Source organism: Streptomyces luteogriseus (genome assembly GCF_014205055.1).
Taxonomy (GTDB): Bacteria; Actinomycetota; Actinomycetes; order Streptomycetales; family Streptomycetaceae; genus Streptomyces; species Streptomyces luteogriseus.
Genome location: NZ_JACHMS010000001.1, coordinates 4,151,446 through 4,262,705, shown reverse-complemented (window position 1 = coordinate 4,262,705; position 111,260 = coordinate 4,151,446). Strand labels below are relative to the sequence as shown.

Here is a 111,260-nt window from a genome sequence, read left to right as displayed (position 1 = left end):
ACGCTGAACAACTACGGGGTCTTCGGCGTCGACGGCTCCACTCCGATCATCAACCACCCCGAGGCCGCCATGCTCGGCGTCGGCCGCATCGTCCCCAAGCCCTGGGTGCACGAGGGCGAGCTGGCGGTGCGGCAGGTCGTGCAGCTCTCGCTCACCTTCGACCACCGGGTGTGCGACGGGGGTGTGGCGGGTGGCTTCCTGCGGTACGTGGCGGACTGCGTGGAACAACCGGCGGTGCTGCTGCGGACACTCTGATCTTGCGCGGACGCGCTGGAGTCTCCGCTCCGCCACCGCGCGGACGCGCTGGAGTCTCCGCTCCGCCACCGCGCGGAGGCGCTGGAAGTTCCGCTCCGCCACCGCGCGGACGCCAGGATTCCTGTTCGGCTCTCGCACCGGACCCCGTGGTCGCATCGGTTCCCCCGCGTTCCCTGTGATCGCGGGGGCACGCATACTCGGGGGGTGACCGCCTACGATCCCCCCGGTGCACCCGGCACCGGCACCGGCCCCGACCGGGGCGCGGACCCCGCCGGGTACGACGCCGTCGTGCTCGCCGGTGGTGCCGCCCGCCGCCTCGGCGGCACGGACAAACCCGGGGTGCGCGTGGGCGGCCGGGCCCTGCTCGACCGTGTCCTCGCCGCCTGCGGCGGTGCCCGGAGCACTGTCGTCGTCGCCGCGCCCCGGCCGACCGCACGGCCCGTGACCTGGGCCCGCGAGGACCCACCCGGCGGTGGACCGCTCGCCGCGCTCGACGCCGGTCTCCGCCGCACCACGGCCGAGCACGTCGTGGTGCTCTCCGCCGACCTGCCTTTCCTTCAGGAGCCGACCGTGGGCCGCCTGCTGGGCGCGCTGCGGGCGAGCGGCCGCGACGGTGTGCTGCTGACCGACCCCGACGGCCGTGACCAGCCGCTCGTGGCCGCGTACCGCGCGCCGCGGCTGCGCGAGGAGCTCGCGCTCCTCGCCGCACGGCACGGCGCCCTCGCCGGTCTCCCCCTGCGGCGTCTCACCGCCGAGCTGAACCTCACCCGCGTCTCCGACCCCGTCGCGTCCTTCGACTGCGACACCTGGGACGACATCGCCACCGCCAGGGCACGTATCAGGGAGCATGGGCACGTGTTGGATGAATGGATTTCCGCCGTCAAGGACGAACTGGGGATCGACCTCGATGTCGACACCCGCGGCCTGCTCGACCTCGCCCGCGACGCCGCCCACGGGGTGGCCCGTCCCGCGGCGCCGCTGACCACCTTCCTCGTCGGCTACGCGGCCGCCCAGGCCGGCGGCGGCCCCGAGGCGGTCGCCGAGGCCGCCCGCAAGGCCGTGGCCCTCGCCGCCCGCTGGGCGCAGGAGAGCACCTCCGAGGCCCAGCCGGCCGCCGACGGGCCACAGCCGTCCGGCGCCGGACCGCGGCCGTCCGAGGGCGATGCAGCCCCCGACGCCACCCCCGACACCCGCCCGGACGCCGGATGACCCCGCGCGGCGCCCGTGCCGGTGAGGACGCCGAGGATCTCGACGTCGAGGAGGTGCTCGCCCTCGTGAGGAACAGCAACGGCGATCATCTGCCCGACCCCGCCGCCCGGAGTCAGGGAGGCGAGCCCGGCAGCGCCCGAACGTCCCCGCAACCCGCCCCACGCCACCGCGCCACCCCCTGGCCCGAGGCCCGGGCCCTCGCCGAACGCGCCGGCCGCAACGCCGCCCGGGCCGCCCGCCGCGACCCCATCCGCGCGCCCCTCGACACCGCCCTCGGCCTGACCCTCGCCGCCCCGCTCGACGCCCTCACCGACCTCCCCTCCTTCGACACCTCCGCGATGGACGGCTGGGCGGTCTGCGGCCCCGCCCCCTGGCACGTGCGGGACGAGGGAGTCCTCGCCGGGCACGCCGGGCCCGCGCCCCTCACCGACGGGGAGGCCGTCCGGATCGCCACCGGCGCCCGCATCCCCCCGGACGCCAGCGCCGTCCTGCGCAGCGAGCACGGCCGCACCGACGACAAGGGCCGCCTGCACGCGACCCGGGACGTCATCCCCGGCCAGGACATCCGCCCGCGCGGCCAGGAGTGCCGCACCGGGGACCAGCTCCTCGCCGTCGGCACCCTCGTCACCCCGGCCGTCCTCGGCCTCGCGGCGGCGGCCGGCTACGACGCCGTCACCGCGGTCCCCCGCGCCCGTGTCGAAGTCCTCGTCCTCGGCGACGAGTTGCTCACCCAGGGCCTGCCCCACGACGGCCTGATCCGGGACGCGCTCGGTCCCATGCTGCCGCCCTGGCTGCGGGCGCTCGGCGCCGAGGTGACCGCCGTCCGGCGCGTCCGCGACGACGCCGACGCCGTGCACCAGGCCATCACCGGCTCCGACGCCGACGTCATCCTCACCACCGGCGGCACCGCGGCGGGCCCTCTCGACCACGTCCACCCCACCCTGCGCCGGATCGGCGCCGAACTCCTCGTGGACGGTGTCCAGGTGCGCCCGGGCCACCCGATGCTGCTGGCCCGCACCACGCGGACCCAGCACCTCGTCGGCCTGCCGGGCAACCCGCTCGCCGCCGTCTCCGGGCTGCTGACGCTCGCCGAGCCGCTGCTGCGGATCCTCGCGGCCCGCCCGGCCCCGGAGCCGTACACGATGCCGCTCCGGGACGCCGTGCACGGGCACCCGCACGACACCCGGCTCGTCCCCGTCGTCCTGCGTGGCGACGAGGCCGTGCCGCTGCACTACAACGGCCCCGCCATGCTGCGCGGCATCGCGGCGGCCGACGCGCTGGCCGTCGTACCGCCGGGCGGCGCACGTCCCGGGCAGGAGGCGGAACTGCTCGACCTGCCCTGGGCGTCCGCAGGTATCGGGGTGTGTTTCACGTGAAACTTCCGGGCCAGGACGCGATCGCCCGCCAGGCCGACGAGCATCTGGTGACCTATCGGGTGAAGCTTCCGAGGAAAGTGGTGGAGCACCCGTTCCGCCAGGTCGCGAAGCGGCTCTCCATCGCCCTGCTGGTGCTCGTCGTGACCGCGCTGATCGTCTACGCCGACCGGGACGGCTACAACGACAACGCGGGCGGTGGCGTCGACCTTCTCGACGCCTTCTACTACGCGACCGTCACACTCTCCACCACCGGTTACGGTGACATCGCCCCGGCCAGCGACGCCGCTCGGCTCACCAACATCCTCCTCATCACGCCGCTGCGCGTGCTGTTCCTGATCATCCTGGTCGGTACCACCCTCGAAGCCCTCACCGAACGCACCCGGGAGGAGTGGCGGCTGACCCGCTGGAGGTCCACGTTGCGCGATCACACCGTCGTCATCGGCTTTGGCACGAAGGGCAGGTCGGCGATCCGGACCGTCTGCGCGACGGGCCTGAAGAAGGAACAGGTCGTCGTGGTCGACCCCAGTTCCAAGGTGGTCGACGCCGCGACCGCCGAGGGCTACGCGGGCATCGTCGGCGACGCGACCCGCAGCGAGGTGCTGAAGCAGGCCGAGGTGCACAAGGCGCGCCAGATCATCATCGCGACCCAGCGCGACGACACCGCGGTCCTGGTGACGCTGACGGCCCGGCAGCTCAACCGCGGGGCGAAGATCGTGGCGGCGGTGCGGGAGGAGGAGAACGCGCCGTTGCTCAAGCAGTCCGGGGCCGACGGGGTCATCACCAGTGCCAGCGCCGCCGGCCGGCTGCTCGGCCTCTCCGTGCTGAGCCCCTCCGCGGGCATGGTGCTGGAGGACCTCATCCAGCAGGGCAGCGGCCTCGACATCGTCGAACGGCCGGTCGTCAAGGCCGAGGTGGGCAAGACGCCGCGGGAGGTCGCCGACCTGGTGGTCAGCGTCATACGCGGCCACCGGGTCCTCGGCTACGACGACCCGTCCGTCGGGAGGCTGGAGCTGACCGACCGGCTCATCACGATCGTGCGGAAGACCCAGGTCACCCAGGTCGCACCGGACATCCGCCCGATGCCCCCGATGCCCCGCAACACCTGACGAACGCAGCGAACGGCCGGCCGCCCCGCACCGAACGGTGCGCGACGGCCGGCCGAAACCGCGGGAGCTCCCGGGCTACTTCCGGTTGTACAGCCGCATCGTGACCGGCCCGAAGACCAGCACGAACAGCGCCGCCCAGCCCAGCGACCAGGCGACCTCGTCGGCCGGCCAGTCGCCGCCCATCAGACCGCGCACCGCCGACGCCAGATGGGTGATGGGGCTGTTGTTCACGAACGCCTGCAGCCAGCCCGGCATGGTCTTCGGGTCCACGAACACGTTGGACAGGAACGTGAGCGGGAAGATCACCATCATGCTGACGCCCATCACCGACTTCTCGGTGCGCAGCATCAGCCCGAACATCGTCCAGATCCACGAGAAGGCGAACGAGAAGGCCACCAGCAGGGCGATCCCGGCGAGCACACCGGCGACCCCGCCGTCCGGCCGGTAGCCGAGGATCATGCCGACGGTGAGCATCACGATCGACGCGATCGTGTACCGCAGGGCGTCACCGAGCAGATAGCCGACCATCGTCGACGGCCGCCAGATCGGCAGGGTGCGGAACCGGTCGAAGACGCCCTTCTCGATGTCGGTGTTCACGGAGACACCCGTGTACATCGTGATCATCACGACCGACATCACGAGGATGCCCGGCAGCAGGAACTGGATGTACTCCTTCGGCGAGCCGGCCAGCGCCCCGCCGAACAGGTACGTGTACATCAGCACCATCATGATCGGGAACGCCGTGACGTCGAAGAGCTGCTCCGGCACGTGCTTGATCTTGAGGACGGCCCGCCAGCCGAAGGTCATCGAGGCCGACCACGCACTGGGCCGCGGCGGCCGCTCCTTGGTCACGAGCAGGGCGGCGAGCGACTCGGCGCTGACCGGGGCGAGCTCTTTGCTCTCGGTGGTCGTCGCGGTGCTCATGCCGCCACCTCGTCCTTCGGGTCGTCGGAGCGGTCGGGGGAGTCGTGCGTGTCGTGCCCGGTGAGGGCGAGGAACACCTCGTCCAGGCTGGGCTGACCCAGCGAGAAGTTGTCGACGGTGATCCCGGCGCGGGCCAGCTCGCCCAAGGCGCGGGAGGCCTGCCCGGCCGCGGAGTCGTCGCTCGCCGCCGCACCGAGACGGGCGGTGAGGGCCACCGGGTCGGGCTCCGGCTGCACCTGTGCGTCGAGGGCGCGGCGCAGCAGATCTGCGGCGAGGGCGCGCTGGTCGGGGTCCCGCAGCCGCAGATGCACGGACCCGGCCCCGACGGACGACTTCAGTTCGCCCTTGGTGCCCTCGGCGATCACCCTGCCGCGGTCGATGACGGCGATCCGGGACGCCAGCTGGTCGGCCTCGTCCAGATACTGCGTGGTCAGCAGCACGGTGGTGCCCTGGGCGACCACGGCCCGCACGATCTCCCAGACCTGGTTGCGGCTGCGCGGGTCGAGGCCGGTGGTCGGCTCGTCGAGGAACAGCAGGTCGGGGGTGTTCAGGATGGACGCTGCGATGTCGATACGGCGCCGCATGCCACCCGAGTAGTGCTTGACCTGCTTCGCGGCGGCCTCCGTCAGGCCGAAGGCCTCCAGGAGCTGGGCGGCGCGCTCGCGGGCGGCCTTCTTGTGGTGTCCGAGCAGCCGGCCCAGCAGGACCAGGTTCTCGGTGCCGGTGAGGTCCTCGTCCACCGACGCGTACTGGCCGGTGAGGCTCACCCGGCCGCGCACCTCGTCCGCCTCGCGGACGATGTCGTGACCGAAGACATGCGCCTCGCCGCCGTCCGGCCGCAGAAGCGTGGCGAGCATTTTCACGGTGGTGGTCTTGCCGGCGCCGTTCGGGCCGAGGACGCCGTAGACCGTGCCCGCGGGCACGGACAGGTCGACTCCGTCGACGGCCCTCGTCTCGCCGAAGGTCTTCACCAGGCCCGCGGTCTCGATCGCCAGGCCGGACGTCTGCGTGCTCATGCTTCGGGTCCTTCCGCGTACGTGGGCTACGCATGGGGAGACCTATACCGTCGCGCAAACTCATCGGTCCCGCACACGGGATTTCGCCGGGACCGGACCGACGGCGCAGGGGCCGGGGGATCCGGGGGGCGGAGGGGACTCCGTCCGGGGACGGAGGGGTACCGTCCCCTGCATGCATGCGATCACGATTCCCGAACCCGGTGGGCCCGAGGCGCTGGTCTGGGACGAGGTCCCGGACCCCGTGCCCGGCGAGGGCGAGGTCCTGGTCGAGGTGGCGGCCGGTGCCGTCAACCGGGCCGACATCCTGCAGCGGCAGGGCTTCTACGAACCCCCGCCCGGCGCGTCCCCCTACCCCGGTCTGGAGTGCTCCGGGCGGATCGCCGGGATCGGCACCGGCGTCTCGGGCTGGAACGTCGGCGACGAGGTGTGCGCGCTGCTCTCCGGCGGCGGCTACGCCGAGAAGGTGGCCGTGCCGGCCGGGCAGCTGCTGCCCGTGCCCGACGGGGTCGCCCTGACGCAGGCCGCGGCGCTGCCCGAGGTGGCCTGCACCGTCTGGTCGAACGTCTTCATGGTCGCCCACCTGCGGCCCGGCGAGACGCTCCTCGTGCACGGCGGCTCCAGCGGCATCGGCACCATGGCCATCCAGCTGGCCAAGGCCGTCGGTGCACGGGTGGCCGTGACGGCCGGTACGAAGGAGAAGCTCCAGCGGTGCGCCGAGCTGGGCGCCGACATCCTGGTCAACTACCGCGAGCAGGACTTCGTCGAGGAGGTCAGGAAGGCGACGGACGGCGCCGGGGCCGATGTCATCCTCGACAACATGGGCGCCAAGTACCTGGAGCGCAACGTCAGGGCCCTGGCCGTCAACGGCCGGCTCGCGATCATCGGCATGCAGGGCGGTGTGAAGGGTGAGCTGAACATCGGCGCCCTGCTGGCCAAGCGCGCCGCCATCAGCGCGACGTCCCTGCGCGCCCGGCCCCTGGAGGAGAAGGCGGCCATCGTCGCCGCCGTCCGCGAACATGTCTGGCCGCTGTTCACCGGCGGCCACCTGCGCCCGGTCGTCGACCGCGAACTCCCGATGCCGGACGCCGCCGCCGCGCACCGTGTGGTGGAGGAGAGCGGCCACGTCGGCAAGGTCCTGCTGATCGCCCCGCAGAGCGCCTGACCCCCTCGCCGGGCCCGCCGCACTCCGTTCCGGCCGGGGTGCGGCGGGCCCGTGGCAGCCCACGACAGCGGTGGGCCCCCTATACCCGCCGCAGCCGCAGCGCGACGAAGGCCAGGCCCAGGCCCAGGCCGATCAGGACCAGGCCGCTGCCCAGGGGCAGGATGCGCAGGACCTGGCCGGCGGGGCGCTCGGCTGCCGCCGCCTCCCGGACGGGCTGCTCGGCAGGGGCGGAGGGCTCCGGGACGGTCTCCCGCGGCTCCTCGGGGAAGGCAGTGACGTCCGCGACGCCCGGCCCCTCCCCGGCGTCCTCCGGCCGCCCCGGCCGCGCCCGGCCCTCCCCGGCCCTGCTCCCGGCCCGCGAGGGCTCGCCGGCGGCGGAAGCAGCCGCCACCGCGGACGGGGTCGACGAAGCCGCCCGGGCGGAGGGGGCCGCCAGGGGCGAGGAAGCGGACCGGGACGACGGGGCCGCCGGGCGCGATGAGGCCGATGGTGCGGATCCGGGCGTCCGGGCAGCGGCGGGCCCGGGTCCCGTTGCCTCCTCCGCCGCCCCTTCCTCGTCGTACACGAGGGCAGCTCCGTAGGACGGGACGGATCCGTAGGGTGAGACGACCGCACCGGCCCCCAGGGCGAGCACCAGTCCCGCCGTCCGCAGTGCGCGTAGCCATGGAGTCACGGGGGTGACCCCCTCCCGCCGCGTGCCCGGCAGGGCAGAAGCGGCAAGTTCGGTCATGTCGAGGCAATCAGCCTCACACCGCCCCCGGCGTCCGGCACTCCGGGTTCGGCCGACGGGCGGAATCGCTGCACAATCCGGTTATGTCGATACGTCACGGGCTGCTGGCCCTCCTGGCGGCCGGCCCCCGCTACGGCTCCCGCCTGCGCACCGACTTCGAGGCCCGCACCGGTGGCACCTGGCCGCTGAACATCGGGCAGGTCTACACGACGCTCGGGCGCCTGGAACGGGACGGCATGGTCGCACAGAGCGACGTCGACGCCGCCGGACACACGCTGTACGCGCTCACCGAGGCCGGCCGGGCCGAGCTGCGCGCCTGGTACGACCGCCCCGTCGCACCGGCCGCCCCGCCGCGCGACGAGCCGGCGATCAAGCTGGTGATGGCGCTCGGCGCGGTCGGCGTCGACGTGCGGGAGGTCATCGAGACACAGCGGCGGCACGCGGCGCGGGCACTGCACGACCATGTGCGGCAGCGTGCCGAGGCCCTGGCCCGCGCGCCGGAGCACCCCGAGGAGATGGCCCGGCTGCTCGTCCTGGAGCGGCTCGTCTTCCAGGACGAGGCCGAGGTCCGCTGGCTGGACCACTGCGAGGCCCGCCTGCTCCGTTTCACCCGCGAGGAGGAACCGCCCGGACCGGAGCAACCCGGAGCCTGACCGACTCGTCTCCTCCGGCGTGGTGGATCAGCCTCGCCGGGGGGCACCACGGAGGTGAGGTGCAGGCGTGCGAGAGAATGGCGGCATGGAGATGCCGAGGAACGAAAGGTCGCCGGAGAACCCGCAGATCCTGGTCGTGGGCCAGGACGGCATGGCGCTCGGTGGCGGCAGCGGAGACGAGGACTCCCGCGAGACCCCGGTCACGGAACAGGTGGAGCAGCCCGCGAAGGTCATGCGCATCGGCAGCATGATCAAGCAGCTGCTGGAGGAAGTGCGCGCGGCTCCCCTGGACGAGGCCAGCCGGGTGCGGCTGAAGGACATCCACGCCAGCTCGGTGAAGGAGCTGGAGGACGGTCTGGCGCCCGAGCTGGTCGAGGAGCTGGAGCGGCTCTCCTTGCCCTTCACGGACGAGGCGACCCCCAGCGACTCGGAGCTGCGCATCGCGCAGGCCCAGCTGGTGGGATGGCTGGAGGGGCTCTTCCACGGGATCCAGACGACGCTGTTCGCCCAGCAGATGGCGGCCCGCGCCCAGCTGGAGCAGATGCGCCGTGCCCTCCCGCCGGGCGTCGGCGACGGCCTCGACGAGCAGCACCAGCCGGGCGGCCGGTCCGGAGGCCCCTACCTGTAGACGCCCCTGACCCCACAGACCGAAGGGCCCGGCAGCCGAAGCTGCCGGGCCCCTTCCGTGCCAGGGGTTACCTCAGGAGGGCGGGTTGCCCGTCGAGACGCTGAGCTCGATCTCGGGCATGTCCTTCGGGTCGACGTCGGTGTCGGCGGACGGGAACTGGTTCATGACCGTGCCCTCGCCGTAGGTGTTCTCGTCGACGTTCTTCTCGTTCAGTCGCCAGCCGGCCGCCTGCAGACAGGCCTTGACCGACTCGATGTTCGCGAACTTGAAGTTCGGGATCTTGATCTTGTCGGGGTCGTTGTACGACTCCCGCGGCTCGGTGCACTCCTCGGTGTCGATCGTCTTCGTGGTGTCCGGACCGCGGTAGCCGGGCTTCTTCTCCGCCGAGGCCGACGCGCTCGCGCTGCTGCCGCCGCCCCCCTTGTCGTCCTCGCTGCCGCCGTTCAGCAGCAGCGCGGTGACGAGACCGCCGACGGCGACGACCGACACGATGATCGAGCCGATGATCACCGGCTTGTTGTTCCTGCCGCCGCCCGAGGGGGCCACCGGGGTCTGGGGCGTCAGGTTGTACGGCGGCGGCGTCGACGGGCCGGGCTGCGGGGAGTACGCCCCCGGGGACGGCGTCTGGTAACCGCCCTGCTGCGGATAGCCGTACGCCGGGGACGGCCCCGTCGGGGCGGGGGTGCCGTACGGGTTCGGGGGCGGGGTCGGCTGGTACGGCGTCTGGACCTGGCCCGACGGCGCCGGGGTCGCCTGGTCGACCGGCGGGAACACGGCCGAGCCGACCCCCGCGCCGCTCGGGGCCTGGGTGCCCGGGACGATGCTCGGCGGCGCGGCGTTGAAGGACGCCGCCACCCGCAGGCACTCGTCGCGCATGGCCTCGGCGCTGGGGAAACGCTCGTTCGGGTTCTTCTTCAGCGCACGGGCGATCAGCGCGTCCACGGCCGGGGGCAGCGCGCGGTTGATCGAGGACGGAACCGGCGGCGCCTCCTGCACGTGCGCGTACGCGATGGCCAGCGGCGAGTCCGCCTCGAACGGCAGCCGCCCGGTCACCAGTTGGAACAGCATGATGCCGACCGAGTACAGGTCGGAGCGGGCGTCCACACCGCGGCCGAGGGCCTGCTCCGGTGAGAGGTACTGCGGGGTGCCGACGACCATGCCGGTCTGCGTCATCGACGTCACACCGGACTGCATGGCGCGGGCGATGCCGAAGTCCATGACCTTGACCACGGCGCGCTTGGTCATCATCACGTTGCCCGGCTTGATATCGCGGTGGACCAGGCCCATCTCGTGGCTGATCTCCAGCGCGGCCAGCACGTCCGCCGTGATCTTCAGAGCCTTGTCGGCGGGCATCGCGCCCTGCTGCCGCACGTCCTCGTCGAGGACCGAGCCGAGCGGGCGGCCCTCGACGTACTCCATGACGATGTACGGCGTCGTCATGCCGTCGAGGGTGTCCTCGCCGGTGTCGAAGACCGACACGATGTTGGTGTGCGTGAGCTTGGCCACGGACTGGGCCTCGCGGCGGAACCGCTCGCGGAAGGCCTGTTCCCGGCCGAGATCCGTGTGAAGTGTCTTGATGGCGACCTGCCGGTCGAGCACGCTGTCGTACGCGAGGTGCACCGAGGCCATGCCGCCCTGGCCGAGGAGGTCGCGCAACTGATAGCGGCCACTGGCGAGCGCCCGCCCCGTGTACTGGCCCTGTGCGCCGTCCTGGCTCATGTTCCCTGTCCCCCGTAGCCCCTGCAGGCGCCGCCGACTGTCGCTGATCCGTCGTTGATCCAAACCGCCATTCCCGGCCAAGTCTGCCCCAGGGCACCGACACGTCAAGCTCGGTGCCCGTTCCGTGACCGTACGCGAAAGAAGCGTCGCGGAAGCGTTACAGGGGGCGTACGGCCGGCACACGGAATTTGCACGACAGTAAGGAGTGAAGGTTTCATGGCCGGTCCGTCTCGTGCCGGTCCCGGTGCCCCTTCTCGGACCGGAGGCTTGCGCGGAGGCTGTAGCGTGGCCGACGGAGACCGTAACAACACCGCGCGCACCGCGGGCAGAAACGACGGCGAGGACTGATGGCACAGCAGCAGGCCGCTCAGGGCCCGTCCGACCCCGAGGCGTCTGGCGGCGGCATGTCGGACGCGCCGGAGCTCTGGGGTAACGGCGGGTTGGTCGGGGACGGCCGGTACCGGCTGACCCGCAGACTCGGCCGGGGCGGCATGGCCGAGGTGTTCGCAGCCGAGGACGTCCGTCTCGGACGCACCGTCGCGGTCAAGCTGCTCCGCTCCGACCTCGCCGAGGACCCGGTGTCCAAGGCGCGCTTCACGCGCGAGGCCCAGTCGGTGGCCGGTCTCAACCACCACGCGATCGTCGCCGTGTACGACTCCGGCGAGGACTTCGTCGGCGGCCAGTCCGTGCCGTACATCGTCATGGAGATCGTCGAGGGCCGCACCATCCGCGACCTGCTGCTGAACGCGGAGGCCCCCGGCCCCGAGCAGGCGCTGATCATCGTCTCGGGCGTCCTGGAGGCGCTCGCCTACTCGCACCAGCACGGCATCGTGCACCGCGACATCAAGCCCGCCAACGTCATCATCACGCACAACGGCGCCGTGAAGGTGATGGACTTCGGCATCGCCCGCGCCCTGCACGGCGCGTCCACCACGATGACGCAGACCGGCATGGTCATGGGCACCCCGCAGTACCTCTCCCCCGAGCAGGCGCTCGGCAAGGCCGTCGACCACCGCTCCGACCTGTACGCGACGGGCTGCCTGCTCTACGAACTCCTCTCGCTGCGCCCGCCGTTCACCGGCGAGACCCCGCTGTCCGTGGTCTACCAGCACGTCCAGGACATCCCGACCCCCCCGTCCGAGGCCTCCGACGCCTGCCCGCCGGAGCTGGACGGGCTGGTCATGCGCTCCCTCGCCAAGGACCCCGACGACCGCTTCCAGACGGCCGAGGAGATGCGCGGGCTGGTCCAGTACGCGCTCCAGATGCTCTACGACCAGGGCGGCCACACCGGCACCTGGAACACCGGGCCGGTCGACATGCACGACGGCCGGCACACCCCCTCGGGCGGCTTCGCCGGCACGGCCGTGATGGGCCACCCCGGGGACGCCTCCGGCACCACGCAGATCCCCTCGCCGATCCTCCCCGGCGGCTACGGCAACGGGGACGACGGCGGCTTCGAGGGCCACGGCAACAAGGGCAGCGGCCGCGGCAAGCTGTGGATCCTCGCCGTGCTCGCGGTGATCGCCGTGGCCGCGGGCGTCGCGCTGGCCCTGCAGAACACCGGCGGCGGCAAGGACGACCCGAGCAAGAAGCAGTCGCCCACCACCTCGCAGACGACCGAGAAGAAGACGCCCAGCGAGACGCCGAGCGACGACGACACCGGCGAGCCGACCGAGACGAACACCGACGACGGCACCGGTACGGGCAACGGAAACGGCAACTGGACGCCGTCCTACACCCCCTCCTACACCCAGTCGCAGAGCGCTCCCGCGTCGCCCACCGGCCAGCCGTCGAACGAGCCGACCACCGAGGCGCCGACCGACGAGCCCACGGACCCGGAGCCCTCGGACCCGCAGACGCCGCCGGACGACACGGGTGGCGCCGACGGCGGCACCACGGAAGGCGTCGTCGGAGGAGCGGGCGGCGGCGAAGGCTGACCCAGCAGCTCACAGGCATGATCCACGCGCGCGTGGGGCCCGGGAACGGGGCCCGCGCGCGCGTGCCGTTTTGGGCGCGCCGAAAAGTGGACTCTTCCCGTGACCTGGGTCACCGGGTTAACGTGCGGTTGCTCCGGCCTCCTGCAAGGCTGTGACCAGGGCCCCTTCCACGCCTTCCCGATTTACTTGGATATCCAAGCAAAATCGCAGGTCAGGAGGGGTTTCACAGAAATGTGGCGCACTGGGTAACGTGCTTTCTGCAGGGCGCTCGCCGGGGCACCTGTCACGCCTGTTCCCGGCTGAGTGGCACCCACCCCGTGTCCCGGTGGTCGAGAACAGGTGAGCCGCTCCCCCCGGCTCAAAAGAGCAGGGGGGACCCCCAGGCCTACCGGCAACCCCGTGGCCCGGACCGACGGAGGAGCACACGTGACCGTGGAGAGCACTGCCGCTCGCACACCGCGACGCAGCGCCGGAAGCAAGGCCGGCACCACCGGCACCAAGCGCACCCGCACGACCGCCAAGAAGGACGCCGGCACCGAGCCCCAGCTCGTGCAGCTGCTGACGCCCGAGGGCAAGCGCGTCAAGAACGCCGAGTACGACAAGTACGTCGCCGGCATCACTCCGGAAGAGCTCCGCGGCCTCTACCGCGACATGGTGCTCACCCGCCGCTTCGACGCCGAGGCCACCTCCCTGCAGCGCCAGGGCGAGCTGGGCCTGTGGGCGTCGCTGCTCGGCCAGGAGGCCGCCCAGATCGGGTCCGGCCGGGCCACCCGCGAGGACGACTACGTCTTCCCGACCTACCGCGAGCACGGCGTGGCCTGGTGCCGCGGCGTCGACCCCGCCAACCTGCTGGGGATGTTCCGCGGTGTGAACAACGGCGGCTGGGACCCCAACAGCAACAACTTCCAGCTGTACACGATCGTCATCGGCTCCCAGACGCTGCACGCCACCGGCTACGCCATGGGCGTCGCCAAGGACGGCGCCGACAGTGCGGTGATCGCGTACTTCGGCGACGGCGCATCCAGCCAGGGCGACGTGGCCGAGTCCTTCACCTTCTCCGCGGTCTACAACGCCCCGGTCGTGTTCTTCTGCCAGAACAACCAGTGGGCCATCTCCGAGCCGACCGAGAAGCAGTCCCGCGTGCCGATCTACCAGCGCGCCCAGGGCTTCGGCTTCCCGGGCGTCCGGGTCGACGGCAACGACGTGCTCGGCGTCCTCGCGGTCACCCGCTGGGCCCTGGAGCGGGCCCGCGGCGGCGAGGGCCCGACCCTCGTCGAGGCGTTCACCTACCGCATGGGCGCCCACACCACCTCCGACGACCCGACCCGCTACCGGGGCGACGAGGAGCGCCAGGCCTGGGAGGCGAAGGACCCGATCCTGCGCCTTCGCCGCTACCTGGAGGCCTCGAACCACGCGGACGAGGGATTCTTCGCGGAACTGGAGGCCGAGTCCGAGGCGTTGGGCAAACGAGTGCGCGAGGCGGTCCGTGCCATGCCGGACCCGGACCACTTCGCGATCTTCGAGAACGCCTACGCGGACGGGCACGCGCTCGTCGACGAGGAGCGCGCCCAGTTCGCCGCGTACCAGGCGTCCTTCGCCGATGAGGGGGGTAACTGAGATGGCCGACAAGATGGCACTGGCCAAGGCGATCAACGAGTCGCTGCGCCGCGCCCTGGAATCCGACCCCAAGGTCCTGATCATGGGCGAGGACGTCGGCAAGCTCGGCGGCGTCTTCCGGGTCACGGACGGCCTGCAGAAGGACTTCGGCGAGAGCCGCGTCATCGACACCCCGCTCGCCGAGTCGGGCATCGTCGGCACGGCGATCGGCCTGGCCCTGCGCGGCTACCGTCCGGTGGTGGAGATCCAGTTCGACGGCTTCGTCTTCCCGGCGTACGACCAGATCGTCACGCAGCTCGCGAAGATGCACGCCCGCTCGCTGGGCAAGGTCAAGCTCCCGGTCGTCGTGCGCATCCCCTACGGCGGCGGCATCGGCGCGGTGGAGCACCACTCCGAGTCGCCCGAGTCGCTCTTCGCGCACGTGGCGGGCCTGAAGGTGGTCAGCCCGTCGAACGCGTCGGACGCGTACTGGATGATGCAGCAGGCCATCCAGAGCGACGACCCGGTGATCTTCTTCGAGCCCAAGCGCCGCTACTGGGACAAGGGCGAGGTCAACGCGGAGGCGATCCCGGGCCCGCTGCACAAGGCCCAGGTGGTCCGCGAGGGCACCGACCTGACCCTGGCCGCCTACGGCCCGATGGTGAAGCTCTGCCAGGAGGTGGCCGACGCCGCCGCCGAGGAGGGCAAGAACCTGGAGATCCTGGACCTGCGCTCGGTCTCCCCGCTCGACTTCGACTCGATCCAGGCCTCGGTGGAGAAGACGCGCCGCCTGGTCGTCGTCCACGAGGCCCCGGTGTTCTTCGGGTCGGGCGCGGAGATCGCCGCCCGGATCACGGAGCGCTGCTTCTACCACCTGGAGGCCCCGGTGCTCCGGGTCGGCGGCTACCACGCGCCGTACCCGCCGGCCCGCCTGGAGGAGGAGTACCTGCCGAACCTGGACCGGGTACTGGACGCCGTCGACCGCTCGCTGGCGTACTGAGGAGAGGGTCGTGACGACGATGACGGAAGCGTCCGTGCGCGAGTTCAAGATGCCCGACGTGGGCGAGGGACTCACCGAGGCCGAGATCCTCAAGTGGTACGTCCAGCCCGGTGACACGGTCACCGACGGCCAAGTGGTCTGCGAGGTCGAGACGGCGAAGGCGGCCGTCGAGCTGCCCATCCCGTACGACGGTGTGGTCCGGGATCTGCACTTCCCCGAGGGCACCACGGTCGACGTGGGCACGGCGATCATCGCGGTGGACGTGGGCGGCGGCAGCGCCGCACCCGCTCCCGCAACCGCTCAGCCGGCCGCCGCGCAGCCCGCGGCGGCAGCTCCCGCCGAGGAGCCCAAGGCCGCGGGGTCGGGGCGCCAGCCGGTCTTGGTGGGCTACGGGGTGGCGACCTCGTCCACCCGCCGCCGCCCCCGCAAGGGTCCGGAGGTCCCGGTCCAGCAGGCCTCGACGGCGATCCAGACGGAGCTGAACGGCCACGCGCCGACGGCCCCGGCCGCGCCCGCCCCGCAGGCTCCGGCCGCCCCGGCCGGCACGGACCGCCCGCTGGCCAAGCCCCCCGTCCGCAAGCTGGCCAAGGACCTGGGCGTCGACCTGACGACGGTGGTCCCGACCGGCCCGGACGGCATCATCACCCGCGAGGACGTGCACGCGGCGGTCGCCGCCGCCGTCCCGGCGGCCCCCGAGCCGTCGGTCGCGTCCGCCCCGGCCGCGGAGCGGACGACCCCGGCCTCGTACGACACCACGCGCGAGACCCGGATCCCGGTCAAGGGTGTCCGCAAGGCGACGGCGGCCGCGATGGTCGGCTCGGCGTTCACCGCGCCGCATGTCACCGAGTTCGTGACGGTCGACGTCACGCGCACGATGAAACTGGTCGAGGAGCTGAAGGCGGACAAGGAGTTCGCGGGCCTGCGCGTGAACCCCCTGCTGCTGATCGCCAAGGCGCTGCTGGTCGCGATCCGCCGTAACCCGGACGTCAACGCGTCCTGGGACGAGGCCGCCCAGGAGATCGTGGTCAAGCACTACGTGAACCTGGGCATCGCGGCGGCGACCCCGCGCGGTCTGATCGTGCCGAACATCAAGGACGCGCACGCCAAGACGCTGCCGCAGCTGGCCGAGTCGCTGGGCGAGCTGGTGTCGACGGCCAGGGACGGCAAGACCTCCCCGGCGGCGATGCAGGGCGGCACGGTGACGATCACCAACGTCGGCGTCTTCGGCGTCGACACGGGCACGCCGATCCTCAACCCGGGCGAGTCCGCGATCCTCGCGGTCGGAGCGATCAAGCCGCAGCCCTGGGTCCACAAGGGCAAGGTGAAGCCCCGTCAGGTCACCACCCTGGCCCTGTCGTTCGACCACCGCCTGGTCGACGGCGAGCTGGGCTCGAAGGTCCTGGCCGACGTGGCGGCGATCCTGGAGCAGCCGAAGCGCCTGATCACCTGGGCGTGAGCCGACTGCGGCGGCCCCCTGCCCCTCGGGGCGGGGGGCCGCCGGCGTCTGTCCGGGATGAACCGGCGGTACGCCGGGGCGCACAAGAGTCTCCGCGAACCCTCCCGAGCTGTATGACCATCGGAGGTCCGCAGCATGACGAGGGGGGCTCCGCCGCAGTGTGCGGTGGAGCCCCCTTGACCGTCCTGCTGGTGTCGTCCTACCTGCTGAAGCCGTAGTTGAGCAGCTTCGTGGCGTCCGACTTGCGGGCGTCCAGGCCGGTCGAGGCGAGGACCGTGCCGATGACCGTCTTGCCGCTGCGGGTGGCGGCGAAGACCAGGCAGTACTTCGCCTCCGGGCCGGAACCGGTCTTCACACCGATCGCGCCGCTGTAGCTGCTGAGCAGCGGGTTGGTGTTCTCCCACGGCGCCATCGTCCGCGTGCCGCCGGACTTGGTGGTCGTCTTCGCCGTGTACTTCTTCGTCTTGACGACCGTGCGGAACGTGGTGTTCTTCATCGCGGCGCTGGCGAGCTTGGTCAGGTCGCGCGGCGTGGAGTAGTTGGCGCCGTGGCCGATGCCGTCGAACGAGTCGAAGTGGGTGTTCTTCAGACCCAGGTTCTTGGCGGTGGTGTTCATTTTGCCGATGAACGACTTCACGCGGGCCGAGCGCGTCGAGCCCGAGCCGAACTTGTCGGCGAGCGCGTACGCGGCGTCACAGCCGGACGGCAGCATCAGCCCGTACAGCAGCTGGCGGACGGTGACCTTGTCGCCGACGATCAGCTTCGCGTTGGACGCGTAGTTGTTGTCGACGATGTAGTCGCTGTACGCCTTCTGGATCGTGACCTTGCTGTCCATGTTCAGGTTCGACTGCTTCAGCACCACCAGGGCGGTCATGATCTTGGTGGTCGAGCCGGTCGAGCGGCGCGTGTCGGCCGCCTTGGTGTAAAGCGACTTGCCGGTCGCGTTGTTCATCACGTAGCCGCCCTTGGCGGCGATGGAGGGCGCCGAGGCGGCCTGCGCCGGCGCGACGGTGAGGGCGCCGGTCGCGAGCATGGCGCCGGTGGTGACGGCGACGGCCGCAGCTCTGCGGAGACGAGTGCCCTTAATGCCGGTTATCAAGTGAAGTACCCCGATTACGTCGAATGCCCCAACGGTGCGGCCGAGTTGAGGACGAGGGGAAAGGGGCCGCACGTGTCTGACTCGTAACTAGCACACGTGGTTGTGCTGTTGCCGAGCCGGACCCCCGCTTTGCCACAGATGTGTGACATGCAAGTCCGCATACTGGACGTATCTCCTCATGCGTACCTGTTGTATCTATGCTGTCGGCATGACCTTGGCCGTGAAGCAACCGCCCGCCGCCGACCGCGTCTACGCCCATGTCAAACAGGGCGTCCTGGAGCGTCGCTACGAGGGCGGGACCCTTCTCACCGAGGGCGAGCTCGCCGAAGCCGTGGGAGTCTCCCGCACACCGGTCCGCGAGGCGCTGCTCCGGCTGGAGGCCGAGGGGCTGATCCGGCTCTACCCGAAGAAGGGCGCCCTCGTCCTGCCCGTCTCCGCGCAGGAGATCGCCGACGTCGTCGAGACGCGGCTGCTCGTCGAGGAGCACGCGGCGCGCAAGGCCGTACCCGCGCCCGCCGGGCTCATCGAGCGCCTCGAGGAGCTGCTGGCCCGGCAGAAGAAGCAGGCCGCCGCCGGGGACTTCGCCGGTGCCGCCGTCACCGACCGCTGCTTCCACGCCGAGATCGTCCGCAGCGGCGGCAACGAGATCCTCTCCCGCCTCTACGACCAGCTGCGCGACCGCCAGCTGCGGATGGGCGTCGCCGTCATGCACTCCCACCCGGACCGCATCGCCAAGACCCTCGCCGAGCACGAGGAGATCCTCGAAGCGCTGCGCTCGAACGACGCGGAGACGGCCGTCGGCCTCGTCCACCGGCACATCGGCTGGTTCTCGCATCTGGCCCGGGGGGAGGTCCGATGAGCGCCGTCGCGATACCCGGCGACCCGCCCGGCGGCCGCCGGGCCCTGGCCGTCTGGGGCACGGGCGTCTCCGTCTACTTCGTCGCGGTCATCTTCCGCACGTCCCTGGGCGTGGCCGGCCTCGACGCCGCCGACCGCTTCCACGTGAACGCCTCCGCCCTGTCCACCTTCTCCATCCTCCAGCTGCTGGTCTACGCGGGCATGCAGATCCCCGTCGGCCTGCTGGTCGACCGGCTCGGCACCAAGAAGGTGCTGGCGCTCGGCGCGGTGCTGTTCACGGCCGGGCAGCTGGGCTTCGCCTTCTCCCCCTCGTACGGCACGGCCCTCGCCTCCCGGGCGCTGCTCGGCTGCGGTGACGCCCTCACGTTCATCAGCGTGCTGCGTCTCGGCAGCCGCTGGTTCCCGGCCCGCCGCGGGCCGCTGGTCGCCCAGTTCGCGGGACTGGTCGGCATGGCGGGCAACCTGGTCTCCACGCTCGTCCTGGCCCGGCTGCTGCACGGCATCGGCTGGACGGCGGCGTTCGCCGGCAGCGCGGCGGCCGGTGCCGTGGTGCTCGTCCTGGTGCTGCTGTTCCTCAAGGACCACCCGGAGGGCCACGAGCCCGAGCCGCTCCCGCACCAGGGCGCGGCCTACGTACGGCGGCAGATCGCCGCCTCCTGGCGGGAGCCCGGGACGCGGCTCGGCCTCTGGGTGCACTTCACCACCCAGTTCCCGGCGATGGTGTTCCTGCTGCTGTGGGGCCTGCCGTTCCTCGTCGAGGCACAGGGGCTGTCCCGGGCGGTGGCCGGTGAACTCCTCACCCTCGTCGTCCTGTCGAACATGGTGGTGGGCCTGGTCTACGGCCAGATCGTCGCCCGGCACCACGGGGCGCGGCTGCCGCTCGCGCTCGGCACGGTCGGCACGACGGCGGCCCTGTGGGCGGCGACCCTCGCCTACCCGGGCCGGCACGCCCCGATGTGGCTGCTGATCGTGCTGTGCACGGTGCTCGGGGCCTGCGGACCCGCGTCGATGATCGGCTTCGACTTCGCCCGCCCGGCCAACCCGCCCGAACGCCAGGGCACCGCCTCCGGCATCACCAACATGGGCGGCTTCGTCGCCTCCATGACCACGCTGTTCGCGATCGGTGTGCTCCTGGACGCCACCGGCGACGACTACTCCCTGGCCTTCTCGGTGGTGTTCGTCCTCCAGGCGGCCGGCGTCTCCCAGATCCTGCGGCTGCGCAGGCAGGCGGCACGGCGCGAGCGGGAGAGGCTGGTGGCCAGCAGGGTGGAGACGGTGCACGTCCCCGCGTGACGTCCGTCAGACGGTCGGTACGAGGGTGAGGTACGCGAGGCCGAGGATGCCGCGGTAGGTGAGCCACCGGGCTCGGTGCCGGTCGACGCGCTGCCGTGTCTCCTCCGCCAAGGGGTGACGGGGGTGCTCGGCGAGCCATACCTCGGTGTCCGCGAGGTACCCCGACTCGAACTCCTCCCACTCGTCGAGGCTCGCGGTCTCCGTCCACTCCGGCCTGAACCCGGCCTCGATCGCCAGGCCGATGAGCGTCGTGAGGTCGTGGTGGTCGGTGACCGCCGCGTCGGGCCACATGCGGGACAGCTCGTCGGGGCTCGGTGTGCGCTGCCAGAAGCCCTCGCCGAGCAGCACGCGGCCGTGGTCGGTGACCAGGCGGCGGAGTTCCCCGAGCGCCTCGGGGAGCCGGCCGCCGAGGGCCTGGCTCGACCCCACGCACAGGACGAGGTCGGCGGGGCCCCGGGTGGTGCCGGTGGCGGACTCCTCCAGGAAGCGGGCCCGGGACGCCAGTCCGCGGTCCGCGGCGGCCTTCCGCCCCCGCGCCAGATCGTCGGTGTCCAGGTCGATGCCGGTGCCGTTCGCATCCGGGGCGGCGGCCAGGACGCGGAGCATCAGCTCGCCCGAACCGCAGCCGATGTCCAGGACCGTGGTGGGGCGGTGGCGGGTGAGGCGTTGGACGAGGGCGTCCGCCCGGGCCTCGGACAGCGGGCCGTGGAAGGTGAGGCGGGTGCGGTGGGGTGGTGTGGTCATGACCAGGACGGTAGGGGCCGAGGTGGGGCGGCGGCACGGGGTTTTCGGGCCCCGGGGGTCGGTGTTGGGGCCGGGTGGGTCCGCAGCCCGGCGGCACGGGGTGCCGCTCCCGTTGGGCCGGCCGCCACCCCTGGCGGCACGCGTGCCTGCGGCGGGGTGGTTGCGTGTGCTCGCGGCGGGGCGTGCCTGCGGCGGGGTGGCGCGCAAGCCCGCGGCTGGGCGGGGCGTGTCTGCGGCCTGGCGGCTGCGCCTGCCCGCGGCTGGGGCCGCGCGCGTGCTCGCGGCCGGCCGGGGCGTCCCTACTGCGTCACCGTGAAGTTCCTCAGGATCGCCGCCGTCAGTTCCGGGTCGCCCTCCGTCTTCAGCCGGTCGGACACCGACTCCGGCGTCACGCGGCCGCAGGCCAGGCGGACGTACGTCTCCCAGTCGAGCGTGAGGGTCGCGGCGGGGCCGAGGGCGGGGGCCGTTTCCAGGGTGCCGCGGCCCTGGATGTCGACGCGGATCGTGCGCAGGAACTCCACGGGCCCGTGCACGTCGAAGACGATCGCCGAACTGCGCGGCGCCTGCGCGTCCTCGGCCACCACGCGCGGGAGTTCGCCGAGCAGCACGTCACGGGCGACCAGCGCGCCGGGGGAGTCGAGGTTGCCGGGTCGGCCGAGGGCCGTGCGCAGGTCCTGCTCGTGCACCCACACGTCGAACGCGTGCCGCCGCATCGACTCTTCCAGGGTGAGCTCGCTGCCGAGCGGCCCGCGTACCTTCGTGCCCGGGTCACGCGACTCGTTGCGCAGCTGCCGGTTGCGGCGGATGATCACGTACTCGAGCTCGGAGGTCATCTCCGGCGCCGTGTGGTGGCGGCGGACGTCGACCTGCATCTCCATGTAGCGCTGGTGCTCGTTGGTGACGTGGAAGAGGTCGCGCGGGAGGCTGTGGATGGGCCGCGGGTCGCCGAGCATCTCGCAGTCCAGGCCGATGACATGGGAGACCACGTCCCGCACCGACCACCCCGGGCACGGCGTCCGCCGGTTCCATTCGGCCTCCGCGAGCGGCTGGACCAGCTCGGATATCGCTTCGACGGAGTGGGTCCAGGCGTCGGCGTAGGGCTGGAGGGTGGAATGCAGACTCACGGAACGGGACCCCTCGGCGGTTCGTTGCACGGGCAGGTGGTGGCGGCGTTGCCAGTGGGAGGTGGCGGCTGTCGGTGGGCGTCTTGCGAGCTAAGTTACGCTGCTGTGAGGCACCCCGGCAGTGCTTTCGTGTGACGATCGTAGGCCCGAGTGGACGGCTCGAATGCCAGGACGGTGGTAGTGTGCGCGCCTCTGTGATCCAGATCGCCGTGAACGAGGACGAATCGGTCGAAGCGCGCCGCCGACGCGTGGCGGCGATGGTCCGTGAGCAGGCCGGGTCCGATCTCGTCGTCCTGCCGGAGCTGTGGACCACGGGTGCCTTCGCCTACGAGGCGTTCGGGCGCGAGGCCGAGCCGCTCGAGGGGCCGACGTACGAGGCGATGGCGAAGGCCGCCAGCGACGCGGGCGTGTGGCTGCACGCCGGTTCCGTCCCGGAGCGAGACCCCGACGGGCCGCTCTACAACACCTCCCTCGTCTTCTCCCCCTCCGGCGATCTGGCCGCCGCCTACCGCAAGATCCACCGCTTCGGCTTCGACAAGGGCGAGGCCGTGCTGATGGGCGCGGGCACGGAACTGGTGACGGTGCGTCTGCCCGAGACGACCCTGGGCCTGTCCACCTGCTACGACCTCCGTTTCCCCGAGCTCTTCCGCGGTCTCGTCGACGCCGGTGCCGAGACGCTCGTGGTCTCGGCGGGCTGGCCGGAGCGCCGCCGGTCCCACTGGACGCTGCTGGCCCAGGCGCGGGCGGTCGAGAACCAGGCGTTCGTCGTCGCATGTGGAACGGCCGGGACGCACGCGGGAGTTCCGCAGGCCGGTCACTCGATCGTGGTCGACCCCTGGGGCGAGGTGCTGGCCCGGGCCGGCGCCGACGAGGAGGTCCTTACGGTGGAGTTCGACCCGGGGAAGGTCGCGACGACCCGGGAGCAGTTCCCGGCGCTGAAGGACCGGATGCTGGGCCTCCAGCCGCCTCGCAGGCCCTGACCGGCGCTCTCAGTCCTCCCGTTCCTTCTCCGCCAGGTGGATCACGCACACGGCCACCGCGATCAGCAGTGCCGGATCAGCGTCCTCGCGGACGACGTCCACACCGTAGGTGTCCCGGACGGTCAGCCACCGCCGGGAGATCACCGCCAGCAGCTCCCCGTCGTACTCGACGGCGAACTCCCGGTCGAGGATCTTGCCGCTGACGTCCAGCTCGTTGCCGTCGGCGAGGGACACCCGGTAGTGGTTGCGCAGCAGCGACAGCCGCTTGCGGCGGATCGTCGCCAGCGGCTCACCGCTCCGCTGGAGCACCATGGTGTCGCGCAGAGCGAGCATCTTCTGGTGGATGTCGACGAGGACGCGCCCCTGGGTGTCCTTCAGCTCCCAGGTGTCCCGCAGCCGCAGGGCCTTGCCGTCGACGAGGAACACCTTGCTGCCGCGGTCGTCCTCGATCCAGTAGTCGTCACCGAAGCCGAGGAGCCGGTCGTACACGAGGAATCTCATGAGACCAGGGCTTCCCCGCGTCCGGGTCCGAAACGCCGCCTGTAGGCCGACGGGCTGAGCCCGGTCGCCCGCCGCAGGCGCTGCGCAGGTTGGCTGCCGTACCGAGTCCGCTGCGGGCCGCCACCACGTCCAGCCGTTCCTCGCCCCGCTCGATCAGCCGGCAGGCCAGCGCCACGCGCTCCCCGACGAGCCACGCGAGCGGGGTCGTCCCGAGCTGGGCGCGGAAGCGGCGGTGCAGCGTTGCGGGGCTGACACGCGCGCGTGCGGCCAGCTCCGCCACGGTCAGCGGCTCGCCCAGCCGCTCCTGCGCCCACGCCAGCAGCGGGGCCAGCGACTCGTCCCGGACCTCCGGCATGGGCCGCACCACGAACTGCCGCTGCCCGCCGTCCCGGTGCGCGGGATCTCTCCCGCGCCCTCGAAGTCGACCCCGCCGTACCGGAGGGCGTGCTGCATGTGTCCGCGATCGCCGCCTCCTGTGACGACGACCCGGACAACGAGTACCCGGCCTGCCATGTCCATCAGCAGGACTGGGGCGTACCCGTCCGTCTCACCGAGGCGGGTACGGGCCGGCTTCCGCTGGTGCTGGCCGGGATGGACGCCTGAGAACCTCGGACGTCATACCCCGTATCCGTCGCTGTAGCCGTCGCGGCGGTGGTGGACCGCCGGGTCCTCGACGACACCGGGCGTCGTCGGGGGCACCACCACGCGCCGGCGCCTGGCGATGCTGCTGAACGTGGTGACGCCGATCAGTCCGACGATCATCAGGATGATGCCGACGAGGTCGAGGTTGACCCCCTGCATGTCCCAGTCGGTCGCGAACGTGAGGATGGCTCCCACGGCGATGAGGATGATGCATCCGCCGAGGCCCATGTGTGTCGCCTCCCTGTACGGTCCGGTCGTTCCGGTCCCGGAACACCGGGTACCCCCGAGGCGAACACCCATGCGGTGACGACCCGTTCTACCTCTCCAGGAACGCCGTCAGCGCGTTCGCGAGCAGGAACGGGTCGTCGGCGCCGCACAGTTCGCGCACGCTGTGCATCGACAGGATGGCCACGCCGATGTCGACCGTCTTGATGCCGTGTCGCGCGGCGGTGATCGGGCCGATCGTGGTGCCGCAGGGCATGGAGTTGTTGGAGACGAACGACTGGAAGGGCACGTCGGCCGCCTCGCAGGCCGCCGTGAACTCCGCCCGGCCCGAACCGTCCGTGGCGTAGCGGTTGTTGACGTTGACCTTGAGGATCGGGCCGCCGTTGACGCGCGGGTGGTGCGTCGGGTCGTGCCGCTCCGCGTAGTTGGGGTGGACCGCGTGGCCCGTGTCGGAGGACAGGCAGATCGTGCCGGCGAAGGCGCGGGCCCGGTCCTCGAAGGAGCCGCCGCGGGCGTAGACCGAGCGTTCCAGCACGGTGCCGAGGAGCGGTCCGTCCGCGCCGGTGTCGGACTGGGAACCGTTCTCCTCGTGGTCGAAGGCGGCCAGGACCGGGATGGAGGCCGGCTGCGACGAGGAGGAGGCGACGGCCGCGAGGGCGGCGGTGCCGGCGTGCACCGACAGGAGGTTGTCCATGCGCGGCCCGGCCAGCAGTTCGCGGTCGCGGCCCAGGTAGGCGGGCGGTTCCACGGAGTGCGTCATCAGGTCCCAGCCGGTGACCTCGCCCGCGGGGATGCCGGCCGTCTCCTCCAGGAAGGCGATCAGGTCGCCGTCGCGGACGTCGCGGCCGAGGCCCCAGACCGGCTGCATGTGCCGCTGCTTGTCGAGCTTGAGGCCGTCGGCGGTGACCGAGCGGTCCAGGTGGATGGCGAGCTGCGGGACGCGCAGCAGCGGCCGGTCCACGTTCACCAGGCGCGTCGAGCCGTCGCGCAGGGTCAGCCGGCCCGCGAGGCCGAGATCGCGGTCCAGCCAGGAGTTGAGCAGCGGTCCGCCGTAGATCTCCACGGCCACCTGGCGCCAGCCGTGCGCCCCGGTGTCGGGGAGCGGCTTGACGCGCAGGTTGGGGGAGTCGGTGTGGGCGCCGACGATCCGGAACGGTGTGTGGGGTGCGGCGCCCTCCGGCACGTACCAGGCGACGATCGCGCCGCCGCGCAGCACGTACTTGCCGCCGCTGGTCCCGTCCCACGCGTCCGTCTCGGCGACCTGCCTGAAGCCGGCCTTCTCCAGTCGCTCGGCGGCGGTGGCCACGGCGTGGTACGGCGTGGGGCTCGCCGCCAGGAAGGTCATGAGGTCGTCGGTGTGGCCGCGGTCGAAGCGGGCTGGTTCGGTCATGGGTTCACCTTAACGACGGACGAGGGCCCGTTCCCGGCGTAGGGGAACAGGCCCTCGAACAGAGGACGTGAGGGATCTAGAACGCGGCCTCGTCCAGCTCCATCAGGTCCAGCTCGACGCCCTCGGCGACCTTGCGGGCCAAGGTGACGCCCGGCAGGACGTTCGCGGCGAAGAACTTCGCGGCGGCGATCTTGCCGGTGTAGAAGGCCTTGTCCTTGGCGGAGGCCGTCTCGAGCTTCTCGGCGGCGATGGAGGCGCCCTTGAGCAGCAGGTAGCCGACGACGACGTCACCGGAGGCCATCAGCAGGCGGGTGGTGTTGAGGCCCACCTTGTAGATGTTCTTGACGTCCTGCTCGGTGGCGGCGAGGTCGGTGAGCATCAGGCCGACGATGGCCTCCAGCTCGACGGCGGCCTTGGCGAGGTGCTCGCGGGCACCGGCCAGCTCCTCGCCGCCCGTGCCGAGGGCGAGGAACTTCTTGATGTCCTCGGCGAGGGAGTTCAGCGCGGCGCCCTGGTTGCGGACGATCTTGCGGAAGAAGAAGTCCTGGCCCTGGATCGCCGTGGTGCCCTCGTAGAGGGTGTCGATCTTGGAGTCCCGGATGTACTGCTCGATCGGGTACTCCTGGAGGAAGCCGGAGCCGCCGAAGGTCTGCAGCGACTGGGCGAGCTGCTCATAGCCCTTCTCGGAGCCGTAGCCCTTGACGATGGGCAGGAGCAGGTCGTTCAGCGCGTGCTCGGTGGCGGCGTCCTCGCCCGCGGCCTCCTTGATCTGGATGGCGTCCTGGATCGAGGCGGTGTACATCACCAGGGCGCGCATGCCCTCCGCGTACGCCTTCTGCGTCATGAGCGAGCGGCGCACGTCGGGGTGGTGGGTGACGGTGACCTTGGGCGCGGTCTTGTCCATGAAGTTCGCCAGGTCGGGGCCCTGGACGCGCTCCTTGGCGTACTCCAGCGCGTTCAGGTAGCCCGTGGAGAGCGTGGAGATCGCCTTCGTGCCGACCATCATGCGGGCGAACTCGATGATGCGGAACATCTGGCGGATGCCGTCGTGCTTGTCGCCGATCAGCCAGCCCTTGGCGGGGTGCTGGTCGCCGAAGGTCATCTCGCAGGTGTTGGAGGCCTTCAGGCCCATCTTGTGCTCGACGTTCGTGGCGTAGACGCCGTTGCGCTCGCCCAGCTCGCCGGTCTCGAAGTCGAAGAGGTACTTCGGGACGAGGAACAGGGACAGGCCCTTGGTGCCGGGGCCGGCGCCCTCGGGGCGGGCCAGCACGTAGTGGAGGATGTTCTCCGACATGTCGTGCTCACCGGACGTGATGAAGCGCTTCACGCCCTCGATGTGCCAGGAGCCGTCCTCCTGCTGCACGGCCTTGGTGCGGCCGGCGCCCACGTCGGAGCCCGCGTCGGGCTCGGTGAGCACCATCGTGGAGCCCCACTGCTTCTCGGTGGCGAACTTGGCTATGTGCTTCTGGACCTCGTTGCCCTCCTCGAAGAGGATGCCGGCGAACGCCGGGCCCGAGGAGTACATCCACACGGCCGGGTTGGCGCCCAGGATCAGCTCGGCGTAGGCCCAGATCAGGGAGCGGGGCGAGGTGGTGCCGCCGATCTCCTCGGGCAGGCCGAGGCGCCAGTACTCGGAGTCCATGAAGGCCTGGTAGCTCTTCTTGAAGGACGCGGGGACCGGCGCGGTGTTGGTCTCCGGGTCGAAGACCGGCGGGTTGCGGTCGGCGTCGACGAAGGACTCCGCCAGATCGTTCTCCGAGAGGCGGGTCATCTCCTCAAGGATGCTCTTCGCGGTCTCGACGTCCATCTCCTCGAACGGACCGGTGCCGTACACCTTGTCGCGCCCGAGTACCTCGAAGAGGTTGAACTCGATGTCGCGGAGATTCGACTTGTAGTGCCCCATGGTGACGGCTCCCGGCTCCGTAGAGAGATCGGCGAGGCACTGGATCCTCGCGCTAGTTCACGTACCAACAAGTAGCTAGGATGATGCTACCCGTCGGTAATAAGAAGCAACCCCGATCCGTCATCTGTGACAGGTCACACCGGAACGGTCAGTGCCGCGGTGTAGCCGTCCCCCGTACTCCCCGTCATCGCCGCCAGCTGATGGTCGTGGCCGTCGCCGAAGACCCCGTCGTCCTCCAGGGAGACGCCGCCGAGGTTCCGCACGCTCGCGCCGTAGCCGTCCGTGGCGTAGACGGTGTCGCAGACGTCCTTCGGGAAGGCGAGCTGCGAGGTGTTCGTGATCGACGTGGCCGCGGTGGCGTCGGCCAGGCTGCCGTAGACCTCGAAGTGGACGTGCGGCCAGCGGCCCGGGTAGCAACCGGGGAAGACGCTCCGGAAGGTGACCCGGCCCTCGTCGTCCGTCTCCTGCACGCCCCGCAGGTAGTTCTCGCCGGTGACGCCCTCGGAGTAGAGGGAGTAGGCGCCCTCCCGGTCGCAGTGCCAGACGTAGACGGCGGCACCCCGCTTCGGCGTCCCGCAGCCGGAGGCCGCGTCCACCACCGTGAGCGTGATCGTCAGCGGGACGCCGTCGGCCGTGCCGCCCGCGGAGTCGCCGAAGCTGCGGGTGATGTCGCTGCGGACGACCCCGCTCTCCTTCAGGACGTTCACACCGTTCGAGCCGTCGCCGGGGAAGGGGCCGGCCGTCTCCTCGGGGATCTCCGCGCACCCCGCGGACGAGGCGGAGGGCGCCGCCGATGTCTCCCCCGTGGGTGTGCAGCCCACCAGCGGGACCAGGCCCGCGCCCGCCATCAGCCGGATCATCCGCCGGCGGGCGAGGACGGGGAGGTCGTGGGCGAGGCCCCCGCCGTGCTCGGGCAGGCCCTCGTCGTCGCGTTCGTTCATGACACGACGCTACGAGCCGCGGCCGCCGCGATCCACAGAGCGGACGCTGTCGACTCGCTGTCGGTCTGGCGGGACCGGCGAACCGGCAGACCGGCCCGTCCGCGCTCGGTACGCTTGCGCTCATGTACGGCTACGACCAGACAGCGGGCCCGCAAGGGCAGTACGCCCCTCCGCAGCAGCCGATGTCCGGCGGGTACGGGCAGCAGCCGCCGCTGTACCCCGAGCCGTCCCCGCCCTCCCTCACGGACGCGGTGCGCGCCTTCACCACCGGGCAGATGGCCGCCGAGGACTTCCAGCAGGTCTTCGCCACGTCGAAGGTCTACTGCCCGCGCGGCGACAACCCCGGCTTCCTGGCCCTGCACAACACCCAGCAGCCGGTGATCCCGATGTTCAGCACGCTCAAGGAGCTGCGCCGGTACGCGGGCAAGGAGTCCAAGTACTTCGTGATCACGGGTGCCGAGGTGCTGGACCTGCTGCCGACCGGCTACGGCTTCGTCCTCGACATGGAGGGCGAGCACCGCATGGTGTTCGACGCCAAGGCCGTGGAGCAGATGGTCGAGTTCGCGATGCGCCGGATGTATGGCTAGACGCCATCGCTGCGCAGACGGCGGCTGACGCCCGCCCTCCCTATCGCGGCAGGCGCAGCGCCAGGCCGTCCAGGACGACCTCGAGGCCGTAGGCGAACTTGTCGTCGCGCAGCTTCGCGGGGTCGGAGGCCTGCGCGGAGGTCTCGGGACCGGCGGCCGCAAGGTGGTCGTAGCCGGCCGAGGCCTGCTGGGCCGCGGGCAGCAGGCGGGCCACGAACTCCGCCTCGCTCTCGCCGGAGCGGGCGACCGTGGTGAGCCACGCGGCCTCGGTCGTGCTCATGCCGATGACGTACGAGAAGACGGCGTCGATGGCCCGGCTCGGCTCCGGGAATCCCGCGGCGGTGAACAGGGCCGCCAGCCGCTCCGAGAAGGTCATGTAGTTCGGTCCGAGGTAGGCGAGTCCGGCCTGCCCCAGGACCAGCGTCAGCCAGGGGTGCCGTAGCGCGGTCGTGCGGAAGGATCCGGCCGCCTCGGTGACGGCCGCGCGCCAGTCGAGTCCTCCGGCCGGCGGGACGTGGATCTCGGCGGCGACCTCGTCCACGGCGAGCTCCATCAGCTCGTCCTTCGTGGCGACGTGCCGGTACAGCGAGGTCGCGCCGGCGTTCAGGCGGGCGCCGAGCTTGCGCATGCTGAGCGCCTCGATGCCCTCGGCGTCGAGCATCGCGATCGCCTCGCGCACGATCGCGTCCCGGCTGAGCGCGGGCTGGTCGGTCCGGCGCTGCTCGCGGGTCCATACGGACGGGATGGGGTTCTTGTCCTTCGTGCTCATCCGGGTTCCTCCTGTTGGACCTCTTCGTGCGAACAGCGTGCGCAATCAGCGTACAGAACTCAAGCATTGCGCACACCGTTCCTGTGTGCGTACAGTGTGCGCATCGAAGGAACGGTGTTCGCGGGAGGGGAACGGAAATGGAAACGCGCAATCCACGCCGCTGGTGGATCCTGATCGTGCTGTGCCTCAGCACCCTGGTCCTGGTCGTCGACAACATGGCGCTGACGGTGGCGGTGCCGACACTGACCGAGGACCTCGGGGCGAGCGCCCAGGACATGCAGTGGATCCTCGACTCCTACACCCTGGTCTTCGCCGGGCTGCTGCTGACCTCGGGAAGCCTGGGGGACAGGTTCGGGCGCCGGAAGGTGATGCTGGTCGGGCTGCTGCTCTTCGGGGCGGCCTCGCTGGGGGCGGTGTTCTGCTCCACTCCGGGTGAGCTGATCGCGGTGCGGATCGCGATGGGCGTCGGCGGGGCGTTGATCATGCCCTCGACCCTGTCGATCCTCATCACCGTCTTCGACGAGGACGAGCGGCCCAAGGCGATGGCCGCGTGGGGTTCGGTGTCGATGCTGGGGCTGGTCGGCAGCCCGGTGCTCGGCGGCGTGCTCATCGACCACTTCGCCTGGCAGGCCATCTTCCTGATCAACGTCCCCGTCGTCGGTCTCGCGCTGCTGGCCGGTGTGCTGCTGATGCCGGAGTCGAAGGCGCCGTGGCAGAAGCCGGACCCGCTGGGCGCGGTGCTGTCGGCGGTGGGCATGACGGCCCTGGTGTGGTGGATCATCGAGATTCCGCAGCACGGCGCGTTCGAGGGCCGCTCCGTCGTCGTCCTGGCCGTGGCGGTGCTCGCCCTGGCCGGCTTCGTGATCTGGCAGAACGTGACCCCCGCGCCGATGGTCCCGCTGGTCCTCTTCAAGCACCGCAACTTCAGCGGGGGTTCGCTCTCCCTGGCGCTCGTCCAGATCGGCAACGCCGGACTGCTGCTGGTGCTGACCCAGTACCTCCAGTTCGTCCTCGGCTGGTCCGCGGTCAAGGCGGGCCTGGCCTTCCTGCCGCTGGCCGTCGCCGCGCTGGCCGGCAACACGGCCGGGGCGCAGCTCGCCGTGAAGTTCGGCAACCGGTTCGTCATCCTCGGCGGGATGCTGCTGATGGCCGCGTCCTTCGGACTGCTGACCACGCTCACCGCCGACAGCGGGTTCACGGTCCCGGCCGTGGCACTGGGGATCCTGGGGCTGGGGGCCGGCCTGGCCATGCCGGCCGCGGTGGCCGCGCTGATGGGCACCATCCCGGAGGACAAGGCGGGCGTCGGCTCGGCCCTCAACGACACGATCCAGCAGTCCGGCACCGCCCTCGGCATCGCGATCCTCGGGTCCCTGCTCTCCGGCGGCTACCGGGACGAAATGCCGGCCGGCGCCCCCGGGCAGGCCCGCGAGTCCATCGGCGGGGCGCTGGCCGTCGCAGGCGGCGACACGGGGCTGGTGCGGGCGGCCCGGGAGGCCTTCGCCGCCTCGATGGCGACGACCTTCACGATCAGCGCAGTCGGTGTCCTGGCCGCTGCGGTCGTGGCCGCGCTGGTGATGCGGGACCGCAAGCCCGGACCCACCGGGGCGGAGAGCGAGGAGCACGAGCTGGTCGCCTGACCTGCCCGGACATCCGAGGGCCGTCACCCCGCTGCGGGGTGACGGCCTTCCGTCATGCCGGTCTTCCGTGGTTCGCTGCGCCGTCCCCCGGGGTCGGGAATGCGCTCCCGCTTTTCTCTGTTGGGGGTGGTAGAAAGTTCAACGCTCAACTAAACTGGGCGTACACGAGGAGGAACCGACATGCCTGCAGTGACCGTCGAGAACCCGTTGACGCTGCCCCGCGTGACCGCGCCTGCCGACGCCGTGGCACGTCCCGTGCTCGCCGTCACGACCGCTCCGAGCGGTTTCGAGGGTGAGGGCTTCCCGGTGCGCCGGGCGTTCGCGGGGATCAACTACCGCCATCTCGACCCGTTCATCATGATGGACCAGATGGGCGAGGTGGAGTACGCGCCGGGTGAGCCCAAGGGCACGCCCTGGCACCCGCACCGCGGCTTCGAGACCGTCACGTACATCATCGACGGGATCTTCGACCACCAGGACTCCAACGGTGGTGGCGGCACCATCACCAACGGGGACACCCAGTGGATGACCGCGGGCTCGGGTCTGCTGCACATCGAGGCCCCACCGGAGCATCTCGTCGTCTCCGGCGGGCTTTTCCACGGCCTCCAGCTGTGGGTGAACCTCCCGGCCAAGGACAAGATGATGGCCCCGCGCTACCAGGACATCCGCGGCGGCTCGGTCCAGCTGCTCAGCACCCCCGACGGCGGCGCGCTGCTGCGGGTCATCGCCGGTGAGCTGGACGGACACGCGGGCCCCGGCATCACGCACACCCCGATCACGATGGTCCACGCGACCGTCGCCCCGGGTGCGGAGCTCACGCTGCCCTGGCGCGAGGACTTCAACGGGCTGGCGTACGTCCTGGCCGGCCGTGGCAGCGTCGGCCCCGACCGCCGCCCGGTCCAGATGGGCCAGACGGCCGTCTTCGGCGCGGGTTCCTCGCTGACCGTCCGCGCGGACGAGAAGCAGGACTCCCACACCCCGGACCTCGAGGTCGTCCTGCTCGGCGGACAGCCCATCCGTGAGCCCATGGCCCACTACGGCCCGTTCGTCATGAACACCAAGGACGAACTCATGCAGGCCTTCGAGGACTTCCAGAAGGGCCGCCTGGGCACGGTCCCGGCGGTGCACGGAATGACGGCGAGCGGTCCGCAGGACTGACGCAGTGCCGGGGCGGCTGACGCCCCGTCACCCTGGCGGGCCTCCCTGACGGGACGGCCCGCCCGGGGCGTGGTCGGGTGGGGATGTGCAGGCCCCCACCCCGCTCCTCCCCGTCCCCGTCCGGCGTTTCGCCGCCTGGTGTGCCGTCCTGCTGCTCCTCGCCGGGGTCGTCTATGTCGGCATCCGGCTGGTCGTGGAGTTCCGGACCGCCGTCGTGCCCGTGCTGCTCGCGCTGCTCGGGACGGCGCTGCTCGGGCCGCTGCACCGGCGGCTCGTGAAGGCCGGGGTGAACCGGTCGGTCGCGGCCGGACTCACCTGTGTGGCGGTGGTCGCCGTGGTCGGCGGGGCCGTGTACATCGTGGTCGCGGCGCTCATCGACACCGGCGACGAGATCGTCGCCTCGCTCAAGCAGGCCGCCCGCGGCGTCTCCGAGCACTTCGGCGCGGCCGGCACCTCACTGGACGACCTCGCCTCCAACGCCCGGGAACTGCTGGGCAAGTTCGGCGGTACGGCCGCCTCCGGCGTGATCAGCGGCGTGAGCGTGGTCGGTGAGTCCATCGCCATGGCCGTCCTCGCGCTGCTGCTCGTCTTCTTCTTCCTGCGTGACTCCGACAAGGCCGCCGGGACGCTGCGGTCCCTGTCGCCCGGCGGATCGGCCGACACCCTGGAGGCCATGGCGCGGCGGGCGCTGCGGGCCGTCGAGGGGTTCATGCGGGGGACGACCCTCATCGCGCTCATCGACGCGCTGCTCATCACCGTGGGCCTGCTCGTCCTCGACGTGCCCGGCGCGGCCGGGCTGGGCGCGCTGGTCTTCGTCGGGGCGTACATCCCCTACCTCGGCGCCTTCATCTCGGGCGCCCTGGCCGTCCTGGTCGCCCTCGCCGACCGGGGGGTCGTCATCGCGCTGTGGGCGCTCGGCGTCGTCCTCGCGGTGCAGGTACTGGAAGGGCACGTGCTCCAGCCGATGATCCAGAGCCGGACCGTGCAGATGCACCCGGCGGTGGTGATGGTGACGATCACGGCCGGGGCCTCCGTCGCCGGAGTGCTCGGCATGCTGCTCGCGGTCCCTCTCACCGCGGCGGCCTTCGGTGTCGTCCAGGAACTGCGCACCCGCTACGGCGACGAGGAGTCGTCGCCGTCGCGGGAGCCGTGATCGCCGCGGTGGCGAGGAGTCGTCGCCGTCGCGGGAGCCATGACCGGCACGGCGGCCAGGTGCCGTCGCCGTCGTCGCAGCCGTGACCGCTACGGCGACCAGGAGCCGTCGCCCGAGCCGTTCACGGACTCGTAGAGCTCGAACCAGATGCTCTTGCCCTCGCCGCGCGGGTCGACGCCCCAGGCGTGCGCAAGCAGTTCGATCAGCACCAGGCCGCGGCCGGAGGACGCCAGCTCCCCGGGTCTGCGCCGGTGCGGCAGGTCGTCGCCGGCGTCCGTGACCTCGATCCGCAGTCGCCGCCCGCCCACCTCGCCCGTGATCTCGGCGACCAGCAGCGCGTCGTGGTCGGTGTGCACCAGGACGTTCGTCAGCAGCTCGGACAGCAGCAGGACCGCCGAGTCGACCTGGTCGGGCGAGCCCCAGTCGTGCAGCAACTCGCGCAGTTGCTGCCGGGCGACCGCGACCCGCTCGGGCTCGGCCTGCGCGACGGTCAGCACCGAGCGCCGCACCGGAGGCCGTACGGTCATCGCGTCACCGCAGCCGCAGCCCCCGCCCTCCCGGCTCAGCAGCAGCATCGCGATGTCGTCCTCGCGGCGGTCCGCCAGCGGGCCGGTGGTGTGGTGCGAGGACGGCCCGTGCACGGCCTGCACCAGGGTGTCGGCGAGCTCCTCCAGATCGCCCTTGTGGTCCTCGAGGATCACGCGCAGCCGCCGCCAGCCGGTGTCCAGGTCGTGGCCGCCGGTCTCGAGCAGGCCGTCCGTGCAGATCAGCATCGTCTCGCCGGGCTCCAGCGTGAGCCGGGTCGTGGGGTAGTCGGCGTCCGGGTCGATGCCCAGCGGCAGACCGCCCGATGTCGGCCGGGTCAGCACCGTGCCGTCGGCCATCCGGATCGCCGGGTCCGGATGCCCGGCACGGGCGATGTCCAGCACCCCCGTCGCCGGGTCGACCTCGACGTACACGCAGGTCGCGAAGCGCGCGTCGGCCGGTTCCTCGTCGCCGATGCCGTGCAGGAAGCGGGAGGCGCGCGACAGCACCGCGTCCGGCCGGTGGCCCTCCGAGGCGTAGGCCCGCAGGGCGATCCGCAGCTGGCCCATCAGCCCCGCCGCCCGTACGTCATGGCCCTGGACGTCACCGATGACCAGCGCGAACCGGCCACTGGGCAGCGGGATCACGTCGTACCAGTCGCCGCCGACCTGGAGCCCGCCGCCCGTCGGGACGTAACGGGCGGCGACGCTCATGCCCGGGATGCGCTGCGGTCCGAGCCTCGGCAGCATCGTGCGCTGGAGTCCGTCGGTCAGGGCGCGCTCGCTCTCGGCCACGCCCGCCCGGGTCAGGGCCTGCGCCAGCATCCGTGCCACCGTCGCCAGCACGGACCGCTCGTCCGGGGTGAACGCGACCGGGTAGGTGAACGCCGCCATCCACGCGCCCATGGTCCGCCCGGCCACGGTCAGCGGCAGGAACGCCCAGGAGCGGCGGCCGAAGCGCTCGGCGAGCGGCCAGGTCAGCGGGTAGCGGGCCTTGTAGTGCTCGGCGGAGGACAGGTAGACGGCCCGGCCGGTCCGCACCACCTCGGCGGCCGGATAGTCCGTGTCCAGCGGCATGTCCGAGAAGGGGCTCTCGGTGCCCCGCTGCTGCCCGTGGTGGCCGATGATCGTCAGGCGATCGCCCGAGACTCCGAACACCGCCAGTCCGTCCGGCGAGAACCCGGGCATCGACAGATTCGCCGTGACGCGCAGAACCTCCTGGGTGGAGCGCGCCTCGGCCAGGGCCCGGCCCGCGTCCAGCAGGAACGCCTCCCGAGAGCGCCGCCAGTCCCCGGTGACCGCGCTGCGCCCGGCCGGGGTGCCCGGCGTCGGCTCGGTGACCTCCTGGAGTGTGCCGATCAGCCGGTACGCCTTACGGGTCCGGTCGAAGGACGGCTTGGAGCGGCTGCGGACGATCCGGACGACCCGGCCCTGCTCGTCCATGATCCGGATCCGGACCTCGGCGAGGGTGCCCTCGGCCACGGCCAGCTGGATCACGCCGGTGATCTCGTTCCAGTCGACGGGGTGCAGCCGGGCCCGGGCCTGGGCCTCCGTGAGGCTGACCTGCTCGGCGGGCAGCCCGAGCAACCGGGCTGCCTCGGCGTCGACCGTGACCAGCCCGGTGGCGGTGTCCCAGTGCCACAGGCCGGTCGCGAGGGCGGCGAGAGCCTCCCCCACGGCGGGCAGAGGCTCGCCAGTGCGCATTGCCCTACTTTAAGAACAGGCGATCGAACGCTGCCACCGATAGCGGACGCGGACCCCGAGGACGGAGCGTGCGTGCCCGACGTACGACTACCGCGAGCTCGATGCCCGACCACCGCGTACTCGATCCATAACTGTGGAGAGCCGATCTTCGCCTGCCCGGTACGCTGGGGAGGCGTTTCACGTGAAACACAGACCCCGATCAGCGAAGACTGGATGAACGACGATGCATCGGTACAGGTCCCACACCTGCGGCGAGCTCCGCTCCTCTGACGTCGGCAGCGACGTCCGACTGAGTGGCTGGCTGCACAATCGGCGCGACCTGGGTGGCATCCTCTTCATCGATCTGCGCGATCACTACGGCATCACGCAGCTCGTGGCCCGTCCCGGCACCCCCGCCTACGAGGCCCTCGACAAGCTCTCCAAGGAGTCGACCGTCCGTGTCGACGGCAAGGTCGTCTCCCGGGGCACGGAGAACATCAACCCCGAGCTGCCGACCGGCGAGATCGAGGTCGAGGTCGGCGAGGTCGAGCTGCTCGGCGCCGCCGCCCCGCTGCCGTTCACGATCAACACCGAGGACGGCGTCAACGAGGAGCGGCGCCTGGAGTACCGCTTCCTCGACCTGCGCCGCGAGCGCATGCACAAGAACATCATGCTGCGGTCGTCGGTGATCGCCTCGATCCGCTCGAAGATGGTCGCCCTCGGCTTCAACGAGATGGCGACGCCGATCCTGTCCGCGACGTCCCCCGAGGGCGCCCGCGACTTCGTCGTCCCCTCCCGCCTGAACCCGGGCAAGTTCTACGCTCTCCCCCAGGCGCCCCAGCAGTTCAAGCAGCTGCTGATGATCTCGGGCTTCGACCGGTACTTCCAGATCGCGCCCTGCTTCCGCGACGAGGACGCCCGCGCCGACCGCTCGCCGGGCGAGTTCTACCAGCTCGACATCGAGATGAGCTTCGTCGAGCAGGAGGACGTCTTCCAGCCCGTCGAGAAGCTGATGACCGAGCTGTTCGAGGAGTTCGGCGGCGGCCGCCACGTCACGTCGCCGTTCCCGCGGATCCCGTTCCGCGAGGCGATGCTGAAGTACGGCTCCGACAAGCCCGACCTGCGCGCCCAGCTCGAACTCGTCGACATCACCGACATCTTCGAGGGCTCGGAGTTCAAGGCGTTCGCCGGCAAGCACGTGCGCGCCCTGCCGGTGCCGGACGTCTCCGGCCAGCCCCGCAAGTTCTTCGACCAGCTCGGCGACTACGCCGTCTCGCAGGGCGCCAAGGGCCTGGCCTGGGTCCGCGTCGCCGAGGACGGCTCGCTGACCGGCCCGATCGCGAAGTTCCTCACCGAGGAGAACGTCGCCGAGCTGACCAAGCGCCTGTCGCTCGCGGCCGGCCACGCGGTCTTCTTCGGCGCGGGCGAGTTCGACGAGGTCTCCAAGATCATGGGCGCGGTCCGGGTCGAGGCCGCCAAGCGTGCCGGGCACTTCGAGGACGGCGTCTTCCGGTTCTGCTGGATCGTCGACTTCCCGATGTACGAGAAGGACGAGGAGACGGGCGCGATCGACTTCTCGCACAACCCGTTCTCCATGCCGCAGGGCGGTCTGGAGGCCCTGGAGACCCAGGACCCGCTGGACATCCTGGGCTGGCAGTACGACATCGTCTGCAACGGTGTCGAGCTGTCCTCCGGCGCGATCCGGAACCACGAGCCGGAGATCATGCTCAAGGCCTTCGAGATCGCCGGGTACGACCGCGAGACCGTCGAGGAGAAGTTCGCGGGCATGCTGCGCGCCTTCCGCTTCGGCGCCCCGCCGCACGGCGGCATCGCCCCGGGTGTCGACCGCATCGTGATGCTGCTCGCCGATGAGCCCAACATCCGCGAGACCATCGCCTTCCCGCTCAACGGCAACGCCCAGGACCTGATGATGGGCGCGCCGACGGAGCTGGAGGAGGCCCGGCTGAAGGAACTGCACCTGTCGGTGCGCAAGCCGCAGCCGAAGTAGGCGAACTCCCGTGAGTGGCTCGGAACCGTCGCCGGTTCCGGGCCACTTCCGCGTTCAGGGCTTCTGCTCAGCTCTCCCCCAGGCCGCTGACAGCCGCGCTCCCTAGCTTCGCTTCCCATGACGGGACAGGAGACGGCCCACGGGCCGAAACACAAACGGGATCTGACACGCCGCAAGGTCGTCGCCGCGGGCGCCGGCGCGGTGGTGGCGGCGGGCGTCGGCGGTGCGTTCGCGGCGGGTGCCTTCGCCGACGAGGAGACGGCGGCGGCCAGGGGGAAGACGGGCGGAACCTCGGGCGAGGCCTGCTACAGGCTGACCTCCGAGACGACCGAGGGCCCCTACTACATCGACGCCGACAAGCTCCGCCGGGACATCACCGAGGACCAGGAGGGCATTCCGCTCACCCTGCGACTGAAGGTGATCGACTCCGACACCTGCAAGCCCCTCGCGAACGCCGCCGTCGACATCTGGCACTGCAACGCGCTGGGCGTGTACTCCGGCTATGAGTCGATGGGCAGCGGGGGCGGTGGAGGAGGCGGTGGCGGTACGCCTCCCTCCGGTACTCCGACCGGTACGCCCTCCGGTACGCCGACCGGCACCCCCACGGGTGCGCCTCCGGGAGGCGGCGGTGGCGGTGGTGGGCACGAGGAGCCCACCGACGACGAGCGCTACCTGCGGGGCACGTGGCGGACGGACAAGAAGGGCGAGGTCGTGTTCCGTACGGTCTTCCCCGGCTGGTACCAGGGCCGCTGCGTGCACATCCACACCAAGGTGCATGTGCACGGCACCTGGACCGACGCGGGCTACGAGGGCGGCACGACCTGCCACACCGGGCAGCTCTTCTTCGACGAGGCGTCCGTGCTGGCCACGGCCGAGGTCGCGCCGTACTCCACCAACACCACGGCGCGCACGACCCTCGACGACGACACCATCTACCCGGGCAACGGCACCGAGGGCGGTCTGCTGAAGCTGAAGTACAGGAAGGGCGCGATCGCCGAGGGCGTCGTCGCCACGCTCACCATGGGCGTCGACCCCGAGGCCGCGCAGGACGGCACGGGGGACTCCGTCCAGCCGGGCGCGTCGGCCTCGGCGTCCGCGGGCTGAGGGAGACGGGTGAAGGGCGGACGGCTACACGACGTCCGCCCTTCATTCACATACATGGACTTCTACTCAACCCGTTGACCCGGGACGCAGGCCTCCCTAAGGTCCCTTCGAGAACGCGTACGTGATTGCTGTTCATGTACGTGTACAGCAAGGGAGACAACGATGTCAGACGCCGCGACAGCGATACCCGAGGCCGAGCAACGGGCGGTGGGCAAGTTCCTGCGCCGGATGCTCCCGATCCTGGTCCTGATGCTGCTGGTCAACCAGATGGACCGGACGAACGTGGGCTTCGTCCAGGACGAACTGCGGGCCGACGTCGGAGTCAGCGCCACCGCCTACGGCCTCGGGGCGGGCCTGTTCTTCATCGGGTACGCGCTCTTCGAAGTCCCCAGCAACATGTGGCTGGAGCGGTTCGGCGCCCGGGTCTGGCTGACCCGCATCATGATCACCTGGGGTCTGGTGATCGTGGCGATGTGCTTCATCCACAACGTGTGGATGTTCTACGGCCTGCGCTTCCTGCTCGGCGTCGCGGAGGCCGGCTTCTTCCCCGGAGTGCTGCTCTACTTCACCCAGTGGCTGCCGGACTCCAGCCGGGGCCGGGCCAGTGCGATCTTCCTGGGCGGCTCGGCGACGGCGTACATCGTGACCGGCCCGATCACGGGCGCGCTCCTGGAGCTGCACGGCGCGGGTGGCATCGCGGGCTGGCGCTGGATGTTCGCCCTGGAGGGCGCCTTCTCCATCCTGGTCGGTTTCATCGCCGGGTTCTTCCTGGTCTCCCGCATCCAGGACGCGAAGTGGCTCACGCAGGAGGAGAAGGACGCGCTGAGCGAGGCGGTGGCGCGGGACAAGGAGACACGGGACCGGGCGCCCTCGGTGTCCCGCATGAAGCTGATCTTCCACCCCCAGGTGGCCGTCCTGACCGCGGTCTTCTTCGCGATGGCGCTCACCGGCTACGCGATCACGTTCTGGCTGCCGAGCCTGGTGGAGGAGATCGGCGGGCTGTCGCCGTTCCAGATCGGGCTGCTCTCGGCGATCCCCTGGATCTGCGCGGTGATCGCGATGTACACGATGAGCCATTTCACGGACCGCGCCCCGGACCGCCGCCCCTACCTGGCGGTCGCCCTGGTCCTGTCCGCTATCGGCACCTTCCTCGCCACGCTCGGCTCCCCCTGGTTCGGCCTCGCCGCGCTCACTCTGGCGGCGGTGGGCGGCAAGTGCGCGGCCACCCTGTTCTGGCCGATGGCCCAGTCGGGCCTCGATCTGAAGATCGCGGCACCGGGGCTGGCCCTGGTCAACTCCATAGGAAACCTGGGCGGATTCGTCTCCCCCACGCTCTTCGGCTACCTGAAGGACACGACCGGCAGCACGAACGGGGGCCTGTACACCCTGTCGGCGGCGTCGATCCTGGCGGTGCTGGGGGTGGCGTTCGTGCGGCACACGCAGCGTGGCGAGCGGACGGGCTCGGGCGGGGACATCGCGGCGGTGACGGGGCAGCCGGTCGCGGGGGAGGCGCGCTGAGCGGAGCCGACGCGGCCCGGGGCCCGCTCCTTGTGAAGAGGGCGGGCCCAAGTCCTCGTCCTTCGGCTTGCCTTTGTCGCCGATCCTCCGTCGGTGAGCGGCCTGCGGCATAGGTTGGGTGAGTGATGACTACCGCACCGCAAGAGGCGTTTTTGCAGGCGTTCCACGCCGAGTACCCGGCCGTGACCGCAGAGGCGTTCGGCCGTGGCCGTGCTCCGGACGGCCGGTCAAGCTACGAGATACTGTGCGATCAGGTAGCTGGAAGCAGGCGCGTACTGGACCTCGGCTGCGGCGATGGCCTCCTGCTCGAGTTGCTGGCCCGGAGGGTCGGCAGGCAACTCGCGGGAGTGGACCTGTCCTCGCACTCCCTGGCGCTGGCACGACGCCGACCGGCGCTCTCCGGAGCGACGTTGGAACAGGGCCGGGCTCAGGAGCTTCCTTTTGCCGACGACAGCTTCGACGCCTGCGTTTCCCACATGGCACTGATGCTGATGAGTGAGATCGAGCAGGTCGCAGCCGAGGTTGCCCGGGTGTTGTCTCCCGGAGGGGTCCTGGCATGCGTGGTGGGAGGCGGGGCCGTGGGTGGCGAGGCCTTTGAACGGTTCCTCACGCTGTTGCGGCGCACTGTTGAGGAGACGCCGGCCTCGCAGCGCATCCCGGCACTGGGGGACAAGAGAACACGCAGTCGCGAGGGCCTCGATGAAGTCCTCGGACCAGCGGGTTTCGCGGCGGTGGGCTGGGAGACCGTTCCTGTCTGTCTGACCGGACCGGTGGAGCAGGTATGGGCTGCGGTGTCCGGCGTTTATGATCTCGGCCCACTCGATCGCGCAACGGTGGAGGGGCTGCGTAAGGCCTTCTTCGCCGAGGTGAGGGACCTGACGACGTCGGATGGGCACGTCCCCTGCGCCTTCAAGATCCACCTCGCAACGGCGCAACTGCGCTAGGCGGCACTTTCGATGAGGCGGCACGAGGCTTCCTTGGTGATCTCGAACTTGCCGGGGAGGTTGTCGTCCGCCGACTGAACGAAATCCCGCATGACCCGGTACAGGCGGGAGGCGCCCTGCTGTGCGTTCTCCGGGGCGATGGTCATGGCGCTCGCTCCTCGTCGTCTGTGCCCACGGGCAGGAATCGTCACGTTCATGCCAGGTGGCCCTCGGGGAGATCGGATCGGCAGTCGCGGCACCTGCCGGGGGCGGGAGCCCGGAAGGCACGGTCGCAGCCCTGGCAGTTCTGGAGGGGATGCCGGACGGCCGGTGGCGGCTCGGGCGCGTGGTACGGCGGCAGGGGCGGGAGCTGGGCCGTGAGGCGGTGGGCCAGGAGTGCGGCCGGGCGGCGCAGGGGCTCCGGCGGCAGGTCACTGGTCAGGGCGTGGCGTACGGCGGTAGGAGTGAGGTCGCGTTCCAGCCAGGCGGCGACACCGGGGGCGAGGTGTTCGGTGTCGGTGGCGGAGAGGAGGAGACGGGGGTCCGTGCGGCGGAGGCCGGCCAGGACCTCGGTGGCTGACTGGAGGAGCGTGGGGGAGCTGTACGCGGGCTTGGGCACTGCGGGGAGGGCGCGGGGGCGTGCGGGTGTCTGCTGCGGGGCGGTTGCCGTTCGGCGGGCCGGGAGCTTGGGCGGTGCCGCTTCGGGGGCGGCGCGGTCGCGGTGGCCGCGGGGCTGATTGCGGGAGACGGTGCGGGTGACGACGCGGCCGGTCGGCGTGCGTTCACGGGTGCGGCTCAGGTAGCCGTGGGTCTCCAGCTCGCGCAGGGCCGCTGCGATCCGGGTGGGGCCCTCGGGGAAGCGGGCGGCGAGGGACTTGATGTCGATGCTCGCGCCGGTGGGCAGCGACTGGATGTGGCAGGCCAGGCCGATCGCCAGGAGCGACAGGTCGGGGTGCTGCGTGAGGTGGTTGCCGATCACCGTGAAGCGGGTGGTGTGGCGGGTGTTGTCGTGGATGACGCCGCCGGGGTGGGCGTGCCCGCCGGTATGCCGGTGCGGGTGGTTTTTGCCGCTGTTACGGGACTGGGCGTGCGGGCGCACGCTAGGGTTTTGGGTGTCCATCGGGAAGGTTCTGCTTCCTTGGTGGTCAGGCCCTCGCATCGGGATGCCAGTCCCGGCGAGGGCCGTTGTATGTCTGGGGTTGGGTTGTGTCCGTGCCGCGTGGTGCTGCGCTGAGCGTAGGGCAGACAACCGGTGGCGAATCCAGCTCAGTTGGTGATGTTCACTCTCGGGAGTGAGCGTGCGCCGTGGGCGGGAGGGGTGGGGCTTGGTGCGGTTTCTTTCCCACTCGTGTTTCTTGGGGAAGACCGCCGACGGCACCGGAGCACACGCGGCCGGGTCACGGTGCGTGTGTCGTTTTCGCTGGTCAGGGGTTCGGTAGATCGAGTTCTGCCCATACGGTGTTGCGGGGGACCGGTCCGGGCTGCACGCCCCAGCGGTCGGCCAGGGCCTCGACGAGGAGGAGGCCGCGTCCTGACTCGGCGTCGGGGGCGAGCGGGCGATGGCGGGGGAGGTCGTCGCCACGGGTGTCCGTGACCTCGATGCGGAGGGTCGTGCGGCGGTCCAGCAGGGCGAGGCGGAAGTCGCGTCCGGGGAGCCGCCCGTGGGTTGCGGCGTTCGCGGCGAGTTCGGCGACGAGGTGTTCGGCGGCCTCGGTGACCCGTGAGGCACCTCCCGGGTGCGCATCCACTCCGTGGCGAGGAGCCGGGCGAGGCGGGCACCGCGCGGTGTGGACGACAGCAGGACGCTGAAGTGCTCGGTCGGCGAGAGAAGTTGGGTGGACTTTTCCTGATTCACGTCACTGAGCGTGGCGGTGCGTGCCTACCGTGAACAGTGACAGTGCTGCTGCACAACGTCGTGCTTCAGGTGATGCCGTTGAACTGCGAGACCCACTCCGGCATGGACGGCAAGATCGAGCTACTGAAGTTCGCGGACGGTTCCGCCGTGGGACGCTCCGATGGTGCGTTCAACGGCCGGCCGACCTCCGATCCCAAACACCTGCGCATCCTTTGAGCTGCGGTACGGCACCATCCGGGCCCAGGCGCTCTCACCACGGGAGTCGCTGGCCTTCGTCGAGCAACTGCTGGGAGAGACATGATCCGCAAGACCGCCGCTGGGGACGCCTCCGGGCTGGTGTGGTTCAAGAGCAGCTACAGCGGCGGAAATGACGGCAACTCCTGCGTCGAGCTCGCCGTCACCCCCGGCACCGTGCATGTTCGCGACTCCAAGAACGCCGAAGGCCCCCGTCTGGCGATCACGCCCGGCGCGTGGGCGGACTTCGTGGCCCACGCTTCGGTGCGCTGACCGGGTGGGCTCCGGACCTCTGGGGCCCCTACCCCTCAGTGTCGACCTCTGCGGTGAACAGTTCCTCCGGTGTGTCCACCGTGGTGGCGCGGTCGAGACAGCGAGTGAGGGTGTCGGCGTCCGGACACAGGTGGAGGGGGCGGAAGACCTCCTTGGGGACCGTGATGTCACGAGTCTCCAAGAGCCGCTGGACCGCGCCGGCCAACGCCGCCTTGTATCCGGCGGTGTACCCGCGGACCCATTCCTCGTCCTCGTGTTCGTCATCGAGCCGGTTGTCCACCCGGGCCCGGATGCGGGCCATGTCCTGGAGGGAGAGGGAGCCTTGCTGTCTCAGTTCCTCCAGTCCGGAACGGAAATCGCCCATTACTCGCTCCGGCGGAATGCCCAAGCCCATGCATGTCAGCGTGAACCGGAGCAAGTCGTGAAGTTCCGGTGCGGCGTCCGGATCGTCGATCACGATCGCCCCGGGGTCAGGTCTCGGTCCGGTCCGCGGCGGGCGCCGCGTCCTCGACGAAGAGTTCGTCGACGCTCTGCACGTGGGGCGTCCGGTCCAGCCAGCGGTTCAGGAGGTCGAGGTCGGTACAACCGGCGATGCGGTCCCGGGCCTCCTGGGGGACCGAGACGCCTCGTGCTTCGAGGAAGCGGAGAATGGCCTTGGCTTCGCCTCTGGCCTCGCCCTCGAGATAAGCCTTCTCCATCACCGTGCCCCGGCCGGGGAAGTAGTTGACGAACGTCACGATGTCCCTCCATTTGTCTCCGGCGGGGGTGTCCCCCAACGCCGAGTCGAGAAACTGAAAGAAGTAGCTGGCGGCGTTCCAGTCCATCCCTGCGAGGGCACGGCCCAGTGCGTCCAGTATGGCGTCGATGTGGGGGCTGTTGGCGTGAGCCAGAGCGGAGAACACGGCCATCGCCGGCTTCTCCGCCGCCGTCCTCGGATCGGTGATCACCGGGAGGTTGTCCGGTCCGACGACCAAGGGGTACGTCATCTGGGCGATCCAGCCCCGCGTGCCGCAGGAGAAGGGGCCGGTCGCCCACTTGGTCGTCGCCCGGTCGCGGCAGACGACGAGCAGGAGAACCGGCAGGCCGTACTTTGCCTGGAGGTAGGAGACGTAGTAGGGCCAGCTCGACTCCTTCTTGGTGTCCCTTCTCTCCTGCGCCTCGACCGCGAGCAGAAAGTCCTCCCCGTCGGACGGGCCGATGCGCAGCACGGTGTCGATGTGGCGTGCCAGGGGCCTGGCTTCCGTCACGTCGGTGCCGATCGCGTAGACGGCCGCCTTCTCGGGGAACGCGATGCCCAGCACCCCGAAGACCGGGGAAAGGATCTCAGGCCGCTCCTGAAAGATCCGATGCATGCCTTCATGGGCTGATGTGACCATGTGGGCTATGTAAGTGGGCGGAAGACCGTATTTCCGGCGGACGGAAGGCGTTCACTCTTTCGAGCCTGGGAGAAACGTTCCGGGGCTACCCAGCCACGAACTGCGTCAGGATCGCCTGGACCTCGTAGATGTCGACGCCCTTGGTGAAGGTCTTCTGGATCGGGAGCTGGGAGCCGGAGAGCCAGATCTTCAGCTCGGCGTCCAGGTCGAAGGTGCCGGCCGTTTCCACCGCGAAGTGGGTGATGCTGCGGTAGGGGACCGAGTGGTACTCGACCTTCTTGCCGGTGATGCCCTGCTTGTCGATCAGGATCAGTCGGCGGTCGGTGAAGAGGATGGTGTCGCGGATCAGCAGGAACGCGGCGTGGACCTGCTCGCCGTGGCCGAGGAGGCGGGCGTAGTCCTGCTGGGCCGACTGCGGGTTCACGGTGTGTGCGTTGCCGAACAGTGCCATGGAAACCCCCGTGGTGAGTCGCGGCGGCCGGGTGGCCGTCCTGGTGCGATCTTCGCAAAGCGCAGGGCCCGGGAGAAGGCTCTCGCTCTCCCGGGCCCTGTGCTGTAGCCGGCGTGTTACGACCGTTACGCGGCCGACTCGCCGCCGAAGCGCTCCTTGTACGACTCCAGGTCCTCGTCCGTGAGCTTGGCGAACAGGACCGGCGGGATGGTGAAGGGGGTGCCGGCCGGGACGGTGGTGAGGGACTTCGCCTCTTCCTGGGTGACCCAGGTCGCCGTGTCGTTCTCCAGGGAGAACGCCTCGCGCATCTTCTTCGCCGACGTCGGGATGAACGGCTCGGAGACCACGGCGTAGAGGTGGATCAGGTTCATCGCCGTACGCAGGGTGAGCGCGGCGCCCTCGGGGTTGGTCTTGATCTCCAGCCAGGGGGCCTTCTCCTCCAGGTAGGAGTTGCCCGCCGACCACAGGGCGCGCAGCGCGGCCGCGGCCTTGCGGAACTGGATGGCCTCCATCTGGGACTCGTACTCCGCGAGCAGGCGGGCGATCTCCTCGCCCAGCTTCGTCTCCGCCTCGCCGGGCTCGGCGCCTGCCGGGACCTCCTCGCCGAAGCGCTTCTTGGAGAAGGACAGAACGCGGTTGACGAAGTTGCCGAGGGTGTCGGCGAGGTCCTTGTTGACCGTGGCGGTGAAGTGCTCCCAGGTGAAGGACGAGTCGTCCGACTCCGGGGCGTTCGCCATCATGAAGTAGCGCCAGTAGTCGGCGGGCAGGATGTCGAGGGCGTCGTGCGTGAAGACGCCCCGGCGCTGGGACGTGGAGAACTTGCCGCCGTAGTAGTTCAGCCAGTTGAAGGCCTTGATGACGTCGACCTTCTTCCACGGGGCGCGGGTGCCCAGCAGGGTCGCCGGGAACATCACGCTGTGGAAGGGGACGTTGTCCTTGCCCATGAACTGCGTGTAGTGGACGTTCGCGTCCGACTCCCACCACCAGGAGCGCCAGTCGCGGTTCTCCGGGTCCTGGTCCGCCCACTCCTTCGTCGCGCCGATGTACTCGATCGGGGCGTCGAACCAGACGTAGAAGACCTTGCCCTCCGCGGCGAGGTCCGGCCAGGTGTCGGCGGGGACCGGGACGCCCCAGTCCAGGTCACGGGTGATCGCGCGGTCGTGCAGGCCCTCCGTCAGCCACTTGCGGGCGATGGAGGACGCGAGGACGGGCCAGTTGTCGGCGCGCTCGTCGACCCACGCCTCCACCTCGCCGGCGAGCGCCGACTGGAGGAGGAAGAGGTGCTTGGTCTCGCGGACCTCCAGGTCGCTGCTGCCGCTGATCGCGGAGCGGGCGTCGATGAGGTCGGTCGGGTCCAGGACGCGCGTGCAGTTCTCGCACTGGTCGCCGCGGGCCTTGTCGTAGCCGCAGTGCGGGCAGGTGCCGATGATGTAGCGGTCGGGCAGGAAGCGGCCGTCGGCGATCGAGTACACCTGGCGGATCGAACGCTCCTCGATGAAGCCGTTCGCCTTCAGCTCGCGGGCGATCTCCTGCGTGATCTCGTGGTTCTGCGGGGAGGAGCTGCGGCCGAAGTAGTCGAAGGCCAGGTTGAAGCCGTCGTAGATCGCCTTCTGCTGGTGGTGCGCGTCCGTGCAGAACTCGTCCACGGGGACGCCCTGCTCCTTGGCGGCGAGCTCGGCGGGGGTGCCGTGCTCGTCGGTCGCGCAGATGTAGAGGACCTCGTGGCCCCGCTGGCGGAGGTACCGGGAGTAGACGTCCGCCGGGAGCATGGACCCCACCATGTTGCCCAGGTGCTTGATCCCGTTGATGTACGGAAGGGCGCTGGTGATGAGGTGACGAGCCATCGCGGGCTGCTCCCAAGTCGCTACGTGGGGTGACGATCTCGTGGTCGGGGTCGTCTACGAACCTTGAAATCGTAGCTGACACGGGTACGCCGCCCGCCTCCCCTTTTACGGGGTGGGAAGCGGGCGGCGTCGTGAGCGGTGGACGGCTACGGGCGCCAGTTCGCCAGTACGCCCTCGTAGAGCTCCTTGTCCGTGAGCTCGCGGGGGGTTTCGCCGGCGAGGAAGTGGGACGTGTTGGGGGTCTTGAGCTTGCGGAGGTAGTCGAAGGCCTTGTTCTCCGGGTCTCCGAAGGCGACGAAGGAGAAGAAGACGGAGGGGTGGGTCTCGGCGGCGTCGGTGAGGGCCTGGGTGGCCGGGGTCTTCGCGTCCGGGGCGCCGTCGGTCTGGAAGACCACGAGGGCGGGGGTGGCGGGGTCCGCCGCGGTCTTGTCGTGGTGGGCGAGGACGGCTTCGACGGCTGCGTGGTAGCTGGTGCGGCCCATGCGGCCGAGGCCGGCATGCAGCTCGTCGATCTTGTTCTCGTGGTCGGTGAGGGTGATCTCGCCGGTGCCGTCGAGTTCGGTGGAGAAGAAGACGACCGGGACGGTTGCCTCGGGGTCGAGGTGGGCCGCGAGGGCGAGGGTCTGTTCGGCGAGGGCCTGGGCGGAGCCGTCCTTGTAGTACGGGCGCATCGACGCGGAGCGGTCGAGGACGAGGTAGACCTTGGCGCGGGTGCCGGTGAGGTCGTTCTTCTCGAGGGCGGTGGTGGCGGCCTTGTAGGCGGTGGTCAGGCCCGGGGCACGGGTCTTGACGCGGGTGAGGGGGAGGGCGGGGCCGGCTTCGGCGTCAGCCTCCGGCTTCGGTTCGGCGTCAGCCTTCGGCTTGGCCTCGGGCTTCGGTTCGGCGTCAGCTTCCGGCTTGGCCTCGGGCTTCGGTTCGGCGTCAGCTTCCGGCTTGGCCTCGGGCTTCGGTTCGGCGTCAGCTTCCGGATCGGCCTGGGGCTTCGGCTTGTCCTCGGCCTTCGGTGTGGCCTTCCGCTTCGGCTCGGGCTTGGCCTCGGCTTCGCCTTCGGCCGCCTTGTTCCCGCCCGCACCACCCGTGCTGCTTTCGTCGTCGGGTGCGGGTGGCCCCTGTGGGGCCGGGTCACCGTCGGCGGCCGCGGGTTCGAGGGCGGTCGCCTCGGCTGCGGCCTTCGGTGCGGCCGTCTTCGGTGCGGCCTTGGCCTTCGGCTCGGGTTCCTGCGTGGCCTTGGCCTTCGGTGCGGCCGTCTTCGGTGCGGTCTCGGTCTTCGGCTCGGGTTCCTCCGTGGCCTTGGCCTCTGCGGACGCCTTCGGCTCGGCCGTCTTCTTCGCGGCCTTCGGCTCGGCCTCGGCCTTCGGCTCGGCCGTCTTCTTCGCGGCCTTCGGCTCGGCCTCGGCCTTCGGCTCGGCCGTCTTCTTCGCGGCCTTCGGCTCGGCCTCGGCCTTCGCGTCCCTCGGTGCCGTGGTGTCGGTCGCCGCCGGGCTGACCTCCGGCTTCTCGGCCGTCTCGGTGGTTGCGGTCGGCCTGGCCTCCGCGGTCGGCTCCTCCACCGGCGCCGGTGCCGGCTTCTCAGCCGTGGCCTCGTCCAGAACCGCAGGCTCCTCGGCGACCGGCGTCTCTGCCGAAGCCGTCGCCTTCGAAGCCGCTTCCGCTTCCATCGCCGCCGTCGAAGCCGCCGCCGTCGAAGCCGCCTCCGTCGAAGCCGCCCCCGCTTCCGTCGCCCTCGCCTCCGTCGCGTTGTCCGCGACGGTCGACTCCGCCGTTTCCGGCGCCCCGGCGGCAGCCGTCCTCTCGGTGGCCGCGGCGGTGTCCGGCTTCTCCCCGGCCGTCGGTTCCTCGGCCGTCGGCCTCGGGGTGCTCTCCGTCGAGTCGGCGGGGCGCGGGACCGCGACCTTGTCGAAGGCCGCCGAGACGAGGTCATGTTCGTCGTCGCGAGGTTCGGGAACGTTCGCCGTCGGTCCCGGAGTGGGTTCCGGGGAGGGGGACGGGACCTTGGGGGCCGCCGCGGGGGCCGGCGGAGTGTCCTCGGAGGTCGTCGGTACCGTCGGCGTGGTCTGCGTCGCACCCTCCGCCTCGGCGGTTTGTGTCTTGCGGGATCGTCCGAACGCGTTCCGCAACCGAGTGAGAATGCCCATGTGCGCGCAACCCTTCGCGTGAGTTGAAGCCCGTCAATCCCTGGCCAGGACGGACACGTAAGGTTAGCGGCCCTCCTGTGTGATCTTGGGCAGGGTCTGTTGTGCCAGGTTCACCTTGTCAAGGGGACATCCGGTCCGCGCAGGTGTCGCCGGGCTGAATCGCCACAACACCCGTACGTCACCCGTGGGTTCAACCGTTGTTCACCCGGGCGCCCGGCTGTCGCACACATGCGCCCCTACGGTCACGTGGACACCAAGGGCACCCATGGGGAGAGTAAAGTGCGCAAGCTGCTGCCGTTGATCGGAACACCGTCCGGTTCGCACCCCGGCGGCCGGTCCGCCATGACCTGTCGTTTCCGGTGTGGTGACGCCTGCTTCCACGAGGTGCCCAACACCAGCACCAACGAGTACGTCGGTGACGTGATCGCCGGTGCGCTGAGCCGCCGGTCGATGATGCGCGCCGCGGCCGTGGTGACCGTGGCCGCCGCGGGGGCGGGTGCCGCCGGTGTCGTACAGGCTCCGCGGGCCGCCGCCGCACCGGCCACCGGCCCGTCCGCGGCTGCCGCCTCCGAGGCGGCCCGGCGCAAGCACAAGGGCGCGCGCGGGCTGCGCTTCGCGCCCGTCGCGCCCAACACCGCCGACGCGGTGACCGTGCCGGAGGGGTACCGGCAGAACGTCGTCATCCGGTGGGGCGAGCCCATCCTGCGCGGTGCGCCCGCCTTCGACCCGGAGAAGCAGACCGCGAAGGCCCAGGCCGCGCAGTTCGGGTACAACTGCGACTTCCTGGCTCTGCTGCCGCTGCCCGGAGAGCGCGGGCGGCAGCTGCTCGTCGCCAACCACGAGTACACCGACGAGATCCTGATGTTCCGCGGGTACGACGCCGCCAACCCGACCCGGGAGCAGGTCGAGGTCGCCTGGGCCGCGCACGGGCTGTCCGCCGTCGTGGTGGAGGAGGACCGCAGGAGCGGCAGGCTCACTCCCGTCCCCCGGCATCGGCTGAACCGGCGGGTCACCGCCACCACCGCGTTCCGGCTCACCGGGCCCGTCGCCGGGTCCGACCTCGTGAAGACCTCCGCCGACCCGACCGGCACCAGGGTGCTGGGCACCCTCAACAACTGCTCCGGCGGCGTCACCCCGTGGGGCACGACCCTGCACGGCGAGGAGAACTTCAACCAGTACTTCGCCAACAGCGGCCGGGCGACCGACAAGCGCTACGGGATCGGCACCGGGGCGTCCGAGCGGAAATGGGAGAGGTTCGACCAGCGCTTCGACGTCGCCCAGGAGCCGAACGAGGTCCACCGGTTCGGGTACGTGGTGGAGTTCGATCCGTACGATCCCGAGTCCACGCCCCGCAAGCACACCGCTCTCGGGCGGTTCAAGCACGAGGCGGCCACCGTGCGGCTCACGCACGACGGGCGGCCGGTCGTGTACTCCGGTGACGACGAACGGTTCGACTACTTCTACAAGTTCGTCGGCAGCAAGCGGATGAAGCGAGGCTCCTCCCGGGCCGTGCGCGAGCACAACCTCTCCCTCCTCGACGAGGGCACGCTGTACGTCGCCAAGCTCACCGGTGACTCGCCCGCCCTCGAGATCGACGGCACGGGCAGGCTGCCGAAGGACGGCGAGTTCGACGGCGGCGGCGAGTGGATCCCGCTGGCCACCGCCACCGCCGAGGGCGCCGTCTCGCACGTGGAGGGGATGAGCGCCGAGGAGGTGTTCGTCTTCACGCGGCTCGCCGGTGACAAGGTGGGGGCGACCAAGATGGACCGGCCCGAGGACATCGAGCCCAACCCGGTGACCGGCAAGGTCTACGTCGCGCTGACCAACAACACCAACCGGGGCGTCGGCTCCAACGCCAAGGCGGACGAGGCCAACCCGCGCAGTGCCAACAAGCACGGGCACGTCCTGGAGCTCACCGAGCGGTGGAACCGGCCCGAGAGCACCCGGTTCGCCTGGTCGCTGTTCCTGGTCGCGGGTGACCCGGAGGACCCGGCGACCTACTTCGCCGGGTTCCCGAAGGACGCGGTCAGCCAGATCTCCTGCCCGGACAACGTGGCGTTCGACCCCCACGGCAACCTGTGGATCTCCACCGACGGTGCCCAGCTCGGCTCGCACGACGGCCTGTTCGGCGTGGCCACCCGGGGCGAGCGGCGCGGTGAGCTGAAGCAGTTCCTGACCGTGCCGAAGGGCGCCGAGACCTGCGGCCCGATCATCCAGGACCGGCGCGTTCTCGTCTCCGTGCAGCACCCGGGCGAGATCGACGGCGCCTCGGTGGAGAAGCCGGCCAGCGCCTGGCCCGACGGGCCGGGCACGTACGTCCGGCCGGCGGTCGTGGCCGTGTGGCGTGCCGACGGGCGCGACATCGGCGTCTGAGCCGTCCGGCGGCAGAGGTCCGTAAGGGAGAGCGGTTCACGGAAGGGCCGGGCTCGGGGGTCGGAGAGGGCCCCCGGGGTCCAGCCAGTCCCGCTCCAGCCACTCCCGGTAGGCCGGTGCCTGCCGGGCCACCTCCCCGTAGGCCTCCTCCAGCGCGGGGTAGACGCCGTCGAGGTCGGTCTCCGTGCGGGCCGCGGCGAGCAGCCGTACGCCGAGCGGGTCGCCCTTGAGGCGGCGTACCGCCATGTCGGGGCGGGGGGTGCGGGTCGGCTGGCAGACGGTGACGACCTCGCCGGTCGCGACCAGGGCGTCGGCCGTGTGGTAGTCGCCGTGCAGGACATGGGGGCTGACGCGGGCGGCGCGGAACATCCGCTGGACGGCGTCCCATTCGCCGTCGACGGTGGGGTCGATCATCCAGCGGTCGCCGGCCAGGTCGGCCAGGTCGACCTCCTGCTTCACGGCCGCCGGATGGTCGACGGGCAGGGACACGCACTGCGGTTCGCGCTCCACCAGGACGCGTAGCCGGAGCTCCGCGGGGATGCGCAGCGGGCAGCCCTCCACCTCGTGCACGAAGGCGACGTCGAGCTGGCCGTCGGCGACCATGCGGAGCAGGGCGTTGGGCGAGACGTTCATGTGGAGGCTGGGGTTCCGGCCGTGCGCGCGCAGCCGGCGCAGCCAGCCCGCCAGGGCCTTGCTCGCCGTCGAGCCGATGCGGAGCTCGGCGCCGCCGGACGCCGCCGCCCTCGCCTCGGTGACCAGCAGGTGCAGGTCGGCCATGAGCGGGCGGGCGCGGCTCAGCACCAGGCGGCCGAGCGGGGTGGGACGGCAGCCGGTGTGGGAGCGCAGGAAGAGCGGTCCGCCCAGCTCCTGCTCGATGCGGCGCAGTTGTGTGCTCAACGACGGCTGGGCGACGCCCAGCTGCCGGGCGGCGCGGTGCAGACTGCCGGTGTCGGCTATGGCGCACAGCGCGCGGAGGTGCCTCACCTCGAGCTCCATGCTCTGTGAGGCTAAAGCGGAATCGCGGCGTTAACCAGCCACATAATTCATCGCTAAACCAGGTGAATTGGGCAGCCGATAGCGCGGCCCTATCCCCGGTTGCCATCATCACAGGCACCGCACAGGCATCGAGACTCACCGGTGAGACTCAACCCCACCCAAGGAGTCCTCGATGCGAAAGTCCCTTTCCTCCCTGGCGGTTCTCGGCCTCGGCCTCACCATGGCCGGACTCGGAACGGCTTCCCCCGCCGCGGCGTCCCCGGTCGCGGAGCCCCACGCCGGGTTCGTCGCCCCGTCGGCCCCGTCGGCCCGGTCCGCCGACTCCGACGCGAGCAGAGCCTTCTTCCAGGCGGTCCTGAAGTCCGTCGCCGAGAAGCGCGCCGAGAACCCGAGTGCCACCGCGGCCGTCACCGTCGTCTACGACGCCTCCCGCGCGCCCACGTTCAGCGCCCAGATAGCGCGCAGCACCCAGATATGGAACAGCTCGGTGTCGAACGTGAAGCTCCAGTCGGGCTCCGCCTCGGCGGCCGACTTCAGCTACCGGGAGGGCAACGACTCCCGCGGCTCGTACGCCTCCACCGACGGCCACGGCAGCGGCTACATCTTCCTGGACTACCGCCAGAACCAGCAGTACGACTCCACGCGGGTCACCGCCCACGAGACCGGTCACGTCCTCGGTCTGCCCGACCACTACTCGGGCCCGTGCAGTGAGCTGATGTCCGGCGGCGGGCCCGGCCCGTCCTGCACCAACGCCGTCCCGAACGCGACCGAGCGGTCCCGTGTCAACCGCCTGTGGGCCAACGGCTTCGCGGCGGCGATGGACAAGGCCCTGGAGAAGTCGGCCCGCTGAGGCCCCCACGCGGATACGGCCGCCCCGCTCCAGCGCGGGGCGGCCGTATCCGCGTGCACGGAGAGGCACCGGGTCAGCGGGGCTCGTGGAGTGTGAGGTCCGTGACGACCGCCCGGTGGTCGGTGTCGGCCAGGTCCAGGATGCGGGTGCGGCTCGCCCCGAACTCCTCCGACACCAGCACGTGGTCGATCTGGGCGCCGAGCGTGGGCGCCGTCCGGGCCGGCCAGGTGGCCGTGCGGTCGGCGCCGTCCAGGCGGGAGGCGTCGCGCAGGCCGGTGTCGAGGATGCGGCGGAAGGCGGCGTGGTCCTGGGAGGCGTTGAAGTCGCCGGCCAGGACCAGGGGGGTGCCCGGGTCGGTGGTGGCCGCGTCGCGCAGGGCGCCCAGCTCCCGGCGCCAGAGGTCCACCTGGCCGGGCAGCGGGGGCATGGGGTGGGCGAGTTGCAGCCGTACGGCGTGCCCGTCGACGTCGGCGACCGCCGCGGGCATGCCCATCGTGCCGCGCACGCCCTCGGCGGGCCGCAGCGGGAAGCGGCTGAGGATGACGGAGCCCTCGGAGCCGCCGCCCTCCACGGCCCGGCGGTGCGGGTAGCCCTGGGAGAGGTCCCGCTTCAGCAGCGCGTCGCACGCGTAGTCGCACTCCTCCACGAACACCACGTCCGGTTTCTCGCGGCGTACGGCGGCGACGAGGGAGGCGGTGCCCTGGCCGAACTCGACGTTGGAGGTCAGCACCCGCAGCTCGGCGACCGGCCGGCCCGAGGGGTCGTCGGTCTTGCCGTACGGCTCGATGAACCAGGCCAGCAGGCCGAGCAGCACGACTCCCCACACCGTTCCCGGCCACCAGCGGGACAGCAGTGTGAGCAGCAGCCCGAGGGCGGTGGGGACGAGCAGCCAGGGGAGGAAGGCGAGGAACTGAGGGACGGGCGTGATGCCGTCGCTGTCGGCGGTGCGGAAGCCGACGACCACGCTCACCCCGGTGAACAGCAGGCCCGCACACCAGGCGCCGGACCGCCGTCCGGGCGGGCGGTGCTCGCGCCCGTCGTCCCTGGCGGTCCACTCGGCAGCGGCGGTGTCCAAGGCCCGGCCTTCCGTTCGCGGGATGGGATGCCCGAATCCTCCCTCAAAGACGGGGCGGGGCGGGGGAAGGTTGCCGGGCATCGACCCGGGCCAGGAACTCCTCCAGCGCGGCGTCGAACACCTCCGGGCGCTCCAGGTTGGGCATGTGAGCGGACCCGTCGATGATGTGCAGCTCCGCGTCCGGGAGGGCCGCGTGCAGGGCCAGGGCGTCGGAGACGGGTGTGAAGGTGTCGTCCGCTCCCACGACGACCAGGGCCGGGACGGAGACGCGCGGCAGCAGGGCGGTGTAGTCGGGGCGGCGGGCCCGGGCGCGCAGGGCCGCGGCGGCGCCCTCGGGTGCGGTGGCGGTCATCATGCCGTGCACGTGCGCCTTGACCTCGGCGGACGCGTACGGGGCGACCATCCGTTCCAGGACCTCGTCGGCGTAGCCGCGCATGCCCTCCGCGAGGAGGCGGTCCGCCATGGCGTCGCGGGTGCGCACGCCCTCGGGGGTCTCCGCCGCCGGGAAGGTGTCGGCGAGGACCAGGCCGCGGACGCGCTCGGGGAACAGGCGGTAGCAGTCCATGACGATCTGCCCGCCCATCGACAGGCCCGCCAGGACGAACGACTCCACCTCCAGCTCGTCCAGCAGGGCCTCGATGTCCCGGGCGAATGCCGAGAAGTCCGTGACGGCCGGGGCCGTGGGGGAGGCGCCGTAGCCGCGCAGGTCGGGTGCGATGACGCGACGGGTACCCGGGAACCTCTCGAGCTGCGGGGCCCACATCGTGCGGTCGAAGGGATGGCCGTGGACGAGAACCAGGGGTACCCGATGCGTATCGGGGTCTTTGTCCTCGTATGCCAGGAAGGGTGCCATGGCGTCGACCCTAGGCCGCCCAACTACTCAGTGCAATAAGATCTTTGCTCTCGGTGCAATCCAAGGGGGAGACCGGCCGATGAGTGACTACCGGCGCATCGCCGACCGCATCGCCGACGACATCGCCACCGGCCGGCTGCGGCCCGGGCAACGGCTGCCGCCGCAGCGGGCGTTCGCACGACGGCGCGGCATCGCACCGTCGACCGCCGGGCGGGTGTACGGCGAACTCGTGCGGCGCGGGCTGGTCGTCGGAGAGGTCGGGCGCGGCACCTTCGTACGGGCCGCACCGGCCGGCCCGGCGGGGCAGGCGCTCATCGAGCCCGGGCCGGCCGCCGCGCCCGTCAACCTGGAGCTCAATTACCCGGTCACGCCCGGCCAGCCGGAGCTGCTCGCCCCCGTCCTCGCGCCGCTGCTGCGCCCCGACGTGCTCGCCGAGGCGCTGTTACCGGCCGCCGCCACCGGCACCGAGGCCGCCCGGGAGGCCGCGGCCACCCTGCTCACCACCCCGGGCTGGCGCCCCGCCCCCGAGCGGCTGCTGTTCACCGGCAACGCCCGGCAGGCCATCGCCGCCGTACTGGCATCGCTGGTCCGGCCGGGCGGCCGGGTCGGGGTGGAGCAGCTGACGTATCCGCTGGTCAAGGAGATCGCGGCGCGGCTCGGCATCACGCTGGTGCCGCTGGCCGGGGACGCGTCCGGGCTGCTCCCGCCGGCCGTGGCGGCCGCGCACCGCTCGGCTCCGCTGTCCGCCCTCTACGTGCAGCCGACGCTGCACAACCCGACGTCCCTGACGACGAGCCGGCCGCGGCTGCTGCAACTCGCCCAGCTGGTCCACGACCTGAACCTGCCGGTGGTGGAGGACCGCATCTGGTCCTTCCTCCGGGAGCCGGGTGATCCGCTCGCCGTGCACGCCCCGGCCCTCACCCACGTCGTCGACGGGCTCTCCAAGCGGGTCGCCCCGGGGCTCACCGCCGGGTTCCTCGTCGTGCCGCCGCACCGGGTCGACGCCGTGGCCCGGGCGGTGCGGTCGGGCGGCTGGAGCGCGGGGCGGTTCGCGCTGGAGGCGGCCGTGCGGTGGGCCGGGGAGGGGACGGTGGCGCGGCTGGTGGCGGCCAAGCGGGCGGACGCGGCACGACGGCAGCGGATCCTCGCCGAGGAACTGGCGGGCTTCGCCGTACGGTCCGACCCGGGTGCCTACTTCGCCTGGTGGGAGCTGCCCGCGCCGTGGCGCGCCGACACCTTCACGGCCGCCGCCGCGGCGCACGGCATCGCCGTCACACCCGGCCCCGCCTTCGCCGTCGCCCCCGGGCACACGCCCGACGCCGTCAGGCTCGGGCTCGCGTCGGCGCCGGAACCGGATCTGCGACGGGCACTGCGGACCCTGGCGCATGTCGCCGCGCGACGAGCCGGGGACCGTACCGGCCCGTGACCCAGGCCCCCGCCGCCACCGTCAGGCCCAGCAGGCACAGCAGCCAGGCCACCGTGCTCAGGGTGGCGGTGAGGGCGTCGTAGACGGCGCCCGCGGCCGGGCGGTGGAGGGCGTCGGGCAGGTCGGCGAGGGTGAGGCGGCGGCCGACCGCCACGGCGAGGGCCAGCAGCGCGCCGCCCAGGGCCGTGCCCAGGCCGAGGGCGGTGACCGCGCGGCGGCGGCACGTGGCGACGCCGATCGCGGCGACCGCGAGGACGGCGGCGGCGAGCGGCAGCCAGAAGGCGGCGGTGTCCAGCACGTGGTACCCCTTGCGCAGTCGGTCCACGTCCTCGGCCGGGAGCACCGGGATCCGCGTGTGCGTGACCGGGATGCGGTGGGCGAACGGCACGTGGTCGTCGGAGAGTCGCTGTTTGACCCGGGCGATGACGGGGGCCGCGTCGACGGTGACCGGGGCTCCGCGGGCGCCGTCGTCGCGCAGGGCGCGCAGCACCGCGTCGTGCACGGCCCGGTTCGCCGCGTCCCAGGCCGCGCGGTACGCCTCGGTGCGGGTGAAGGAACGGGCCGCGTCGTGCACGAAGGGCCCGACCGCCCCGCGCAGCGGTCCGGTGTCGGCCTCGCGCCCGGCCTCCCGCATGACGCCGTCCCCCACGGCGTCCGCGACGGCGCGCCGCACGTCCGGGTCGGCGCCGAGCGGCGCCATCGTCCGCACGTAGCGGCCGGTGTCGGTGAGCCCGTGGGCCGCCCAGGACGCGAGCGCCCCGAACGGCACGAGCAGGCAGGCGAGGACGAGCAGAACGGCCGACAGGACGTTCCGCGCTCGTGGGGGCGCCTTCTCGGGACGGGGCGCCCGGTCGCGGTCGGACACCCTTCCAGGCAAGGCGCCCGCGGCCCGGCCCGCGAGCGCAACGACGGGGTCCGGCCGCACATCGGTCGCCCCGCAGCCCACTCCACCTGCGAGAAGCGGCTGTCACGGGCCCTTCGGCGGACTCACCCGAACGGGTGTCCTGAGCTCCGTCAGCCGATCCGCCGGCCCGCGGCGTCCTCGTGTGTGTAGTAGCGGTAGAACACCATCGCCAGGACGCCCGCCCCCACCAGCAGCCCCAGGCCGCCGGAGCTGTACACGGACGCACCGGTCTGGCTGTAGAGGAAGCCGACCGCGCAGCCCGTGAAGACGAACCAGCACAGCGCGTGCAGTTCGCGGGGCAGCAGCGGTGCCAGCGCGCACACGGCGGCGAACAGCACGGCGAACACGAGCGCCGTGACGAAGCCGAACAGCAGGTTCCAGCCGGTGATGGGCCCGCCGTGACGCTGGTTGGCCGCGACCCAGAAGCCGTAGACCAGTCCGAGCACCACGGGCAGGCCGACCTTCACGGCGGTGTGGATCCGCGGGCCGAACACATCGGGCCTACGGCGTTGCGTGATCATCCTGCGTGAGGCGGGTGCCGCATGAGCCATGACAGCTCTCCTCTCTGTCCCTGCCCCTGGATCCAGGGCACACCGGCGGGCAGCCCCTGGCAAGTCGGCGGTGCGGGGGGAACGGGATGCGGCCGGTGCGGGCCCGTGTTTCGCTGGGGCCGTGAGCCGCCACCGCGAGGGGCACGGCCCGCTCGTCCCGCACGCGCGGGCCGGGCGCCGCGACGTCGTGCGGCGCCAGGAACTGCTGCGGGTGCGGGGCCGCAGCGTGGCCTGGGTGCCGCCGTTGCTGCTGCTCGTCGCCATCGCCGTGGCCGACTACCACACCATCGGCGAGTTCCGCATGATCTCCTGGATCGTGCTGGTACCCGCCATCGCCGCCTCGATCTGCGGGGTGTGGGGCACGGCCCTCTTCGCGGTCCTCTCCCTGGTGACGTACGTCGTCGCCGACAGCACCTGGCCGCACGAATACCGGGCCGGCCGCGCCGACTTCGTCCTCGTCGCCCTCGGCGGCATCCTCGCCACCCTGGCCTGTGCGATCCGCGTGCGGGACGAGTACCGCGCGCTGCACATGAGCGACGTCACCGACACCGTCCGCCGCACCGTGCTGCGCCCGCTGCCACCCGGCTGGGGCGGCCTCGACCACGCCGGTGTCTACCTCACCGCCGACGCCCACGCCCGCGTCGGCGGCGACTTCTACGACATCCAGCCCGGCCCGCACGGCACCCGCGTGCTGGTCGGCGACGTGCAGGGCAAGGGCCTGGGGGCGGTGGAGGCGGCGGCCGCGCTGCTCGGCACGTTCCGTGAGGCCGCGTACCACGAGAGGGAGCTGGTCACGGTCGGCGAGCGGCTGGAGACGCGGATGATGCGGCACCGCGGGCACACCGTCGCCCTCGGCCGCTCCGACGGCGACCGGTTCGCCACGGCCGTCCTGCTCGCCTTCCCCGACGACGACCGGGAGGCGGTGGACGTCCTGCTGTTCGGCCACGAGCCGCCGCTCGCCGTCGGGCCGGGCGGGGTGCGCACCCTGTCGGCGGCGCCCGGGCTGCCGCTCGGCTTCCGGGGGCTCGCGCCCGGACCGCCGCAGGTCCGGCGGTGGCGGGTCTCCGCCGACGAGACGCTGCTGCTGGTGACGGACGGCGTGACCGAGGCCCGCGACGGCACCGGCGCGTTCTACCCGCTCGCCGACGAGGTGAGACGGGCCGTCGCCGAGGACCCCGGAACCGCCGAACCGGCCCGCCTCGCCGCCTTCGTACGGGACGGCACACTGCGGCAATGCGGCGGGCGCCTGGCCGACGACACCACGGTGTTCGCCGTCCGCAGGAGAGACGGGCGCGAAGCCCCCGAAGGCGGACGTTTGCGGTCCTGAGCCCCACCTGTGCAGCCGCAGCGGTTACGGTGCTGACGTACGTGATCGACACAGGGGGTGGGGCCATGCCCGGAACCGTGCTGCTGCTGGCGGCCTCGCCGGTCGGCAGGGGGCGCCTGGTGGACGCCGCCTCGGTGCTCCCCGTCCTCGCCGCCGTACCGCCCGCGGTGCTGGCCGGCACCGACACCGCGAACGTCGTCGAACTCGCCGACCCGCTGGAGCCGCAGGCCGTCCTCACCCGGCTGCGCGCCGCCGCCGCGGCCCCCGGACCCCTCACCGTGTACGTCACCGGGCAGCTCCAGCTCGACCGCAGGCAGCGCCTGCCCCACCTCGCGCTGGCCCGCACCACCGCCTCCACCGCCCGCTACACGGCCTTCCCCTGGCAGTGGTTCCGGGAGGAACTGCGGCTCAGGCCCGCCGGCGCCACGACCCTCCTGCTCGACCTGCACGCCGACGCCGAGACCTGGGAGCTGCTGCGGAGCACCCCGCTGGACTCGGGGCGCGGCAACGCCGTTCACGGCCGCATCGCGCCCCCGCCGTCCAGACGCACGGTCGCGGTCCCGGCGTACATGAAGGCCGTCGCGACGATCCTGCGCAGCGGATTCCGGCCGCCGGTCGAGCAGTTGCACCAGCAGGCGCTGACCCGGATCGCGCCCGAGAGCGCGGGCACCGACCTGGTGCTGAGCACGCCCGTCCCGACCGGCGGGGATCCGCACGCCGCCATCTCCGCCGCCGTCCAGTCCGGCCGGCACTCGGACGCCGACGCGCTCGCCGCCCGGCACGAGCAGGCCGCCGTCACCGCGCACGGACCCGCGTCCGAAGAGGCCCTGCACTGGGCCGAGGTACGGGCCGACCTGGCGATGTTCGCCGGGGACGCCGCCCGCAGCTGCCACACCTGGCTGATGATCGCAACAGCCCGTCTGAACGCCGGGCAGGCACCGGACGCCCCCGCCGTCGAGGCCGCCGTGGACCGGGCCCACCACCAGTGGGGCCAGGTCCACGACGCCGCCCCCGGCCGTGAACTGGGCGCCACCCTGGCCGCGTTGCGCGGCCGGGTGCCCGGGCGGCGCGAAGGGGCGTTGGATCATGTGCAGCGGCAGCTGCGGCAGTTGCAGACGCCCGCCGGTACCGGAACACGAATCTCGGACGGGGCGGCCTTCACCCGGCCTACGTGAATCGAGCTGCCCGGCGACGCCTCGCCGGCGCGAAGGCATCGATCGTTCCCGCGCCCCGGCCCGGTGCGCTGTTCCATCCCTGGATGCGGTCGGCAAGCTTCTTGAGCCGAGGATCTCCAGGCCCGACGGCGAGCTGGAAATGGGACTGCTTCACCGGCTGCAGATGCCCGCCCCAGGCAATGACGCCTTCGCAGTCCGCAAGGATGTCCGTGACGACGATCTGCTCGGCTTCGCTCATGCCGGTGTTCTTGACATCGGCTCCCAGCGGGTAGTGCATGGGCCGGATCGCGATGGCCGTGCCCGACAGGTGGTTCGACTCGAATGCCGAGCCGATCCCACGCTCCGTCGTGTGCCCCTGGAGGTCACCGGGCAAAAGCATGTCGACTTCATAGGCGAACCGGCGGGCGACGTAGAGAAGAACTGTTGCGACGTCTCCCTCCGCCAGGGAGACGTCGACGTCGGTGCCTTCGACCCGGAACTTCCCGGCGTGATCGAGGATGGGCCAGCCGTTTGCCGATTCGCGCTTGGTCCAGGCACGGTCGCCGGCAGGAGGGGCGGCCTGTGCCGGGCCGGCGGCCGCGACGGCTATCGCTGCCCCTGCCCCGAGGCCGAGAACCCGTCTACGCGTCAAGCTGGTTGTCATGGGGGGCCCTTCTGCGCTGAAAGCGGTTGATGAGTATCAGGGTGAAACAGACGGTGGCGCAGGCCAGCCCCACGAAAAGCAGAGGTGTGACCCAGAACGACACATCGTCGGTGCTGTATCCGCTGCTCCAATGGCAGGTGACGGATGGGGGGAAATGGTGGACGGTCGCCGACGTCAGGCTGTAGTCCCGCCCGGAGTCCACGTAGTCGCCACTGGCGGTCTTCGTCGCACAGAGGTCAAGCGGGTTTGTGTAGGCGAGACCGTAGAAGGTTCCGGCACCGTAGGCGGCGAGAGCCGCCGCGCTCCCGACCGCGGCCAGACGGGCCGTCCGCGAGGGCTTCTTCCTGGTCACCCACAGCGCGTACGGAAACACTCCGATGACGAAGAGGAGGAGCGTGATCGCGGGCGGGCCGAAGAGCGCGAAGAGTGTCATGCGCGCTGACGCTACTTCGCTCCAAGGAGACGCCGCTGGTTCGCCTGGTACTGCGCTCGCCGGAGCGTTTCCGTGGAGGCGTGCTGAGCGAGGTTGTTGCCGAACGCGTTGCACCACGCGTTGAGCTGGTCGGAAGGGAGGTGGTGCGGCATCAGGGTGGGTATGCCGCCGAACTTCTGGATCAGGCTCGCGCGGCCGCCCACCAGGATGACCCCGTCCCCGCTGGCGGGCTCGTCCGTGAGGATCTTCTTCGCCTGAGCGGCTGCCTCGCTGATGGTGCCGCCGAACCGTTGCTTCAGGTAGTCCCTGAACCGGGTGAGACCGCCGTTGCCCTGGTAGTGATCACGGAGCCGTACACGCCGTGCACGTACCGCTTCCCCTTGCTCCCGAGCCCGGACGCGACGCCTCGGAAGTACTCGAGGATGGCCGGCATATCGGCGTCGGTGGCGTCGTAGTCGACGGCGAAGTAGATGATCGTCCCTCGGTGACTTACTCCTGTGCGGCCCCGCAGCTGAACAGTGCCTCTCATGTGAAGCACGGGTGAAGAGTCAGGGAGTGCGTGATCACTCCGTTGGCTGATTCCCGCCCCTGCGTGGCGGGCATCCGACCCGCGGATACGCCCTGGCCGCCGGGCACTTGCTCCCAGCGGTCCGCGACTCCGAGAACCCGAGGCCGGTGTTCTCACCGTCCGTCTTGTCGTCCGGCTACGTCGCCTTTGTCGCTCATGTCGCTGTGAAGTGCCGGCTCGGGCCGGCTCTCCCCCGCTCTCGCCGACCCCGTGTTCGCCGCCAGCAGGAGCGTGGCGACGGCGACGACCGCAGCCGTCAGACCTCTGGCGTACCGCTCGGCGGTGCGTGTGCGTTCGAGCACGGCGACCTCGCAACTGGGGCGGCGACTACGGCGGCAACGTGTTAAGCGGCTTCGACAATGCGGCTTAACACTCCGTTTAACCTAGGGCCAGTACAGGTCGAACGGCAAGAGGTGCAGGGGGAGTTGGCGTGGGGGAGCGTGATGATCCGGGGACCATCGGCCGCCGGGTGCAGCGGTTGCGTACGGAACGCGGACTGACGCAGCGGCAGTTGGCGGAGCCCGTGTACACACCGGCCTACATCTCCACCCTGGAGTCCGGCCGGGTGCGGCCCTCGGACGATGCCCTGCGGCATCTCGCGGAGCGGCTCGGCGTCGACTTCGACGAGCTCGCCGGCGGGCGCTCCGCCCGGCTCGTCACCGGGCTGCGGCTGCGGCTGACCGAGGCCCGGCGCATCCTCGCCGTCGGCGAGGCCGAGGCGGCGGCCGAGCAGTACGCCGAGCTGCTCGTCGAGGCCGAGACGCACCAGCTGGCCGCGGAGCAGTCGGCCGCGCTGCTCGGGCTCGGCGAGTGCGCGCTGGAGACGGGTGAGCTCGTGGCCGGCCGGCAGTACTTCGAGCGGGCCGAGGAGTGTCTGGCCGACGCCCCGCTGCCCGCCCGGGTACCGGCCCTGCGCGGCCGGGCCGTGGCCCACTACCTCGCCGGTGAACTCCGCTACGCCGTCTACCTGCTGGAGACCACCCTCGACGAACTCAACCGAGGCGGCCTGCACGACCCGGACGCCCTCCTCCTGCTGTACGCCAGCGCCATCGGCCCGTACATGGACATGGGCGCGCACGCCCGGGCCGCCCAGGCCGCCGAGTTCGCCCTGGCCCTCGCCCCCCGGTCCGACGACCCCGCCCTGGTCGCCCGGATGCACCGGTCCGTCGCCCGCACCCTGGTCGCCGAGGGGCGCCTCGCCGAGGCCGACGCCTCCCTGGCCAAGGCCGCCGAGCTGTACCGCACCCTGCAGATCCGCACCGAACTCGCCAACTGCCACTGGATGCGCGGCTATGTCTACGCCCAGGACGGCCAACTGGAACGCGCCGAGGAGGAGCTGCGGCAGGCCCTCGGCATGCTGTCGGCCCGGCGCGCCGCCCTCTACAGCAGCCAGGTCGCCGTGGAGCTGGCCGACGTGCTGCACCGGCGCGGCCGGTCCGGCGAGGCGGCGGCCCTGCTGCACGACGTCCTCGGGCACCTGTCCCCCGAGCGCGGCGCCGTCCACTCCGCCGCCGCGCACCGCCTGCTCGGCATCATCGCCGAGGACGCCCGCCGCACGGAGGAAGCCGAGGAGCACTACGTCCGCGCCCTGAGCCTGCTGGAGCGGGCGGGCGCCGCCGGTGACCTGGCCGACCTGTGCCGGCTGCTCGGGGACCTGCTGCGGCGGACCGGCCGGGTGGAGGCGGCCCTGGACGCCTACCGGACGGGCCTCGGGCACCGCACGGCCCCCGGCACGACCACACTCGGGCCCGCGCCCGCACAGCCTCCGCTGTGAGAAAGCCTCCCGCACAGCCTCCGCTGTGAGAAAGCAGGGCACCCTCGCGCAGCCGTGCGGGTTAGTCTCCCACCCGGGATGTGAACGACCGGGGCGGGCGCGTGGAGAACCAACGGACGGTGGCCGACGGCATACGGCTGGGCCTCCGGGCCCTGGTGTACGCCGTCCTCGGCGGTGCCGCGCTGCTCACCATCGCGACGGTGGCGTCGGTGCTCGGGCCCATGCTGGCGCTCGACCTCTACACCCCACCCGTCGCGGCCTGGTGGACGGTGTTCACCGCGATCACCGTCCAGGGCGTGCCGTTCCTGCTGCTGGGCACGGTCGTGTCCGCGGCGATCGGGGCCTTCGTGCCCGAGCGGGTGTTCCAGCGGGTGCTGCCCCGCCGCACGGTGCTCGCCGTGCCGGTCGCGGGGGCTGCCGGGGTCGTGCTGCCCGGCTGCGAGTGCGCGTCCGTGCCGGTGGCGGGAAGCCTGATGCGGCGGGGCGTCGCACCGGCGGCCGCGCTCGCCTTCCTGCTGTCGGCGCCCGCGATCAACCCCGTCGTGCTCGTGGCGACCTCGATCGCCTTCCCCGGGCAGCCGGAGATGGTCCTCGGCCGCCTGGTCGCCTCGCTCGCCACGGCCGTGGTGATGGGCTGGCTGTGGGCGCGGTTCGGGCGGGAGGAGTGGCTGCGGCTGCCGAAGCGCGGCGGCGGGCAGGCCCCGGGCGGCGGCCCGCGCGCCTTCGTCTCCGGGCTCCAGCACGACTTCCTGCACGCGGGCGGTTTCCTGGTGCTCGGGGCGGCCGCCGCCGCGACGTTCAACATCGTCGTGCCGCGCTCGCTGCTGGAGGTGTTCACCGGGTCGGCCTGGTTGTCGGTGCTGCTGCTCGCGGTGCTGGCGGTCGTGCTGTGCGTGTGCAGCGAGGCCGACGCGTTCGTGGCCGCGTCGCTGAGCGGTTTCTCCCCGACCGCGCGGCTGGCCTTCATGGTGGTCGGGCCGATGGTCGACCTGAAGCTCATCGCGCTCCAGACGGGCACGTTCGGCAGGGCCTTCGCGGTGCGGTTCTCGGCGGCGACGTGGGTGGTGGCCGTGACGAGCAGTGTCCTGGTCGGGTGGTGGCTGCTGTGAGGCGCTGTGGACCGGCCGTCCTGCTCGCGCTCGTCGGCGCCGCGATTCTGCGGGTGTCGCTCTTCAGCGAGCTGTACCTCCGGTACGTACAAGCAGGGCTACGGCCGTACCTGGTGGTGTCGGGAGCGGCGCTGGTGCTGCTGGCGGTGGCGGTGGCGGTGGTGGCACGCGGGGCGGCTGTTCACGAGACCGAGGACCACGAAGGCGGTGACGGCGGCGGGGACGGTCATGGTGACGGCGGCGGTGACGGTCACGAGGACGATGGAGATCGCGCAGGCTACAGCCACAGCCACAGCCACAGCCACAGCCACAGCCACAGCCACAGCCACGGCCCCGCCGGGCCCCGCGTCGCCTGGTTCCTCACCCTCCCCGCCCTCGCCCTCCTCCTCTTCCCGCCGCCCGCCCTCGGTTCCTACAGCGCGGAGCGCGAGGCGGCCCAGCGGGCCGCGCAGGGCGTCGGCACCTTCCCGGCCCTGCCGTCCGGGAGCCCGGTGGACCTCGCCCTCGGGGAGTTCGGCTCCCGGGCGGTCTACGACAGCGGTCGTTCGCTGAAGGGCCGTACGGTCCGGCTCACCGGCTTCGTCACCCGTGACGGCGATGGCACCTGGTACGTCACCCGCCTCCTCGTCTCCTGCTGCGCCGCCGACGCCACGACCGCCAAGGCCGAGGTACGCGGTGTGGAGGCGCCGCCGGTCGACACCTGGGTGACGGTCACCGGCACGTGGCACCCCGAGGGCGAGCTGGGCTCTACCGAAGCCTGGCCACCGGTCGTCGACGTCACGTCCCTGCGGCGGGTGCGGCAGCCGGACAACCCGTACGAGAAGCGCTGAGGCCCGTTCCGTACGGTGACGCCCCGCCCGGTGGTTTCGCCCCACCCGCAACGGGTAGTCGGGGCACGGTTCCGGGAGGGCTCGGATCGATCCGGGCGGGTGCCGGGCCCGGTGCCGGGGCGGGCACCGGGCCCGGGTGCGGTCGTGTGCCGTGGTCGCGTGCTGCGGCGGCGTGCTGCGGCGGCGTGGTGCGGTCGGCCGCGGTGAACGAAGGAGGCGGTGGTCGTGCGGCCCAGGGACGATCCCCGAGGTGCCTCCGACGGCGACGGCGCCCAGGACCGCGGCCGCTCCAGGGGCGGGGGTCCGGATCCGGACGGAGCCCGGGCCGCCGACGTGATCGCCAGAGGCGTGCGGGGCGCCGAGCCCCGAGAGGTTCCGGGGCGCCTGTGCGCGGTGGCGGTGGAACTGCTGCCGGTGATCGGCGCGAGCGTGTCGCTGCGCAGCGAGGGCATGCCCGTGCAGCTGAGCGCGAGCAGCCCGCAGGCCGCGCACCTGTCGCAGATCCAGGCGACGCTGGGCGACGGCCCCTGCCAGAGCGCCGTGGAGGACGGCGCGCCCGTGCTCGCCTGCGACCTGACCACCGGCCGTGACGCGGGACGCTGGCCGGTCTTCGCCCAGCAGGCGACGGAGGCCGGGGTACGGGCCGTGTACGCGGTCCCGCTGGGCAGCGGCGCGGCCTGCGTGGGCACGCTCGACCTGTACCGCGACCGCCCCGGCGCCCTCACCGACCGCCAGCTGCACGTGGCCCGGATCGTGGCCGGCGTGATGACCGTGGCCCTGATGGCACTCCCGCAGGGCGACGAGCCGGAGACGCGGGACGGGGAGGACGACTGGCTGAGCGGCCTGGCCTCCGACCACGACGAGGTCTACCAGGCCGTCGGCATGATCATGGCGCAGCTCGGCGTGGGCGCGGACGACGCGCTGGCGCGGCTGCGGGCGGACGCCTTCGCGCGCGGGCGTACGGCCCTCGACGTGGCCCGAGACGTGATCGCCCACCGCACGCGCTTCGACCGGTCGTGACCCCTGAGATCCGGTATCGGACCTGAGCTTCGGAACAGGACCTGAGATCCGGTACAGGACCTGAGCTTCGGTACAGGCCCTGAGATCCGGTACCGGCCGGCCCTGAGGCCCGGTCATCACTCCCAGGGCCGGAGGGGGCCGTCAGATCTGTGCCCTCCCCTGCTTCCTGATGTCGGCCAGCCTCTGCGCCCCGAGCCGCACGGCCTGTTGGGTGACCTCCGCGTACACCTCGTCGAGGCCCGCGTTGGTGAGGGTGATCGTCTCCTCGCCGACGCGGACGGCGGCGAGGTCGACCGTGAGATACGTCAGCTCCCCCTCCTCCGTCTCGCCGGCCAGGGTGACCCGCAGGGCCTGCCGGGCGTCTCCCACCGGCGGCAGCGGCAGGTCGTCGACCTCCACGCCCTGGATGCCGCCGCGGGTGGTCGCCGCCGTGAACTGGCCGCATCTGCCGGGCAGCGACTTCATCCAGTCCAGCGTGCGGTCCACGTCGGCCGGGGGGTGAGCGGTGACCCGGTAGTGCAACTGGGCGTCGGTGTCGCCGTCGTCGAGCGCGGACGTCGCCTGCGGCCCCTTCGGGGTGCCGAACGGCTCCTCCGTGTAGAGGACGTCCAGCAGCCGCTGGCAGTCCCGGTCCTCCGTGGTGGCCTTGAGCAGTCCGTCCCGCCAGGTGCGCGCGCCGCGCGTCGGCACCCACGGCTCCCCGAGGTCGGCCTCGGTGACCAGGGCCGCATGGGCCTGTGCCTCGCTGAGGGCGGCCCCGGAACCGGCGGGCTGCTCGACGGCGGGCGACGCGCCGGAGGCGGACGCGGAGGCTGAGGCGGAGAACCACCGGGGCCGCGGCTCGTCGTCGACGGAGCAGCCGGCCGTGGCGAGCAGGGCGGTCGCGGACAGCGCGGACAGCGCGGAGGCCAGGAGGGCACGGGTGGCCGGGGGGTTGGTCATCGGGGTGCCTCCTGCGGGGGCTCATGGAGGTGCCTTCGCGCGGGGGCGACGGCGGGCTCTCCAAGATCGGGTGAGTGCTCTTACGGCACCACCGCGACCGCCCGTCCACCAGCGATACGGGCCGTCCGGGTGACCGGACCAGGGCGTCCACCGCCCCCAGGACCAGGGCGTCCACCGCCCCCAGGACCAGGACGTCCACCGCCCCCAGGACCAGGACGTCCACCGCCCCCTAGGACCGAGACGCTCACCGCCCCCAAGACCAGAACGCCCACAGCCCATGAGGACCAGAACACCCACCGCCCTTCGCCCGAAAACCCGTCGCCCGCCGCCCGCCGCCCTGTTACGGTCACGCCATGCAGCGAGTCCAGCCGTTCCCGTCCTCCACGACGACGCCGGAGAGAGTCCCGGCGCGCTGACAGCTGACCCAGATGTCCGAAGCCCCGGGGCGAGTGCCCCGGGGCTTCGTCGCGTGGTGCTCGCCTCCCAGACACGAGGAGCCACCATGCACGACCACCGCCGACTCGGCCGTGAACTGGACCTGTTCGACACCGATCCGCTGATGGGCGCCGGTCTGCCGTACTGGCTGCCCGACGGCGCCGTCGTGCGGCACACCCTGGAGGAGTACATCCGCGACGCGGAACGGCGGGCCGGCTACCGGCACGTGTACTCACCCGCCCTCGGCAAACGCGAGCTGTACGAGATCTCCGGCCACTGGGAGCACTACGGCGACGACATGTTCCCGCCGATGGACGTGGGCGCCGAGCAGGTCCTGCTGCGCCCGAGTCTGTGCCCCCACCACGCCCTGATCTACCGCTCCCGCTCCCACAGTTACCGCGAACTACCCCTGCGCATGGCGGAGTTGGGCGGCATGTACCGCTCGGAGCTGTCCGGTGTCCTCGGCGGTCTGACCCGGGTGCGGTCCATCACCCTCAACGACGCGCACATCTTCTGCACCTTGGAGCAGGCCGTCGAGGAGGCCCGGTCCGCGCTGGAGCTGATCGGCCGCGCCTACGCGGACCTGGGCATCCGCGCGGCCCGGTACCGGCTGTCCCTGCCCGGCGAGGGCGGCAAGTACGTGGCCGACCCGGAGCTGTGGCGGCGCGCCACCGCCCTGCTCCGGGAGGTCCTGGACGGCTCCGGCGTCGCGTACGAGGAGGCCGAGGGCGAGGCGGCCTTCTACGGCCCCAAGATCGACGTGCAGATCACCGACCCGGCCGGCCGTGAGGCCACCCTGTCCACCGTGCAGATCGACTTCCACCAGCCCGAGCGCTTCGACCTGCACTACATCGGCCCCGACGGCGCGAAGCACCGCCCGGTCATGGTGCACCGCAGCATCATCGGCAGTGTGGAGCGCGCGGTCGCCCATCTCCTGGAGGAGCATGGCGGCGCCTTCCCGCCGTGGCTGGCGCCGGTGCAGCTGATGGTCCTGCCGGTGGGGGAGGAGCAGTCCGAGGCAGCCCACGCCCTGGCCGGACGGGCCCGGGAGCTCGGGCTGCGCGCCGAGGTCGCCGGCCCCGGGCAGGGCACCCTCGCGGCCCGGATCCGTTCGGCCCGGCTGGTGCCGTACCAGGCGGTGATCGGCGGGCGGGAGGCCGCCGCCGGCCTGGTGGCCCCCCGCCTGCGCGACGGCAGCCGGCCGGACACCCTGCCCGGGGACGAGCTGCTGCGCCGTATCGGCGACCGGGTGGCGGCCCGCGGCCCCGGGCTGTGGGACCCGTCCTAGGACGGGGCCCTCCACGTCGCGGCCGGTCTCAGAACGTCCAGCGCGTGTGGCTGTAGACGCCGTTGTCCCGGCCGAAGCCGTACGCCGTGTCCGGGGCCACCGCGAACACCACGGCGTCGCCGCGGCGGAAGGCGTCCCCGATGCCGTGGAAGGTGCCCTCGGGGGAGGTGATGTGCGGGCCGTACTTCGTCTCGTACGCCGTGATCACCTCCTCCAGGCGGGCCCGGTCGGTGACCGGCTCGGCCCGGCCCTCGATGACGAGGTCGAGCCCGTCGGTGAGGGAGTTCGCCCCGGTGGTCAGTGCGCAGTGGGCGTCGTGCGCCAGGTTCTTCGCCTTCTGCTCGGTGCGGCCGGTGGAGAAGTACAGCACTCCGTCGTGCCAGGCGGCGATGCAGGGCGTGACGTGCAGCCGGCCGTCCGGCCGCACGGTGGACACCCAGAAGATCTCGGCGGCCTCCAGCCACCCCTGCGCCTCGGCCCAGGCGGTGGCGGTGACCTCCGAGGCGCCCGGGCGGGGGTTGAGCGCGGAGCTGTAGCGGGCGTCGAGCTCGGTCGTCGGTTGCTGTGCGGGCATGGCGGGGCTCCTTCGTCGTCTGCTGCCCGTAACGACCGTCCGGCGGGGCCGGAATCATCGCCGCGTCCGTTCGTGTGGCCGGCGGCGCAGGTCAGCGTGCCGTCCAGGGGCGGAGCTTGTCGGGATTGAGTACGGCCCAGACGTGCTGGATCCGGTCGCCCGCGATGTCGCACGCCGGCACCGACACGGTGACGCCGTCCTTGCGGGCCACCAGGCCGGGCCGGCCGTTGACCGCGCACTCCTCGAGCGAGATGCCGGGTACCGCGCGGGCCCGGCCGGCGAAGAAGCGGGCGACCTGCTCGGCGCCCTCGACCGGGTGGAGCGCGGCCGGCACGAGCCCGCCGCCGCCGCCGATCGCGGTCGCGTCGGGGGCCAGCACGCCGATGAGGCCCTCGATGACCTGGTCCTCAGCGTCGACTTCGAACTGACCGGATCCGGCCGCGATCCGCGGGGCGGCCAGCCGGCCGCCTTCACGGGCCGCACGGTCGTCGACCGCCACGACTGGGGTGTCAGCGGGGCCCGGTGCATGGTCGGCCGGAAGGTGACGCTGGAATTCGACGTCACGGCGGTACGCCGGTCCTGACGCGGGCCGGAGCCCGGAACGGGCCGGGGCCGTAGGGTCGCCTGTGCGGAGCTTTCCCGCGCAGCCACTGGAAGGAGTCCCCGCCGTGACGGACGGTCAGCCCATCCCGGTGATCATCGACTGCGACACCGGTGTCGACGACGCCCTCGCCCTGCTGTTCGCCGTACGGCACCCCGCGCTCGACGTGCGGGCGATCACCTGCGTGGCCGGGAACACGGACGTCGACGGCGTCGTCCGCAACACCCTGACCGTGCTGGAGGTGGCCGGCGCCGGTGACATCCCCGTCGCCCGGGGTGCCGAGCGTCCGCTGATCGAGCCCGTACGGACGGCCCGGCATGTGCACGGGCAGGACGGGATGGGCGATCTGGGACTGCCCGCGCCGACCCGCGTGCCGGTCGACGTGGACGCGGTGACGCTGCTGCGCCGCGAGATCCTCGCCTCGCCGAGGCCGGTCACGCTGATTCCCATGGCGCCGTTGACGAACATCGCGCTGCTGCTGCGGACGCACCCCGAGGTGACCCGCAACATCGAGCGGATCGTGTTCATGGGCGGCGCGGTGGCGACCGGGAACGCCACGCCGGTCGCGGAGTTCAACGTGTGGCACGACCCGGAGGCGGCCGCGGTGCTGCTCACCGCGGGGGTGCCGATCACGATGTACGGGCTGGACGTGTTCAAGAAGGTCCTGGTGCCCGCGGGCGAGGTGCAGCGGCTGCGGGCGAGCGCGGAGCCCAGCCTGCGAATGGCCGGTGAGCTGCTCGCCCACCGGGACCCGGCCACGTCCGGCGATCCCACGCCCATGGGCGGTCTCGGTGACGCGGGTGCGGTCTGCGCGGTCGTCGACCCGAAGGGCCTGACCACCGAGCGCCTGCCGGTCGAGGTCGTCCTGGCCCCCGGGCCCGCGCGCGGCCAGACGGTCGTCGACCGCCGGCCGGTCCCCGGCGAGTCCGAGATCCACGAGGGCATGCGCGAACAGCCCTTGGTGGAGGTGGCGTTGGACGTGGACGTGGAGCGGTACGTGAACCTGTACCTGGAGACCGTGTAGCGACCCCGGCCGAAGCCCCGCCCCGACGGGTCCTGGTGGGACACCGTCAGGGCGGGGCGTGCGCAGCCCGGCGCCAGGGGATGCCGCGCCCCGGCGTGGGCTGGTTCCGGTGCTTACGCGTTGCGCCTGGCCGCGCGGCGACGGGTCGCGACGACGAGGGCCGCGCCGCCCGCCAGCAAGGCCGCCGCGCCGAGCGCGATCGGGCCGGTGCTGCTGTCGGCGCCGGTCTCGGCGAGGTCGCCGCCACCGCCGTTCGGCTTGGGCGCGACGGGCGTCGACTCGGAGGCGCTCGGGGTGGGGGTGTCCGTGCCGGAGGACGGGGGCGTCGAGGGCTTGGCCGGCTCGGACGGCTCGGACGGCTCGGACGGGGACGCCGGAGGCGTGGTCTCCTCGGCCGGCTCGGACGGGCTCGCGGGCGGCGTGGGGGCGGGCGGCTCCGTCTCCGCGGGCGGCGGGGTCGTGCAGTTCTTCGTGCCGCCGTTCCAGGCCGCGATCAGCTTGTCCTTGATGACCGGGCGGTCCGGGCCCTTGGGCAGGTCGCCGTGCTCGAAGCCGTCCTTCGCGTCGAGCTCGCCGTCGAACTTCACCGCGCCCCGGTAGAGGTCGATCTGCCCGAAGCAGCCCTTGTCCGGGATGGCGATGTCGAGCGACTCGGTGCCGCCCGGCTTGACCGTCACCGTGTCGAAGTCGACGAACACCTGCTCGCCGGAGGTCGCGAACGTCGCGCCGTGGGCGAGGTAGGAGGCGAGGGAGGCCGTGCAGGTGGCCGCGTCACCGGCGGTGCGGACCTTGATGTGCACCTTGCCGTCGTCGGTCGGCTTCAGGTTCTGGTCGTCGACCTTGACCGAGTCGTGGAAGGTGGTGCCGTCGAGCGAGAACTGGCAGCGGTCGGTCCCGGTCTCCGTACCCGCGCCGGTGCCGGGCTTGTAGCTGCCGCCGGACGACCAGCCGTCGCCGCCGGGCGAACCGGTGGCGAACGCGGTGGTGGCGGAGGCGGCGCAGAGGGCAAGGGCCGCGGCGCCCGTCCCCAGCAGGCGTCGCGCGGTGACACGTCTCGCTATGGACATGCGTATCCCATTTCTTGGCGTGTGCAGAACCCGGGTGACGGCATGCGGGCAGCGTGCGGCTGCCGGGGCCGTACCGGGGGTGAGTGGTCTGAGAAACACTGGGCCCATTGGTCACATGCGCCTCAGTGGCCCCATCGTGGCGGTGCCGCAGCACGCTGTCAACCTGCGGTAATACAAAGGAAGTTGCGCCGCCATCACACTTTCGTCACAGCAGGAATGGATTGCTCCGATCAGCGCGATGGTTCCTTTTTCCGGCATTCTGGACACATTCAATGCTGTCGCCCGTACGCCCTGCGAAGGAGACCGCGTGACCGATCGCTCCACCCTCGACCTGTCGTCCCGTGACCCCGACTGGTGGCGCCAGGCGGTCGTCTACCAGATCTACCCCCGCAGCTTCGCCGACGCCGACGGCGACGGACTCGGCGATCTGCGCGGCATCACCCGCCGTCTCACCCACCTCGCCGCCCTGGGTGTCGACGCCCTGTGGCTGAGCCCCTTCTACCCGTCCGAACTCGCCGACGGCGGCTACGACGTCGCCGACCCCCGGGGCGTCGACCCGCGCCTGGGCACCCTCGACGACTTCGACGCCCTGGTCGCCGAAGCCCACCGCCTCGGCCTGAAGGTCATCGTCGACATCGTGCCCAACCACTCCTCGCACCAGCACGCCTGGTTCCAGGAGGCCCTGCGCTCCGGGCCCGGCTCGGCCGCACGCGACCGGTACGTCTTCCGCGACGGCCGCGGTGAACACGGCGAACTCCCGCCCACCGACTGGCAGTCCGTCTTCGGCGGCAGCGCGTGGCAGCGGGTGCCCGACGGCCAGTGGTACCTCCATCTCTTCGCCCCCGAGCAGCCCGACCTCAACTGGGAGAACCAGGAGGTCCGCGCCGACCACCGCACCACCCTGCGCTTCTGGTCCGACCGCGGGGTCGACGGCTTCCGCGTCGACGTCGCCCACGCCCTCGCCAAGGACCTGAGCGAACCTCTGCGCGACCTCGGCGCGCCCGAGCTGAGCGGCGAGGAGACCCTCGCCGCGATGCCGCCCGGCACCCACCCCTTCTACGACCGCGACGACGTGCACGAGATCTACCGCGACTGGCGCAAGATCCTCGACTCCTACCGCCCGCCCCGCATGGCCGTCGCCGAGGCATGGGTGCCCGGTGCCCGGCGTGCGCTGTACGCCCGCCCGGACGAGCTGGGCCAGGCCTTCAACTTCGAGTACCTGCAGACCGGCTGGGACGCGGAGGAACTGCGGCAGGTCATCACCGACTCGCTCGCCACCGCCCGGGCGGCGGGCGCCTCGGCCACCTGGGTGCTGTCCAACCACGACGTCGTACGGCACGCCTCCCGCCTCATGCTGCCGCCCGGCACCGACCCCAACGCCTGGCTGCTCTCCGGCGGCCACGCCCCGGCCGTCGACGAGGCGGCCGGGCTGCGCCGGGCCCGGGCGGCGACCCTGCTGATGCTGGCGCTGCCCGGCTCGGCGTACGTCTACCAGGGCGAGGAACTCGGCCTGCCCGAGGTCGCCGACCTGCCCACCGAGGTTCTCCAGGACCCGATCTGGGAGCAGACGGGCCACGTCCGCAAGGGCCGCGACGGCTGCCGGGTGCCGCTGCCGTGGACGACGACCGGACCGTCGTACGGCTTCGGGTCCGGCGGTGCGTGGCTGCCTCAGCCGCCCGCCTTCGCCGCCCACGCCGTCGAGGCGCAGGACGGCGTCGAGGGCTCGACCCTGGAGCTCTACCGCACGGCCCTGCGCCTGCGCCGCAAGCTCCTCGACGGCGAGGAGCTGACCTGGGCGGCGGATGCCCCGGAGGGTGTGCTCCGGTTCGACCGGTGCGAGGGCTGGCGCTGCGTCACGAACCTCTCCGGCGCGGCGGTCGAACTGCCGGCGGGTGAGGTGCTGCTGGCCAGCGCGCCGCTGGAGGACGGGCGGCTCGGGCCGGACACGACGGTGTGGCTGGGCCGGTGAGCGCTCCGCGCGCGGACGGTGGGGTCGTGCTTCGGCTGCGGCGCCGCGGTGGCTGGTCGCGCCCCGCGGCGGAGCGCAGATCGACACAGCCCCGCGCCCCTTTGGGGCGCGCCCCCTTTGGCCCTGCTGATCCACTCGCGTGGATCAGCAGGGCGTGCCACCCGGGGTCAGGCCCGTGAGAATCGGCGGCGGAGTGTCTTCGACGGCCGGACACGGACAAGGAGCCCCGCCCGCGATGAACAGGTACAGCAGGACAGCAGCTGTGGCGGGGGCCGTCGTGGTGGGGGTGCTCGCGGTCCCCGGGGCGCCCGCGGTGGCCCGGGACGGTGGGCTGTGGGGAGCGGCGACCATCGCGCCCGGCCGGGAGGGCATCGTCGAGGTCGCGGGCGTCCCGGAGGGCGCCGAGGGCGTGACGCTGACGCTGACCGCGCCCCGGGGCACGCGGGTGACCGGCACACCGCTCGACGCGTCCGGCCACCGCGGCTCCGTCGCCGCCGACGGACGCAGCGCGGCGTACACCCTCACCGGCGGGGGGTCCGGGCAGGGCGGAGTGCTTCCCTTCGTGCTGGCCGTCCCCGCGCACGCCGTCCCCGGCACCCGGCTGCGGGACTGCTCGCTGCGCCTCACCGACGCCCAGGGCGTGCCGCGGGCGGTCGGCCGGTGTGCGGTCACCGTGGGCCTGGCCTCGCCGGTCCTGACCCGCCCGCTGTCCGGTGTGCCGCTGGCCGCCCGGCCGGAGGTCTCCGGCACCGCCCACCCGGGAGCCCAGGTCACCGTCCGCGACAAGGACGACCAGGAGGCCTGCGCGACCACCGCCGCGCCCGACGGCACCTGGAGCTGCACCCCCGGCACCGGCCTCGCGGCGGGTGCCAACCGGCTTCAGGCGGTCGCCGCCCTGAACGGGGTGAGCGCGATGAGCGAGCAGATCGACATCGTGGTGGCGGAGGAGGCCGGCGCGGGCCGTCAGTAGCGGACGGCGCGGGCCACGTCCGTGCGGACGTCGCCGGAGAGGTCGTGGGTGCTGCGGGCGGTGGCCGTGGCGGACTCACCGGCCTGTACGTGGTCGACCGTGACGATGGCGGTGTCGACCAGGCCGCCCCCGGAGTCCTTGAAGTCGACCTGGACGGCGAAGGAGCGGGTCGAGTCGTCGGTGTTGCGGGCGGTGACCTCGGCCCGGACCCGGCCGTCGGAACCGGCGACGGGCGTGCCGATCCGGACGTCGCCCTTGACGTCGATGCCGTCCTGGATGTCGTCGAGGCGGCGCCCGGCCTCCGCCGTGGCGGATTCGACCGCCTCGGAGGCCCCCGAGGCGATCGACCCCACGGCGGACTCCGCCTTGCTCGCGGCGTCCGAGGGGCTGTAGTCGTCGCTGCATCCGGTGAGCGCGGCGGACAGGGCGAGCGCCAGGGCCGCCCCTCCCGTGGCCCAGCGGGTCCGGTGGCGGGCAGCCATGTCGCCTCCCTGGTCCTCTACGGCCTCATGGCCTCATGTGCGGCCGAGTCCGCCGCCGCCGAAGGAGCCACTGGATCCGGGCGACCAGCGACGCGGTTTCTGGTCCTTTCCGGTCCTGGTGCTCGCACGGTGGAGTTCATGGGGCATGATCCGCTGCCCGTCGCGCGCCACGACCGGCACATCGTCGGGCTCGCGCATCTCCCGCATCTCGCGGACCGGCCCGCCGTCCGGGACGTGCGGCTGTTCTTCCGGGGAGGGGTGGTGGGTGTCCGTGTCCATGACCCGCATCCCGACCCGCACGGCCCAGATCAGCGCACAGGCCACGATCAGCCCGCCGACGAAGGCGATGGTCACGGCGACCGCGTGATCTGACGACGCCGCCAGTTCTGCATACGTTGCCGTATTCATGCCCCAAGTATCGCCGACGGAATGCGATAAAGCGCCCGGAATGCCCCCTCGGTCATCGGCAGGCAACCCCGGCCGTGCCGGTGACGACTTCAGGGTGACGCCCCTCCCCCCCCACACGAGGAGATCACCATGCGCAGACACCTGGCGCGGCTGCTCACCGTGCTCGCCGTGCTGGCGGCGGCGTTCGCCACACCCGGCATGGCGTCCGGCAAGGCGCAGGCCGCCGACGACTGGAACCCGCCCGCACACCTCGACCAGCCCCTGAACGAGGTGTGGAACCACGTCGAGTCGACCTACGGGAACCTGTACGGCTTCCGGAACTACGGGTGGGACCAGGTCATGGCCAACCGGGGCAGCGTCAACTACTGCGTGCGCTGGGAATCCGACGCCCCGGTCAGCGCCGCCCTGCGCGACCGGATCCACGCGGCGCTGAAGAAGCAGTTCGGCAAGTGGATGTCCGCGATGGTGGTGAACGGCAAGGGCCACAACGCCTGGCCGTACACGACGGTGCCGGTCAACATCGTCGGCTGGGCCGTGAAGAACCGCTCCACCCTCCAGTGGACCGACAACTCCGTCGACATCTACAGCGGTGTCCTGGACGGCGGCGGCGCCCCGCAGTGCGCCCCGGACTGCGGACGCTTCTTCCACCAGGACGGCGACTACTCCAAGTGCCCGGGGGGCGCCGCCCGCCACTACGACCAGTCGCTGTGGCTGACCAAGGGCTTCCAGGGCGGCGCGGGCGGCGACTGGGGCCAGCGCATGGGCCAGGAGTACTTCACCGGCGCCCTGAACCAGGAGAACGTCCACATCTACCTGCACGAGGTCGGCCACACCTTCGGCCTCGACGACTTCTACGACTGGTCGCCGACCGGCCAGTGCTGCTTCCTGATGAAGGCGGGCAGCGCCACGCAGATCACCGAGTTCGACACGTGGATGCTGCGCGACTTCTGGCGCCATCTGAAGAGCCGCTACGGCCTGTGACGGGCTGCGGGCGGTGCGGGTGGCCCCGGTCCTCGTACCGCCCCGCGGGGTACCGTGGAGGAACCGAGGGTAGGTCGCAACCGGTGGCCGAACCGGTCTCGCCCCGGCGCTCCACGCACTCCCAGGACTCCCCCCACCGGGCTCGCGGCTTCGCCACCTCGTGGCCACGCACCCCCACCGCAGCAGGAGCCCCCGATGACGTCCGCATCTTCACCCCCGCCGTCCGCCCCCGCGCCGTCCGAGGTCCGGCTGCGGATCGCGGACCAGCCCCGCCGGGGCAGCACGGCCCGCCGGATCGACGGGGCGTGGTGGCCCCGTTCGTACGACCTGGCCGCCGAACTGCCCGGGCTGCTCGGCGGACTGCCGGACGCCTGGGGCCGCATCGGCAGCGTCCTCGTCAACGGGGACACCTGGCCGGCCTGCCCCGAGCGGATGGTCGTCGCGGGCCGGGAGGTGCACGTGGGACGCACGGACTCGCCGACCGCCCCGCACACCGTCTGCCTGATCGCCCCGGGCCGCGGCCGCTGGGACCTGCTGGTCGTGCCGCCCGCCACCGAGGAGGCGGAGGCACGCCGGCTCATGGACCGGGCCGTCACGCAGGACGGCTGAACTCAGCGCGCGAGCAGTACCAGGGCCAGGGCGGCCAGCGCCGGGACGGTCTGGACGAAGATGATCTTCCGGCTGGCGGTCGCGGCGCCGTAGATCCCCGCGACCGCGACGCACACCAGGAAGAACACCGAGACCTGGAAGCCCACCGGGTCGGACGCGACCGCGCCCCACACCAGACCGGCGGCGAGGAAGCCGTTGTAGAGGCCCTGGTTGGCCGCCAGGGCCTTCGTCTCGGCGGCGAACTCGGCAGTGGTGCCGAAGGCGGCCCGGGCCCGCGGCGTGGTCCACAGGAACATCTCCAGCACCAGGATGTAGGCGTGGAGTGCGGCGAGGGCCAGCACCGCGAGCGTGGCGAGGGTCGACATGCGCTCATCATCCAGGACCGCCCGGGCCCGTTCTCGTTCGGGCCCTCCCGGGAGGCACCGCGGCTCTCGGACTGGCAGATTGCGCCCAGAGGAAGGCCGGCCCCGGCCGTCGCGTCCCCGCGTGTGCCGCTCGGGAGCCGGGACCGGCCTTCCCGCTTGCGGTGCGGTGCGCGATGACGGGCCGGGGCGAGGAGCCAGGGCGCTCTGTCGCTCGGCTCCTGCTGCCCCCGGGGTGACGGGTGGACGCTGTGCCGATCCGCCCGGGGTGGTGGGGGCGGGGTCGCCTGGGACGGTGGTGTCGGTGCTGCGGGTGTGGTGGCGGTGACCGCAGTCGGGATGGTGGCCCGGCACGGCCCGCCCGGTGCCGGATCGCCGACGGCCGGGCCGCCGCCTGGATGCCTGCTCGCGGCCCCCGTGCCGGGCGGCTGCTCGCGCTGTGCCCCAGTGCCGGGAGTTCTCGCTCGGGGCTCGGGGCGCGGGGGCTCGGGGGCCGTGTCCGCGGGCCGCGCCGGGCCCGCGTGCCCGGTGGCCGGTGCCAGGGCGCCGGGAGGGCCCGCATGCGCGCCGGGGCACGCGCCCGGCTGCCGGGGGCCGGGGGCCGCGCTCACGTGCCGTTTGGCCGTTCCGCTGCGATGAGGTCGTGCCGACTGCCGTTTGACGGACCTGCTGGTTGACGGACGGTGCCCGCGGCCCGGTGGCCGGTGCCCAGGCGCGGGGAGGGCGCGTCCGTGTGGCCGGGCCGCGTCCAGGTGCCGGGCGCCGCGTCCGCGTGCGCTGAGGCACGCTCACGTGCCGCCGGCCAGCCGTGGCCGCGTACCGATAGGCCGGTCCGCGCCGCCGGGGTTGCGCCCAGGGGCCCGGGAGGCGACGTGTGCGTGCCTGACATCGCGTCCGTGTGCCCGGGGCGTCGCGCCCACCCCAGCGGCCCAACCGCCTCCACGCCCGCATGCGGCTGCGCTCCTTCGAGGTCGAGTCCTGGCGCGCCATCGTCGAGGACCGGCCTGACGTCCCCTTCCGCCGCTGCTGCCCTGCGGTCGCCCGGCCGGTTTTCGATCATCCCTCGGAAGGATGTAAGGGCCGTTCGCCGCCCATGACGATGTTCCCGACCTGTTCGAACACACGTAGTCGAAAAGCGACGCACTCGAACACCAGGGAAGGGACAAGCAGTTGCGAATCGCCCGGCTCCTCGGAACCGTCCTGGGCACCACCTTGCTGACGACCACCGCCGTGCTGACCGCGCCCGCGCAGGCCGACACCGGAGTGGCCGCCCGGGACACCGTCACCCTGGACAGACCCGCCCTGCGCGACTCGCTGGACGCCGTCCACGAGGCGGGCATGTACGGCGTCTTCTCGTCCGTGCGGGACGGCCGCGAGCGGTGGACCGGCGCCTCGGGTCAGGCCGACGTGGCCACCGGACGCCCCGTGACGCCGGACATGCGGCAACGGGTGGGCAGCATCAGCAAGACCTTCACCGCCGTCGGCATCATGCAGCAGGTGGAGCGCGGCCGGATCCGGCTCGACGCGCCCGTCGGCGACTACCTCCCGGACCTGATACCCGGGGAGCGCGGCCGGGAGATCACCGTCCGCATGCTCCTGAACCACACCAGCGGCATCGGCGACTACATCCTGGGCGCCTTCCCTTCCCTCGCCCAGGGCTCGACGGACAGCCTCGAAGCGGAACGCTTCCGCTCCATCCGCCCCGCGGAACTGGTCAGGATGGGCCTCGCCGCCCCCGCCACCGGACGCCCCGGCGCGGTGCCGGGGTCGTACTCCAACACCAACTACGTCATCGCCGGGCTGCTGCTGGAGAAGGTCACCGGCCAGAAGGCCGGCGCCTACCTGGCCCGCCAGGTCATCGACCGGGCCGGGCTGCGCCACACGTACCTGCCGCGCACCCCGTACATCAAGGGCCCGCACCCGCGGATGTACGAGTCGTGGTTCGGCCTGCTCGACCCGGCCCGTGACTTCAGCGTCTACGACATGTCGTGGGCGTCCACCGCGGGTTCGGTCGTCTCCACCACCGACGACCTGAACCGCTTCTACCGCGCCCTGCTCGGCGGGAAGCTGGTCGGCAAGGCCTCCCTCGACGAGATGACGCGCACCGTCCCCGTCTCCGGCATGGACTACGGCCTCGGCATCTACTCCCTCGAACTGCGAGGCTGCGGCCGCTTCTGGGGTCACGACGGGGCGGTGTTCGGCGCCGGCACGATCGCGCTGTCCAGCCGTGACGGCAAGCGTCAGGTGGCTCTCGCGCAGAACCTGATGAAGTACCAGGAGCTCGACGAGAAAGGCCGCCCGAAGCCGCACCCGATCGACGACGCCATCGCCGCACACGTCGTCCGCGCGCTGTGCCCGGACACCTCCGCGTCCGGAATCAACCATCCTCGGTTGACCAAGAGTCTCCGGTTTGATCAGCTGTCCCACTAGTCATGTTCGGCGGCAGCCTCGCCTCCACCGGCGCGGGCGGCATCGGCCTCCTCCTCGCGGCGGCGGCCCTGGCAGCGGTGGGCTTCGCGGCGCTCCGCCTCGCCCCTCGCCCGAAGCTCCGCTCGCGCGACAACGCCTGACATGCCGTCATGAGACTGCCCGCCCCCGGCTTCGGGGTGCGGGCAGTCCGCGTTTCGTTTTGCGGAACCTTTGCCTGGGGGTCGGACGTTGGATGGGTGTGCGCGCGTGAGCGGGTGCGCCAGGTGAGGCCTACTAGTACCGAGGTGACGTCAATGGCAGTGTGGGACCGGCTCAAGGACCAGGCCAAGGCTCTCCAGCAGGGGCAGGGCGGGCGGGGCGCGACGACCGGTGGACACGGCGGTGCCGGGCACGGCAGCGGTGCGGCGAGGTCATCCGGCGGTGGTGGCAAGGCCCAGCTGGTCGGTCTGCTGAAGACGCAGCTCGGGTCGTTGAAGAACGAGTTGAAGAGCGGTGCGTACCGGGACGCGAGCATGGCGATGTGCGCCCTGGTCGCGGCGGCCGACGGGAATGTGGACCCGGCCGAGCGCCAGCAGGTCGAGTCGATGATCCTCAGCAACGACGTCCTGCAGAACTTCCCGCCGGAGCAGTTGCGTACGCGTTTCAACAAGCATGTGGACCAGCTGACCGCCAACTTCCAGCACGGCAAGTCCGAGGCCATGCAGGAGATCGCCAAGGCCGCCAAGAAGCCCACCGAGGCCAAGGCGGTGATCCAGACCGGCATGGTCATCGCCGGTGCGGACGGCCACTTCTCCCAGGCCGAGGCGACGGTCTTGCGCGAGGCCTGCGCGACGTTGGGGGTGAATCCCGCCGAGTTCCAGCTCTGACCGGCGAGGAGCCGGCCGCTCAGGGAGCGCGCAGGGCGTCCACGGCCAGCCGGGCCGCCGTGCCGATGACGGCGTCGGCGGCGGGCAGGAGCGCGGAGGTGCGGGCCGTGCGGGTGAAGACGGCGACGGCGTAGCGGCCCCCGTCGGGGTATTCGACGACGCCGACCTCGTTGCGCACGGTCGGCAGGCTGCCGGTCTTCCCCGCGACGTGCACATCGTCGAAGGGGAAGCCGGAGGCCAGCCGGTGCGGCCACACCTGGAGGCCGAGGATGCGGCGGATGGCCGCGCCGTGCTCGGGCGTACACGCCTCGTCGCGCCAGACGGCGGCGAGCAGCCGGGTCATGTCGCGCGGGGTGCTGCGGTTGGTACGGGCCGGGTCGAGCGCGCGCAGCCGGGTGACGACGAGCGGGTCGGCCAGAGACCGGGCGCCGCCCGGACCGGCGTCCTCCTTGATGGTGGCGAGGAGTTCGCCGAAGGTGTGCACGGCCAGGGTGCGGGCCAGGCCGAGGCGGGCCGTGGTGCGGTTGACGGCGTCGAGGCCCACGCGGTGCAGCAGCAGATCGGCGGCCGCGTTGTCGCTGACCGACATCATCAGATAGGCGAGGTCGCGCAGGGACAGCCGGGCGCCGTCGAGCATCGCCGCGACCCCCGTCGGTCCGGTGGTCCGGTCCCGCGGGGAGCACTCCACCTGCTCGGTGAGGTCAAGGACCCCGGCGGCGGCCTGCTCGTGCAGCGTGACGAGCAGACACAGCTTGTGGACGCTGGCGGTGCAGACGGGCTGGTCCGCGCCGGCGTCGAGCTGCGCACCGGAGTCGATGTCGAGGGCGTGCAGCCGGCCGGTGACCCCGGCGTCGGCGAAGGCCGCGTGGATACGGGCGAGGGCGTCGGTCACAGCCAGTACTCCGAGGCCGGGCGCAGATGCAGCGGGCGGGCGGGCAGATCGGGGCTCGCCCCGGCGGTGCTGCGCAGCGCGTGCGTGGCGGCCTCGGCGAACGCGGCGACGGCGGCGTCCCCCCGTCCTCCGGGCCAGGCCACGGAGTGCCGCAGGGCGAGCGGGGCGCCGGTGAGGGGCCGCCAGACCACGCCGGAGGCGGGGCTCTGCCGCTGGTCCCCCTCCCCCTGGCCATGGGCGTCACGCGGGCTGAGCGCCACGGCCTGTGCCGACAGCACCAGGCCGCGTACGAAGCTGGTGCCCTGGGCGTGGCGCACGCCGGGCGGGGTGTAGCCGTTGCGGGCGCAGGTGGTCAGCAGGTCGTCGTAGACGGCGGGGGCGCCGGCACGGGGGAAGAGGATCAGGTCGTAGCCGGTGAGGGAGGCGAGCGGGACCTCGTCGAGCCCGGCCGCCGTCGCGTCGCAGGGCAGCAGGACGCCGAGTTCGCGCCGCAGTACCGGGCCCAGCTCGAGTCCGGAGACGTCACAGGGGTGGTGGATGAGCCCGACGTCCAGCTCGTGCGCGGCGAACCGCTCCAGCTGCTGGGCGGTGGGCAGCTCGTGCAGCTCCAGTTCGAGGCCGGCGGCGGTGCCGGAGAAGCGCGCGAGCAGGGCGGCGACGGTCTCGCCGGAGACGTCCGGCGGCAGGGCGGCCCGCAGCAGGCCGGTCTCGCCGTCGCGGATGCGGCGTGCGGTGGCCATGAGTGCCTCGGAGCGGGCGAGCACCTCCCGGGCCTCGGCCAGCAGCAGCGTCCCGGCCTCGGTGATGGTCACCTGCCGGCTGGTGCGTTCGAAGAGCCGGACGCCCAGGTGCCTCTCCAGGCGCTGGATGCGCTGCGAGAGCGGCGGCTGGGCCATACCGAGGCGGGCCGCGGCACGGCCGAAGTGTGACTCTTCTGCAACAGCCACAAAGCACTCCAGGTGCCGCACCAGGTCCACGAGCAGCAATCATATCGGTTGCATATTGATCCGACACCGATACCGGTCTTGGACAGATCACCCGGGCCGCTGCTGTTCTCGGCCCATGGACTCTCATGCCGACCACTCCGGAGTCACCACCGGCGGCCCCGGGCAGCGCCGGAAAGCCACGCGGGCCGTCATCGCGGGGGCGGTGGTGCTGGCCGCCGTCGCGGGCGGGGCGTACGCGGCCGGTCTCGGCCCCTTCGAGCGGGACACCGGGCCCGACCCCGCGGCCGGGAAACAGGCCCGCGCCTTCCTCGCCGACTGGGCCGCCGGCCGCGTGGAGAGCGCGGCGGGCCGTACGACCAGCCCCGGCACGGCACAGCGGGTGCTGGACAGCTTCACCGCCGGACTCGAGATCGACGAGCCCGAACTCACGGCGAAGCCCGCGACCGAGACCGGGGACGGCACGGTCGCCGTGCCGTTCACCGCGCGGATGCCCGTCACCGGCCTGGGCACCTGGACCTACGAGTCGAAGCTGCCGCTGCGCGAGCAGGGCGACGGCTCATGGAAGGTGGACTGGCAGCTGTCCCTCGTCCACCCCCGTCTGAGCGACACCGAGAAGTTCCGCCTGGAACGGGAGGAGACCGAGCCCCCCGAGGTCACCGACCGCGACGGCACGAGGCTCACCGGCGGTGCCTTCCCCTCCCTCGCGCCCCTGATGACCCGGCTCGCCGGGGGGAGCGGCAAGGACTCCGGCGCACGCGGCGCGATCCGCCTCGTCGACCGGGCCACCGGCGAGGTGGAGCGCACGGAGGCGTCCTTCGGCGCGAAGACGCTCCGGGCGGACAAGGGCCCCGTCCCCACCACCCTCGACGCCGACTGGCAGTCCGCCGCCGAGAAGGCCCTCGCCTCCCGGGCCGATGGCAAGAACGCCGCGCTCGTCGCCCTGCGCATCGACGACGGCGAGATCCTGGCCGTCGCGAACTCCCCGTCCACCGGCTTCAACCGCGCGCTCTCCGGCACCTACGCCCCCGGCTCCACCTGGAAGATCGTCACCAGCAGCGCCCTGCTGATCGAGGACGCCGTAGCCCCGGACGACGTGGTGGACTGCCCCAAGTACCTCACGGTGGGGAAGAAGTTCCAGAACGTGGAGCTCTCCGAACACCCGGGAGCCACGTTCCGCAAGGACTTCACCGAGTCCTGCAACACGGCGTTCATCAGCCTGCGCGACCGGCTCGACGACGGGCAGCTGGGGGACGTCGCCCGCACATACTTCGGGGTGGGCCAGGAGTGGCACGTCGGGGCGCCCACGTACGACGGTTCGGTGCCGGTGCCCAAGGACGAGACGGAGAAGGCCGCCTCGATGATCGGGCAGGGCCGCGTGCAGGCCAACCCGCTGATCATGGCGTCGGTGACCGCGACCGCGGTGTCCGGCACCTTCCACCAGCCGTCGCTCACCGCCGGCACCGAGGACGAGACCCGTACGACCCCGCTCCCGCGGGGTGTCGTCACCCAGCTGCGCGCGATGCTGCGCGCGACCGTCACCGACGGCACCGCGAAGGTCCTCTCGGACCTGCCCGGCGAGATCGGCGCGAAGACCGGTACGGCCGAGGTCTCCGACGACCAGGACAACAACGGCTGGCTCGTCGCCCACCGCGGCAACGTCGCCGTCGCCTGCGTCGTCGAAGAGGGCGTGACCGGCGGCGGTTCCGCCGGCCCGATCGTCCGCAGCCTGCTGTCCGCGGTCCCGGACGACTCCGCGTGACAGCAACCCATTCCGTGCAGGAGCCCGCCGTATGACCCCCGACCGGAGTACGACCCCCGTCCGGAGTACGACCCCCGACCGGAGCATGAACCCCTCCCGCACCACCCCCTCCCGCCGTGCCCTCCTGGCCGTCGCTGCCCTGCTCCCGCTCTCCGCCTGCGGCACGGACGACCGCCCCGCCGACCACGCGCGACGGCGAAGTGCCACGCCCACCGGTCCGCCGCCCGGGAGGGCCACCGTCCACCGCCCCCGGCTGGCGGACCTGGAGCGCGAGTACGGTGCCCGTGTCGGTGTCTACGCCCTCGCCACCGGTACCGGCGCCACGGTCGTGCACCGGGCCGGTGAACGCTTCGCGTTCTGCTCGACGTTCAAGGCGCTGGCCGCGGCGGCGGTCCTGCACCACCGCTCCGCGAGCGGCCTTGACCGCCGTGTCACCTACACCGAGGCCGACCTGCGCTCCACCGCGCCCGTCACCGGCAAGCACGTCGCGACCGGGATGACCCTCCGTGAGCTCTGCGACGCCGCCGTCCGCTTCAGCGACGGCACGGCGGGCAACCTCCTGATGCGCGACATCGGCGGCCCCGCCGCGCTCACCGCCTACCTGCGCGGGCTCGGCGACACCACGAGCCGGATGGACCACTACGAGCCCGAACTGCACGACGTGCCGCCGGACGACCCCGCCGACACCACCACCCCGCAGGCGATCGCCACCGACTTCCGCACGCTGCTCCTGGGCACCGCCCTGCCCCTCCGCGAACGCCGGCTCCTCATGGGCTGGCTCTCGCGCAACGCCACCCCCGTCGGCGCCCGCCGCATCCGGGCCGGGCTCCCCGGGGACTGGAAGGTGGCCGACAAGACCGGCACCGGCGACTACGGCCGGGCCAACGACATCGCGGTCGTCCACCCGCCCCGCAGCTCACCGCTCGTCCTGGCCGTCATGACCGACCGGCCGGGCCGCGACGCCGAGCCCTCCGACGCCCTGATCGCCGAGGCGACCCGGCGGACCGTCGCCGCCCTGAAGCTCCCGGGGCTCCGCGGGCGCCCGTCGGCGTCTATAACGGGGCCATGATCTATCACGTCGTACCGCGCACCGTCTGGACCACCGCCACCGGCCCTGCCTACGCGCCCGACTCCCTCGCCGAGGAGGGATTCGTGCACTGCTCCCCGGACGAGGCGACCACGCTGGCCGTCGTCGACGCCTTCTACCGGGACGTGCCCGGGCCCCTGCTGGTGCTCGCCCTCGACGAGGCGCGGCTCACCGCGAGGGTGGAGTGGGAGGCGGCGGCTCCCGCACCGCCGCCCGGGGTCTCCGGGGACACCCTCTTCCCGCACGTGTTCGGCCCCCTCGACCGGGACGCCGTCGACCACGTCCTCGAGGTGCGGTTCGACGACGAGGGCCGGGCCGCGGAGCTGCGTACGGCAGGATGAGCGGGTGATCGAACAGAATGCCGCACCGGCCGCCCCCGGGCCCGTCCTGCGCCCCGTCCGGGGAGCGTCCCGTTGCGCCATCGCGGCCCTCGCCCTGGCCGCGGTCGCCTGGGCGGCCCGGGCGGTCTGGCACCTCCGGCTCTCCGCCGCGGGGGAGCCGGCGTCCGGCCCGCCCGACCAGGGCGACGGCGTGCACCGTCCGCTGAACGCGCTGGAGGACTCCTACCACCTGGTCGCCTCCGTGGGCAGCGCCGTCACGGCCGTCTGCGTGCTCGCGTTCCTGTTCTGGCTGGACCACGTGCGGGACAACGCCAAGGCCTTGTCGGGCACGGCCCCGCGCTACGGCTATCCCTGGCTCTGGCTGGGCTGGATCGTGCCGGTCGTGAACCTGTGGATACCCCGGGGCGTCGTCGCGGACGTCCACCGCTCGGTCTTCCCCGAGCGGCGGCTGCCCGCCGTCGTGAACTGGTGGTGGGGCCTGTGGCTGGCCGGTCTGGCCGGCGGCGTGGGGATCATCTACGCCGACGACACGGACGAGGTCATCGCCCGTGCCTACAGCGGCGTCCTGCCCCTGGTCGCCGCCGACCTGGTGATCGTGGCCGCGGCGGGGGCCGCCGCCCTCATGGTGCACACGCTCACGACGGCCCAGCAGCGGCGCATGGACGAACTCACCCAGGGCGCCTAGCAGGTGGCACGGGCCGGCGCGGCCGGTACACCGATGCGACGAACGAGGCGGTCACCCGCACCGGCGCGTCCAACCGCTCGACCCGGCCGCGCAGTTGAGCGGCGTCGACGTGACGCGCGGCCGGACTCATGGTCACCAGGGCGGCGACCTCCCCGGCCGTGAGGCTCATGGCGTACTCCAGCGGCTCGGCGCGCTCGTGCCGGAAGTGCGCCGCCAGGGTCCGGCGCAGGCGGTCCTCCTTTCCGGGGTCGACGGCCAGCAGCCCCGTGGCGGCGCGCAGTTCGCGCAGATGCCGGGCGGTGGGGGTGACGACGAGCAGCGCGCCGTCCGGGCCGAGGACGCGGTGGAACTCGGGCCCGTTGCGGGGCGCGAAGACGTTCAGGACGAGGTCGGCGCAGCCGGTGCGCACGGGCCAGGGCTGCCACACGTCCCAGCCGGCGGCCTCCGCCCGGGCATGCGCGCGGGCCGCCGCGCGCAGGGCGGGCACGGAGCTGTCCAGCCCCAGCCCCAGGGCCTCGGGGAGGGCGTCCAGGACGGCCGCCAGGTAGTGGCCGGTGCCCGCCCCGGCGTCCAGGACGGTGGCGTCCGGCGGGGCCAGTTCCGTGGCGAGTGCGGCGAGGGTGCGGGCGAGCGGGTCGTAGTGCCCGGCGCCGAGGAACGCGGCGCGGCTGCGGACCATGTCGGGGGAGTCGGCGCTCGGTGCCCGCCGGTGGCCGGTCAGCAGGCTGACGTAGCCGTGGCGGGCGATGTCGAAGGTGTGCCGGCCGGCGCACCGCAGGGCGCCGTCGGTGTGCCGTAGGGCGGTCGGGCACAGGGGGCAGGTCAGGACGGACAGGAGTCGGTCGGAAGGCATGGGTGCTCCTCGGAACGCGGCGCGCCGCGGGGAGGCGGGGCACCGCGTGCGGGCGGCGGACGGTGAGGCGTCGGCGCCCGCCGGCCGGCTCGCCGTGAACCGGCGGCCGGGGGGCGGGTACGCCGAGGACGGCGACGTGAGCGACTCACGTCGCCGTCCTCACCGCGGCGTCAGAGGAAGCAGTGAGGCAGGGCGTTGCATGCCAGTGCCATACGGCCAGGCTACCGGGCGCCGCCGAACGTGACGACGAGCCGCCCGTCCGAGGCGAACGACCAGCGCAGGGCACCGGCGTAGGAGGAGCAGCGGGAGCCGTTCGAGCCGGACCAGAACTGGTTGGAGCTGTCGGAGGTGCCGATGATCCGGTCGTTCGAGCCGCTGTCGCAGGAGGTGTTGGAGCGGAACACCGACGTACTGCCGGAGTCGAAGTTGAAGTTGCGCTGCTCGTTGCCGACGCTGACGTTGTCCGAGATCTGCATCGGGCCGGTGTTGCTGTTGTAGGTGAAGCCGTGCTTGCCGTTGCCGTAGGCGATGCTGCGCCGGACGATGTGGCCGACGCCGATGTCCTCGCCGCCGAGCTTGTAGCCGTTGCGGTCGCCGTTGCCGGCCTGGGAGCCGTCGCTGAGGGTGCCGTTGCCGAAGGCGAGGGAGTCCTCGATGGTCACCGCGCCGATGGGGCCGGTGTCCGGCTTGGTGTAGAGGTCGTAGCCGTCGTCGATGTTGTGGTGGGAGACGGTGTAGCGGAAGACGTTGCCGGGGCCGACGGTGAGCTTCGGTGCGAAGCCGTCCGCGTCCTCGCCGTCGGAGTCGGCGTTGTCGTGCGACTCGGTGCTGACGATGAGGTTGCGGGACGGCCACCGGTCCTTGGGCGTGCTGGACAGCGCCCGCGACAACTGGAGCCCCGAGTCGCGGTTGAAGCGCGTCACCGTGCGTTCGATGACGTTGTCGCTGCCGCTGAGGAAGATGCCGTTGTCACCGGCCCGTTCGACGACGAGTCCCTTGACGTGCCAGTGGTCGGCGTTGACGGCGAGGCCGCGGTTGGCGGGGTCCTCGCTCTGGGCGGAGAAGTTCAGCACGGGCGTCTCGCCCGGGTAGGCGAACAGTTCCGTGCGGTCGCCGGATGTGCCGTTCCGGCCCGCCGGGATGGTGACGGTCTGGGAGTAGCGGTAGGTCCCGCCGCGCAGGTAGATGGTTCCGCCGGCCGTGACGCGGCTGATCGCGGAGGTGAGCGTCGTCGGGCTGGACTCCGTGCCGGCCGCGCTGTCGCTCCCGTTCGGCGACACGTACAGCACCGGCCCGGTGGGCTGCGGCTCGCTGCCGCCCGTCTCGACGTCGGCGTAGTCGACGTTGGGCAGGCCGGTGGAGGTGGTCGGGCTCAGCCGGACGGTGTTGCCGCCCGCCCGCAGCGGGACGGTGAGCGTCTTGGTCGCCCAGGTGCTCCAGGCGCCGGTGCCCTCGAAGGACACCGTGCCGGTCGTCGTGCCGTTGACCACGAGGCCGGCGGCGCGGGCGGAGGTCGTGCCGTTGGCGAAGCGGACCTTCAGGGTCGCCGTGCCGGCGGCGGAGGCGTTCACGGTGAACTGGGCGTATCCGCCGGTGCCGTTGTCGCCGTTGCAGAAGCCGCTGCCGGAGAACCCGGCCCAGTCCGAGTCGATGGTGCCGGTGCAGACCGCGGGCGAGACCTCGGCCTCGTAGCGGGTGGTCGCCGCCTGGGCGGTGGGGCCGGACAGGGCGACGAGGCTGCCGGCCAGGAGGCCGACGGACGCGATCACTGGTCTCAGGTGCATCGTTCGTCTCCAAAGGGTGGTGACGGTGACGTGTGCGGAACCCGGCCGGGGGTAAGCGCTTTCTGCGCTGTCTAGAGGGGAACGTAGAAGCTTGCTGTGGACGCGTCAATAGATCTGTACGTGATGGCCATTCACGTTCATGAACATCTGGGATGTCGTCCCGCGCTCGCCCACCCTGCCGCCGCTCCCCGGAACTTCGGCGGTTAACGTCCGCTCGTGAGTGAACTGTCGGCTGTGTACCTGCCGGAACCGACCGCCGGACGGCTGCTGGGATCGTGGTAGCCGGACGTCCCCGCCCTGCTGCTCGTCGCCCTGCTGGGCGGACTCTACGGCTGGGGTGTGGTCCGGGTTCGCCTGCGGGGCGGGTCCTGGCCGCCGACCCGCGTCGCCGCCTTCGTGCTGCTCGGGCTCGGCGCGATCGTCGTGACCACGATGGCCGGCCTGGCCGTCTACGACCGTGAAGTGTTCTGGCCGGCCGCCGTGCAGAACGTCGGGCTCGACCTGCTCGCGCCGCTGGGCCTCGCCCTGGGCGACCCGCTGCGGCTCGCGGTGGAGGCACTGCCGCGGGGCGGCGCGGACCGGGTACGGCGGGTGCTGACCGGCCGGCTCGTCGGACTGCTGACGTTCCCCCTGGTGTGTACGGTCCTGGTGCTGGCCACCGAACTGACCGTGTACTTCACGCCGTACTTCGCCACCGCGCTGCGCGTGGGCCGGCTGCACGAGCTGATGTACCTCCATCTACCGGCGGCCGGCTGCCTGTTCGTGCTGCCGGTGCTCACCCGCGAGCAGGCCCTGCCCGTCTGGTGCACCCGCCCGGTCCGGGCGGCCCCGGTGTTCCTGGACGGGATCGTCGACGCGCTCCCGGGGCTGGTGGTCATGACGCACGGCACCCTGATCGCGGGCGCCTGGTACCTGCACCACGCGCCGCCCGGGTCCGACGTCCACCACGACCAGCAGCTCGGCGGCGGCGCCATGCTGGGCATCGCCGAACTGGTCGCGATCCCCTTCCTGCTGACGGTCCTCGCGCAGTGGGCGCGGGCCGAGCGCGACCGGGCGGCCGTACTGGACCGGCGTCTCGACGGCGAACTCGCCCCCGCCGCCCCGGTCGCCGCCCCGGTCGCCGCCGCCCCCGCCGCCGCGGTCGCCGCCCCGGTCGCCGCCGCGGTCGCCGCCGCGGACGCCGCCTCGGACGGGGCCGAACTGGTCCGGCCGTGGTGGGAGACCGAGGACGGCGAGGTGGCGGAGCGGGTGCGGCGGCAGCGGCCGGGCGACTGACCCGGGGCCCTGCGGCGCCGGCCGGTGGCTGCCGTGCGCCGTCCTCCGGTCCGTGCTCGGGGTCGGTGGCTGCCGTGCGCCGTCCTCCGGTCCGTGCTCGGGGTCAGCGCCTGCCGTCCGCCGTCCTCCGGTCCGTGCTCGGGCGGACCGTCGACGGGGCGGGCGGTACCGAGGTGGGTGTGGCCGACGGGGCGCGGGACACGGCCGCCGGGTCGGTCGCCTCGTCGGTGGCGGGGGTGCCCGGAGGGGATGCGCGCGGGCTGTCGGTGCCCGGGGGGAGCGTGCCCGGGACCGACGGGCGGGACTCGGACGGGGACGGCTCGGGGATGGGGGACGCGGAGGGCGTGGGCGGCGACGTCCTGGGGGCGGGCGGGGCCATCGGGATCGTCGGAACCACGGGGCGCTCGGATGCCGTGTGGCGCAGGGGGACGGCGATGAGGACGGCCGCGACACAGCACAGTCCCGCCCCGGTCGCGGTGCGCAGCAGGCGGCGGCGGGTCGCCCGGCGGCGGATCGTCTCGTACTGGCCGGGGGGCGCGCCCAGGTAGTCGGGGGAGGAGGGGCGCAGGATCACGGCGAGCGGGTCGTCGGGGCCGGACTCCGGGCCGTCGTCGTCAAGGCGTGTGGTCAAGGCTTCTCCTCAGGTGGACGCGGAGCAGTTCCCGGGCCGCGTGCAGGTCGGCCTTGACGGTTCCTTCCTTGCGCCCGGTCAGTGCGGACACCTCCCGGATCGGCATGTCAGCGTAGTAGTGGAGGAGGATCGGGACCCGCAGTCGCTCCGGCAGCGACTGCACGAGCAGCCGCACCGACGGGTCGGCCTGTTCGGGGTGGGGGCGTACGACGGCCTCCGAGGTGACGCGGTGCATGGCCCGGCGCTCGCGCTCCAGCTTGCGCCAGTGGTCCCGGACGAGGTTGGCCGCGGTGACGTAGAGGAACCCGCGCGGCTCCTCGACGGTCGTCCAGCGGGCCCAGAGCCGGGTGAACGCCTCCGAGGCGATCTCGTGGGCCGTCCCGTCGTCGTCGACGAGCCGGCGGCACCAGCCGGCGAGGCGCGGGTAGAGGGCGGCGAACAGCTCGGACGCTGCCTTCTCGCGGGACCGTTTCAACGCTCTCCAGAGGTGGGGGACTTCGCACCGCTCTGCGCCGCGAACACGATCACGTTGTCCGCGTAGCCGTCGCCGGTCCGCGCTCCGCCGCACGTGATCAGCCGCAGCTCGGGGCGGTCCACGTTCCCGTAGACGTCGTCGGCCGGGAAGTCGGTTTTCGCCACGGTCCGCACCGCCGTCACGGCGAACTCCACCGCCGTGCCGTTCTCCAGGCGCGCCACGATCCGGTCGCCCCGGTGCAGCCGGGCGAGCCGGCGGAAGACGCCGTCGCCGTACGGGCCGACCGTGACATGGCCGAGGAACACCGACGGGCCGGTGGCGCCGGGCGTCGGCGAGTGGCGGTACCAGCCCGCCCGGTCGTGGGCCGTGACCGGCGGCACCTGCACCGTGCCGTCGGCCGCCAGGCCCAGCCGGATGACCGGGGTGTCGACGCCGATGGCCGGGATCAGCAGCCGGACCGGGACCGAACGGGCCGGCGGGCGGGCCCCCTTGGCCGGAACCGGCCGAGCGGTGGCCGTCGGCCGGGGTGTGCCGCCCCCGTGACGTCCGCACGCCGTCAGCAGGGACGCCAGCGCCCCGGCCGTGAACGCGCGCCTGGAGAACGGGCTCATGCCCCGAGCGCCCGGCGGCGGCGCACGACGAAGACCGTGCCGCCGCCCAGGGCCAGCACCGCGGCGGCGCCCGCGCCGATCGCCGTACCGCCGGTCCCGGAGGCCCCGGTCGCCGCCACACCGGTGTCGGGAGCGCCGCTCGGCCGCACGGAGACCTGGCCGTCGGCCGGCGCCCGGGTCGGCTCCGCGCCGGGCGTGTCGCGGGCCGGCTCGGGTGTCCGGGTCGCCTCGGGTGCCCGGGTCGGCTCCGCGCTCTCCGCCGGCCGGGTGGTGGGCGTGGCGGCCGGGGGGACCGGGCTCGGGGTCGCGGGACCGTCCGCGAACGCGGGCCCGGTGCCCATCAGGACGGCGGTGCCCGCGAGGGCCAGGGCGCTCAGGACAGTTCGGCGCATGGAATCGCACTCCTTCGTCGGTCCGCCCGACGGTCGCCGGGCGGGGTGACAGTTCGAGCGGAGAGACGATGCGGCATCGGGGCGGGTTGTAAAGAGATGGCAAAGTCGCCGGAGCGGGAGCGGGAGCGGGAGCGGGACCCGGGGTCGGAGCGGGTGCGGGTGCGGGAGCCGGAGTCGGACTGGAAGCGGGAGTGGGACCCGGGGTCGGAGCGGGTGTGGGTGCGGGAGCCGGAGTCGGACTGGAAGCGGGAGTGGGATCCGGGGTCGGTGCGGGTGCGGGTGCGGGTGCGGGTGCGGGTGCGGGAGCCGGAGCCGGAGTGGGAGCGTGAACCGGAGTCGGAGCCGGAGCGGCAGCGGGAGCCGGCGCCGGAGTGGGAGCCGGAGCGAGGCCGGAGCCGGACCGCGTCCGCGGGCCGCCGTCGGGCGCGGCCGGTCCTGGCGGTGGGCGTCGCCCACCGGCTCCGGCCGCACGCTCCGGTGGACGGACGGACACCGCCCGGTCCTCGACGCCGGGGACCGCCACGGCGCACGATGGCGTCACGACGCGCAGGACCCCGGAAGGGATGGCCCGTTGACCTCCTCCTCCGTCTTTCCCACCGTCCCCCGCACCGCCGACGTCGTGATCATCGGCGGTGGCGTGATGGGCACGTCCATCGCCTTCCACCTGGCCGAGGCCGGGGTGCGGAACATCGTCGTCGTGGAGCGCGGCGAGCTGGGCCGGGGGAGCTCCGGCAAACCGATCGGCGGCGTACGGGCCCACTTCTCCGACCCGCTCAACATCGAACTCGGCAGCCGGAGCCTGCGCGCCTTCCGGGACTTCCCCGAACGCCCCGGCGCCGACATCCGGCTCGACACCGTCGGCTACCTCTTCCTGCTCACCACCGGGCAGCAGGCCGCGGACTTCGAGGCCGGTGTCCGGCTGCAGAACTCCCTCGGCGTCCCCGGCCGCATGATCACTCCCGAGGAGGCCCGCCGCCTGTGTCCCTACGTGGCCACGGACGGACTGGTCGCCGCCGCCCACTCACCCGCCGACGGGCACGCCCGGCCCGGGCTCGTCGTCCAGGGCTATGCGCGGGCGGCGGCCCGGGCCGGGACCGTCCTCGCCACCGACACCACGGTCACCGGTTTCGACACCGCCGGCGACCGGATCACGGCCGTCCGCACCGACCGCGGACGCATCGACTGCGCCACCGTCGTCTGCGCCGCCGGCGCCTGGTCGGCCCACATCGGCGACCTGGCCGGCGTCCCCCTCCCCGTACGGCCCGTGCGCCGCCAACTGGTCTTCACCACCCCCCTCGCACCACCCGCCCCGCGCATCCCCTTCACCATCGACTTCTCCTCCTCGGCCTACTTCCACAACAGCGACGACGGCCTGCTGTTCGGCCTCGCCGACCCCGCCCAGCCCGACGGCTTCGACACCACCTGGACCCCCGAATGGCTGGAGCTGTTCCGCGAGGTCGTACGCCACCGCGCCCCCGCCCTCGCCGGCATGACCACGGCGGGCGGCTGGGCCGGACTCTACGAAGTCACCCCCGACCACAACGCGCTCATCGGCCGCTCCACCGAGGTCGTCAACTTCCTCTACGCCACCGGCTTCTCGGGCCACGGCTTCCTCCAGGCCCCGGCGGTCGGCGAGATCGTCCGCGACCTCTGCCTGGATCGCACGCCCTGCGTCGATGTCGGCCCGCTCGCCGCCGACCGCTTCCGCACCGGCGCCGGGACCCGGCCCGAGTCGCACATCGTGTGAGGCGCGAAATATACGGATGTGCGCGGGAGTCGGGGCCGTTAGCATCCGACGCGATGACGACTCACTCCCTGAACAGATGGGGGGACCCGTTCGCGCAAGGTGAGTGCTGATGCCCACCGACCTCGCGAACGGGGACTCCCCGCTTTCCTTCTGGCCGCGCGTGCGCGAGTTCGCCGTGCCGCCCTCCATGATCGAGACCGCGACCGCGCGCCGCCGTGCCGGTGACTGGACCGGCGCCTGCGCCGCCGCGCACATCGACGTCGACCTCCAACCCCGCCTGGTGGCACGGCGATACGGCCGGGACTTCGCCGCCCGGCTGCGGTCCGACCTCCGCCACCTCGCCCCCGACCTGCTGCGCTGGCACATGCCGAGGATCGCCCCCGACGGGCTGCTGCGGCCCGGCCTGACCATCTCCCTCGCCCGGTACGGCACCCCGGGCGACAGAGCACCGCATCTGGTGGTGCGGACGCCGCCGGCCTGGGCGGGCGCCGGCCAGCGGATCAGCCTCGCCCTGTGGGACCCGTCCCGCGCCGTGGAGGCCGACCGGCGCCACCCGCACCCCCGCCCCAGCCGGCGCTTCCGGTTCGACCTGCACCCCCACCTGTGGGACGCGCGCCGGGCCGGCGAGCTGCGGGCGCGGTCCGGCGACGGCGGTCCGGACCCGGATCACGGCGGGTTGCTGCCACCCGGGCACCGGTGTGCCGTGGACCGGTGGGAGGCCGAGGCGAAACTCCTGCTGCGGGCCGAGGGACGGCCCGGCGGCAGGGTCTGCGTACGGCTCGGGGCCCGGCACCGGATGGTCCTGGACGTGCCCGGCGACGGCCGCGGCGCCGCGCTGTCGTACGCGCCTTCCCGCGGTCCCTCGCTTCCCGTGCTGCCCGACGCGGCGACCTGGGTGCTGCCCGACCTGGAACTGCTCCGGGCCGGGGCGATCGACGCCGGGCGCCTGCATCCGCTGGTCGCCTCGGCGCTGGGCCCCGAGTGGACCGGCACCGACGGGGCGCCGGAACGGGCGGACGACCCACGGGTGGTGGAGTGCCGGGGCGCCCGGCACCGGATCGGCCTGGTCGACGGCGTCCTGGCCGCCCTCGACCACGATCCGGCCGAGGTCCGCCGGGAGGAACTGCTCGCCGCCTTCGGCGGGCCGCCGCTGCCCTGCCTGCGGGCCGTCGACGAGGCACACCGCCGGCCCGACTGCCTCCCCGGCGTCCGCGAACGCCTCCACCACGGCGACATCGCCGGTGCGCTCACCGCCGTCGAGAGCCTGCTCGGCCCCGAGGCGGTGCTGCGCGACGGCCCGCTGCGGGACGCGCTGGAGACGGCGGCGCGCCGCCGCATCGCCCACGGGCTGTTCCGCGCGGGCCTGGAAGGCCCCGCGCCCGGCAGCCTGCGCCCCTGGGACCGCCGCCGCTCCCGGGGCGACGGGCCGCACCCACGCCACATGTGACCCGACTCGGCCCGACCGGGCCGACTGCCCCGCCCTCACCCCTTCTTCGCCCACCCCTTCTTCGCCCGCCCCCTCTTCGTCCCACCGAGACGGCTCACCACCGGCAACAGGTGATCACACATGCGCACTCACACCTCGTCCCTGCCCGACACCGTCACCCAGCTCGACGTGGCCGGCGATCTGCTGGCCCTGCTGCGGGACACCACCACCGAACCGCGGCCCGACAACCAACTGGAGGCCCTCACCCTGGCCGTGGCCGCCGACCTGCCGGTGCTGCTGTGGGGTGAGCCCGGCATCGGCAAGACCGCGGCCCTGACCCAGCTCGCCTCGGCCCTCGACCTGCCGCTGACCACGGTGATCGCGAGCGTGCACGAGCCGTCCGACTTCTCGGGGCTGCCCATCGTCGGCGACGACCCCGCCGAGCAGGGCGTGCCGATGGCCCCGCCGGACTGGGCCGTACGCCTGGTGCGGGCCGGGCGGGGACTGCTGTTCCTCGACGAACTCTCCACCGCGCCGCCCGCCGTGCAGGCCGCCCTGCTCCGGCTCGTGCTGGAGCGGCGGATCGGCGCGCTGCGCCTGCCGCCGGGCGTGCGGATCGTGGCCGCCGCCAACCCGCGCTCCTCGGCCGCGGACGGCTGGGAACTGAGCCCGCCCCTCGCCAACCGTTTCGTCCACCTCCAGTGGACGCACGACACCGACGTCGTCGTCCGCGGCCTCGGCGGGGTGTGGCCCCGGGCGACCCTGCCCCGGCTCGACCCGGAGAAGCTGCCGGAGGCCGTGGACTTCGCCCGCCGTGCCGTGTGCGGGCTGCTCGGCGCCCGCCCCGCCCTCGCACACCGGCTGCCCAGCGGCGAGGTGCGCCGGGGCGGGCCCTGGCCGTCCCCGCGCAGCTGGGAGATGACGCTGCACCTGATCGCCTTCGCGACCGCGGCCGGCTCCTCCCGTGACGTCCTCTCCCTGCTGGTGCGGGGCACGGTCGGGGACGGGCCCGGTCTCGAACTGCTGGCGTGCCTGGACCGGATGGACCTCCCGGACCCCGAGACACTGCTGGCCGACCCGGCCGCTGCCGTGCTGCCCGAGCGGGGAGACCTGCGGCAGGCGGCGCTGGACGGTGTCGTGGCAGCGGTCCGCAACCGCCCGGAGCGGAGCCGCTGGGACGCGGCCTGGGCGCTCCTGGTCAAGGCCCTGGAGACCGGCCCCCCGGATGTGGTGGTCGTCCCCGCGACCACTCTCGCCGCCCTGCGCCGCGACGACTGGGACGTCCCCGCGTCGATCGAACGTCTGGCAGGAGTGGTGACGCTCTCCCGGCGCGCGGACCGCACCACGGCGGCGGTCGCCGCCGCGGCTGCTGCGAAGGCGGGCCGATGACGGACGCCTCCGAGACAGCCGCCCCCGACACCGCCTCCGCCCCCGAGATTGCCCCCCAAACCCTCGACCGGGACAAGCTCTTCACCGCCCGGCTCCATGCCGCCCGCGTCCGCCCCTACCTCGCGACGGCCCTCTTCGCCCTGCACGTCGTCGCGTCACGGCGCGTGCCCACGATGGGCGTCGACCGGTACTGGCGCTGCTACGTGTCGCCCGGGTTCGTCGACCGCACGCCCGTCGAGGAACTCGCGGGCGTGTGGGTGCACGAGGTGTCGCACCTGCTGCGCGACCACCACGGGCGCAGCGACCGGGTCGCGAAGGAACGGGGCCTGCACGGCCCGGGGGAGCGGTTGCGGATGAACATCGCCGCCGACTTCGAGATCAACGACGACGTCTACGGCGACGGCCTGGCCCGCCCTGCGGGAGTCGTTGAGCCGGGCGATCTCGGCCTGTCCGAGAACGAGTTGATGGAGGAGTATCTCCGGCAGTTCACCCTGGGCCCGCGGTCACAGGACCTGGCCTGGCTGGACTGCGGCAGCGGCGCCGACGGCCTGGACCGGGAGTGGGAGCTGGGCCCGGACGGCGCGCACGGCCTGAGCGAGCGGGAGCGGGACGCGGTCCGCTTCCGGGTCGCGCAGGGCATCACGGGCCGCCCCGGGCACGCCCCGCAGGGCTGGCGGCGCTGGGCCGAGGAGGCCTTCCACCCGCCCCAGCCCTGGCGGCAGCTGCTGGGCGCGGCGGTCCGCTCGGCGGCGTCCGCCCCCGGCGCCGGCGAGGACTACACCTACGGCCGGCCCGCCCGGCGGTCCATCGCGCTGCCCGGCACGGTCCTGCCGAGCCTGCGCCGCCGCCCGCCCCGCGTGTCCGTCGTCATCGACACCTCCGGCTCGGTCAGCGACGCCGAACTGGGCAGCGCGCTCCTGGAGGTCGCCGCGATCGCCCGGGCCGTGGGCGGCCGCCGTGACCTGGTCACCGTCGTCCCCTGCGACGCCTCGGCCGGGACCGCCCGCCGCCTGTGCCGTGCCGAGGGCATCCCGCTCACGGGCGGCGGCGGCACGGACCTGCGCGCCGGCTTCACCCGCGCCCTGCGCACCCGCCCGGCCCCCGACGTCATCGTCGCCCTCACCGACGGCCAGACCCCCTGGCCGGGCACGAGACCACCCTGCCGCACGGTGGTGGGCCTGTTCCCCCGCCACTACGAGAACCACGCCTTCGACGAGTCCGACCCCGAGTACGTCCCGGACTCACCCCCGGAGTGGGCCAGGGTGGTGGACATCGGCTGAACGGGCCGTCAGCTCGGCCTCAGCACGACCGCCTGGCCGCCCGCCGGGGCCATCGCCACGCCGAGGGTGTCGTCGCGGGTGACGGTCCGGGTGCCGACCACGACCGGGGTCCGGTACGGTGCTGGATCTCGTCCGCGCAGGTCGTGGTGGTCCGAGCCGAACGAATCAGTCGATGCGGGCGCACAGGTCCTCGGTCGTCCCGTGGACGAGGCGCACGTCCTTGAACCCGTCCGCGCCGATGTCCATCGTGAAGACGCCGTCGACGACGTACAGACCGCGCGGCAGACTGCCCCGGCCCTCCCCGACGCCGACCAGCACCGGCCCGCGTACCGCCCAGAGCTGCGAGCCGTCGCGCCGGTGGTCGACGACGGCCGAGCCGCTCACGTCGGCGTCGTGGGAAGCGCCGGTCGCGGTGTTCGTGACGCGTACGACGAGATCCCCCCGGTACGCAACCCGCCGCACGGAACCGTCCGGGTGGGTGCTCAGCACCCGCTGCTCCACCTCGTCGACGACGGGTTCGCCGTGGACGGGGAAGTCGCACCGCACGCCGGCGCCGACGTCCCACGGCGCGGAGGGCGCCGGCTCCCAGCGGGGCGCGGTAGGCCCGGCCGTGGCGGAAGCGGACTCCCAGCCGGGCGCGTGTGCGGCGGCGGGCTGCGTGCCGAGGAGCACGGCCCCAAGTGCCAGCGGGGCGAGGAGGGTTCGGCGCATGGTTCTCCCTGGGTGGAAGGGCGGAAGGCAGGTGCGCCGAAGTCTTTCCGCCGCTTCTGACCAAAGCCTCACCACGCCCGGCCGGGGAGACGGCCGCACGGCTACGCTGCCGGGCAGTCATGGATTTCCAGCTGCTCGGTCCGTTCACCGCCCGTCACGAGGGGCGGCCCGTGCTGCACGGCAGCCGCCGTCAGGAGCGGTGCCTGCTGGCGGTCCTGCTGCTGCACGCGGGCCACGCCGTCCCGACCGGCCGCCTCATCGACCTCCTGTGGGACGACGCCCCGCCCGCCTCGGCCCGCGCCACCGTCCACACCTACGTCGGCCGGCTCCGCGCCGCGCTCCGGCCCTACGAGGTGTGCGTCGAGACCCGGCACGACGGCTACGCCGTGGAACGCGGCCCGCACCGGATCGACGCGCAGGAGTTCACCGGGCTCGTCGGGCAGGCGGCGGACGCACGCGATCCGGTGGAGCGGATCGGCCACTACGACCGTGCCCTCGCGCTCTGGCGCGGCCCGCTGCTCGCGGACGTCGCCGACGACCGGCTGCGTGCACGCCTGGGCGGCCGGCTCGGCGAACTGCGGCTCTCGGCGGTGGAACAACGGGCCCGGGCCCAGCTCGACATGGGTCTGCACGAGCCGGTCATCGCGGACCTGACGCCGCTGCTCCAGGAGCACGCCACTCGCGAACGGCTCGTCGCCGCGCAGATGACCGCCCTGCACCGCACGGGCCGCCGGGCCGAAGCGCTCCGGTTGTACGGCCGTACGCGCGCGATCCTCGCGGACGAACTCGGAATCGAGCCGGGACGTGAACTGCACGCCCTGCACGAGCGGATGCTGAGCGGCGACCCCCGGCTGGACCGGCCGCCCGGGCCCGTCCACGCGGTGCGGGTCGACGACCAGTGGCTGCCGTGGACCACGAGTGGGCACCCCGCGCTGGAGTTCTGCAACACCTACGCCGGGTGGGGCGGGGAGCGGTTGCCCGGGTCGGAGTGGCTGCCCGGCTACGCCACGCTCGCCGTCTGGGCCGGGCACATGGACCTGATCGAGGAGCGGCAGACCGACCGGCTGCGGAAACTGGCCCTGCACCGGCCGGACGAGGCCGCCGCCGCTCTCGACGAGGCCCGGCGGTTCCGTGCGGACCTGTACGCCTGCCTGACCGACCCGCAGGACGGCCGGGCCTTCAAGGCGGTCGCCGGGGTGGTGGAGGAGGCCGCGCGAGGCTCGGTCCTCACCCGGCGTGAGGACGGCCTGGCCTGCTGGCGGCCGTCCCCCTCGGCAGGCCTGCGGCTGCCCCTCCACGCGGTGGCCCGCCCGGTGGGCGAACTGCTCGCCGATCCACGCCGCTTCACCGTCCGTGGCTGCCCCGGCCGCGACTGCGGCTGGCTGTTCCTCGACGAGAGCGGGCGGCGGAGGTGGTGCAGCTTGGGGACGTGCGGGGCGGGGAGATCCTCGGACGGCGGTGACGGCGGACCGCGACCGGCCCCCAACCCGCTGCGTCTCTAGCCCACTTCACCGCCACGCCGCTTCACTTGCCGAGCCGCCTCACTCCCATGCCACTTCACTCCCATGCCACTTCACTTCCACGTCCCGTCGCCCCCCAGTCCCTAGCCCGTCACGCCCCCCGGAACCGGTCCGTGGCAGCCAGTACCGCCGCCGTCGTGGAGGCCCCCGACAGCCCGTGCCCCTCGTCGCCGATCAGCACGAGTTCCGCGTCCGGCCACGCCTGGGCCAGCCGCCACGCGACGTCCACCGGTCCGCTGATGTCCATCCGGCCGTGGATCATCACGCCCGGAATGCCGGCCAGCCTCCCGGCGTCGCGCAGTAGCGCCCCGTCGTCCAGGAAGGCGGCGTGCCGCCAGTAGTGCGTGACGAGGCGGGCGAAGCGCATCCGGAAGAGCGGGTCGTCGTAGCGGGGGTCGGGCCGGTGCCCGGGCTGGGTGGAGACGTGGACGTCCTCCCACCGGCACCACTCCCGCGCCGCCCGCTCCCGTACGGCCGGATCGGGGTCGGCGAGCATCCGCGCATAGGCGTCCACCAGGCTCCCGTCGCGCTCGGACTCCGGTACGGCGTCCCGGAACCGGGCCCACTCCGCGGGGAAGATCCGCCCCATGTCCCGGGTGACCCACTCCACCTCGCGCCGCGTGGTGTTGGTGACGCTGAACAGGACCAGCTCGGACACGGAGCCGGGGTACTGCTCGGCGTAGGCCAGCGCGAGGGTCACGCCCCAGGAGCCGCCGAGGACCAGCCACTCCTCGATGCCGAGGTGCCGCCGCAACCGCTCGATGTCGGCAATCAGGTGCTGCGTGGTGTTGGTGGCGAGCGAGGTCCGCGGATCGGCGGCGTCGGGCGTGCTCCGCCCGCACCCTCGCTGGTCGAGGAGCACGACGCGGTACGCCGCCGGATCGAACAGCCGGCGCCAGAACGGGCCCGCTCCGGCCCCCGGGCCGCCGTGCAGCACGAGGGCGGGTTTGCCGACGGGATTGCCGCAGGTCTCCCAGTACACGCGGTTGCCGTCGCCGACGTCGAGCATGCCGTGCGCGTACGGCTCGACACCGGCGGGATAGAGCTCGGCCATATGGGGGTCCTCTCCGAAGCGGCGGTGACGCGGAGCGGGTGCGCGGCTACTTGATCGCGGTCCAGCCGGTCGGGGTCACCCTGTAGTGGTCTCCGTCGTCGGCGTCCATCCGCGAACTCGCGTGCACATGCACGTAGTCCCGCTCCAGGTGGTACCGGAAGCCGCCCATCATGCCGACCACCGTGAAGACGACCCTCACGGCGGGGCCCTCCGTGAGGGGTGCGAGCGGGGGCAGCAGGTGCTCGATCTCCTCGAAGCACCGGCCGGTCGACTCCCGCATCAGCGTGTGTACCTGGTGCTCCAGGGCGTCCGGCGGGGAAGGCAGAGGCCGTACCGTGACCGGTTCGAGGAGGTCCAGCAGGTGGGTGTGCCCCTGTTCCCTCGCGATGTCGACGGGGCGTCGGCCGTCCCGGGCGCGCTGGGTGCGCCAGGCGCCGTGCGCGATCAGCCGGGACACCACGGCGAAGTCCGCGCCGTGCCAGGCCGCCTGGTGCAGCGGGGAGAATCCGCTGCGGTTCCCCGGCCGGGGCAGGTTGACCCACTCCGGCCGCTCCCCCAGCACCTCGAAGAGACGGTTCCAGGCGGCGTCCCGGGCCAGGTCCGAGAACTCGTCCCGCTGGTCCAGGTACCACTGGTTGAAGCGATCGCGGTCGGTGAGGCCGTCCCATTGCAGCAGCATGATCACCCGGTCACGCTAACCGACCCGGTCCGCGCGGCCAGGAGTCCGGAGGCCCCCCGGGGCTCCACCGGAGTACCCACCTTTTCGGGAGGGCGCCGGAGGATGAAGCCGAGCTCGGCCTCCGGGGCAGGCGTGGTCCGGTGGTCCGGGCGGTCCCTGTGGCCCGGGCAGTCTCTGCGGTCCGGGCCGTCCCACGGTCCGGGCGATCCGGGCGGCCCTGGCCGTGCCTGCGGCCCTGGCTGTCCCCGCGGTCCGGATTCCCCCGCGACCCGCGTCCCTCACCCCCGCCTGCGCGCCGTACTCGCCCGCCGCACCAGCCGCGTCGGCACCAGCGTCGTCCCGTGTTCCGCCCCGTCCTCCCGCATCTTGCTGAGCACCCCCTCCACGCACAGCCGCCCCACCTCCGCGAAGTCCTGGTGGATCGTCGTGAGGGGCGGGAGGAAGGACGCCGACTCCGGGATGTCGTCGAAGCCGATGACGCTGACGTCGTCGGGGACGCGGCGGCCGCGTTCGTGCAGGGCGCGGAGCAGGCCGAGGGCCATCTGGTCGTTTGCCGTGAAGACCGCGGTGCAATCCGGCTCGTCGGCGAGGAGCAGGCCCGCCCGGTAGCCGGATTCGGCCGACCAGTCGCCGCGGACCAGGGGCGGCGTCACCCGGCCCGCGGCTCTCAGGGTGTCGTGCCAGGCGTTGGCCCGGCGCTGGGCGGCGAAGGAGCCCTCCGGCCCGGCCAGGTGCCACACCGTGTCGTGGCCGAGGTCCAGCAGGTGCCGTACGGCGTCACGGGCGCCGCCCGCCTGGTCGGTGTCGACGACGGTGTAGCGGTCGCCGGCGTCGGAGTCGGCCACCACGACCTGCACGCCGGGCGGCAGGGAGACCGTCGCCGCGTCGAGCAGGTGGATCTCCATGATGACGATGACGGCGTCCACGGCGAGCTCGCCCAGCCGGGAGAAAGCGCCGTTCACCTCGTCCTGGGTGGGGATGGCCACAGGCAGCAGGGTGACGGCGTAGCCGTGCTCGGCGGCGGACGTGGCGATGGCCTCCAGGGTGCGGATGTTGCCCATGGTGGACAGGGAGAAGGTGATCACGCCGAGGGTGCGGAACTCGCCCCGGCGCAGCGCCCGCGCCGCGCTGTTGGGGCGGTAACCCAGCTCCCGCATGGCGGCCAGGACCTGCGCACGGGTGTCCTCGGTGACGCCTGGGAAGCCGTTCGAGACGCGGGAGACGGTCTGGGACGAGACCCCGGCGAGCTGCGCGACGTCCGCCATGGACGCGCCCTGGCGGGGCCGTGCCGCACGCCTTCTCGTACGGCTCGCGCCCCCCGGCTGGCTCTCGCCGTTCATGGTGCCCACCTGCCCCTCGCTCCCCTCGCCGCGCACCTGGCGCAATTTTCGGTCCGGAACGAGTCCTTGACCCCTGAGATTCGGACAGTGTAGACATCCCGCCAGTGGATGTTTACGTAAACATTGCCTAGCCGAAATCGTACGAGAAGGCGCCGAATCCGCACCAGTCGCACCACGTAGGCCCCGATCTCCGCGTCCGTCGGGAGCCCTCGTCACCGCGCGGCACGCAGAAGAGCTGGAGTACTCGAGATGGCACACCGCACCCACAAGAGAAGGCTCCTCGGGGCCATCGGCGTCACCTTGGCGACCGGAACCGTCCTCGCCACCGCCGCCCTGCCCGCCGCGCACGCCGGGACGGACGCCGCCGAGGCCGCCGCGGCAGGCGTCACCGTCCGGCCCGACCCGTCCTACTCGGGTGACAGGTTCGAGGGCTGGGGCACGAGCCTGGTCTGGTTCGCCAACGCCACCGGCGACTACCCGCCCGCGGTCCGCGAGAAGCTCTACAAGCTCCTCTTCGGCGACGACGGTCTGAACCTGAACATCGCCCGCTACAACATCGGCGGCGGCAACGCCCCCGACGTCAAGGACTACCTGCGGGCCGGCGGCGCGGTCGAGGGCTGGTGGAAGGCCCCGGCGGGCACCACCCGCGAGGACGTCGACTGGTGGGACGCGGACGACCCGGCGGACTGGAACCGACACGCCGACAAGACGCAGCGCTGGTGGGTCGACCGCATCAAGAAGGACATCACCCACTGGGAGACCTTCAGCAACTCCCCGCCCTGGTTCATGACCGAGAGCGGCTACGTCTCCGGCAACTTCGACGCGGGCAAGGACCAGCTGAAGCCCGAGTCGGTCGACGACTTCGCCAAGTACCTGGTGGGGGCGACCGAGCGCCTGGAGAAGGCGCACGGCATCAAGGTCGACACGCTGGACCCGTTCAACGAGCCGAACACGAACTACTGGGGCACCAAGCTCGGTCCGGACGGTGAGCCGGTCGGCGGCCGCCAGGAGGGCGCCCACATCGGCCCCGAGCTCCAGCAGAAGGTGATCCGCGCGCTGGCCCCCGTCCTGGAGAAGTCCCGTTCGGGCGCGGAGATATCCGCGATGGACGAGACCAACCCCGGCACGTTCGCCACCAACTGGAACTCCTACCCCCAGGAGGTCCGCGACCTCGTCGGCCAGATGAACGTCCACACCTACGGCACCGGCCAGCGCACCACCGTCCGCGACCTGGCCAAGGCCGCCGACAAGCCGCTGTGGATGAGCGAGGTCGAGGGCGACTGGGGCGACGGCCAGAGCTTCACGGACATGCGGCCCGGCCTGGGCCTCGCCCAGCGCATGGTGGACGACCTGCGCGAACTGGAGCCCAAGGCCTGGGTGTTCTGGCAGCCGGTCGAGGACTACGACAACATGAAGCCGGGCGGCGAGTCCGCCAAGGGCGGCAACTGGGGCGAGATCCAGCTCCCGTTCAGCTGCACCTCGAAGGACACCCTGAAGTCCTGCCCGATCTACACGAACACGAAGTTCGACACCGCGCGCAACTTCACGCACTTCATCAAGCCCGGCGACCGGCTGATCAAGACGGACGACACGTCCAGCACCGCGGCGGTCTCCCGCAAGGGCGACGCGGCGACCGTCGTCCACGTCAACAGCGCCACCGAGGCGCGCGAGGTCACGCTCGACCTGTCGAAGTTCGGCCGGGTCTCCTCCCGTGCCACGGTCACCCCGGTGGTGACCAGTGCCGACGGCAAGCTGGAGAAGCAGAAGCCCGTCCGCGTCACCGGCAAGCGGGCCACGCTCGCGGTGCCCGCCCAGTCGGTGACGTCCTTCCTGGTCAAGGGCGTCTCGGGGGTCGCGAAGGACGCGGCGGAACTGCGCAAGGGCCACACCTACCGCCTGACCGGCGTCCAGAGCGGCAAGGACCTCACCCTCGCCGGCAACGGCACGGGCCTGGTCATCAAGACCCCGAACACGACCGACCCCAGCGGGCAGCAGTGGCGGGTGGAGCAGATCCGCGGCGAGGACAACCGCAAGCGCTACGTCCTCACCGAGACCGGCGCGGACAAGCGCCTGGCCATCCGTGACGGCGCCCTGGTCGCCGAACCCGACGAGGGCCGCCGCGACGACGCCGCGCGGTGGATCGCGTCCTCGACCGGCGACGGCACGTGGACGCTCGTGAACGCGGCGACCGGTCAACTCCCGGACGTCGGCGGCCAGTCCACCAACGACGGCGCCTCCGTGGGCGTCTGGCAGCCGAACTCGGGATCCAACCAGCGCTGGAGGATCACGGACGTGACGGGCGGCTGACCGGCGTCCCCGGTCTGGCCCCTCGTTTCGCCGGCCTCGCCGCAGCCCAGGACGGCTCCCTGCTCCTGTCGTCGAACGGGGAGGCACGGTGCTGCGGCCGGTGCCGAACGCGTAGGCCCCGGGGCCGGTTCAGCGGCGGCGGCCCCGGGGCGGCCTGCTCCGCCGTCCGTTCGGGGCGGAACCCGTGCGCGCCGCGGGCTTCTCGGCGGGCGGCGGGGTGATGACGACGGGCACGCCGGAGGGCTCCTGCGCCCCGGTGATGCGGTTCAGCTCGTCTTCGCCCGAGCGGACCCGGGTGATCTGCGGGGTGATCCCGGCATCGGCCATCAGCCGGGTCATCTCACGCCGCTGGTGGGGCAGGACCAGCGTGACGACCGTGCCGGACTCGCCGGCGCGTGCCGTACGGCCGCCGCGGTGCAGGTAGTCCTTGTGGTCGCCGGGCGGGTCCACGTTGACGACCAGGTCGAGGTTGTCGACGTGGATGCCGCGGGCGGCGACGTTGGTGGCCACCAGGACCGTGACCTGACCGTCCTTGAAACGGGCCAGGGTCTTGGTCCGCTGCGACTGGGACTTGCCGCCGTGCAGGGCCATGGCGCGCACGCCGACGGCGAGCAGCTTCTTGGCCAGCCGGTCGGCGGCGTGCTTGGTGTCGAGGAACATGATCACGCGTCCGTCGCGGGCGGCGATCCGGGTCGTGGTGGCGTGCTTGTCGTCGTCCTCCACGTGCAGCAGGTGGTGCTCCATCGTGGTGACCGCGCCCGCGGACGGGTCGACGGAGTGCACGACCGGGTCGTGCAGGTAGGTGCGGACCAGCCGGTCGACGTTGCGGTCGAGGGTGGCGGAGAAGAGCATCCGCTGGCCGCCGGGGCGCACCTGGTCGAGCAGGGCGGTGACCTGCGGCATGAAGCCCATGTCGGTCATCTGGTCGGCCTCGTCGAGGACGGTGATGTCGACGTGGTCCAGGCGGCAGTCGCCTCGGTCTATGAGGTCCTTGAGCCGTCCGGGCGTGGCGACGACCACCTCGGCGCCGGTGCGCAGCGCGTTCGCCTGCCGGCCGATCGGCATGCCGCCGACCACGGTGGTGAGCCGCAGCCGCAGCGCGCGGGCGAACGGGGTGAGGGCGTCGGTGACCTGCTGGGCCAGTTCGCGGGTGGGGACGAGGACGAGGCCCAGGGGCTGCCGGGCCTCGGCCCGCCGTCCGTCGACGCGGGCCAGCAGGGCGAGCCCGAAGGCGAGGGTCTTGCCGGAGCCGGTGCGCCCGCGGCCGAGCACGTCCCGGCCGGCCAGGGAGTTCGGCAGGGTCGCCGCCTGGATCGGGAACGGCGCGGTCAGGCCCTCGGCGCGCAGCGCGGCCAGCAGCCGCTCGGGCAGGTCGAGTTCGTCGAACGCCTCGACGGCCGGCAGCGCCGGGGTGACGGTGGCGGGCGGTGCGAACTCCCGGCTGGGCGCGGGGCGGCGCCCGCCGCGACCGCCGCCCGCGGGGCGGGAGGCGGTGCCTGCGCCGCCCGACTTACGGGAGCGGAACCCGTTGCCGCGGGAGTGGGGGGAGCCATTGCTCCTGCGAGCCGTGCGGTCCATGAGGGAACCTTCCTCGATGCGGCACGCGTCGAGGAATGCGCGACGGCATCGAAGAGCCGCGGGATTCGCAAGAGTTGAGCCGGATTGGAACAAAACGAGCCGAGGCCCGCACCGCGAGGGTGCGGGCCCCGGTCAGGGCATTCGCGTACGCGTCAGGCGGGAACGATGTTCTCGGCCTGCGGGCCCTTCTGGCCCTGCGTGACGTCGAAGGTAACCTTCTGGCCTTCCTGAAGCTCGCGGAAGCCAGAGGTGGCGATGTTCGAGTAGTGGGCGAAGACGTCCGGGCCGCCACCCTCCTGCTCGATGAAGCCGAAGCCCTTTTCCGCGTTGAACCACTTCACGGTGCCAGTTGCCATGTGTATCTCCCTTGAGGGGCAGTACCCGAGACCTGCACTTTGCCGATTCGGGGTCGCTGAAATGATCACCCTCCGGAGAGATTCGAAAATCCTCGGATAACAAAAAGAGTGCTCGTCGACGAAGGTCGAAAGAGCACTCGAAGTCTCTGGGAACCAAAACTGCAACGCCAACCAAGGTAGCACAAGCAGCGACGGATGGCTCGGGAATCTCGTACTCGAGATGGAGCTGCCCGTCCGCACGTACCGCGTTCTCAGTGCCGGAGAGTGTCGGCGGGCGCACGACGACGGGACGACCCGCTCTGTATCGAGTGGGCCGTCTGGCCTTCCGGCGCCGCTGGTACGTCGCCCTGGTCCGGGCGGCCGTCCTGGCCGCCGTGGGGCTGGGCTGGCTCCCTCAAGGCACCGGGCGCCGTCGACGAGGAGTTCTCGATGCCCGGCATCGAGTCCCGGAAGGCGTTCGACCTGATGGAGCAGCGCTTCCCCGGGGCCACGGCCGACGGCGCGACGGCCAGGGTCGTCTTCATCGCGCCGGGCGGCGAGAAGGCCACGGCCGCCGGGAACCGGGAGGCCGTCGAGAAGGCCGTGGCCGGACGCGGCGGCGGCACGCGGGTCGCGAGCGCCGTCGGCCCGTTCCGGGCGAGGACGGTCGGCCAGGACGGCACGACGGCCTTCGCGACGGTCACCTACAAGGTCGGCGCCCACGACCTCACCGACGCCGCCCGCGGCCCACCTGGAGCGGACCACCGAGCGGGCCCGGGACTCCGGGCTGACCGTCGAGGGGGGAGGCACCGCACTGGCCGGCGAGGCCCTCCTCTCGCCCGTCGCCACCCGCACCCTCATCACCCGCTTCCTGATGGCGCCCGCCTCCGGAGCCGGGCTCGCGCCCCCGGAGCGCCTCGCCGGCCTGGCGGTCCGGGAACGTGAGGCGATGGAGCCGGCCGCGGCGGGCCGGTCCAACACGGAGATCGCCGAGGACCTCACGCTGAGCCCGCTGACCGTCCGCACGCACATCCACCGGGCCATGACCAAGCTGCCCGCCCGGGACCGCGCCCAGCTGGTCGTCATCGCGTACCAAGACGGGGCTGGTGCGGGCGGCACCGCCGGCGACCTGAGCGGTCCGCTACGGCCTGCCGTAGGCCGCCACCATGATGTTCTCGGTGGTCCGGTTCATGTCCTGGCCCTTGGCGTCGGTGGAGTTGACGCTGTAGACGAGGATGCGCGAGCCGTTGCGGGTGGAGGCGATGGCGGTGTTGTACCCCCAGCGCCCGCCGGTCTTGCCCCAGACCTCGCGCCCGCCCAGCACCTTCATGGACAGGCCGACGGAGTAGGCGGCCCGTTTCCCGGTCCTGAAGTCGGTCACCTCGGGCAGCGTGAACATCTCCTCCAGCAGCGGCCCGCGCACGATCCGCCCCCGGAACAGGGCGCGGGTGAACGTCTCCAGGTCCGCGGTGGTCGAGACGATGTTCCCGGCCGCCCACGCGTCCGTCGCCCCCCACACGCTGACGTCCCGGAGCCCGGTCGTGCCGT

Annotated in this window: 103 protein-coding genes and 7 pseudogenes (2 of these 110 only partly in view); 56 read left to right on the top strand and 54 right to left on the bottom strand. The window is 72.4% G+C overall.

Annotated elements, in window-relative coordinates:
• From BJ965_RS18690 to BJ965_RS18675, 4 genes are all read left to right on the top strand, one after another.
• Nucleotides 1-255: the 3' end of a dihydrolipoamide acetyltransferase family protein gene (locus BJ965_RS18690; RefSeq protein ID WP_184909711.1), read on the top strand. Its footprint begins 1,116 nt before the window's first position; the window shows 255 of its 1,371 coding nt (coding positions 1,117-1,371); its start codon lies beyond the left edge, outside the window; the stop codon is at nt 253-255.
• Between the two features lie 204 nt (nt 256-459).
• Complete coding sequence (locus BJ965_RS18685) at nt 460-1,464, top strand: NTP transferase domain-containing protein (RefSeq protein ID WP_184909710.1); 1,005 nt, start codon at nt 460-462, stop codon at nt 1,462-1,464.
• Nucleotides 1,461-2,840 (top strand): molybdopterin molybdotransferase MoeA, encoded by a 1,380-nt coding sequence (locus BJ965_RS18680; protein ID WP_184909709.1) that lies wholly within the window; start codon nt 1,461-1,463, stop codon nt 2,838-2,840. The genes BJ965_RS18685 and BJ965_RS18680 overlap by 4 nt, the downstream gene beginning before the upstream one ends.
• Nucleotides 2,837-3,946, top strand: coding sequence for a potassium channel family protein (locus BJ965_RS18675; RefSeq protein ID WP_184909708.1), 1,110 nt, complete (start codon nt 2,837-2,839; stop codon nt 3,944-3,946). The genes BJ965_RS18680 and BJ965_RS18675 overlap by 4 nt, the downstream gene beginning before the upstream one ends.
• A 75-nt stretch (nt 3,947-4,021) precedes the next feature.
• Here BJ965_RS18675 and BJ965_RS18670 read toward each other — a convergent pair whose 3' ends face one another.
• Together BJ965_RS18670 and BJ965_RS18665 are read right to left on the bottom strand one after the other, a co-directional pair.
• Nucleotides 4,022-4,870, bottom strand: a complete 849-nt coding sequence (locus BJ965_RS18670) for an ABC transporter permease (protein ID WP_184909707.1) — start codon at nt 4,868-4,870, stop codon at nt 4,022-4,024.
• A complete protein-coding gene (locus BJ965_RS18665) occupies nt 4,867-5,886 on the bottom strand; it encodes an ATP-binding cassette domain-containing protein (protein WP_184909706.1) in 1,020 nt (339 codons plus the stop codon). Before BJ965_RS18665 ends, BJ965_RS18670 begins: the two co-directional genes overlap by 4 nt.
• Before the next feature lie 172 nt (nt 5,887-6,058).
• Between BJ965_RS18665 and BJ965_RS18660 the strand changes: the two genes are divergently transcribed.
• Nucleotides 6,059-7,048 (top strand): NAD(P)H-quinone oxidoreductase, encoded by a 990-nt coding sequence (locus tag BJ965_RS18660; RefSeq protein WP_184909705.1) that lies wholly within the window; start codon nt 6,059-6,061, stop codon nt 7,046-7,048.
• Between the two features lie 79 nt (nt 7,049-7,127).
• On the opposite strand, the gene BJ965_RS39935 is transcribed toward BJ965_RS18660, so the two are convergent.
• Nucleotides 7,128-7,439: a hypothetical protein gene (locus BJ965_RS39935; RefSeq protein WP_221513156.1), complete on the bottom strand. Its 312-nt coding sequence runs from the start codon at nt 7,437-7,439 to the stop codon at nt 7,128-7,130.
• Nucleotides 7,440-7,861: 422 nt separating this feature from the next.
• Here BJ965_RS39935 and BJ965_RS18650 point away from each other — a divergent pair, with 422 nt between their 5' ends.
• On the top strand, nt 7,862-8,431 hold the full coding sequence (locus tag BJ965_RS18650; RefSeq protein WP_184909703.1) for a PadR family transcriptional regulator: 570 nt from the start codon (nt 7,862-7,864) through the stop codon (nt 8,429-8,431).
• 85 nt (nt 8,432-8,516) lie between these two features.
• Nucleotides 8,517-9,059 carry a bacterial proteasome activator family protein gene (locus tag BJ965_RS18645; RefSeq protein ID WP_030846853.1) on the top strand — a complete coding sequence of 181 codons (543 nt, stop codon included), beginning with the start codon at nt 8,517-8,519 and terminating at the stop codon, nt 9,057-9,059.
• 72 nt (nt 9,060-9,131) lie between these two features.
• On the opposite strand, the gene BJ965_RS18640 is transcribed toward BJ965_RS18645, so the two are convergent.
• Complete coding sequence (locus tag BJ965_RS18640; protein ID WP_184909702.1) at nt 9,132-10,778, bottom strand: protein kinase domain-containing protein; 1,647 nt, start codon at nt 10,776-10,778, stop codon at nt 9,132-9,134.
• 347 nt (nt 10,779-11,125) lie between these two features.
• Here BJ965_RS18640 and BJ965_RS18635 point away from each other — a divergent pair, with 347 nt between their 5' ends.
• The 4 genes from BJ965_RS18635 to BJ965_RS18620 all read left to right on the top strand — a co-directional run bounded on the left by BJ965_RS18635 (nt 11,126) and on the right by BJ965_RS18620 (nt 16,767).
• Complete coding sequence (locus BJ965_RS18635) at nt 11,126-12,715, top strand: protein kinase domain-containing protein (protein ID WP_184909701.1); 1,590 nt, start codon at nt 11,126-11,128, stop codon at nt 12,713-12,715.
• A gap of 426 nt (nt 12,716-13,141) precedes the next feature.
• Nucleotides 13,142-14,332 carry a pyruvate dehydrogenase (acetyl-transferring) E1 component subunit alpha gene (gene pdhA / locus BJ965_RS18630; RefSeq protein WP_030846844.1) on the top strand — a complete coding sequence of 397 codons (1,191 nt, stop codon included), beginning with the start codon at nt 13,142-13,144 and terminating at the stop codon, nt 14,330-14,332.
• Nucleotide 14,333: 1 nt separating this feature from the next.
• Nucleotides 14,334-15,311, top strand: coding sequence for an alpha-ketoacid dehydrogenase subunit beta (locus tag BJ965_RS18625; RefSeq protein WP_184909700.1), 978 nt, complete (start codon nt 14,334-14,336; stop codon nt 15,309-15,311).
• 19 nt (nt 15,312-15,330) lie between these two features.
• Nucleotides 15,331-16,767, top strand: coding sequence for a dihydrolipoamide acetyltransferase family protein (locus BJ965_RS18620; RefSeq protein ID WP_184917304.1), 1,437 nt, complete (start codon nt 15,331-15,333; stop codon nt 16,765-16,767).
• Between the two features lie 199 nt (nt 16,768-16,966).
• Here the strand turns inward: BJ965_RS18620 and BJ965_RS18615 are convergent, their stop codons facing one another.
• The gene (locus BJ965_RS18615; RefSeq protein ID WP_184909699.1) at nt 16,967-17,866 is read right to left on the bottom strand and encodes a D-alanyl-D-alanine carboxypeptidase family protein; all 900 of its coding nucleotides are present in this window, start codon (nt 17,864-17,866) and stop codon (nt 16,967-16,969) included.
• Nucleotides 17,867-18,074: 208 nt separating this feature from the next.
• On the opposite strand from BJ965_RS18615, the gene BJ965_RS18610 reads away from it, so the two are divergent.
• Both BJ965_RS18610 and BJ965_RS18605 read left to right on the top strand, forming a co-directional pair.
• The gene (locus BJ965_RS18610; protein WP_184909698.1) at nt 18,075-18,725 is read left to right on the top strand and encodes a GntR family transcriptional regulator; all 651 of its coding nucleotides are present in this window, start codon (nt 18,075-18,077) and stop codon (nt 18,723-18,725) included.
• Nucleotides 18,722-20,017 (top strand): MFS transporter, encoded by a 1,296-nt coding sequence (locus tag BJ965_RS18605; protein ID WP_184909697.1) that lies wholly within the window; start codon nt 18,722-18,724, stop codon nt 20,015-20,017. The genes BJ965_RS18610 and BJ965_RS18605 overlap by 4 nt, the downstream gene beginning before the upstream one ends.
• A gap of 6 nt (nt 20,018-20,023) precedes the next feature.
• Here BJ965_RS18605 and BJ965_RS18600 read toward each other — a convergent pair whose 3' ends face one another.
• Nucleotides 20,024-20,761, bottom strand: coding sequence for an SAM-dependent methyltransferase (locus BJ965_RS18600; protein WP_184909696.1), 738 nt, complete (start codon nt 20,759-20,761; stop codon nt 20,024-20,026).
• Between the two features lie 299 nt (nt 20,762-21,060).
• Nucleotides 21,061-21,885: a maleylpyruvate isomerase family mycothiol-dependent enzyme gene (locus BJ965_RS18595; protein WP_184909695.1), complete on the bottom strand. Its 825-nt coding sequence runs from the start codon at nt 21,883-21,885 to the stop codon at nt 21,061-21,063.
• A gap of 182 nt (nt 21,886-22,067) precedes the next feature.
• Between BJ965_RS18595 and BJ965_RS18590 the strand changes: the two genes are divergently transcribed.
• Nucleotides 22,068-22,865: a carbon-nitrogen family hydrolase gene (locus BJ965_RS18590; protein WP_184909694.1), complete on the top strand. Its 798-nt coding sequence runs from the start codon at nt 22,068-22,070 to the stop codon at nt 22,863-22,865.
• Between the two features lie 9 nt (nt 22,866-22,874).
• Here the strand turns inward: BJ965_RS18590 and BJ965_RS18585 are convergent, their stop codons facing one another.
• Both BJ965_RS18585 and BJ965_RS18580 read right to left on the bottom strand, forming a co-directional pair.
• The gene (locus BJ965_RS18585; RefSeq protein WP_031104342.1) at nt 22,875-23,366 is read right to left on the bottom strand and encodes an LURP-one-related/scramblase family protein; all 492 of its coding nucleotides are present in this window, start codon (nt 23,364-23,366) and stop codon (nt 22,875-22,877) included.
• Nucleotides 23,363-23,763, bottom strand: a pseudogene (locus tag BJ965_RS18580) (helix-turn-helix domain-containing protein); the annotation flags it as partial. The pseudogene BJ965_RS18580 and the gene BJ965_RS18585, both read right to left, overlap by 4 nt.
• A gap of 2 nt (nt 23,764-23,765) precedes the next feature.
• Here BJ965_RS18580 and BJ965_RS18575 point away from each other — a divergent pair.
• Nucleotides 23,766-23,969 (top strand): annotated as a pseudogene (locus BJ965_RS18575) (alkyl hydroperoxide reductase); the annotation flags it as partial.
• Nucleotides 23,970-23,981: 12 nt separating this feature from the next.
• On the opposite strand, the gene BJ965_RS18570 reads toward BJ965_RS18575, so the two are convergent.
• The 4 genes from BJ965_RS18570 to BJ965_RS18555 all read right to left on the bottom strand — a co-directional run bounded on the left by BJ965_RS18570 (nt 23,982) and on the right by BJ965_RS18555 (nt 28,467).
• The gene (locus BJ965_RS18570; RefSeq protein WP_030846811.1) at nt 23,982-24,236 is read right to left on the bottom strand and encodes a DUF6458 family protein; all 255 of its coding nucleotides are present in this window, start codon (nt 24,234-24,236) and stop codon (nt 23,982-23,984) included.
• Nucleotides 24,237-24,324: 88 nt separating this feature from the next.
• The gene (locus BJ965_RS18565; protein WP_184909693.1) at nt 24,325-25,623 is read right to left on the bottom strand and encodes a M18 family aminopeptidase; all 1,299 of its coding nucleotides are present in this window, start codon (nt 25,621-25,623) and stop codon (nt 24,325-24,327) included.
• Between the two features lie 76 nt (nt 25,624-25,699).
• Nucleotides 25,700-27,526, bottom strand: a complete 1,827-nt coding sequence (locus BJ965_RS18560) for an acyl-CoA dehydrogenase (RefSeq protein ID WP_184909692.1) — start codon at nt 27,524-27,526, stop codon at nt 25,700-25,702.
• Nucleotides 27,527-27,660: 134 nt separating this feature from the next.
• On the bottom strand, nt 27,661-28,467 hold the full coding sequence (locus tag BJ965_RS18555; protein WP_184909691.1) for an intradiol ring-cleavage dioxygenase: 807 nt from the start codon (nt 28,465-28,467) through the stop codon (nt 27,661-27,663).
• A gap of 122 nt (nt 28,468-28,589) precedes the next feature.
• Between BJ965_RS18555 and BJ965_RS18550 the strand changes: the two genes are divergently transcribed.
• Nucleotides 28,590-29,054: an SseB family protein gene (locus tag BJ965_RS18550; protein ID WP_030846788.1), complete on the top strand. Its 465-nt coding sequence runs from the start codon at nt 28,590-28,592 to the stop codon at nt 29,052-29,054.
• 40 nt (nt 29,055-29,094) lie between these two features.
• On the opposite strand, the gene BJ965_RS18545 is transcribed toward BJ965_RS18550, so the two are convergent.
• A complete protein-coding gene (locus BJ965_RS18545; protein ID WP_184909690.1) occupies nt 29,095-29,823 on the bottom strand; it encodes a TetR/AcrR family transcriptional regulator C-terminal domain-containing protein in 729 nt (242 codons plus the stop codon).
• 137 nt (nt 29,824-29,960) lie between these two features.
• Between BJ965_RS18545 and BJ965_RS18540 the strand changes: the two genes are divergently transcribed.
• From BJ965_RS18540 to BJ965_RS18530, 3 genes are all read left to right on the top strand, one after another.
• Nucleotides 29,961-31,460 (top strand): MFS transporter, encoded by a 1,500-nt coding sequence (locus BJ965_RS18540; RefSeq protein ID WP_184909689.1) that lies wholly within the window; start codon nt 29,961-29,963, stop codon nt 31,458-31,460.
• Between the two features lie 180 nt (nt 31,461-31,640).
• Nucleotides 31,641-32,618: a pirin family protein gene (locus BJ965_RS18535; protein WP_184909688.1), complete on the top strand. Its 978-nt coding sequence runs from the start codon at nt 31,641-31,643 to the stop codon at nt 32,616-32,618.
• Nucleotides 32,619-32,703: 85 nt separating this feature from the next.
• A complete protein-coding gene (locus BJ965_RS18530) occupies nt 32,704-33,771 on the top strand; it encodes an AI-2E family transporter (protein WP_184909687.1) in 1,068 nt (355 codons plus the stop codon).
• A gap of 89 nt (nt 33,772-33,860) precedes the next feature.
• Here the strand turns inward: BJ965_RS18530 and BJ965_RS18525 are convergent, their stop codons facing one another.
• Nucleotides 33,861-35,999 carry a SpoIIE family protein phosphatase gene (locus BJ965_RS18525; RefSeq protein ID WP_184909686.1) on the bottom strand — a complete coding sequence of 713 codons (2,139 nt, stop codon included), beginning with the start codon at nt 35,997-35,999 and terminating at the stop codon, nt 33,861-33,863.
• A gap of 223 nt (nt 36,000-36,222) precedes the next feature.
• Here BJ965_RS18525 and aspS point away from each other — a divergent pair, with 223 nt between their 5' ends.
• The 4 genes from aspS (at nt 36,223) to BJ965_RS18505 (ending at nt 41,552) form a co-directional block, all read left to right on the top strand.
• A complete protein-coding gene (gene aspS / locus BJ965_RS18520) occupies nt 36,223-37,986 on the top strand; it encodes an aspartate--tRNA ligase (RefSeq protein WP_184909685.1) in 1,764 nt (587 codons plus the stop codon).
• 117 nt (nt 37,987-38,103) lie between these two features.
• The gene (locus BJ965_RS18515; protein WP_184909684.1) at nt 38,104-39,090 is read left to right on the top strand and encodes an intradiol ring-cleavage dioxygenase; all 987 of its coding nucleotides are present in this window, start codon (nt 38,104-38,106) and stop codon (nt 39,088-39,090) included.
• 162 nt (nt 39,091-39,252) lie between these two features.
• Nucleotides 39,253-40,608 carry an MFS transporter gene (locus BJ965_RS18510; protein WP_184909683.1) on the top strand — a complete coding sequence of 452 codons (1,356 nt, stop codon included), beginning with the start codon at nt 39,253-39,255 and terminating at the stop codon, nt 40,606-40,608.
• A 125-nt stretch (nt 40,609-40,733) separates the two neighbouring features.
• Nucleotides 40,734-41,552, top strand: coding sequence for a class I SAM-dependent methyltransferase (locus BJ965_RS18505; protein ID WP_184909682.1), 819 nt, complete (start codon nt 40,734-40,736; stop codon nt 41,550-41,552).
• Between the two features lie 29 nt (nt 41,553-41,581).
• On the opposite strand, the pseudogene BJ965_RS18500 reads toward BJ965_RS18505, so the two are convergent.
• The 3 genes and pseudogenes from BJ965_RS18500 to BJ965_RS39410 form a co-directional block, all read right to left on the bottom strand.
• Nucleotides 41,582-41,698: pseudogene (locus BJ965_RS18500) on the bottom strand (Uma2 family endonuclease); the annotation flags it as partial.
• A gap of 47 nt (nt 41,699-41,745) precedes the next feature.
• A complete protein-coding gene (locus tag BJ965_RS18495) occupies nt 41,746-42,651 on the bottom strand; it encodes a helix-turn-helix domain-containing protein (RefSeq protein ID WP_184909681.1) in 906 nt (301 codons plus the stop codon).
• A 304-nt stretch (nt 42,652-42,955) separates the two neighbouring features.
• Entirely contained in the window at nt 42,956-43,279 is a 324-nt protein-coding gene (locus BJ965_RS39410) for an ATP-binding protein (protein ID WP_313666955.1), read from the bottom strand.
• A gap of 155 nt (nt 43,280-43,434) precedes the next feature.
• On the opposite strand from BJ965_RS39410, the pseudogene BJ965_RS18485 reads away from it, so the two are divergent.
• Both BJ965_RS18485 and BJ965_RS18480 read left to right on the top strand, forming a co-directional pair.
• Nucleotides 43,435-43,687: pseudogene (locus BJ965_RS18485) on the top strand (Scr1 family TA system antitoxin-like transcriptional regulator); the annotation flags it as partial.
• On the top strand, nt 43,684-43,893 hold the full coding sequence (locus BJ965_RS18480) for a DUF397 domain-containing protein (RefSeq protein WP_184909680.1): 210 nt from the start codon (nt 43,684-43,686) through the stop codon (nt 43,891-43,893). The pseudogene BJ965_RS18485 and the gene BJ965_RS18480, both read left to right, overlap by 4 nt.
• 28 nt (nt 43,894-43,921) lie before the next feature.
• Here the strand turns inward: BJ965_RS18480 and BJ965_RS18475 are convergent, their stop codons facing one another.
• The 5 genes from BJ965_RS18475 to BJ965_RS18455 form a co-directional block, all read right to left on the bottom strand.
• The gene (locus BJ965_RS18475) at nt 43,922-44,350 is read right to left on the bottom strand and encodes a hypothetical protein (RefSeq protein ID WP_184909679.1); all 429 of its coding nucleotides are present in this window, start codon (nt 44,348-44,350) and stop codon (nt 43,922-43,924) included.
• Between the two features lie 13 nt (nt 44,351-44,363).
• Nucleotides 44,364-45,245: a hypothetical protein gene (locus tag BJ965_RS18470; protein ID WP_184909678.1), complete on the bottom strand. Its 882-nt coding sequence runs from the start codon at nt 45,243-45,245 to the stop codon at nt 44,364-44,366.
• 109 nt (nt 45,246-45,354) lie between these two features.
• Nucleotides 45,355-45,720, bottom strand: coding sequence for a PH domain-containing protein (locus BJ965_RS18465; protein WP_184909677.1), 366 nt, complete (start codon nt 45,718-45,720; stop codon nt 45,355-45,357).
• Nucleotides 45,721-45,845: 125 nt separating this feature from the next.
• Nucleotides 45,846-47,564 carry a methionine--tRNA ligase gene (metG, locus tag BJ965_RS18460; protein WP_184909676.1) on the bottom strand — a complete coding sequence of 573 codons (1,719 nt, stop codon included), beginning with the start codon at nt 47,562-47,564 and terminating at the stop codon, nt 45,846-45,848.
• A gap of 146 nt (nt 47,565-47,710) precedes the next feature.
• Nucleotides 47,711-49,699, bottom strand: a complete 1,989-nt coding sequence (locus BJ965_RS18455) for a VWA domain-containing protein (RefSeq protein ID WP_184909675.1) — start codon at nt 49,697-49,699, stop codon at nt 47,711-47,713.
• Between the two features lie 279 nt (nt 49,700-49,978).
• On the opposite strand from BJ965_RS18455, the gene BJ965_RS18450 reads away from it, so the two are divergent.
• Entirely contained in the window at nt 49,979-52,072 is a 2,094-nt protein-coding gene (locus BJ965_RS18450) for a PhoX family protein (protein WP_184917301.1), read from the top strand.
• A 36-nt stretch (nt 52,073-52,108) separates the two neighbouring features.
• Here BJ965_RS18450 and BJ965_RS18445 read toward each other — a convergent pair whose 3' ends face one another.
• Nucleotides 52,109-53,068: a LysR family transcriptional regulator gene (locus tag BJ965_RS18445; RefSeq protein WP_184909674.1), complete on the bottom strand. Its 960-nt coding sequence runs from the start codon at nt 53,066-53,068 to the stop codon at nt 52,109-52,111.
• A 172-nt stretch (nt 53,069-53,240) separates the two neighbouring features.
• Between BJ965_RS18445 and snpA the strand changes: the two genes are divergently transcribed.
• Complete coding sequence (gene snpA, locus BJ965_RS18440; protein WP_184909673.1) at nt 53,241-53,918, top strand: snapalysin; 678 nt, start codon at nt 53,241-53,243, stop codon at nt 53,916-53,918.
• 73 nt (nt 53,919-53,991) lie between these two features.
• On the opposite strand, the gene BJ965_RS18435 is transcribed toward snpA, so the two are convergent.
• Together BJ965_RS18435 and BJ965_RS18430 are read right to left on the bottom strand one after the other, a co-directional pair.
• Entirely contained in the window at nt 53,992-54,993 is a 1,002-nt protein-coding gene (locus tag BJ965_RS18435) for an endonuclease/exonuclease/phosphatase family protein (protein ID WP_246545925.1), read from the bottom strand.
• Nucleotides 54,994-55,036: 43 nt separating this feature from the next.
• A complete protein-coding gene (locus tag BJ965_RS18430) occupies nt 55,037-55,846 on the bottom strand; it encodes an alpha/beta fold hydrolase (protein WP_184909671.1) in 810 nt (269 codons plus the stop codon).
• Nucleotides 55,847-55,925: 79 nt separating this feature from the next.
• Here BJ965_RS18430 and BJ965_RS18425 point away from each other — a divergent pair, with 79 nt between their 5' ends.
• Entirely contained in the window at nt 55,926-57,272 is a 1,347-nt protein-coding gene (locus BJ965_RS18425; RefSeq protein WP_184909670.1) for an aminotransferase-like domain-containing protein, read from the top strand.
• Here the strand turns inward: BJ965_RS18425 and BJ965_RS18420 are convergent.
• Both BJ965_RS18420 and BJ965_RS18415 read right to left on the bottom strand, forming a co-directional pair.
• Entirely contained in the window at nt 57,169-58,137 is a 969-nt protein-coding gene (locus tag BJ965_RS18420; RefSeq protein ID WP_184909669.1) for a hypothetical protein, read from the bottom strand. The genes BJ965_RS18425 and BJ965_RS18420 overlap by 104 nt on opposite strands.
• 149 nt (nt 58,138-58,286) lie before the next feature.
• Nucleotides 58,287-58,727, bottom strand: coding sequence for a hypothetical protein (locus tag BJ965_RS18415; RefSeq protein ID WP_184909668.1), 441 nt, complete (start codon nt 58,725-58,727; stop codon nt 58,287-58,289).
• Between the two features lie 121 nt (nt 58,728-58,848).
• Between BJ965_RS18415 and BJ965_RS18410 the strand changes: the two genes are divergently transcribed.
• Both BJ965_RS18410 and BJ965_RS18405 read left to right on the top strand, forming a co-directional pair.
• Entirely contained in the window at nt 58,849-60,054 is a 1,206-nt protein-coding gene (locus BJ965_RS18410; protein ID WP_376777926.1) for a PP2C family protein-serine/threonine phosphatase, read from the top strand.
• A 65-nt stretch (nt 60,055-60,119) separates the two neighbouring features.
• Nucleotides 60,120-61,229 carry a hypothetical protein gene (locus tag BJ965_RS18405; RefSeq protein ID WP_184909666.1) on the top strand — a complete coding sequence of 370 codons (1,110 nt, stop codon included), beginning with the start codon at nt 60,120-60,122 and terminating at the stop codon, nt 61,227-61,229.
• Here the strand turns inward: BJ965_RS18405 and BJ965_RS18400 are convergent.
• The 4 genes and pseudogenes from BJ965_RS18400 to BJ965_RS40175 form a co-directional block, all read right to left on the bottom strand.
• A complete protein-coding gene (locus tag BJ965_RS18400) occupies nt 61,222-61,872 on the bottom strand; it encodes a hypothetical protein (RefSeq protein ID WP_184909665.1) in 651 nt (216 codons plus the stop codon). The two genes, BJ965_RS18405 and BJ965_RS18400, sit on opposite strands and share 8 nt — an antisense overlap.
• Nucleotides 61,850-62,305, bottom strand: coding sequence for a hypothetical protein (locus BJ965_RS18395; protein ID WP_184909664.1), 456 nt, complete (start codon nt 62,303-62,305; stop codon nt 61,850-61,852). Before BJ965_RS18395 ends, BJ965_RS18400 begins: the two co-directional genes overlap by 23 nt.
• Before the next feature lie 346 nt (nt 62,306-62,651).
• A pseudogene (locus BJ965_RS40450) lies at nt 62,652-62,792 on the bottom strand (glycoside hydrolase domain-containing protein); the annotation flags it as partial.
• A 194-nt stretch (nt 62,793-62,986) separates the two neighbouring features.
• A complete protein-coding gene (locus tag BJ965_RS40175) occupies nt 62,987-63,175 on the bottom strand; it encodes a hypothetical protein (RefSeq protein ID WP_313666954.1) in 189 nt (62 codons plus the stop codon).
• 128 nt (nt 63,176-63,303) lie between these two features.
• On the opposite strand from BJ965_RS40175, the gene BJ965_RS18385 reads away from it, so the two are divergent.
• The 4 genes from BJ965_RS18385 (at nt 63,304) to BJ965_RS18370 (ending at nt 67,606) form a co-directional block, all read left to right on the top strand.
• Nucleotides 63,304-64,647 carry a helix-turn-helix domain-containing protein gene (locus BJ965_RS18385; RefSeq protein ID WP_184909663.1) on the top strand — a complete coding sequence of 448 codons (1,344 nt, stop codon included), beginning with the start codon at nt 63,304-63,306 and terminating at the stop codon, nt 64,645-64,647.
• Nucleotides 64,648-64,748: 101 nt separating this feature from the next.
• On the top strand, nt 64,749-65,756 hold the full coding sequence (locus BJ965_RS18380) for a permease (protein WP_184909662.1): 1,008 nt from the start codon (nt 64,749-64,751) through the stop codon (nt 65,754-65,756).
• On the top strand, nt 65,753-66,586 hold the full coding sequence (locus tag BJ965_RS18375) for a TIGR03943 family putative permease subunit (RefSeq protein WP_184909661.1): 834 nt from the start codon (nt 65,753-65,755) through the stop codon (nt 66,584-66,586). The genes BJ965_RS18380 and BJ965_RS18375 overlap by 4 nt, the downstream gene beginning before the upstream one ends.
• Nucleotides 66,587-66,805: 219 nt before the next feature.
• Nucleotides 66,806-67,606, top strand: coding sequence for a GAF and ANTAR domain-containing protein (locus BJ965_RS18370; protein ID WP_184909660.1), 801 nt, complete (start codon nt 66,806-66,808; stop codon nt 67,604-67,606).
• 141 nt (nt 67,607-67,747) lie between these two features.
• On the opposite strand, the gene BJ965_RS18365 is transcribed toward BJ965_RS18370, so the two are convergent.
• Nucleotides 67,748-68,548 carry a hypothetical protein gene (locus tag BJ965_RS18365; RefSeq protein WP_184909659.1) on the bottom strand — a complete coding sequence of 267 codons (801 nt, stop codon included), beginning with the start codon at nt 68,546-68,548 and terminating at the stop codon, nt 67,748-67,750.
• Nucleotides 68,549-68,825: 277 nt separating this feature from the next.
• Between BJ965_RS18365 and thrS the strand changes: the two genes are divergently transcribed.
• A complete protein-coding gene (thrS, locus tag BJ965_RS18360) occupies nt 68,826-70,271 on the top strand; it encodes a threonine--tRNA ligase (protein ID WP_313666953.1) in 1,446 nt (481 codons plus the stop codon).
• A 28-nt stretch (nt 70,272-70,299) separates the two neighbouring features.
• Here thrS and BJ965_RS18355 read toward each other — a convergent pair whose 3' ends face one another.
• Complete coding sequence (locus BJ965_RS18355) at nt 70,300-70,845, bottom strand: pyridoxamine 5'-phosphate oxidase family protein (RefSeq protein ID WP_184909657.1); 546 nt, start codon at nt 70,843-70,845, stop codon at nt 70,300-70,302.
• A gap of 91 nt (nt 70,846-70,936) precedes the next feature.
• Complete coding sequence (locus BJ965_RS18350; RefSeq protein WP_184909656.1) at nt 70,937-71,344, bottom strand: hypothetical protein; 408 nt, start codon at nt 71,342-71,344, stop codon at nt 70,937-70,939.
• A gap of 169 nt (nt 71,345-71,513) precedes the next feature.
• On the opposite strand from BJ965_RS18350, the gene BJ965_RS18345 reads away from it, so the two are divergent.
• Nucleotides 71,514-72,470: a nucleoside hydrolase gene (locus tag BJ965_RS18345; protein ID WP_184909655.1), complete on the top strand. Its 957-nt coding sequence runs from the start codon at nt 71,514-71,516 to the stop codon at nt 72,468-72,470.
• A gap of 113 nt (nt 72,471-72,583) precedes the next feature.
• Here the strand turns inward: BJ965_RS18345 and BJ965_RS18340 are convergent, their stop codons facing one another.
• The gene (locus tag BJ965_RS18340; protein ID WP_184909654.1) at nt 72,584-73,537 is read right to left on the bottom strand and encodes an LAETG motif-containing sortase-dependent surface protein; all 954 of its coding nucleotides are present in this window, start codon (nt 73,535-73,537) and stop codon (nt 72,584-72,586) included.
• A 307-nt stretch (nt 73,538-73,844) separates the two neighbouring features.
• Here BJ965_RS18340 and BJ965_RS18335 point away from each other — a divergent pair, with 307 nt between their 5' ends.
• Together BJ965_RS18335 and BJ965_RS18330 are read left to right on the top strand one after the other, a co-directional pair.
• The gene (locus BJ965_RS18335) at nt 73,845-75,506 is read left to right on the top strand and encodes a glycoside hydrolase family 13 protein (RefSeq protein ID WP_184909653.1); all 1,662 of its coding nucleotides are present in this window, start codon (nt 73,845-73,847) and stop codon (nt 75,504-75,506) included.
• 235 nt (nt 75,507-75,741) lie between these two features.
• The gene (locus BJ965_RS18330; protein ID WP_184909652.1) at nt 75,742-76,476 is read left to right on the top strand and encodes a carboxypeptidase regulatory-like domain-containing protein; all 735 of its coding nucleotides are present in this window, start codon (nt 75,742-75,744) and stop codon (nt 76,474-76,476) included.
• Here the strand turns inward: BJ965_RS18330 and BJ965_RS18325 are convergent.
• Together BJ965_RS18325 and BJ965_RS18320 are read right to left on the bottom strand one after the other, a co-directional pair.
• A complete protein-coding gene (locus tag BJ965_RS18325) occupies nt 76,470-76,958 on the bottom strand; it encodes a hypothetical protein (RefSeq protein WP_184909651.1) in 489 nt (162 codons plus the stop codon). The two genes, BJ965_RS18330 and BJ965_RS18325, sit on opposite strands and share 7 nt — an antisense overlap.
• A 33-nt stretch (nt 76,959-76,991) precedes the next feature.
• Nucleotides 76,992-77,366, bottom strand: coding sequence for a DUF6479 family protein (locus tag BJ965_RS18320; RefSeq protein ID WP_184909650.1), 375 nt, complete (start codon nt 77,364-77,366; stop codon nt 76,992-76,994).
• A gap of 129 nt (nt 77,367-77,495) precedes the next feature.
• Between BJ965_RS18320 and BJ965_RS18315 the strand changes: the two genes are divergently transcribed.
• Together BJ965_RS18315 and BJ965_RS18310 are read left to right on the top strand one after the other, a co-directional pair.
• Nucleotides 77,496-78,347 carry a hypothetical protein gene (locus BJ965_RS18315; RefSeq protein WP_184909649.1) on the top strand — a complete coding sequence of 284 codons (852 nt, stop codon included), beginning with the start codon at nt 77,496-77,498 and terminating at the stop codon, nt 78,345-78,347.
• A 195-nt stretch (nt 78,348-78,542) separates the two neighbouring features.
• On the top strand, nt 78,543-78,956 hold the full coding sequence (locus tag BJ965_RS18310; RefSeq protein WP_184909648.1) for a DUF5994 family protein: 414 nt from the start codon (nt 78,543-78,545) through the stop codon (nt 78,954-78,956).
• Nucleotides 78,957-78,958: 2 nt separating this feature from the next.
• On the opposite strand, the gene BJ965_RS18305 is transcribed toward BJ965_RS18310, so the two are convergent.
• Nucleotides 78,959-79,321: a DUF1304 domain-containing protein gene (locus BJ965_RS18305; RefSeq protein WP_184909647.1), complete on the bottom strand. Its 363-nt coding sequence runs from the start codon at nt 79,319-79,321 to the stop codon at nt 78,959-78,961.
• Nucleotides 79,322-80,488: 1,167 nt separating this feature from the next.
• On the opposite strand from BJ965_RS18305, the gene BJ965_RS18300 reads away from it, so the two are divergent.
• The 3 genes from BJ965_RS18300 to BJ965_RS18290 all read left to right on the top strand — a co-directional run bounded on the left by BJ965_RS18300 (nt 80,489) and on the right by BJ965_RS18290 (nt 82,614).
• Nucleotides 80,489-81,748: a serine hydrolase domain-containing protein gene (locus tag BJ965_RS18300; RefSeq protein ID WP_184909646.1), complete on the top strand. Its 1,260-nt coding sequence runs from the start codon at nt 80,489-80,491 to the stop codon at nt 81,746-81,748.
• 2 nt (nt 81,749-81,750) lie between these two features.
• Complete coding sequence (locus BJ965_RS18295; protein ID WP_184909645.1) at nt 81,751-81,888, top strand: hypothetical protein; 138 nt, start codon at nt 81,751-81,753, stop codon at nt 81,886-81,888.
• Nucleotides 81,889-82,041: 153 nt separating this feature from the next.
• Complete coding sequence (locus tag BJ965_RS18290; RefSeq protein WP_184909644.1) at nt 82,042-82,614, top strand: tellurite resistance TerB family protein; 573 nt, start codon at nt 82,042-82,044, stop codon at nt 82,612-82,614.
• A 19-nt stretch (nt 82,615-82,633) separates the two neighbouring features.
• Here the strand turns inward: BJ965_RS18290 and BJ965_RS18285 are convergent, their stop codons facing one another.
• Together BJ965_RS18285 and BJ965_RS18280 are read right to left on the bottom strand one after the other, a co-directional pair.
• Nucleotides 82,634-83,506, bottom strand: coding sequence for a serine hydrolase (locus BJ965_RS18285; protein ID WP_266459907.1), 873 nt, complete (start codon nt 83,504-83,506; stop codon nt 82,634-82,636).
• Complete coding sequence (locus tag BJ965_RS18280; RefSeq protein WP_313666952.1) at nt 83,503-84,453, bottom strand: LysR family transcriptional regulator; 951 nt, start codon at nt 84,451-84,453, stop codon at nt 83,503-83,505. Before BJ965_RS18280 ends, BJ965_RS18285 begins: the two co-directional genes overlap by 4 nt.
• 115 nt (nt 84,454-84,568) lie before the next feature.
• Between BJ965_RS18280 and BJ965_RS18275 the strand changes: the two genes are divergently transcribed.
• From BJ965_RS18275 to BJ965_RS18260, 4 genes are all read left to right on the top strand, one after another.
• The gene (locus tag BJ965_RS18275) at nt 84,569-86,212 is read left to right on the top strand and encodes a penicillin-binding transpeptidase domain-containing protein (RefSeq protein WP_184909642.1); all 1,644 of its coding nucleotides are present in this window, start codon (nt 84,569-84,571) and stop codon (nt 86,210-86,212) included.
• An 85-nt stretch (nt 86,213-86,297) separates the two neighbouring features.
• A complete protein-coding gene (gene bla / locus BJ965_RS18270; protein WP_184917294.1) occupies nt 86,298-87,281 on the top strand; it encodes a class A beta-lactamase in 984 nt (327 codons plus the stop codon).
• Nucleotides 87,278-87,640 carry a DUF952 domain-containing protein gene (locus tag BJ965_RS18265; RefSeq protein WP_184909641.1) on the top strand — a complete coding sequence of 121 codons (363 nt, stop codon included), beginning with the start codon at nt 87,278-87,280 and terminating at the stop codon, nt 87,638-87,640. The genes bla and BJ965_RS18265 overlap by 4 nt, the downstream gene beginning before the upstream one ends.
• A 4-nt stretch (nt 87,641-87,644) precedes the next feature.
• Nucleotides 87,645-88,325, top strand: coding sequence for a DUF4328 domain-containing protein (locus BJ965_RS18260; RefSeq protein ID WP_313666951.1), 681 nt, complete (start codon nt 87,645-87,647; stop codon nt 88,323-88,325).
• Here the strand turns inward: BJ965_RS18260 and BJ965_RS18255 are convergent.
• Both BJ965_RS18255 and BJ965_RS18250 read right to left on the bottom strand, forming a co-directional pair.
• Complete coding sequence (locus BJ965_RS18255; RefSeq protein ID WP_184909640.1) at nt 88,309-89,178, bottom strand: putative RNA methyltransferase; 870 nt, start codon at nt 89,176-89,178, stop codon at nt 88,309-88,311. The two genes, BJ965_RS18260 and BJ965_RS18255, sit on opposite strands and share 17 nt — an antisense overlap.
• A 221-nt stretch (nt 89,179-89,399) precedes the next feature.
• A complete protein-coding gene (locus tag BJ965_RS18250) occupies nt 89,400-90,962 on the bottom strand; it encodes a carbohydrate-binding protein (protein WP_184909639.1) in 1,563 nt (520 codons plus the stop codon).
• Nucleotides 90,963-91,178: 216 nt separating this feature from the next.
• On the opposite strand from BJ965_RS18250, the pseudogene BJ965_RS18245 reads away from it, so the two are divergent.
• Nucleotides 91,179-92,237, top strand: a pseudogene (locus tag BJ965_RS18245) (cytochrome c oxidase assembly protein).
• A 103-nt stretch (nt 92,238-92,340) separates the two neighbouring features.
• Here the strand turns inward: BJ965_RS18245 and BJ965_RS18240 are convergent.
• The 4 genes from BJ965_RS18240 to BJ965_RS18225 are packed head-to-tail and all read right to left on the bottom strand — an operon-like array spanning nt 92,341 to nt 94,346.
• A complete protein-coding gene (locus BJ965_RS18240; protein ID WP_184909638.1) occupies nt 92,341-92,868 on the bottom strand; it encodes a hypothetical protein in 528 nt (175 codons plus the stop codon).
• A complete protein-coding gene (locus BJ965_RS18235; protein WP_184909637.1) occupies nt 92,852-93,343 on the bottom strand; it encodes an RNA polymerase sigma factor in 492 nt (163 codons plus the stop codon). Before BJ965_RS18235 ends, BJ965_RS18240 begins: the two co-directional genes overlap by 17 nt.
• Nucleotides 93,340-93,954: a class F sortase gene (locus tag BJ965_RS18230; protein WP_184909636.1), complete on the bottom strand. Its 615-nt coding sequence runs from the start codon at nt 93,952-93,954 to the stop codon at nt 93,340-93,342. The genes BJ965_RS18235 and BJ965_RS18230 overlap by 4 nt, the downstream gene beginning before the upstream one ends.
• The gene (locus tag BJ965_RS18225; RefSeq protein ID WP_184909635.1) at nt 93,951-94,346 is read right to left on the bottom strand and encodes a Tat pathway signal sequence domain protein; all 396 of its coding nucleotides are present in this window, start codon (nt 94,344-94,346) and stop codon (nt 93,951-93,953) included. Before BJ965_RS18225 ends, BJ965_RS18230 begins: the two co-directional genes overlap by 4 nt.
• Nucleotides 94,347-94,917: 571 nt before the next feature.
• Between BJ965_RS18225 and BJ965_RS18220 the strand changes: the two genes are divergently transcribed.
• The 4 genes from BJ965_RS18220 to BJ965_RS18205 all read left to right on the top strand — a co-directional run bounded on the left by BJ965_RS18220 (nt 94,918) and on the right by BJ965_RS18205 (nt 100,188).
• Complete coding sequence (locus BJ965_RS18220) at nt 94,918-96,093, top strand: NAD(P)/FAD-dependent oxidoreductase (protein ID WP_184909634.1); 1,176 nt, start codon at nt 94,918-94,920, stop codon at nt 96,091-96,093.
• 109 nt (nt 96,094-96,202) lie between these two features.
• On the top strand, nt 96,203-97,540 hold the full coding sequence (locus tag BJ965_RS18215; protein ID WP_184909633.1) for a hypothetical protein: 1,338 nt from the start codon (nt 96,203-96,205) through the stop codon (nt 97,538-97,540).
• Nucleotides 97,541-97,660: 120 nt separating this feature from the next.
• Nucleotides 97,661-98,908 (top strand): AAA family ATPase, encoded by a 1,248-nt coding sequence (locus tag BJ965_RS18210; protein ID WP_184909632.1) that lies wholly within the window; start codon nt 97,661-97,663, stop codon nt 98,906-98,908.
• A complete protein-coding gene (locus BJ965_RS18205; RefSeq protein WP_184909631.1) occupies nt 98,905-100,188 on the top strand; it encodes a vWA domain-containing protein in 1,284 nt (427 codons plus the stop codon). The genes BJ965_RS18210 and BJ965_RS18205 overlap by 4 nt, the downstream gene beginning before the upstream one ends.
• Nucleotides 100,189-100,353: 165 nt before the next feature.
• Here BJ965_RS18205 and BJ965_RS18200 read toward each other — a convergent pair whose 3' ends face one another.
• Nucleotides 100,354-100,899: a hypothetical protein gene (locus tag BJ965_RS18200; protein WP_184909630.1), complete on the bottom strand. Its 546-nt coding sequence runs from the start codon at nt 100,897-100,899 to the stop codon at nt 100,354-100,356.
• Nucleotides 100,900-101,018: 119 nt separating this feature from the next.
• On the opposite strand from BJ965_RS18200, the gene BJ965_RS18195 reads away from it, so the two are divergent.
• A complete protein-coding gene (locus tag BJ965_RS18195) occupies nt 101,019-102,401 on the top strand; it encodes a BTAD domain-containing putative transcriptional regulator (protein ID WP_184909629.1) in 1,383 nt (460 codons plus the stop codon).
• A gap of 109 nt (nt 102,402-102,510) precedes the next feature.
• Here BJ965_RS18195 and pip read toward each other — a convergent pair whose 3' ends face one another.
• The 3 genes from pip to BJ965_RS18180 form a co-directional block, all read right to left on the bottom strand.
• Nucleotides 102,511-103,473 (bottom strand): prolyl aminopeptidase, encoded by a 963-nt coding sequence (gene pip / locus BJ965_RS18190; protein ID WP_184909628.1) that lies wholly within the window; start codon nt 103,471-103,473, stop codon nt 102,511-102,513.
• Between the two features lie 46 nt (nt 103,474-103,519).
• Nucleotides 103,520-104,152: an ankyrin repeat domain-containing protein gene (locus tag BJ965_RS18185; RefSeq protein ID WP_221513906.1), complete on the bottom strand. Its 633-nt coding sequence runs from the start codon at nt 104,150-104,152 to the stop codon at nt 103,520-103,522.
• 278 nt (nt 104,153-104,430) lie between these two features.
• Nucleotides 104,431-105,417 (bottom strand): LacI family DNA-binding transcriptional regulator, encoded by a 987-nt coding sequence (locus BJ965_RS18180; RefSeq protein ID WP_184917285.1) that lies wholly within the window; start codon nt 105,415-105,417, stop codon nt 104,431-104,433.
• A gap of 324 nt (nt 105,418-105,741) precedes the next feature.
• Between BJ965_RS18180 and BJ965_RS18175 the strand changes: the two genes are divergently transcribed.
• Complete coding sequence (locus tag BJ965_RS18175; protein WP_184909627.1) at nt 105,742-107,799, top strand: glycoside hydrolase; 2,058 nt, start codon at nt 105,742-105,744, stop codon at nt 107,797-107,799.
• 129 nt (nt 107,800-107,928) lie between these two features.
• On the opposite strand, the gene BJ965_RS18170 is transcribed toward BJ965_RS18175, so the two are convergent.
• Both BJ965_RS18170 and BJ965_RS18165 read right to left on the bottom strand, forming a co-directional pair.
• Complete coding sequence (locus tag BJ965_RS18170) at nt 107,929-109,377, bottom strand: DEAD/DEAH box helicase (RefSeq protein WP_184909626.1); 1,449 nt, start codon at nt 109,375-109,377, stop codon at nt 107,929-107,931.
• 152 nt (nt 109,378-109,529) lie between these two features.
• Entirely contained in the window at nt 109,530-109,733 is a 204-nt protein-coding gene (locus BJ965_RS18165; RefSeq protein WP_030846597.1) for a cold-shock protein, read from the bottom strand.
• A 195-nt stretch (nt 109,734-109,928) separates the two neighbouring features.
• Here BJ965_RS18165 and BJ965_RS18160 point away from each other — a divergent pair, with 195 nt between their 5' ends.
• Both BJ965_RS18160 and BJ965_RS40170 read left to right on the top strand, forming a co-directional pair.
• The gene (locus tag BJ965_RS18160; protein WP_376777925.1) at nt 109,929-110,657 is read left to right on the top strand and encodes an MMPL family transporter; all 729 of its coding nucleotides are present in this window, start codon (nt 109,929-109,931) and stop codon (nt 110,655-110,657) included.
• Nucleotides 110,587-110,742 (top strand): annotated as a pseudogene (locus BJ965_RS40170) (LuxR C-terminal-related transcriptional regulator); the annotation flags it as partial. The gene BJ965_RS18160 and the pseudogene BJ965_RS40170, both read left to right, overlap by 71 nt.
• Nucleotides 110,743-110,853: 111 nt before the next feature.
• Here the strand turns inward: BJ965_RS40170 and BJ965_RS18150 are convergent.
• On the bottom strand, nt 110,854-111,260 hold the final stretch of the coding sequence (locus BJ965_RS18150) for a serine hydrolase domain-containing protein (RefSeq protein ID WP_184909625.1). It continues 772 nt past the right edge of the window; only the last 407 of its 1,179 coding nucleotides appear in the window; the start codon falls outside the window, past its right edge; its stop codon occupies nt 110,854-110,856.

Bases quoted from the DNA above. Each gene is read 5' to 3' on its own strand.
- BJ965_RS18680 (WP_184909709.1), top strand. From the start codon at position 1,461: ATGACCCCGCGCGGCGCCCGTGCCGGTGAGGACGCCGAGGATCTCGAC.
- BJ965_RS18670 (WP_184909707.1), bottom strand. From the start codon at position 4,870: ATGAGCACCGCGACGACCACCGAGAGCAAAGAGCTCGCCCCGGTCAGC.
- BJ965_RS18665 (WP_184909706.1), bottom strand. From the start codon at position 5,886: ATGAGCACGCAGACGTCCGGCCTGGCGATCGAGACCGCGGGCCTGGTG.
- BJ965_RS18660 (WP_184909705.1), top strand. From the start codon at position 6,059: ATGCATGCGATCACGATTCCCGAACCCGGTGGGCCCGAGGCGCTGGTC.
- BJ965_RS18650 (WP_184909703.1), top strand. From the start codon at position 7,862: ATGTCGATACGTCACGGGCTGCTGGCCCTCCTGGCGGCCGGCCCCCGC.
- BJ965_RS18645 (WP_030846853.1), top strand. From the start codon at position 8,517: ATGGAGATGCCGAGGAACGAAAGGTCGCCGGAGAACCCGCAGATCCTG.
- BJ965_RS18640 (WP_184909702.1), bottom strand. From the start codon at position 10,778: ATGAGCCAGGACGGCGCACAGGGCCAGTACACGGGGCGGGCGCTCGCC.
- BJ965_RS18635 (WP_184909701.1), top strand. From the start codon at position 11,126: ATGGCACAGCAGCAGGCCGCTCAGGGCCCGTCCGACCCCGAGGCGTCT.
- BJ965_RS18625 (WP_184909700.1), top strand. From the start codon at position 14,334: ATGGCCGACAAGATGGCACTGGCCAAGGCGATCAACGAGTCGCTGCGC.
- BJ965_RS18620 (WP_184917304.1), top strand. From the start codon at position 15,331: ATGACGGAAGCGTCCGTGCGCGAGTTCAAGATGCCCGACGTGGGCGAG.
- BJ965_RS18610 (WP_184909698.1), top strand. From the start codon at position 18,075: ATGACCTTGGCCGTGAAGCAACCGCCCGCCGCCGACCGCGTCTACGCC.
- BJ965_RS18605 (WP_184909697.1), top strand. From the start codon at position 18,722: ATGAGCGCCGTCGCGATACCCGGCGACCCGCCCGGCGGCCGCCGGGCC.
- BJ965_RS18600 (WP_184909696.1), bottom strand. From the start codon at position 20,761: ATGACCACACCACCCCACCGCACCCGCCTCACCTTCCACGGCCCGCTG.
- BJ965_RS18585 (WP_031104342.1), bottom strand. From the start codon at position 23,366: ATGAGATTCCTCGTGTACGACCGGCTCCTCGGCTTCGGTGACGACTAC.
- BJ965_RS18570 (WP_030846811.1), bottom strand. From the start codon at position 24,236: ATGGGCCTCGGCGGATGCATCATCCTCATCGCCGTGGGAGCCATCCTC.
- BJ965_RS18565 (WP_184909693.1), bottom strand. From the start codon at position 25,623: ATGACCGAACCAGCCCGCTTCGACCGCGGCCACACCGACGACCTCATG.
- BJ965_RS18560 (WP_184909692.1), bottom strand. From the start codon at position 27,526: ATGGGGCACTACAAGTCGAATCTCCGCGACATCGAGTTCAACCTCTTC.
- BJ965_RS18555 (WP_184909691.1), bottom strand. From the start codon at position 28,467: ATGAACGAACGCGACGACGAGGGCCTGCCCGAGCACGGCGGGGGCCTC.
- BJ965_RS18550 (WP_030846788.1), top strand. From the start codon at position 28,590: ATGTACGGCTACGACCAGACAGCGGGCCCGCAAGGGCAGTACGCCCCT.
- BJ965_RS18545 (WP_184909690.1), bottom strand. From the start codon at position 29,823: ATGAGCACGAAGGACAAGAACCCCATCCCGTCCGTATGGACCCGCGAG.
- BJ965_RS18540 (WP_184909689.1), top strand. From the start codon at position 29,961: ATGGAAACGCGCAATCCACGCCGCTGGTGGATCCTGATCGTGCTGTGC.
- BJ965_RS18535 (WP_184909688.1), top strand. From the start codon at position 31,641: ATGCCTGCAGTGACCGTCGAGAACCCGTTGACGCTGCCCCGCGTGACC.
- BJ965_RS18525 (WP_184909686.1), bottom strand. From the start codon at position 35,999: ATGCGCACTGGCGAGCCTCTGCCCGCCGTGGGGGAGGCTCTCGCCGCC.
- aspS (WP_184909685.1), top strand. From the start codon at position 36,223: ATGCATCGGTACAGGTCCCACACCTGCGGCGAGCTCCGCTCCTCTGAC.
- BJ965_RS18515 (WP_184909684.1), top strand. From the start codon at position 38,104: ATGACGGGACAGGAGACGGCCCACGGGCCGAAACACAAACGGGATCTG.
- BJ965_RS18510 (WP_184909683.1), top strand. From the start codon at position 39,253: ATGTCAGACGCCGCGACAGCGATACCCGAGGCCGAGCAACGGGCGGTG.
- BJ965_RS18505 (WP_184909682.1), top strand. From the start codon at position 40,734: ATGACTACCGCACCGCAAGAGGCGTTTTTGCAGGCGTTCCACGCCGAG.
- BJ965_RS18495 (WP_184909681.1), bottom strand. From the start codon at position 42,651: ATGGACACCCAAAACCCTAGCGTGCGCCCGCACGCCCAGTCCCGTAAC.
- BJ965_RS18480 (WP_184909680.1), top strand. From the start codon at position 43,684: ATGATCCGCAAGACCGCCGCTGGGGACGCCTCCGGGCTGGTGTGGTTC.
- BJ965_RS18470 (WP_184909678.1), bottom strand. From the start codon at position 45,245: ATGCATCGGATCTTTCAGGAGCGGCCTGAGATCCTTTCCCCGGTCTTC.
- BJ965_RS18465 (WP_184909677.1), bottom strand. From the start codon at position 45,720: ATGGCACTGTTCGGCAACGCACACACCGTGAACCCGCAGTCGGCCCAG.
- metG (WP_184909676.1), bottom strand. From the start codon at position 47,564: ATGGCTCGTCACCTCATCACCAGCGCCCTTCCGTACATCAACGGGATC.
- BJ965_RS18455 (WP_184909675.1), bottom strand. From the start codon at position 49,699: ATGGGCATTCTCACTCGGTTGCGGAACGCGTTCGGACGATCCCGCAAG.
- BJ965_RS18445 (WP_184909674.1), bottom strand. From the start codon at position 53,068: ATGGAGCTCGAGGTGAGGCACCTCCGCGCGCTGTGCGCCATAGCCGAC.
- snpA (WP_184909673.1), top strand. From the start codon at position 53,241: ATGCGAAAGTCCCTTTCCTCCCTGGCGGTTCTCGGCCTCGGCCTCACC.
- BJ965_RS18430 (WP_184909671.1), bottom strand. From the start codon at position 55,846: ATGGCACCCTTCCTGGCATACGAGGACAAAGACCCCGATACGCATCGG.
- BJ965_RS18425 (WP_184909670.1), top strand. From the start codon at position 55,926: ATGAGTGACTACCGGCGCATCGCCGACCGCATCGCCGACGACATCGCC.
- BJ965_RS18415 (WP_184909668.1), bottom strand. From the start codon at position 58,727: ATGGCTCATGCGGCACCCGCCTCACGCAGGATGATCACGCAACGCCGT.
- BJ965_RS18405 (WP_184909666.1), top strand. From the start codon at position 60,120: ATGCCCGGAACCGTGCTGCTGCTGGCGGCCTCGCCGGTCGGCAGGGGG.
- BJ965_RS18400 (WP_184909665.1), bottom strand. From the start codon at position 61,872: ATGACAACCAGCTTGACGCGTAGACGGGTTCTCGGCCTCGGGGCAGGG.
- BJ965_RS18395 (WP_184909664.1), bottom strand. From the start codon at position 62,305: ATGACACTCTTCGCGCTCTTCGGCCCGCCCGCGATCACGCTCCTCCTC.
- BJ965_RS18365 (WP_184909659.1), bottom strand. From the start codon at position 68,548: ATGACCAACCCCCCGGCCACCCGTGCCCTCCTGGCCTCCGCGCTGTCC.
- thrS (WP_313666953.1), top strand. From the start codon at position 68,826: ATGAGGACCAGAACACCCACCGCCCTTCGCCCGAAAACCCGTCGCCCG.
- BJ965_RS18355 (WP_184909657.1), bottom strand. From the start codon at position 70,845: ATGCCCGCACAGCAACCGACGACCGAGCTCGACGCCCGCTACAGCTCC.
- BJ965_RS18340 (WP_184909654.1), bottom strand. From the start codon at position 73,537: ATGTCCATAGCGAGACGTGTCACCGCGCGACGCCTGCTGGGGACGGGC.
- BJ965_RS18330 (WP_184909652.1), top strand. From the start codon at position 75,742: ATGAACAGGTACAGCAGGACAGCAGCTGTGGCGGGGGCCGTCGTGGTG.
- BJ965_RS18325 (WP_184909651.1), bottom strand. From the start codon at position 76,958: ATGGCTGCCCGCCACCGGACCCGCTGGGCCACGGGAGGGGCGGCCCTG.
- BJ965_RS18320 (WP_184909650.1), bottom strand. From the start codon at position 77,366: ATGAATACGGCAACGTATGCAGAACTGGCGGCGTCGTCAGATCACGCG.
- BJ965_RS18315 (WP_184909649.1), top strand. From the start codon at position 77,496: ATGCGCAGACACCTGGCGCGGCTGCTCACCGTGCTCGCCGTGCTGGCG.
- BJ965_RS18310 (WP_184909648.1), top strand. From the start codon at position 78,543: ATGACGTCCGCATCTTCACCCCCGCCGTCCGCCCCCGCGCCGTCCGAG.
- BJ965_RS18305 (WP_184909647.1), bottom strand. From the start codon at position 79,321: ATGTCGACCCTCGCCACGCTCGCGGTGCTGGCCCTCGCCGCACTCCAC.
- BJ965_RS18295 (WP_184909645.1), top strand. From the start codon at position 81,751: ATGTTCGGCGGCAGCCTCGCCTCCACCGGCGCGGGCGGCATCGGCCTC.
- BJ965_RS18290 (WP_184909644.1), top strand. From the start codon at position 82,042: ATGGCAGTGTGGGACCGGCTCAAGGACCAGGCCAAGGCTCTCCAGCAG.
- BJ965_RS18275 (WP_184909642.1), top strand. From the start codon at position 84,569: ATGGACTCTCATGCCGACCACTCCGGAGTCACCACCGGCGGCCCCGGG.
- bla (WP_184917294.1), top strand. From the start codon at position 86,298: ATGAACCCCTCCCGCACCACCCCCTCCCGCCGTGCCCTCCTGGCCGTC.
- BJ965_RS18265 (WP_184909641.1), top strand. From the start codon at position 87,278: ATGATCTATCACGTCGTACCGCGCACCGTCTGGACCACCGCCACCGGC.
- BJ965_RS18255 (WP_184909640.1), bottom strand. From the start codon at position 89,178: ATGCCTTCCGACCGACTCCTGTCCGTCCTGACCTGCCCCCTGTGCCCG.
- BJ965_RS18250 (WP_184909639.1), bottom strand. From the start codon at position 90,962: ATGCACCTGAGACCAGTGATCGCGTCCGTCGGCCTCCTGGCCGGCAGC.
- BJ965_RS18230 (WP_184909636.1), bottom strand. From the start codon at position 93,954: ATGAGCCCGTTCTCCAGGCGCGCGTTCACGGCCGGGGCGCTGGCGTCC.
- BJ965_RS18225 (WP_184909635.1), bottom strand. From the start codon at position 94,346: ATGCGCCGAACTGTCCTGAGCGCCCTGGCCCTCGCGGGCACCGCCGTC.
- BJ965_RS18215 (WP_184909633.1), top strand. From the start codon at position 96,203: ATGCCCACCGACCTCGCGAACGGGGACTCCCCGCTTTCCTTCTGGCCG.
- BJ965_RS18210 (WP_184909632.1), top strand. From the start codon at position 97,661: ATGCGCACTCACACCTCGTCCCTGCCCGACACCGTCACCCAGCTCGAC.
- BJ965_RS18205 (WP_184909631.1), top strand. From the start codon at position 98,905: ATGACGGACGCCTCCGAGACAGCCGCCCCCGACACCGCCTCCGCCCCC.
- BJ965_RS18200 (WP_184909630.1), bottom strand. From the start codon at position 100,899: ATGCGCCGAACCCTCCTCGCCCCGCTGGCACTTGGGGCCGTGCTCCTC.
- BJ965_RS18195 (WP_184909629.1), top strand. From the start codon at position 101,019: ATGGATTTCCAGCTGCTCGGTCCGTTCACCGCCCGTCACGAGGGGCGG.
- pip (WP_184909628.1), bottom strand. From the start codon at position 103,473: ATGGCCGAGCTCTATCCCGCCGGTGTCGAGCCGTACGCGCACGGCATG.
- BJ965_RS18185 (WP_221513906.1), bottom strand. From the start codon at position 104,152: ATGCTGCTGCAATGGGACGGCCTCACCGACCGCGATCGCTTCAACCAG.
- BJ965_RS18180 (WP_184917285.1), bottom strand. From the start codon at position 105,417: ATGGCGGACGTCGCGCAGCTCGCCGGGGTCTCGTCCCAGACCGTCTCC.
- BJ965_RS18175 (WP_184909627.1), top strand. From the start codon at position 105,742: ATGGCACACCGCACCCACAAGAGAAGGCTCCTCGGGGCCATCGGCGTC.
- BJ965_RS18170 (WP_184909626.1), bottom strand. From the start codon at position 109,377: ATGGACCGCACGGCTCGCAGGAGCAATGGCTCCCCCCACTCCCGCGGC.
- BJ965_RS18165 (WP_030846597.1), bottom strand. From the start codon at position 109,733: ATGGCAACTGGCACCGTGAAGTGGTTCAACGCGGAAAAGGGCTTCGGC.
- BJ965_RS18160 (WP_376777925.1), top strand. From the start codon at position 109,929: ATGGCTCGGGAATCTCGTACTCGAGATGGAGCTGCCCGTCCGCACGTA.